88 protein-coding genes and 4 pseudogenes (2 of these 92 running past the window's edge) are annotated in these 115343 nt (G+C 74.1%); 53 read left to right on the top strand and 39 right to left on the bottom strand.

The window, feature by feature from the left end; all coding sequences use genetic code 11:
* The 3 genes from ACQ614_RS02460 to ACQ614_RS02450 all read left to right on the top strand — a co-directional run.
* Positions 1 to 407 carry the 3' end of a fumarylacetoacetate hydrolase family protein gene (locus tag ACQ614_RS02460; RefSeq protein WP_431676479.1) on the top strand. The gene continues 499 nt to the left of window position 1, outside the view, so 407 of the gene's 906 nt are visible here — the last part of the coding sequence; its start codon lies off the left edge, out of view; the stop codon is at positions 405 to 407.
* Between the two features lie 130 nt (positions 408 to 537).
* Entirely contained in the window at positions 538 to 1263 is a 726-nt protein-coding gene (locus tag ACQ614_RS02455; RefSeq protein WP_431683806.1) for a maleate cis-trans isomerase family protein, read from the top strand.
* 115 nt (positions 1264 to 1378) lie between these two features.
* Positions 1379 to 2206 (top strand): PaaX family transcriptional regulator, encoded by an 828-nt coding sequence (locus tag ACQ614_RS02450; RefSeq protein ID WP_431676478.1) that lies wholly within the window; start codon positions 1379 to 1381, stop codon positions 2204 to 2206.
* A gap of 223 nt (positions 2207 to 2429) precedes the next feature.
* Here the strand turns inward: ACQ614_RS02450 and ACQ614_RS02445 are convergent, their stop codons facing one another.
* Positions 2430 to 2981 (bottom strand): substrate-binding domain-containing protein, encoded by a 552-nt coding sequence (locus ACQ614_RS02445; RefSeq protein ID WP_431676477.1) that lies wholly within the window; start codon positions 2979 to 2981, stop codon positions 2430 to 2432.
* A 35-nt stretch (positions 2982 to 3016) separates the two neighbouring features.
* On the opposite strand from ACQ614_RS02445, the gene ACQ614_RS02440 reads away from it, so the two are divergent.
* The 4 genes from ACQ614_RS02440 to ACQ614_RS02425 are packed head-to-tail and all read left to right on the top strand — an operon-like array spanning position 3017 to position 6535.
* Positions 3017 to 3364: a hypothetical protein gene (locus ACQ614_RS02440; protein ID WP_431676476.1), complete on the top strand. Its 348-nt coding sequence runs from the start codon at positions 3017 to 3019 to the stop codon at positions 3362 to 3364.
* A complete protein-coding gene (locus ACQ614_RS02435; protein WP_431676475.1) occupies positions 3361 to 4368 on the top strand; it encodes an MFS transporter in 1008 nt (335 codons plus the stop codon). The genes ACQ614_RS02440 and ACQ614_RS02435 overlap by 4 nt, the downstream gene beginning before the upstream one ends.
* Positions 4365 to 5234, top strand: coding sequence for an SDR family oxidoreductase (locus tag ACQ614_RS02430; RefSeq protein ID WP_431676474.1), 870 nt, complete (start codon positions 4365 to 4367; stop codon positions 5232 to 5234). The genes ACQ614_RS02435 and ACQ614_RS02430 overlap by 4 nt, the downstream gene beginning before the upstream one ends.
* Positions 5235 to 5284: 50 nt before the next feature.
* Entirely contained in the window at positions 5285 to 6535 is a 1251-nt protein-coding gene (locus ACQ614_RS02425) for a phenylacetate--CoA ligase family protein (protein ID WP_431676473.1), read from the top strand.
* 38 nt (positions 6536 to 6573) lie between these two features.
* Here the strand turns inward: ACQ614_RS02425 and paaI are convergent, their stop codons facing one another.
* The gene (paaI, locus tag ACQ614_RS02420; RefSeq protein ID WP_363493013.1) at positions 6574 to 6969 is read right to left on the bottom strand and encodes a hydroxyphenylacetyl-CoA thioesterase PaaI; all 396 of its coding nucleotides are present in this window, start codon (positions 6967 to 6969) and stop codon (positions 6574 to 6576) included.
* Positions 6970 to 7131: 162 nt separating this feature from the next.
* Positions 7132 to 7875 carry a helix-turn-helix transcriptional regulator gene (locus ACQ614_RS02415; RefSeq protein WP_431676472.1) on the bottom strand — a complete coding sequence of 248 codons (744 nt, stop codon included), beginning with the start codon at positions 7873 to 7875 and terminating at the stop codon, positions 7132 to 7134.
* A gap of 145 nt (positions 7876 to 8020) precedes the next feature.
* Between ACQ614_RS02415 and ACQ614_RS02410 the strand changes: the two genes are divergently transcribed.
* From ACQ614_RS02410 to folE, 3 genes are all read left to right on the top strand, one after another.
* On the top strand, positions 8021 to 8557 hold the full coding sequence (locus ACQ614_RS02410; RefSeq protein ID WP_431676471.1) for a DUF2231 domain-containing protein: 537 nt from the start codon (positions 8021 to 8023) through the stop codon (positions 8555 to 8557).
* Positions 8558 to 8606: 49 nt separating this feature from the next.
* Positions 8607 to 8732: a hypothetical protein gene (locus ACQ614_RS02405; protein ID WP_431676470.1), complete on the top strand. Its 126-nt coding sequence runs from the start codon at positions 8607 to 8609 to the stop codon at positions 8730 to 8732.
* A 118-nt stretch (positions 8733 to 8850) separates the two neighbouring features.
* Entirely contained in the window at positions 8851 to 9405 is a 555-nt protein-coding gene (gene folE / locus ACQ614_RS02400; RefSeq protein ID WP_431683805.1) for a GTP cyclohydrolase I FolE, read from the top strand.
* Between the two features lie 60 nt (positions 9406 to 9465).
* On the opposite strand, the gene ACQ614_RS02395 is transcribed toward folE, so the two are convergent.
* Both ACQ614_RS02395 and ACQ614_RS02390 read right to left on the bottom strand, forming a co-directional pair.
* On the bottom strand, positions 9466 to 10845 hold the full coding sequence (locus ACQ614_RS02395; RefSeq protein ID WP_431676469.1) for an MFS transporter: 1380 nt from the start codon (positions 10843 to 10845) through the stop codon (positions 9466 to 9468).
* Between the two features lie 212 nt (positions 10846 to 11057).
* Positions 11058 to 11699 (bottom strand): hypothetical protein, encoded by a 642-nt coding sequence (locus tag ACQ614_RS02390; RefSeq protein WP_431676468.1) that lies wholly within the window; start codon positions 11697 to 11699, stop codon positions 11058 to 11060.
* 192 nt (positions 11700 to 11891) lie between these two features.
* Between ACQ614_RS02390 and ACQ614_RS02385 the strand changes: the two genes are divergently transcribed.
* Positions 11892 to 12176: a hypothetical protein gene (locus tag ACQ614_RS02385; protein ID WP_431676467.1), complete on the top strand. Its 285-nt coding sequence runs from the start codon at positions 11892 to 11894 to the stop codon at positions 12174 to 12176.
* An 86-nt stretch (positions 12177 to 12262) separates the two neighbouring features.
* Positions 12263 to 12571, top strand: coding sequence for a hypothetical protein (locus tag ACQ614_RS02380; RefSeq protein ID WP_431676466.1), 309 nt, complete (start codon positions 12263 to 12265; stop codon positions 12569 to 12571).
* A gap of 428 nt (positions 12572 to 12999) precedes the next feature.
* Here the strand turns inward: ACQ614_RS02380 and ACQ614_RS02375 are convergent.
* Positions 13000 to 14057: pseudogene (locus tag ACQ614_RS02375) on the bottom strand (GlxA family transcriptional regulator).
* A 130-nt stretch (positions 14058 to 14187) separates the two neighbouring features.
* On the opposite strand from ACQ614_RS02375, the gene ACQ614_RS02370 reads away from it, so the two are divergent.
* Positions 14188 to 15111 carry an NADP-dependent oxidoreductase gene (locus tag ACQ614_RS02370; protein WP_431676465.1) on the top strand — a complete coding sequence of 308 codons (924 nt, stop codon included), beginning with the start codon at positions 14188 to 14190 and terminating at the stop codon, positions 15109 to 15111.
* 387 nt (positions 15112 to 15498) lie between these two features.
* Positions 15499 to 16209: a hypothetical protein gene (locus tag ACQ614_RS02365; RefSeq protein ID WP_431676464.1), complete on the top strand. Its 711-nt coding sequence runs from the start codon at positions 15499 to 15501 to the stop codon at positions 16207 to 16209.
* 265 nt (positions 16210 to 16474) lie between these two features.
* On the opposite strand, the gene ACQ614_RS02360 is transcribed toward ACQ614_RS02365, so the two are convergent.
* On the bottom strand, positions 16475 to 17278 hold the full coding sequence (locus ACQ614_RS02360) for an ABC transporter permease (protein WP_431676463.1): 804 nt from the start codon (positions 17276 to 17278) through the stop codon (positions 16475 to 16477).
* Entirely contained in the window at positions 17275 to 18273 is a 999-nt protein-coding gene (locus tag ACQ614_RS02355; protein WP_431676462.1) for an ATP-binding cassette domain-containing protein, read from the bottom strand. The genes ACQ614_RS02360 and ACQ614_RS02355 overlap by 4 nt, the downstream gene beginning before the upstream one ends.
* A gap of 204 nt (positions 18274 to 18477) precedes the next feature.
* On the opposite strand from ACQ614_RS02355, the gene ACQ614_RS02350 reads away from it, so the two are divergent.
* From ACQ614_RS02350 to ACQ614_RS02340, 3 genes are read left to right on the top strand one after another with little or no spacing between them, the layout of a single operon-like run.
* A complete protein-coding gene (locus tag ACQ614_RS02350; RefSeq protein ID WP_431676461.1) occupies positions 18478 to 19272 on the top strand; it encodes a CPBP family intramembrane glutamic endopeptidase in 795 nt (264 codons plus the stop codon).
* A gap of 6 nt (positions 19273 to 19278) precedes the next feature.
* Entirely contained in the window at positions 19279 to 20553 is a 1275-nt protein-coding gene (locus ACQ614_RS02345) for a sensor histidine kinase (protein WP_431676460.1), read from the top strand.
* Entirely contained in the window at positions 20517 to 21167 is a 651-nt protein-coding gene (locus ACQ614_RS02340) for a response regulator transcription factor (RefSeq protein WP_431676459.1), read from the top strand. The genes ACQ614_RS02345 and ACQ614_RS02340 overlap by 37 nt, the downstream gene beginning before the upstream one ends.
* An 85-nt stretch (positions 21168 to 21252) precedes the next feature.
* On the opposite strand, the gene ACQ614_RS02335 is transcribed toward ACQ614_RS02340, so the two are convergent.
* The 3 genes from ACQ614_RS02335 to ACQ614_RS02325 form a co-directional block, all read right to left on the bottom strand.
* A complete protein-coding gene (locus ACQ614_RS02335) occupies positions 21253 to 22713 on the bottom strand; it encodes an amino acid permease (protein ID WP_431676458.1) in 1461 nt (486 codons plus the stop codon).
* 274 nt (positions 22714 to 22987) lie between these two features.
* The gene (locus ACQ614_RS02330; protein ID WP_431676457.1) at positions 22988 to 23791 is read right to left on the bottom strand and encodes a hypothetical protein; all 804 of its coding nucleotides are present in this window, start codon (positions 23789 to 23791) and stop codon (positions 22988 to 22990) included.
* A 98-nt stretch (positions 23792 to 23889) separates the two neighbouring features.
* Positions 23890 to 24108, bottom strand: a complete 219-nt coding sequence (locus tag ACQ614_RS02325; protein WP_431676456.1) for a hypothetical protein — start codon at positions 24106 to 24108, stop codon at positions 23890 to 23892.
* Between the two features lie 235 nt (positions 24109 to 24343).
* On the opposite strand from ACQ614_RS02325, the pseudogene ACQ614_RS02320 reads away from it, so the two are divergent.
* Positions 24344 to 24973, top strand: a pseudogene (locus tag ACQ614_RS02320) (serine hydrolase); the annotation flags it as partial.
* Complete coding sequence (locus ACQ614_RS02315; RefSeq protein ID WP_431676455.1) at positions 24964 to 25884, top strand: phosphatidylinositol-specific phospholipase C; 921 nt, start codon at positions 24964 to 24966, stop codon at positions 25882 to 25884. The pseudogene ACQ614_RS02320 and the gene ACQ614_RS02315, both read left to right, overlap by 10 nt.
* 77 nt (positions 25885 to 25961) lie before the next feature.
* Here ACQ614_RS02315 and ACQ614_RS02310 read toward each other — a convergent pair whose 3' ends face one another.
* Positions 25962 to 27377, bottom strand: a complete 1416-nt coding sequence (locus ACQ614_RS02310) for a lamin tail domain-containing protein (RefSeq protein WP_431676454.1) — start codon at positions 27375 to 27377, stop codon at positions 25962 to 25964.
* Positions 27378 to 27580: 203 nt separating this feature from the next.
* On the opposite strand from ACQ614_RS02310, the gene ACQ614_RS02305 reads away from it, so the two are divergent.
* On the top strand, positions 27581 to 28249 hold the full coding sequence (locus ACQ614_RS02305) for a peptidylprolyl isomerase (protein ID WP_431676453.1): 669 nt from the start codon (positions 27581 to 27583) through the stop codon (positions 28247 to 28249).
* A 91-nt stretch (positions 28250 to 28340) separates the two neighbouring features.
* On the opposite strand, the pseudogene ACQ614_RS02300 reads toward ACQ614_RS02305, so the two are convergent.
* Positions 28341 to 28544: pseudogene (locus ACQ614_RS02300) on the bottom strand (helix-turn-helix domain-containing protein); the annotation flags it as partial.
* Between the two features lie 131 nt (positions 28545 to 28675).
* Between ACQ614_RS02300 and ACQ614_RS02295 the strand changes: the two are divergent.
* Entirely contained in the window at positions 28676 to 28888 is a 213-nt protein-coding gene (locus ACQ614_RS02295) for a hypothetical protein (RefSeq protein WP_363492991.1), read from the top strand.
* A gap of 334 nt (positions 28889 to 29222) precedes the next feature.
* Here ACQ614_RS02295 and ACQ614_RS02290 read toward each other — a convergent pair whose 3' ends face one another.
* Positions 29223 to 29657: a VOC family protein gene (locus ACQ614_RS02290; protein WP_431676452.1), complete on the bottom strand. Its 435-nt coding sequence runs from the start codon at positions 29655 to 29657 to the stop codon at positions 29223 to 29225.
* Between the two features lie 514 nt (positions 29658 to 30171).
* On the opposite strand from ACQ614_RS02290, the gene ACQ614_RS02285 reads away from it, so the two are divergent.
* The gene (locus ACQ614_RS02285; protein ID WP_431676451.1) at positions 30172 to 30768 is read left to right on the top strand and encodes a hypothetical protein; all 597 of its coding nucleotides are present in this window, start codon (positions 30172 to 30174) and stop codon (positions 30766 to 30768) included.
* 81 nt (positions 30769 to 30849) lie between these two features.
* Here the strand turns inward: ACQ614_RS02285 and ACQ614_RS02280 are convergent, their stop codons facing one another.
* Positions 30850 to 31143: a DUF1905 domain-containing protein gene (locus ACQ614_RS02280; RefSeq protein WP_431676450.1), complete on the bottom strand. Its 294-nt coding sequence runs from the start codon at positions 31141 to 31143 to the stop codon at positions 30850 to 30852.
* A gap of 368 nt (positions 31144 to 31511) precedes the next feature.
* Between ACQ614_RS02280 and ACQ614_RS02275 the strand changes: the two genes are divergently transcribed.
* The gene (locus ACQ614_RS02275) at positions 31512 to 31970 is read left to right on the top strand and encodes a hypothetical protein (protein ID WP_431676449.1); all 459 of its coding nucleotides are present in this window, start codon (positions 31512 to 31514) and stop codon (positions 31968 to 31970) included.
* Between the two features lie 352 nt (positions 31971 to 32322).
* On the opposite strand, the gene ACQ614_RS02270 is transcribed toward ACQ614_RS02275, so the two are convergent.
* Positions 32323 to 33519 carry an Ig-like domain-containing protein gene (locus ACQ614_RS02270; protein ID WP_431676448.1) on the bottom strand — a complete coding sequence of 399 codons (1197 nt, stop codon included), beginning with the start codon at positions 33517 to 33519 and terminating at the stop codon, positions 32323 to 32325.
* Positions 33520 to 33796: 277 nt separating this feature from the next.
* On the opposite strand from ACQ614_RS02270, the gene ACQ614_RS02265 reads away from it, so the two are divergent.
* Positions 33797 to 34147 (top strand): hypothetical protein, encoded by a 351-nt coding sequence (locus ACQ614_RS02265; RefSeq protein ID WP_431676447.1) that lies wholly within the window; start codon positions 33797 to 33799, stop codon positions 34145 to 34147.
* A 336-nt stretch (positions 34148 to 34483) separates the two neighbouring features.
* On the opposite strand, the gene ACQ614_RS02260 is transcribed toward ACQ614_RS02265, so the two are convergent.
* Complete coding sequence (locus tag ACQ614_RS02260; protein WP_431676446.1) at positions 34484 to 35116, bottom strand: HAD family acid phosphatase; 633 nt, start codon at positions 35114 to 35116, stop codon at positions 34484 to 34486.
* A 229-nt stretch (positions 35117 to 35345) separates the two neighbouring features.
* On the opposite strand from ACQ614_RS02260, the gene ACQ614_RS02255 reads away from it, so the two are divergent.
* Positions 35346 to 38171: a DUF6493 family protein gene (locus tag ACQ614_RS02255; protein WP_431676445.1), complete on the top strand. Its 2826-nt coding sequence runs from the start codon at positions 35346 to 35348 to the stop codon at positions 38169 to 38171.
* Between the two features lie 66 nt (positions 38172 to 38237).
* On the opposite strand, the gene ACQ614_RS02250 is transcribed toward ACQ614_RS02255, so the two are convergent.
* Together ACQ614_RS02250 and eccCa are read right to left on the bottom strand one after the other, a co-directional pair.
* Positions 38238 to 40655 (bottom strand): hypothetical protein, encoded by a 2418-nt coding sequence (locus ACQ614_RS02250; RefSeq protein WP_431676444.1) that lies wholly within the window; start codon positions 40653 to 40655, stop codon positions 38238 to 38240.
* A 134-nt stretch (positions 40656 to 40789) separates the two neighbouring features.
* Positions 40790 to 44800: a type VII secretion protein EccCa gene (gene eccCa, locus ACQ614_RS02245; protein ID WP_431676443.1), complete on the bottom strand. Its 4011-nt coding sequence runs from the start codon at positions 44798 to 44800 to the stop codon at positions 40790 to 40792.
* A gap of 241 nt (positions 44801 to 45041) precedes the next feature.
* On the opposite strand from eccCa, the gene eccD reads away from it, so the two are divergent.
* The 13 genes from eccD (at position 45042) to ACQ614_RS02180 (ending at position 70487) form a co-directional block, all read left to right on the top strand.
* The gene (gene eccD, locus ACQ614_RS02240) at positions 45042 to 46424 is read left to right on the top strand and encodes a type VII secretion integral membrane protein EccD (protein WP_431676442.1); all 1383 of its coding nucleotides are present in this window, start codon (positions 45042 to 45044) and stop codon (positions 46422 to 46424) included.
* 75 nt (positions 46425 to 46499) lie between these two features.
* The gene (eccB, locus tag ACQ614_RS02235) at positions 46500 to 47972 is read left to right on the top strand and encodes a type VII secretion protein EccB (RefSeq protein ID WP_431676441.1); all 1473 of its coding nucleotides are present in this window, start codon (positions 46500 to 46502) and stop codon (positions 47970 to 47972) included.
* A 155-nt stretch (positions 47973 to 48127) separates the two neighbouring features.
* Positions 48128 to 48457, top strand: a complete 330-nt coding sequence (locus ACQ614_RS02230; protein WP_431676440.1) for a hypothetical protein — start codon at positions 48128 to 48130, stop codon at positions 48455 to 48457.
* Between the two features lie 58 nt (positions 48458 to 48515).
* Positions 48516 to 48806: a hypothetical protein gene (locus tag ACQ614_RS02225; RefSeq protein ID WP_431676439.1), complete on the top strand. Its 291-nt coding sequence runs from the start codon at positions 48516 to 48518 to the stop codon at positions 48804 to 48806.
* Positions 48807 to 48857: 51 nt separating this feature from the next.
* Positions 48858 to 49250 (top strand): hypothetical protein, encoded by a 393-nt coding sequence (locus tag ACQ614_RS02220; protein ID WP_431676438.1) that lies wholly within the window; start codon positions 48858 to 48860, stop codon positions 49248 to 49250.
* Between the two features lie 71 nt (positions 49251 to 49321).
* Positions 49322 to 51400, top strand: coding sequence for a hypothetical protein (locus tag ACQ614_RS02215; RefSeq protein WP_431676437.1), 2079 nt, complete (start codon positions 49322 to 49324; stop codon positions 51398 to 51400).
* 74 nt (positions 51401 to 51474) lie between these two features.
* On the top strand, positions 51475 to 51942 hold the full coding sequence (locus ACQ614_RS02210; protein ID WP_431676436.1) for a YbaB/EbfC family nucleoid-associated protein: 468 nt from the start codon (positions 51475 to 51477) through the stop codon (positions 51940 to 51942).
* Positions 51935 to 52237 (top strand): hypothetical protein, encoded by a 303-nt coding sequence (locus tag ACQ614_RS02205; protein WP_431676435.1) that lies wholly within the window; start codon positions 51935 to 51937, stop codon positions 52235 to 52237. Before ACQ614_RS02210 ends, ACQ614_RS02205 begins: the two co-directional genes overlap by 8 nt.
* Before the next feature lie 112 nt (positions 52238 to 52349).
* Positions 52350 to 63719, top strand: coding sequence for a protein-glutamine glutaminase family protein (locus tag ACQ614_RS02200; RefSeq protein WP_431676434.1), 11370 nt, complete (start codon positions 52350 to 52352; stop codon positions 63717 to 63719).
* Between the two features lie 76 nt (positions 63720 to 63795).
* Positions 63796 to 64290, top strand: a complete 495-nt coding sequence (locus ACQ614_RS02195; protein WP_431676433.1) for a hypothetical protein — start codon at positions 63796 to 63798, stop codon at positions 64288 to 64290.
* Between the two features lie 348 nt (positions 64291 to 64638).
* Positions 64639 to 65721 carry a hypothetical protein gene (locus tag ACQ614_RS02190; protein ID WP_431676432.1) on the top strand — a complete coding sequence of 361 codons (1083 nt, stop codon included), beginning with the start codon at positions 64639 to 64641 and terminating at the stop codon, positions 65719 to 65721.
* A gap of 66 nt (positions 65722 to 65787) precedes the next feature.
* Complete coding sequence (locus tag ACQ614_RS02185; RefSeq protein ID WP_431676431.1) at positions 65788 to 69180, top strand: right-handed parallel beta-helix repeat-containing protein; 3393 nt, start codon at positions 65788 to 65790, stop codon at positions 69178 to 69180.
* On the top strand, positions 69177 to 70487 hold the full coding sequence (locus ACQ614_RS02180) for a S8 family serine peptidase (protein WP_431676430.1): 1311 nt from the start codon (positions 69177 to 69179) through the stop codon (positions 70485 to 70487). The genes ACQ614_RS02185 and ACQ614_RS02180 overlap by 4 nt, the downstream gene beginning before the upstream one ends.
* Positions 70488 to 70629: 142 nt before the next feature.
* Here ACQ614_RS02180 and ACQ614_RS02175 read toward each other — a convergent pair whose 3' ends face one another.
* On the bottom strand, positions 70630 to 71937 hold the full coding sequence (locus tag ACQ614_RS02175; protein WP_431676429.1) for a MinD/ParA family ATP-binding protein: 1308 nt from the start codon (positions 71935 to 71937) through the stop codon (positions 70630 to 70632).
* A 280-nt stretch (positions 71938 to 72217) separates the two neighbouring features.
* On the opposite strand from ACQ614_RS02175, the gene ACQ614_RS02170 reads away from it, so the two are divergent.
* Positions 72218 to 72568: a hypothetical protein gene (locus tag ACQ614_RS02170; protein WP_431676428.1), complete on the top strand. Its 351-nt coding sequence runs from the start codon at positions 72218 to 72220 to the stop codon at positions 72566 to 72568.
* A gap of 113 nt (positions 72569 to 72681) precedes the next feature.
* Entirely contained in the window at positions 72682 to 73344 is a 663-nt protein-coding gene (locus tag ACQ614_RS02165; RefSeq protein ID WP_431676427.1) for a sigma-70 family RNA polymerase sigma factor, read from the top strand.
* A gap of 254 nt (positions 73345 to 73598) precedes the next feature.
* Here the strand turns inward: ACQ614_RS02165 and ACQ614_RS02160 are convergent, their stop codons facing one another.
* A complete protein-coding gene (locus tag ACQ614_RS02160; RefSeq protein ID WP_431676426.1) occupies positions 73599 to 74009 on the bottom strand; it encodes a spore-associated protein A in 411 nt (136 codons plus the stop codon).
* A gap of 548 nt (positions 74010 to 74557) precedes the next feature.
* On the opposite strand from ACQ614_RS02160, the pseudogene ACQ614_RS02155 reads away from it, so the two are divergent.
* A pseudogene (locus tag ACQ614_RS02155) lies at positions 74558 to 74722 on the top strand (GNAT family N-acetyltransferase); the annotation flags it as partial.
* Between the two features lie 23 nt (positions 74723 to 74745).
* Here the strand turns inward: ACQ614_RS02155 and ACQ614_RS02150 are convergent.
* Together ACQ614_RS02150 and ACQ614_RS02145 are read right to left on the bottom strand one after the other, a co-directional pair.
* A complete protein-coding gene (locus tag ACQ614_RS02150) occupies positions 74746 to 75378 on the bottom strand; it encodes a class I SAM-dependent methyltransferase (protein WP_431676425.1) in 633 nt (210 codons plus the stop codon).
* 92 nt (positions 75379 to 75470) lie between these two features.
* Entirely contained in the window at positions 75471 to 78143 is a 2673-nt protein-coding gene (locus ACQ614_RS02145; protein WP_431676424.1) for an AfsR/SARP family transcriptional regulator, read from the bottom strand.
* A gap of 175 nt (positions 78144 to 78318) precedes the next feature.
* Between ACQ614_RS02145 and ACQ614_RS02140 the strand changes: the two genes are divergently transcribed.
* Both ACQ614_RS02140 and ACQ614_RS02135 read left to right on the top strand, forming a co-directional pair.
* Positions 78319 to 81153, top strand: a complete 2835-nt coding sequence (locus ACQ614_RS02140) for a BTAD domain-containing putative transcriptional regulator (RefSeq protein ID WP_431676423.1) — start codon at positions 78319 to 78321, stop codon at positions 81151 to 81153.
* A gap of 235 nt (positions 81154 to 81388) precedes the next feature.
* The gene (locus tag ACQ614_RS02135; RefSeq protein ID WP_431676422.1) at positions 81389 to 83767 is read left to right on the top strand and encodes an ATP-binding protein; all 2379 of its coding nucleotides are present in this window, start codon (positions 81389 to 81391) and stop codon (positions 83765 to 83767) included.
* Positions 83768 to 83839: 72 nt separating this feature from the next.
* On the opposite strand, the gene ACQ614_RS02130 is transcribed toward ACQ614_RS02135, so the two are convergent.
* Together ACQ614_RS02130 and ACQ614_RS02125 are read right to left on the bottom strand one after the other, a co-directional pair.
* The gene (locus tag ACQ614_RS02130; RefSeq protein ID WP_431676421.1) at positions 83840 to 84469 is read right to left on the bottom strand and encodes a TOPRIM nucleotidyl transferase/hydrolase domain-containing protein; all 630 of its coding nucleotides are present in this window, start codon (positions 84467 to 84469) and stop codon (positions 83840 to 83842) included.
* A gap of 264 nt (positions 84470 to 84733) precedes the next feature.
* Entirely contained in the window at positions 84734 to 85570 is an 837-nt protein-coding gene (locus tag ACQ614_RS02125) for a helix-turn-helix domain-containing protein (protein WP_431676420.1), read from the bottom strand.
* 113 nt (positions 85571 to 85683) lie between these two features.
* On the opposite strand from ACQ614_RS02125, the gene ACQ614_RS02120 reads away from it, so the two are divergent.
* The 3 genes from ACQ614_RS02120 (at position 85684) to ACQ614_RS02110 (ending at position 88374) form a co-directional block, all read left to right on the top strand.
* On the top strand, positions 85684 to 86277 hold the full coding sequence (locus ACQ614_RS02120; protein WP_431676419.1) for an NADPH-dependent FMN reductase: 594 nt from the start codon (positions 85684 to 85686) through the stop codon (positions 86275 to 86277).
* An 11-nt stretch (positions 86278 to 86288) separates the two neighbouring features.
* Entirely contained in the window at positions 86289 to 87257 is a 969-nt protein-coding gene (locus ACQ614_RS02115; RefSeq protein ID WP_431676418.1) for an aldo/keto reductase, read from the top strand.
* Positions 87258 to 87321: 64 nt separating this feature from the next.
* Positions 87322 to 88374, top strand: a complete 1053-nt coding sequence (locus ACQ614_RS02110) for a DUF6301 family protein (RefSeq protein WP_431676417.1) — start codon at positions 87322 to 87324, stop codon at positions 88372 to 88374.
* Between the two features lie 257 nt (positions 88375 to 88631).
* Here the strand turns inward: ACQ614_RS02110 and ACQ614_RS02105 are convergent, their stop codons facing one another.
* On the bottom strand, positions 88632 to 90014 hold the full coding sequence (locus ACQ614_RS02105) for a permease prefix domain 1-containing protein (protein WP_431676416.1): 1383 nt from the start codon (positions 90012 to 90014) through the stop codon (positions 88632 to 88634).
* Positions 90011 to 90385 carry a PadR family transcriptional regulator gene (locus ACQ614_RS02100; protein ID WP_431676415.1) on the bottom strand — a complete coding sequence of 125 codons (375 nt, stop codon included), beginning with the start codon at positions 90383 to 90385 and terminating at the stop codon, positions 90011 to 90013. Before ACQ614_RS02100 ends, ACQ614_RS02105 begins: the two co-directional genes overlap by 4 nt.
* A 295-nt stretch (positions 90386 to 90680) precedes the next feature.
* On the opposite strand from ACQ614_RS02100, the gene ACQ614_RS02095 reads away from it, so the two are divergent.
* From ACQ614_RS02095 to ACQ614_RS02085, 3 genes are read left to right on the top strand one after another with little or no spacing between them, the layout of a single operon-like run.
* A complete protein-coding gene (locus ACQ614_RS02095) occupies positions 90681 to 92183 on the top strand; it encodes a S8 family peptidase (protein ID WP_431676414.1) in 1503 nt (500 codons plus the stop codon).
* A gap of 21 nt (positions 92184 to 92204) precedes the next feature.
* Positions 92205 to 93467, top strand: coding sequence for a serine-threonine protein kinase (locus ACQ614_RS02090; protein WP_431676413.1), 1263 nt, complete (start codon positions 92205 to 92207; stop codon positions 93465 to 93467).
* A 39-nt stretch (positions 93468 to 93506) separates the two neighbouring features.
* A complete protein-coding gene (locus ACQ614_RS02085; RefSeq protein WP_431676412.1) occupies positions 93507 to 93638 on the top strand; it encodes a hypothetical protein in 132 nt (43 codons plus the stop codon).
* Positions 93639 to 93751: 113 nt separating this feature from the next.
* On the opposite strand, the gene ACQ614_RS02080 is transcribed toward ACQ614_RS02085, so the two are convergent.
* From ACQ614_RS02080 to ACQ614_RS02060, 5 genes are read right to left on the bottom strand one after another with little or no spacing between them, the layout of a single operon-like run.
* Positions 93752 to 96901 carry a bpX6 domain-containing protein gene (locus ACQ614_RS02080; RefSeq protein WP_431676411.1) on the bottom strand — a complete coding sequence of 1050 codons (3150 nt, stop codon included), beginning with the start codon at positions 96899 to 96901 and terminating at the stop codon, positions 93752 to 93754.
* Positions 96898 to 98589 carry a hypothetical protein gene (locus ACQ614_RS02075; protein WP_431676410.1) on the bottom strand — a complete coding sequence of 564 codons (1692 nt, stop codon included), beginning with the start codon at positions 98587 to 98589 and terminating at the stop codon, positions 96898 to 96900. The genes ACQ614_RS02080 and ACQ614_RS02075 overlap by 4 nt, the downstream gene beginning before the upstream one ends.
* Positions 98586 to 99191 (bottom strand): hypothetical protein, encoded by a 606-nt coding sequence (locus tag ACQ614_RS02070; RefSeq protein WP_431676409.1) that lies wholly within the window; start codon positions 99189 to 99191, stop codon positions 98586 to 98588. Before ACQ614_RS02070 ends, ACQ614_RS02075 begins: the two co-directional genes overlap by 4 nt.
* On the bottom strand, positions 99188 to 100489 hold the full coding sequence (locus ACQ614_RS02065) for an AAA family ATPase (protein WP_431676408.1): 1302 nt from the start codon (positions 100487 to 100489) through the stop codon (positions 99188 to 99190). Before ACQ614_RS02065 ends, ACQ614_RS02070 begins: the two co-directional genes overlap by 4 nt.
* 25 nt (positions 100490 to 100514) lie before the next feature.
* Positions 100515 to 100640, bottom strand: a complete 126-nt coding sequence (locus tag ACQ614_RS02060) for a hypothetical protein (RefSeq protein ID WP_431676407.1) — start codon at positions 100638 to 100640, stop codon at positions 100515 to 100517.
* A 315-nt stretch (positions 100641 to 100955) separates the two neighbouring features.
* Between ACQ614_RS02060 and ACQ614_RS02055 the strand changes: the two genes are divergently transcribed.
* Positions 100956 to 101501 (top strand): hypothetical protein, encoded by a 546-nt coding sequence (locus ACQ614_RS02055; protein WP_431676406.1) that lies wholly within the window; start codon positions 100956 to 100958, stop codon positions 101499 to 101501.
* Positions 101502 to 101552: 51 nt separating this feature from the next.
* Here ACQ614_RS02055 and ACQ614_RS02050 read toward each other — a convergent pair whose 3' ends face one another.
* Entirely contained in the window at positions 101553 to 102494 is a 942-nt protein-coding gene (locus ACQ614_RS02050) for a helix-turn-helix transcriptional regulator (protein ID WP_431676405.1), read from the bottom strand.
* A 56-nt stretch (positions 102495 to 102550) separates the two neighbouring features.
* Between ACQ614_RS02050 and ACQ614_RS02045 the strand changes: the two genes are divergently transcribed.
* Both ACQ614_RS02045 and ACQ614_RS02040 read left to right on the top strand, forming a co-directional pair.
* Positions 102551 to 103021, top strand: coding sequence for a hypothetical protein (locus ACQ614_RS02045; protein ID WP_431676404.1), 471 nt, complete (start codon positions 102551 to 102553; stop codon positions 103019 to 103021).
* Entirely contained in the window at positions 103018 to 103590 is a 573-nt protein-coding gene (locus tag ACQ614_RS02040) for an NIPSNAP family protein (RefSeq protein WP_431676403.1), read from the top strand. The genes ACQ614_RS02045 and ACQ614_RS02040 overlap by 4 nt, the downstream gene beginning before the upstream one ends.
* Positions 103591 to 103873: 283 nt before the next feature.
* Here ACQ614_RS02040 and ACQ614_RS02035 read toward each other — a convergent pair whose 3' ends face one another.
* The 3 genes from ACQ614_RS02035 to ACQ614_RS02025 all read right to left on the bottom strand — a co-directional run bounded on the left by ACQ614_RS02035 (position 103874) and on the right by ACQ614_RS02025 (position 107769).
* Positions 103874 to 104839 (bottom strand): geranyl diphosphate 2-C-methyltransferase, encoded by a 966-nt coding sequence (locus ACQ614_RS02035; RefSeq protein ID WP_431676402.1) that lies wholly within the window; start codon positions 104837 to 104839, stop codon positions 103874 to 103876.
* On the bottom strand, positions 104770 to 106068 hold the full coding sequence (locus ACQ614_RS02030) for a family 2 encapsulin nanocompartment cargo protein terpene cyclase (protein WP_431676401.1): 1299 nt from the start codon (positions 106066 to 106068) through the stop codon (positions 104770 to 104772). The genes ACQ614_RS02035 and ACQ614_RS02030 overlap by 70 nt, the downstream gene beginning before the upstream one ends.
* Before the next feature lie 288 nt (positions 106069 to 106356).
* Positions 106357 to 107769, bottom strand: a complete 1413-nt coding sequence (locus ACQ614_RS02025; protein ID WP_431676400.1) for a family 2B encapsulin nanocompartment shell protein — start codon at positions 107767 to 107769, stop codon at positions 106357 to 106359.
* Positions 107770 to 107978: 209 nt separating this feature from the next.
* Between ACQ614_RS02025 and ACQ614_RS02020 the strand changes: the two genes are divergently transcribed.
* Positions 107979 to 109133 (top strand): DUF4232 domain-containing protein, encoded by a 1155-nt coding sequence (locus tag ACQ614_RS02020; RefSeq protein ID WP_431676399.1) that lies wholly within the window; start codon positions 107979 to 107981, stop codon positions 109131 to 109133.
* A 31-nt stretch (positions 109134 to 109164) separates the two neighbouring features.
* Here ACQ614_RS02020 and ACQ614_RS02015 read toward each other — a convergent pair whose 3' ends face one another.
* The 3 genes from ACQ614_RS02015 to ACQ614_RS02005 form a co-directional block, all read right to left on the bottom strand.
* Positions 109165 to 110661, bottom strand: coding sequence for a hypothetical protein (locus ACQ614_RS02015; protein ID WP_431676398.1), 1497 nt, complete (start codon positions 110659 to 110661; stop codon positions 109165 to 109167).
* A 45-nt stretch (positions 110662 to 110706) separates the two neighbouring features.
* Complete coding sequence (locus ACQ614_RS02010; RefSeq protein ID WP_431676397.1) at positions 110707 to 114336, bottom strand: hypothetical protein; 3630 nt, start codon at positions 114334 to 114336, stop codon at positions 110707 to 110709.
* A gap of 92 nt (positions 114337 to 114428) precedes the next feature.
* On the bottom strand, positions 114429 to 115343 hold the 3' portion of the coding sequence (locus ACQ614_RS02005; protein WP_431676396.1) for a hypothetical protein. It continues 1656 nt past the right edge of the window; 915 of the gene's 2571 nt are visible here — the last part of the coding sequence; the start codon falls outside the window, past its right edge — the gene reads right to left on this strand; the stop codon is at positions 114429 to 114431.

Below are 115343 nucleotides of genomic sequence, written 5' to 3'. Positions count from 1 at the left end.
AGCACGTCTTCGGCTACAGCATCGTCAACGACATCAGCGCCCGCGACCAGCGCCGATCCGGCCAGTGGTTCTTCTCCAAGGGCCAGGACTCCTACGCCCCGTTCGGCCCGGTCGTCGTCACCGCCGACGAGATCGCCGACCCGCACGACCTCGACCTCGGCCTCAAGGTCAACGGGGAGACCAAGCAGAACTCCAACACCCGGCACATGCTGTTCAAGATCCCGCGCCTGATCGCCGACATCTCCTCCGGCGTCACCCTGGAACCCGGCGACGTCATCGCCACCGGCTCGCCCTCCGGCGTCGGCGCCGGCATGGTGCCCCCGCAGTTCCTCCAGCCCGGCGACCTGGTCGAGGCCACCATCCAGCACATCGGCACCCTCGCCAACCCGGTCGTCGACGCCCGCTGAGCCCCGTGGGACCGGAGCCCGCCCGGCCCGGTCCCACGCCCCACGCCACCACCGACTTCCGCAAGGAGTACGCCCCGTGACCCCGCGCACCTACCGGATCGGCCAGATCGTCCCCAGCTCGAACGTCACCATGGAGACCGAGGTCCCCGCCATCCTCCGGGCCCGCGAGGCGATCGCACCCGAGCGCTTCACCTTCCACTCCAGCCGGATGCGGATGACCCACGTCACCGCCGAACAGCTCAAGGCCATGGACGCCGACTCCGACCGCTGCGCCGTCGAACTCTCCGACGCCCGCGTCGACGTCCTCGGCTACGCCTGCCTGGTCGCCATCATGAGCATGGGCCTCGGGTACCACCGCGTCTCCCAGGACCGGCTGCACACCCGCACCGCCGACAACGGCGCCCCCGCCCCCGTCGTCACCAGCGCCGGCGCCCTGGTGGGCGGCCTGCACACGCTCGGCGCGAAGAAGGTCGCCCTGGTCGCCCCCTACATGCGGCCACTGACCCGCACCGTGGTCGACTACCTCACCCACGAGGGCATCGAGGTGCTCGACCACACCTCCCTGGAGATACCCGGCAACCTCGACGTCGCCGCCCACGACCCGGCCGGGCTGCCGGCCATCGCCGAGCGCCTCGACCACGCGGACGCCGACGCCGTCGTGCTCTCCGCCTGCGTCCAGATGCCGTCCCTGTCCGCCATCGAGGAGGCCCAGCAGCTGCTCGGCAAGCCGGTGGTCTCCGCCGCCGCCTGCACCGTCCACCAGATGCTCCGCGCCCTCGGACTGCCCGCCGTCGCCCCCGGCGCCGGCCACCTCCTCTCCGGCGCGTACGCGGAGGCCCCGCTCGCCGGGCAGTGAAGCCGTACCGCGGCCCGGCAACACCCAGGTGCGCCACCACCCTGCCGCCTCGGCCGCCCCGGGGGCCGCACACATGCCCGGTATGATCATCGGGCACCCGAGGAGGCAAGCGACCATGGCGGAGAGCGCGACCCGGCCCGGCTCCCTGATCAACACGATCTACGGCGAGTTCGTCCGGCGCCTCGGCGGCTGGATCTCCATCGCCGACCTCATCGCGCTGATGGCCGAGCTGGACGTGGACGGCCCGGCCGTACGCTCCGCGATCTCCCGGCTGAAGAAGTCCGGCACCCTGCTCCAGGAACGCCGGGACGGGACGGGGTACTGCCTCGGCCCGGAGATGGGCCCCGTCTTCGACGAGGGCGACCGGCGGATCTTCGGCAGCCTCGAACCCGCCCGGCTCGAGGACGGCTGGGTCGTCGCCGTCTTCTCCGTCCCCGAGTCCGAGCGCGCCCACCGCCACCAGCTGCGTTCCCGCCTCACCTGGCTCGGCTTCGGCAACGCCGCGCCCGGCGTCTGGCTCGCCCCCGCCCGGCTGCTCCCCGACGCGCGGCGGATGCTGCAGCGGCTGGGGCTGAGCTCCTATGTGCACCTGTTCACCTCCCACTACGCCGGTTTCGCCGAGCTGAGCGAGGCGGTGAGCTCCTGGTGGGACTTCCCGGCGATCGAGGCCCAGTACGCCGAGTTCACCGAGGAGTGGGCGCCGGTCGCCGACGAGCTCCGGCCGCAGCCGCGGATCGACCCCGTTCTGGCCTTCCGCGACTACGTCCCGATGCTCACCCAGTGGCGCCGGCTGCCCTACCTCGACCCGGGCCTGCCCGCCGAACTGCTGCCCGCCGACTGGAACGCCATCGAGGCCCGGAGCGTCTTCACCGAACTCCACGGCCTGCTCGCCGAGCCGAGCCTCCAGCACGTCCAGAAGGCCACCGGCCTGTCGCAGGCGTGACGGGGTGTTGCAGGCGTGACGGTGCGTACAGGTGCGTCGCAGGCGTGACGATCTGTTACAGCTGTGATGATGCGTTGCATGCGTGACGGCGCGTTACACGCATGACGGCGAGTTGTGCACGTGGCGGCCAGTTGCACGCGTGACGGCCGACGGACCGGAACACATTCCCCGACTCCGGGGCCGGCGCCCCTCTGCACCCATGCGCCTCGAAGGCGCGGCCCGCTCAGGACGACTGACGGGGAACCACGTCGAACCAGATGCGGGGCAGCGGCGTTGCGGTGCCATTCTCGACCAGCCCGTCCACAGCGTCGGCGAGCAGTTCGACACCGGGCAGGTAGTGGCGCACCGAGGTCAGCCGCGGGCGCACCACGCGGGCGAGCAGCAGGTCGTCCGCGCCGACGACCGCGACCCGGTCCGGGAGCGCCACCCCGCAGTCCGTCAGGGCGACCGACAACAGCGCCGCGTACTCGTCGTTGTAGCCGAACACGGCATCCAGGCCCAGCTCCCGGCAGAGCACGGCCAGGGCCGCGGCCGCCTCGTCGGAGTAGCGCATCGACAGCGGGGTGACCTCGGCGCCGTGCTCGGCCGCCACCTGCCGGACGCCCGCCAGCCGCGGCTCGGCGAAGGTGGACAGGCCCCGCTCGGCCGGCATCACGACGCCGATCCGCCGGCGGCCGCGCCCGACCAGGTGCTCGGCGGCCGCCACGCCGACGTCGGTCTGGTCGCCGACCAGGGTGAGCGTCCCGTCGAGGGGCGCGGAGGCGACGGTGACCACGGCCTTCGTCCCCCTGCGGCCGGCCCGGCCCGGCGATGCAGGTCCTCGGCCGTCGCGACAGCGTCGTCCAGGTCCGCGGCCTCGGCCTGCACGTGGAGGAGGTCGTCGCCCGGGCCGAGCGGGAGCCCGGCGTGACGCAGGCCCAGGTCCTGGTCACCGAGCAGGGCGGCCGGGCCTCCGCCGTCGAGGTGCTGCTGCTCACCGCCTCCGGCGCCGAGGTCGACACCGAGCGGCTGCGGAAGGAGATCCTCTCCGCGACCTTCACCCTCAGCACCGCCTTCCAGCACGACCCGCAGTCCTTCCGGGTACGTGCCGTCGACGCACTGATCAGCAACGACCGCACCGGCAAGACGTCCGACCTCGTCGTCCGGGAGGACTCGTGAAACCGCGCCTGCCCGTCTCCCTCGGACGGGGCTTCAACCTGTTCTGGACCGGCCAGACCATCAGCACCGTCGGCTACCTGATCGCCGTCCCCGCCGTGGTGCCGAAGGACGACCTCGTCCGGGCCTACTCCCGCCTCGAGGGCAGCCGCTCGGTCTCCGAGGTCTCCGGCCCGTCCGTCGCCGCCGCCCTCTACGGCGCACTCGGCGTCGCCGCCCTCCTCGTCGACGCGGCCAGCTACCTGGTCTCGGCCCTCTGCCTGCGCTCCATGCCCTCCTGGGGCGACCGGACACCCGTCTCCGGCTCCGTGTGGGAGCGGCTCACCCTCGGCTTCCGGCTCAACTGGTCCGACCCGGTGCTGCGCCGGGTCGTCGTCGCCGCCATCACACTGAACTGCGGCGGCCCGATCTTCGTCACCGTGCTGCCCGTCCTCGCCTACCGCGGACTCGGCGTCTCCGTCGCGGTGTTCGGCGCGGCCATGTCCGTCGCGGCGGTCGGCGCACTGCTCGGCGCAGTGGTCGCACCCAAGATCAGCGAGCGGTTCGGCACCGGCCGGACGATGGCCTACGGCCTCCTGCTGCACTGCCTGGTCGGCCTCGGCGTGCTCGCCGCCCCGGCGCTGCCGACCGGCCCGGTGATCGCCGTGATGATGGGCTGCTACGGCTTCTTCATGTCCTGCATCAACGTGTGCAGCGCACCCGCCCGCCAGTCCCGGATGTCCGCGCAGAACCAGGGCGTCATGCACGCCGCCTACCGCACCGTGACCTGGGGCGTCATCCCACTCGCCGCACTCGTCGGCGGCTGGGCCGTCAGCCTGCTGACCGACTCCCTCGGAATCCTCGACGCGGCCCGCGTCGTCATGGCCGGCGGCACCCTGCTCGCGGCGTTCTCCTTCCTGCCCGCGATCCGGATCCAGCCGCTGCTGGACGCCGCCGAACGCGAGAAGGCCCGGGCGGCGGCCGAGGCCGGGTCGGCGGACGCGGCCCTCGCGGAGCGCACCTCATGACCACCGTGCGCAGGACCGTGCTGATCACCGGAACCTCCTCCGGCATCGGCCTGGCCATCGCCGTCACCGCCGCGCAGGCCGGACACGCCGTGGTCGCCACCATGCGCGACCCCGACCGCGCCGGAGCACTGCGCGAGGCGGCCGCGCAGGCCGGCGTCGAGGTCGACGTCCGCCGGCTCGACGTCACCGACGCCAACTCCGTCACCGCCTGCCTCGACGCCGTCGCGGGGGAGTACGGACGGCTGGACGCGGTCGTCAACAACGCGGGCATCTCCAACTTCGACCCCACCATGGAGATGTCGACCATGGCCGCGCTGCGGACCAACCTGGAGGTCAACTTCTTCGGGGTGATCGCGGTCAGCCGGGCCGCGATGCCGCTGCTGCGCGCCGCCCGCGGCAGCCTGATCACCATCGGCAGCGTGCACGGCGTGGTCGGCCAGCCGTTCAACGAGGCGTACTGCGCCGCCAAGTTCGCCGTCGAGGGCTTCACGGAGAGCCTCGCCCCGGTCGCCGCCGCCCACGGCGTGCGGGTGTCCCTGGTGGTGCCCGGCTTCGTCCGCGGCACCAACTTCGGGATCTTCCCGGACGTCAACCGCACCACCGTCCAGGCCGCCTCCGGCCCGTACGCCGACACCTTCGCCGACTACGTCGACTGGGTCCGCACCAAGGGCTGGGAGGGCGCCGGACAGCAGCCGCAGGACGTCGCCGACGTCGTGGTGGACACCCTCGGCGCCGAGAATCCGCCGTTCCGCATCCCGGCCGGCCGGTGGGCCGCCGACTACCTGGACCAGAAACTCGCCGACCGGGACGGCGCACGCGTGCAGACCCTGGCCCGCACCTGGATCGGCCGCCCCGGCCTCCCGTAGCCGCCCCGACCGCCCGTAGCCGCGCCCCAGCCCACCCGCCCGGAGGATCCGTGCCCGCCAAATCCCTGCAGGAACTCGTCGACCACGCCCGCACCCACTCGCCGTTCTACGCCGAGGCCTACCGCGACGTGCCGCGGACGGTCTCGCACACCACCCAGCTGCCCATCGTCGACCAGGACGCGTTCTGGACCGCGACCCGCGGCAACCGCCTGCTCACCGGCCCGCTCACCGACGCCGGCGTCTACAAGTCCGGCGGCACCACCGGCGCCCCCAAACTGTCCCCGTGGACCCGCACCGAGCACGCCGAGGCACTCACCGCCTTCGGCGCGGGCATGGTGCAGGCCGGCCTCAAGCCCGGCCACCGGGTCGCCAACCTGTTCCGCGCCGGCGAGCTCTACAGCGGTTTCCTCTTCATCGAGGGCGCCCTGCACCACGCACCGGTCGACAACGTCCGCCTCCCGGTCGGCGGCGCCGCACCCGACGAGTACATCGCCGACCTGGTCAACGGCTTCGGCGTGCACGTCCTGGCCGGCGAACCGATGAAGCTCAGCGCCGTCGCCGAGCACCTCGTCCACCGCGGCGAGACCGCCGAATCGGTCGAACTGCTGCTGTTCGGCGGCGACCTGCTCTTCACCGACCTGCGGCCGCTGCTCGCCCGGGCCTTCCCCAAGGCGGCGATCTCCTCGATCGGCTACGCCTCCGTGGACGCCGGCCTGGTCGCCTCGCCCGTCCCCGGCGACGACGTCCGGGTGCACGAGGCCTTCCCGAACCGCACGCTGGTGGAGATCGTCGACAGCGGGACCGGTGAGCCGATCACCACCCCCGGCGTCCCCGGACGGGTCGTCGTCACCAACCTCTTCCGCACCCTGATGCCGATCCTGCGCTACCCGGCCGGCGACCGCGCCGAGTGGCTCGACGCCGAGTGCCGCCGCTTCCGGCTGCTCGGCCGCTCCGAGGAGGGCGGCCGGGTCGGCATCGTCTCCATGCCGAGCGAGGACGTCCGCGCCGTCCTCGTCGCCGCCGACCCCGGGCGGTACATCGCCGGCATGCAGATGGTGCAGCGCCGCTGGGACGGCCGGGACGGCATCGTCCTGCGCCTCGGCTGCACCGAGCAGCCGCCCGCCGACCTCGCCGAGCACCTGATCGCAGCCGTGTACGCGGCCCGCCCCACCTACCCCGAGGAGGTCGCCGCCGGCGCGATCCACCCCCTCTCGATCGAGTGGGTGCCGCGCTCCGAACTGGTCACCAACCCGCGGACGGGCAAGCTGCGCCAGGTCGTGGACGAGCGCCCGAAGGACTGAAATGCCGCCGGGCAGAGCGCCGCGTCCGCCGGAATTCCTCAGTCGCTGCGCGGCTTTCCGGAGAGCGTGACGCTCTGCCCGCGGAATTCCGCGACGACCTTCCCGGTGGATTGCCGGACGGTCACGTCGTAGATTCCGTTCCGCCCCGAGCGCGACCGCTCCGCCGCCTCCGCCACCAACTCGTCGCCGACCGCCGCCGGAGCGAGGAAGGTGACCTGGGCCGCCTGCGCCAGGGTGACCGGGCCGTAGCTGTTGCACGCGTACGAGAACGCGGCGTCGGCGAGCAGGAAGATGTAGCCGCCGTGTGCGATGCCGTGGCCGTTCACCATGTCGGCGGTCAGCTTCATGCCCATGAGCGCGTGCCCCGCGGACACCTCGTCCAGGGTGATTCCCAGTGACCGGCACGTCAGGTCGCGCTCGAAGAGCGCAGCCATCCTGGAATTCACTGCTGCGCCCGGATCCGCATTATCGCCCATATTCCCCTGCCTCCCCGGCATCGTCCCGAAACGCCCGTTGATCCGTTCCCGGAATTACATCGAGCCGCACCGCCGGCTGTCAACGGTGACCCCCATTGCCCGCCGGGCCGGCAGCAGAATTCATGTGAATTCGGGCGGGGGAGAGGGCCGCAGCCGGACGCAGCACTCTCCGGGGGCGGGGGCGAGGACGGCATCGACGCCCGGGACGTCCAGGCCCTGGAGGTAGCCGGCGAGGAAGGCGTGGTTCATGCCGCAGACGAGGTCGGGCGCCTTGGCGGCGAGCGGGTGGAACGGGCAGTTGCGCAGCCGGACCTCGGTCGGGGACTCGCGCACGGGCTCGTACCCGTAGGCCTCGAGCATCTGCTCGCACATCGTCAGCCCGCGTTCCACGCCGAGCCGCCCGGGACGGCCGGCCTCGCGCTCCGCCTCGCCGAGCTGCCGTCCGCGCCGGCCCGCCACGTCCACGGCGGCCCCGGCCGCGCTGCTCCCGCCGCTCTGCGCCAGGACGGCGTCCAGGAGCAGGTCGGCCAGCAGTTCGTGGCGCCGATCGGGGATCGAGACGGTGATCTGGGCGCCGGTCGGCTCGTAGACCTTGGGCTGGCGGCCGACCTTGCGGACGGCGCCGGGGGCGCCGTAGCGGGCCCGCAGCAGGCCGGCGTCGACGAGCTTGTCGAGGTGGAAGGCGGCGAGCTTGCGGGAGATGCCCACGCTCGCGGCCGCCTCGTCCCGGGTCACCGGCCGGCCGGCCCGCCGGACGAAGGCGAACATCCGCCGGCGCGACTCCTCCCCGAGCACGCTCACCGACCGGATGCGGTCGGCCGGGGCCGTCGTCGCCGCGTTCTCGGTGCTCTCGTCACTGGTCACCCGCCCACGATAACTCCCACGGATGAGGTCGTGTCCGTGTGTTCGGCGCTGTGACCTGCCCGCCTTGACGGACACTCGAATAAAGACAAAACTTGTTGGTGAAAAGGCGGGGCCGAAGGGCCGCCGGCGCCGAAAGGGGCTCGGCATGACCAGTGAGCAGCAGTTGCAGGCGAAGCAGCCGGTCAGCGCGGCGATGGCAGGTCCCTACGGTCATCCGTTCCATCCGATCCTGGTCACCGTCCCGATCGGGGCCTGGGTGGCGAGCCTGGTCTTCGACATCGCCTCGCACGTGGTGGACGACCCGGCCTTCCCGGCACGCGGGGCGATGTGGCTGATCGCGGTGGGCGTGCTCGGCGCGCTGGCCGCGGCAGTGGTCGGCTTCCTCGACCTGCTCGCCATCCCGCCGGGCACCCCGGCCATGCGTACGGCGCTCGTGCACATGTCGCTCAACCTGCTGGTGACCTGCGCGTACGCCGGCGGCTTCTTCTGGCGGCACGCCGCCGGGGCCACGGGCAGCGTCGGGGCGGGGATGCTCGCCCTGTCCGCGGTGAGCCTCGCCGTGCTCGGCGTGTCCGGCTACCTCGGCGGCAAGCTCGCCTACCGCTACGGCGTGCGGGTGGCCGACGAGGCCACCCAGGCCGAGGGCTACACCGACACCCCCACCGGCACCGACCGGTCCTGAGCAACACCCTTCGGCCGCTCCTCGAAACCGATCCCTATGGAGGGTTCCCGTGGACATCGCAGCTCTCGTCACCTGGCTGGTCACCGCCCTCGCGGGCTTCTACACGCCGGGGGTGCGGATCCGGCGCGGAGGGGTCCTGGCCCTGCCCACCGCCCTCGGTGTCGGAGGCGGCTGAGATGTTCCAGCGCCCCGAACCCGTGCCCGAGGCCGGTGACGGCCGACTCCCCTCCCTGCGGCCGGTGCCCCGGGTCGGCGGCGAATCCCTGCCCCGGATCGGCGACGAGCCGGACCGCATGGATCTGGCCGCGGCCGAACGGGCCGCCGCCCAGTTCCTGCGTGCCCTCGGGATCCCCACCACCTCGGAGAGCCTCCGCGGCACGCCCGCCCGGATGGCCCGCGCCTACGCCGAGCTGTTCACCCCGCGTCCGTTCGACCTGACGACCTTCCCCAACGACGAGGGCTACGACGAACTCGTCCTCGCCCGTGCCATCCCGCTGCGGTCGGTGTGCGAGCACCACCTGCTGCCGTTCGTCGGCACCGCGCACGTCGGCTACCTGCCCGGCAGCCGGATCCTCGGCCTGTCCAAGCTCGCGCGTGTCGTCGAACTCTTCGCCTGCCGCCCCCAGGTGCAGGAACGCCTCACCCGGCAGGTCGCCGACTGGCTGCAGGAACACCTCGAACCCAAGGGCGTCGGCGTGGTCGTCGAGGCCGAGCACACCTGCATGACCCTGCGCGGCGTCCAGGCCACCGGCTCCCGGACCCTCACCTCCACCCTGCTGGGGACCCTGCGCGAGGACGCGCGTTCCCGCGCCGAGTTCCTCATGCTCACCGGCCTGTCCCGATGCTGACCGGCCCGTCCCGATGGGGCGGCGGCGTGCACGCGGGCGGGCCCTCCACCCGGAGCCCCGTCAGGGACGGTGCGCGGGTCGGGTCCTGTGTGCCGGGCGGTGCCTCCCGGGGCCGGCCGGGACGGCTGCCAGGTCGCGGTTCGCGGTCTCCCGGGCGAGCAGCGCCGTGGCGGCGGTGACTGCGCAGGCGGCGCCGAGGTAGAGGGAGACCGGGGCGGAGGTGCGGTACTCGTTCAGCAGGGCCACGGCGATCAGCGGCGCGGGGGCTCCGGCGAGGAGCGAGGCGAACTGGGTGCCGATGGACGCGCCCGAGTACCGCATCCGGGTGGCGAAGAGTTCGCTGACGAAGGCGGCCTGGGGTGCGTACATCGCGCTGTGCAGGGCCAGGCCGACCGTCGTGGCGAGCACGATCAGCGGGAAGCTGCGGGTGTCGACCAGGGCGAAGAACGCCCAGGCCCACACGCCCGTGCCGACGGCGCCGAGGAGGAACACCGGCCGGCGGCCGATGCGGTCGGACAGCGCGCCGAAGAGGGGCGTGAGCGCGAACTCGACGACCGCGGCGATCAGGACGGCGTCCAGCACGGTCCGCTGGGCGAGGCCGAGGACCGTGACGCCGTACGTGATCACGAACGTGCCAGCGATGTAGAACGAGATGTTCTCGGCGATCCGGACGCCGGCGGTGATCAGCAGCTCGCGCCAGTGGTACCTGAGGACTCCGGCCACCGGCCCGGGCTCCCGCAGCCCGGCGGCCCTGCGGGCACGGGCCTCCTCCAGCTCCTGGCGGAAGAACGGGGACTCGCCGGCGAGGATGCGCATCCACACGCCGACCGAGAACAGCACGGCCGAGAACAGGAACGGCAGGCGCCAGCCGAAGCCCTCGACCACCGTCGGCCCCCAGGCATCGTCCATGGCCCTCATCGAGCCGACGGCGAGGACGAACCCCAGCGCAGCCCCTCCCTGCGGCCAGGAGGCGAGCAGACCCCGGCGCCCGGCCGGCGCCCGCTCGGAGATCATCAGGACCGCTCCGGCCCACTCGCCGCCCAGGGCGAACCCCTGCACCAGGCGCAGCACGGTGAGCAGTACCGGGGCGGCGGGGCCGATCACGGCGTACGTCGGCAGACAGCCGATCAGCACGGTTGCCGCACCCATCGTCATGAGGCTGGTGACCAGGAGCCTCTTGCGGCCGTACCGGTCGCCGAAGTGCCCGAAGACGACGGCCCCGAGCGGACGGGCGACGAATCCGACGGCGTACGTCAGGAAGGAGAGCAGCACGCCGGTGAGGCGGTCCGATCCGGGGAAGAACAGCGGCCCCAGGACGGTCGCCGAGGCGATCGTGTAGACGAAGAAGTCGTACCACTCGATCGTGGTCCCGAGCAGGCTGGTGCCGACGATGCCGGGGAGGCGTTCGGGAGCCTGCGGAGCCGTCCACGGTCTGGCCATGCGGGTGCCACCGTCCCGGGGTGAGGGCGGGGTCCGCCGGGCCGGCCCGGCCGGCACCCGCCGGTGATCGCGTCGGCCGAAGACTCGCAAACCCCGGCCGGGCACTGAATGGGATGCACCGCCACGGGAGTCGTGCCGGGTGTGGAGCGCAGGCCCATACGCCGTCCGACCCCGTCGGGTGTGAACGCGTCGGCCGCGAGGCCCGTACGGGCTCAGCCGAAGTGGACGATCAGCCGGACGTTGTCGTCGCCGTGGATCCCGCCGAGGGTCCGCATGATCGAGAAGACCGGTTCCCACTTCTGCGAATCGTCGAAGACGAGCCGGCGCCGGGTGAGGACCGCAGGCCGGAAGAGGTGCGAGCCCACCTCGACGCAGGCTCCCGGCGGCCACGCCCGGGGATGCCCGTTCTCCTCGCCGAACCGCTCCTCCGCCTCGTCGACGACCTCGTTCGGCGTCCACACGAGGCCGTCGTACTCGAGTCGGCCGTCGGTCTTCCTCCGCCACCGCTCGAGGTGGTGGAAGGCGGCCAGGCCGTCCACCGTGCACGGCTCGTCCCAGTCGACGGCGGCGAGTTCGGCCCAGGTCGCGTACGAGTGGCTGTGCTCGACGGGGTCCGGCTCGTCAGCTGCGGCCCGGAGGAGCGGCGTGGCGTCGTCGGGCAGGCCGCGCTGGTCGAAGAGCGGCACGAGGTCCTCGGTGCTGGGGTACCCGAACAGGCAGTCCCACGAGAGCCGGTCGCCGCGGCCGTGCCGCAGCTCGTCCAGCGTCAGGACGACCCGCCACGGCGAATCCCGCGCCCACCTCTCGTCACCCCACAGGCGGCACTCGATGACTCCCCCGATGTCCACTCCCACGGGCACGGACTCTACGGCGTCCGCCCGGAGGCGTGGACATCCGGGGGAGAGGGCGGACTCGGCGGCCGCGGTCGGCTCGGCTCACCGATGGGGCTGTCCGGGTGCCTTCCGGGCGCTTCGAGGACGGGAGGCGTCCGGCGGCGGGTATGTCGTCTCGCACGAGACGGTCCAGAGACCCGCGAGGAGAACAGCATGTACGCAGCAGTGCGGCGGTACGAAGGCGTGACCGATCCGGCCGAGGCAGGACGCCGGGTGGCCGAGGGATTCGTGCCCCTCCTCCGCCAGGTGCCCGGATTCGTGGCCTACTACTGGGTCGACGCCGGGGACGGAGTGATGCTCTCCACCAGCGTCTTCGAAGACCGGGCCGGGGCCGAAGAATCCATCCTGAGGGCGGCGGACTTCGTGCGGGACAACCTCGCATCACTGCTCCCCAACCCCCCGCAGGTCACGGCCGGCCAGGTGGTGGCTGCCGGGTAGCGACCTGCACAGCGGGTGCGGGCGGTTCGGTCCGCCTGATCGGTGCAGGAGAACGGACCGGCGGCACGGCGCGACGGGAGTGGGACGTGGACTGGTACGGGGTCCGGTGCGTGTTCGAGTGGACGACGCCGGGCGGCAGGGCCTTCGAGGAGCGGATCACGCTCTGGCAGGCATCGTCGGCCGACGAAGCGATCGCCCTCGCCGAGGCGGAGGCCGAGACGTACGCGGCCGACAACGGCTTCGATCGTCTGGATTTCGCCCAGTCCTACCGCCTGGGCGGCGCACCGGGCCCGGGCGCGGAGGTCTTCTCGCTGCTCCGGGACAGCGCGCTGGAGCCGAGCGAGTACCTCGACGCCTTCTTCGACACCGGCACCGAACGCCAGCAGCACCACTGAGCGCTTTCCGGCCTGAAGGTGCTGGTCAGCGGCCTGGGGGGCGGCCGTCGGCAGGTGCCTGCTCCGGCCGGTGCGGTGCCGCCGCTTCCACGGTGACCGGGCGTCCCGCAACCGCGGCGGCCGCGAGCTTCCGCCGGTCCGGTCGGTCACCGTCGAAGAACTCCGGCAACAGCACCGCTGCTGCGGCCTCGGCCTCGGCCTCCGGCCTCCGGCCCGTCGAGGCGCAGTACCCCGCACCTTTGCCGACGGCTCCGTTCCGCCGCTGCCGAGACGGGTTCGCCCTTCGTGGATTTCGGACCGCTTCCACGTCCTCGCGCTCACCGACGTCGTCGGTGCCGCAGCCGACAGCCGCACCACCGCCTCCTCCCACAGGACGATCTCCCAAGCGGTCGTCAGCTGACCGGACTGCATCGCACTTCCCCCGGGCCCTATGCCGTTGGTTCGGCGGCGTCCTGGTGGGGGTTGAAGGTGCGGCGCCAGGTGGCGGGTGGGATGCCGTAGGCGGTCCGCATGTGGGTGCGCAGGGAGTTCGCGGTGCCGAAGCCGGAGCGGTGGGCGACGAGGTCGATCGGCAGGTCGGTGGTTTCGAGGAGGTGCTTGGCCATCTCGAGACGCTGCGCGGTGAGCCATTGGACGGGGGTCATGCCGGCTTCGTCGCGGAACCGGCGGGTGAAGGATCGCAGGCTCATCCGGGCGTGCTCGGCGAGCCGGGTGAGGGGAAGGGGCTCGTCGAGGTGTTCCAGGGCCCAGGCGCGGGTGGCGGTGGTGCTGGCGAGGGTGGGTTCGGGGACGGGGCGGTCGATGTACTGGGCCTGCCCGCCGTCCCGCCAGGGCGGCACCACGCACATGCGGGCGGCCCGGTTGGCGATGGCGGTGCCGTGGTCGCGGCGGATGAGGTGCAGGCACAGGTCGACGCCTGCGGCCACGCCGGCGGAGGTCAGGACGTCGCCGTCGTCGACGAACAGGACGTCCTCGTCGACCTTGACCTTGGGGTAGGCGCGGCGGAACTCCGGGGCCAGGTTCCAGTGGGTGGTGGCGGGCCGGCCGTCCAGGAGCCCGGCGGCGGCGAGCACGTAGGAGCCGGTGCAGATGGACACCAGCCGGGTGCCCGGCCGGATCCGGGCGATGGCCGCGGTGATCCCGGGCGGCAGCGGGCCGCCGTCGCCCAGCTCGGGCATGGCGTGCGTGGGCGGGACGATCACGGTGTCGGCGGCGGCCAGGGCCTCCGGGCCGCGGCCGGCTGCACGGTGAAGCCGGCGTCGCTGAGGACGGGAGCACCGTCGGCCGTGCAGACGGTGACGTCGTAGAGCGGGCGGCCCTCGGAGTCCTGCGCGCTGCCGAAGACACGGGAGGGGATGCCGAGTTCGAAGGGCGGGACCCCGGGCAGGGCGAGTACGGCGATCCGGTGCTGCTGCTGCTGCGCCGCCGCCCGCTCCGCCTCCCGGTCGCGTTGCTGCTCGGTGGTTTCCGCCTGCGCTGTGGCCATGGCCAGATCCTGTCACATAGTGGCCAAACGGCCAATACTGCGACGGGCGGGGATACCGGATCGTGGAGTGCGTCGCCCGGGAGGACCGCGGCGGCGTACGGATCGAGATGCGAAGGACGAGGCGGACAGCATGCGTGCGGTGGTCGTGGAGCAGTGGGGCGGGCCCGAGACGTTGGTCGAGCGGGAGGTCGAGCGGCCCGAGCCGGGACTGAACGAGGTCCTGGTGCGCGTGCACGCGGCCGGGGTGAACCCGGTGGACTGGAAGACCCGCGCGAGCGGGGCCCTGATCGGATGGGGCGAGGTGCCGGTGGTGGGCTGGGACGTGTCCGGGACGGTGGAGGCCGTCGGACCCGGCGTGGGGATGTTCCGGCCCGGTGACGAGGTCTTCGGGATGCCGCTGTTCCCGCGCCAGGCGGGCGGCTACGCCGAGTACGTGGTGGCGCCGGCCCGGCACCTGGCCCCGAAGCCCGCGGGTCTGAGCCACGTGGAGGCGGCGGCGCTGCCGCTGGCCGCGCTGACCGCCTGGCAGGCCCTGGTGGACGCGGCGAACGTGCGCCCGGGGGAGCGGGTGCTGGTGCATGCGGCGGCCGGCGGGGTCGGGCACTTCGCGGTGCAGATCGCCAAGGCCCGTGGCGCGTACGTCATCGGCACGGCCAGCGCGGGCAAGCACGACCTGGTGCGGGAACTCGGCGCGGACGAGGTGGTCGACTACCGCGCGGTGCCCTTCGAGGACGTGGTGTCCGACATCGACGTGGTGCTGGACGGGCTCGGCGGCGAGACGGCCGAGCGCTCGCTGAAGGTGCTCCGGGCCGGTGGCCGACTGATCACGCTGCCCGGCCCGGACGACGTTCCCGCCGCCGGGGACGGGGTGCGGGCGACGTGGGTCCTGGTCGAGCCGGACCACCTGGGCCTGCGGGAGATCGCCGCCCTGGTGGAGCGGGGCGCGCTGAGGCCCGTGGTCGACACGGTCCTGCCGCTGGCCGAGGCCGCGAAGGCGCACGAGATCGGCGAGCAGGGCCGCACCACCGGCAAGATCGTCCTGGCGGTCGCCTGACCCGCAGTTCTGTAGCCGGGGGGTTGTCCGGCCGGGGAGGGGTGAAACGAAGGCCGGGCGGAGAACACGGCCCGGCCGGCAGCGGCCCCTCCGCCGGCCCGGACCGGTCTCCGCCGGGGTTCGGACCCGGCTGCCGAGACCTCCCTCTCCGGCGGCCGGGGAACCGTCCGGGACCGGGCCCGGAGGCTGCGTACGTGCCGACGCCCTCCCCGGACCGGCGTTGTCGGCGCCGCCCCGTACGGTACGGGTGCCGGGCCGGACGGAGATCGTGAGGGACTCGCGGCCACGGGGGTGGGCAGTACGTCCCCGGCAGCCTGCTCGGGACCGAAAGGACCGAACCCCGCCCCCGGCCCGAGGACGCGACGAGCAGGGAGGAGCGCGGAACCGATGACGCCCGCCATGAGGCAGGACGACCTGCTCGCGCCCTACCGGTCGGGCGACTTCGCCGCCGCACGGCGCCGTGTTCGGCAGATCGCCCGCGAGTACTGCGCCGCAGCGGCCCACGGGGCACATGAGACCCACGAGGCGTACGAGCGGGTGCTCCGCACCATGCTCGCCCTGACGCACGCGCCCCGCGTGCTGTCAGGCCCGACCGAGGGCAGCGCGGCGGCCGAGGCCTTCGTCGACGGGGTCGTGCTGCGCAAACTGCTGGCCGACGCGGAGCAGTCCGGCACCGTCCCGGACTCCGCCGCACACCTGGAGACCTTCCGGCACGGAGTCTGGAGCCTGGAAGCGCTGGCCCCCTGTGCAGGACGGCTCGACCGCGGGCACGATCACGGCTGGCTGGTCGCCTCCGTCCGCAAGCTGCTCGCGGCCTACCACCGTTGGCACGACTTCGGGGCCGGCACCGACCTGTCCACCGCCATGACGGGTCTGGAGGTCCTCGCCGTACGGATCGCCGAAGCGGGCGACCTCTCTGCCGCCCGCCCCGCGGCGAAGATGATCGTCCAGCTGCGCCGCCGCCAGGTCCACGCGTACGGGGCCGGGTACCACGCGGCGCTCGCCGCCTCGCTGGACCGCCTCGCCGCAGCCTGCGAGCGGGTCGGTGACGTCCGCGGTGCCGGCGCCTGCCGGGCGGAGGCCGCCGCGCTGCAGTAACTGCATCGTGGCCGCGGCCGACCCCATCCGCTCCCCGGGCTCGGCCGGGACCACCCGGACGTGGTGAACCTGCGCCACAACGGTTTGCCGTCCCAGCGCCGTGGGCCGGTCATGGAGGGCCTTGTCGACCGGCTGGTCCCGGACGGGCCGGGGAACTGTTCCGCCGTGCGGTCCTGCCGGGCGATGGTGGTCCGCGACCCGTCCCCTCCCCGTCGGCACCGTGGCCGAGTGGACTTGCCCCGCGCCGGGCCCGCCCGCCGTCCGTTCAGGCCCGGGAGCGGTAGGCCCGCATCGCCAACGGGATGAACACCGCCGCGATGGCGGCCGCCCAGGCGAGCGACCACAGGACCGGCCCGGCCACCGGGCCGCCGGTGAGCAGTCCCCGGTAGGCGTCCGACAGGTGCGTCACCGGGTTGACGTTCACCCAGGCCTGCATCCAGCCCGGCATGGTGTCCACGATCACGAAGGCGCTGCTGGTGAAGGTGATCGGGAAGATCAGCGTGAACGCGAACACCTGCACCTTCTCCGGATCCCCGGCCAGCATCCCGATCAGCACCGCGCACCAGGACATCGCCGCCGTGAACACCAGCAGCAGGGCGACCGCCGCCAGGAGCCCGCCGAACCCGGTGGTGATCCGGAACCCGAGCAGCATCCCCAGCCCGATCATCAGCAGCATCGCCCACAGCTGCTTGCACAGGTCCGCGGCGATCCGCCCGAACAGCGGCGCCGAGCGGGCGATCGGCAGGCTCCGCAGCCGGTCGAACACGCCCTTGGTGAGGTCGGTGTTGAGCGCCATCGCGGTGTACATGGTGGTGAACAGCGCGTTCTGCACGATGATCCCGGCCAGTGCGTACTGCAGGTACTCCTGCGGGGAGCCGGCCATCTGCCCGCCGAAGACGTAGGTGAACAGCACCACGAACATGATCGGCGTGACCGAGAAGTCCACCAGCTCCAGCGGGTTGTGCTTGACCGAGACCAGGCTGCGCCAGGCCATGGTGCCGGTCTGCTGGAGGGCGGCCAGCGGCCGGACCCGGCCGTGGGCGGTCAGCGGGGTGGTGACGGTGGTCATGACCTGCTCCCGGTCGGCTCGAACTCTTCCTCGCCCGGTACGGCCTCCGGTTCGCCGTCCTCGGGCCGGGTGCGGTGGCCGGTCAGCGACAGGAAGACCTCGTCCAGCGAGGAGCGGCGCAGTGCCAGCTCGCCGACCGCGATCCCGGCGTCCTCCAGCCGCCGCACCACGGCGGGCATCAGCGCCGGGTCGTTCACCGGCGCGGTGACCAGGTCGCCCTCGATCTTCGTCTGCGCCCCGGCGAGCTGCCCGACCAGCTCGTGGGCCCGCGCCAGGTCCCGGCCGCGGATCGGCCGCAGTTGCAGCACCTGCCCGCCGACCTGGGACTTCAGCGCGTCCGGGGTGCCCTCGGCGATCACCCGGCCGCGGTCGATCACCACGATGTCGTCGGCCAGCCGGTCGGCCTCCTCCAGGTACTGGGTGGTGAGCAGGACGGTCACGCCCTCGCCGACCAGGCCGCGCAGCAGCTCCCACACCTCGCCCCGGCTGTGCGGGTCGAGCCCGGTGGTGGGCTCGTCCAGGAAGAGGATCCGCGGCCGGCCGACCAGGCCGGCGGCGAGGTCGAGGCGCCGCCGCATGCCGCCGGAGTACGTCTTCACGGCCCGCCCGCCCGCCTCGCTCAACCGGAACCGGGCCAGCAGCTCGGCCGCCCGGGCCCGGGAGTCGCCGCGCGGCATGCCGAGCAGGCGGCCGATCATCAGGAGGTTCTCGGCGCCGGTGAGATTCTCGTCCACCGCGGCGTACTGGCCGGTCAGACCGATCAGCGCCCGCACCCGGCCGGCCTCCCGGACCACGTCGTGGCCGGCCACCGCGGCCCGACCGCCGTCCGGCTGCAGCAGCGTGGCGAAGATCCGCACCGCCGTGGTCTTGCCCGCCCCGTTCGGCCCGAGCAGCCCCAGCACCGTCCCGGACCGCGCGGTCAGGTCGACCCCGGCCAGCGCCCGGGTCTCCTTGAACGACTTGGCCAGGCCCTCGGCCTCGATCGCGTACGACATGAACATGCCTCCGCATCCGCTCGGCTGGACACGCACCCCTCCACTCTCCTGCAACCCGGCCCCCGGAGGCAGCCCGGCACCGCGGCGGCCCCGCCTCGCCGCCCCGTCCGGCCGTCCTGCCCGGGCGGGGGTGTACCCAGGTACACCCCCGTCCGGTATCCAGCTGCAATGGCAGCGGCCCCGCGGCCCGGCATCGTCGGTGCCATGCGAAAGACACCCGTGGACACCACGGCGACAGCCCTGTTCCTCGTCGTCGCCTTCCTCGCCGCCGGCCTGCTCGGCGCACTCCAACCCGCGACCCCGATACCCCCGGAGGTCGTCCAGCTGACGCAGTTCGGGCCGGCCCTCGGGGTGGCGGCCGCCGCGCTGCTGCGGCCGGGGCGGGTGCGGGCACTGCTGACCGGTGGCCTGCCGGGACGGGGAGGCCGCGGCCGTGGGGCACTCCTGCTCGCCACGGCACCGCTGGTCGTCGTGGTGGCCGCGGGCGCGTACGCGGCCCTCACCGGGGACGCCCGGCCGAACCGCCCCGGCGCCCCGTTCGCACTGATCGCCGCGGCGCAACTGGTCGGCGCGTGCGGCGAGGAGATCGGCTGGCGCTGTTTCCTGCAGCCGATGCTGCGCACCCGGCTCGGCCTCCTCGCGGCCTCGACCGCGGTCGGAACGGCGTGGGGCGTCTGGCACGTCCAGGTCTTCGCGCAGCACCCCGTGTACGCGGGTGCGTTCCTGGCGGCCGCGGTGTCGATGTCGGTCGTGCTGGGATGGGCCCTCGACGGCGCCGGGATCTCCGGGCTCCCGCTCGCGGGGGGATTCCACGCCCTGGTCAACCTCGCCATGCTGCTGCTGATGGACGAGGAGTCCGGCGCGGTGCTGCCCATGGTCCTGTTCGGCGCCTCGTGCCTGGCGGCGGCAGCCCTGTGGACCTGGTGGGGCGTCAGGCGGGGGTGGAGGACGGCGCCGACACCGGCTAGGCTCCCGAGGATCATGGAAAACGTCCGATAAGCCGCGATGCTCGACAAGCCCCGTGCGGCCCTCTCCCGCGCCTGTGTCGCGGTCGGCCGGTGCCAACTGGCGAGCCTGCACGCGCTCGCCGCGTCGGCGGTCGGCGCGCTGGTCTCGCTCGCCCTCCTGCTGGTGCCGGTGGGCGTCGGCCTCCGGCTGCTGCCGCCCGCCGCACGGGCTCTGCGCGCACTGTCCGACCGCTCGCGGGCCCGCGCCGCCCGGTGGACGGGCGTCCGGATCGACCCGCCCGACCCGCTGCCCGCGGACCGCACCGGTCCGGCCCGCAGGCAGGCGGGCGCGGTCCTCGCCGACGACGGGTTCTGGCGCGACCTGGCGTGGGCCTGGCTGGAGCCGGTGACCGGCGGCCTCCTGGTCGCCGTCCCCCTGGCGCTGGTCGAGTACGGGGCGTTCGGCGCCCTGGTGCAGCCGTTCGTCTGGCGGGCCCTCGGCGACGGAAACTGGTACGCCTTCGTCCCGGTCCGCAGCACCGCGACCGTGCTCGCCGCACTGCTGCTGGGCCTGGCCCTCGCCGCCGGCGGCCTCCTCGTCGCCCCCGCCGTGCTGCGACTGCACGCCCGGACGGGCCGGGTGCTGCTCGCACCGGCGCGCAGCACCCGGCTGAACCGGCGGATCGAGCACCTCACCGACACCCGCGGCCGCGCCCACGACACCCTGGCCGCCGAACTGCGCCGCCTCGAACGGGACCTGCACGACGGCGCGCAGGCCCGGCTGGTCGCCCTGGGGATGACGCTGGACCGGGCCACCCGGGCGCTCGAGACCGACCCGGCGGCGGCCCGCGAACTCCTGCAGGACGTCCGCCGGACCTCCGAACGGGCCCTGCAGGACCTGCGCGACCTCGTCCACGGCATCCACCCGCCCGTCCTGGCCGACCGCGGCCTCGGCGACGCGGTCCGCTCGCTGGCGTTCGACAGCTTCCTGGACGTCCACGTCGACGCCAGGCTGCCGGCACGGCTCCCGGCACCCGTCGAGTCCGCGGCCTACTTCGCCGTCGCCGAGGCGATGACGAACGCCGCCAAGCACTCCGGGGCCCGCGAGGTCCGCATCGCCCTGACGCACGGGGACGGCCTGCTGCGCGTCGTCGTCGCCGACGACGGGCGCGGCGGCGCCGACCCCGCCGGGGGCACCGGGCTGGCCGGGGTGCGGCAGCGCCTGGACACCTTCGACGGCACCCTCGCCCTGCACAGCCCGCCGGGCGGACCGACCACCGTGACCCTGGAGATACCGTGCGCGTTGTCCTCGCCGAAGACCTCTTCCTGCTGAGGGACGGGCTGACCCGCACCCTCCGGGAACACGGCTGCGAGGTCGTGGCGGTGGACAACGGTCCGTCCCTGCTGCGCGCCCTGCTCGACGCGGGCGACACGGCGCCGGACGTCGCCGTGGTGGACGTGCGGCTGCCGCCGACCTTCACCGACGAGGGCCTGCAGGCGGCCCTGGAGGCCCGCCGCCGGCGGCCCGGCCTGCCCGTCCTCGTGCTCTCCCAGTACGTCGAGCCGCTCTACGCCAACGAACTGCTGGCCACCGGGGAGGGAGCCGTCGGGTACCTGCTCAAGGACCGGGTCACCAACACCGAGCAGTTCGTCGACTCGGTCCGCCGCGTCGCCGCCGGCGGCACGGTGATGGACCCCCAGGTCATCTCCCGCCTGCTGACGCGCGGCGACGCCCGGGGCACGATCGGCGGTCTGACGCCGCGTGAGCGCGACGTCCTGGAGCTGATGGCGGAGGGCAGGTCGAACGCCGCGATCGCGCACACCCTCCACATCAGCGAGAGCGCCGTCGCCAAGCACATCGCGAGCATCCTGACCAAGCTCCGGATCGGCCCGTCGGCGGACGACAACCGCCGGGTGCTGGCCGTGCTGGCCTATCTCAGGCAATGAGCCGCTCTCAGGCAATGAGCCGCACGCACCGGCCGGGCCCCTGCGGGACGCTTCCCGCAGGGGCCCGGTCGTGCCGGTCGTGCCGTCAGCCCCGGTGGGCCTCCGCGGTCGCCCGGACCCGGCCGCGGACCAGGAACCAGCCGCCCACCAGCGCTGCCGCGATCAGCGGGAGGCAGGCGACGGTGGTGCGGCCCACGCCGCCGTCCAGCCACATGAGCACCACCACGGAGGCGAGGAAGCCCAGCGTGACGATCTGCGTCCACGGGGCCCAGGGCAGCCGGTAGCCGGGCCGGGTGACCCTGCCGTCCCCGGCGCGCCGCCAGAACAGCAGCGAGCAGACCATGATCATGGCCCAGGTTCCGAGGATCCCGATCGAGGCGAAGTTGACGACCAGTTCGAACGCCTCGCCCGGCATGACGTAGTTCAGCACCACGCCGAGCACGCCGAACGCGGCGGTCAGCAGGATGCCGCCGTAGGGGACGCCGCCCCTGTTCATCACGCCGGTGAACTTCGGCGCGGAGCCCGCCACCGACATCGAGCGCAGGATGCGGCCCGTCGAGTAGAGGCCGGAGTTCAGGCTGGAGAGGGCGGCGGTGAGGACCACCAGGTTCATCACGCCGGCCGCGCCGGGGACGCCCAGCTTGTCGAAGACGGTGACGAAGGGGCTCTGCTCCCCGGAGTAGGCGGTGTACGGGAGCAGCAGGGCGAGCAGCACGACCGAGCCGACGTAGAACAGGCCGACGCGCCACATGATGGAGTTGATCGCCTTCGGCATGATCTTCTCGGGGTGCTCGGTCTCGCCGGCCGCGACGCCGCACAGCTCGACGGAGGCGTACGCGAAGACCACGCCCTGGACGAGCAGCAGCATCGGCATCACACCGCCGGGGAAGATCCCGCCGTTGTCGGTGATGGTGGCGAGGCCCGGGGTGTGGCCGCCGACCTCGTGCCGGGTGACGACCAGGAAGATGCCGACGAGCATGAAGGCGATCAGCGCGGCGACCTTGACGATCGCGAACCAGAACTCCATCTCGCCGAAGTACTTCACCGAGATCAGGTTGGCCGCGAGGACGACGGCGAGGGCGATCAGCGCCAGGACCCACTGCGGGACGCTGCTGAACATCGCCCAGAAGTGGGCGTACGTCGCGGCGGCCGTGATGTCGGCGACGGCCGTGGTCGACCAGTTGAGGAAGTACAGCCAGCCCGCCGTGTAGGCGCCCTTCTCGCCCATGAACTCGCGGGCGTAGGAGACGAAGGCACCGGAGGACGGCCGGTAGAGGACCAGCTCGCCGAGCGCGCGCACCACGAAGAAGGCGAAGACACCGCAGACCGCGTACGCGATGAAGAGGGAGGGGCCCGCGTTCGCCATGCGGCCGCCGGCGCCGAGGAAGAGTCCGGTGCCGATCGCGCCGCCGATGGCGATCATGTTGACGTGACGGGACTTCAGGTCCTTGCGGTACCCGGCGTCTCCGGCGTCGACGTGCGGGGAGGGGGCCGTCGGCGCCCCGGTGGCGAGCGGGTCGGCCGCAGTCGTCGTGCGGTCACTCATGGAGTTGTTTCGCCTTCGTGAGGGGAGGGATGTCCTGCTTCGCCCCGGTGCGACGGTGGTGAGAGTGGTCACCGCGGCACGGGGCTGACGGCACATCCTGACGGCAGGCGAGGCTTCTCGGCAGTGGCTGATGTCACGTTCGGCATAGATTTGCAGGAGATTTGAGCTTTCTCCCTCATTTCGTGCGGGAGCTTTGGGATTTGCGCCTGCAGAATCGGACCCGGGTGCAGGGGTTGCCGGTGAGGTGGGCGGGGCGGCCGGTCGTGACGACCGATCAGGCCGGCGGCGGAAGGTCCAGGAAGTCCATCCGGTTGTCGGCGCTCAGCACCTCGCCCCGGACGGGGGCCCGCACCTCGCGGCGCAACTCCCCGACCGCGGGCTGGGCGAAGGAGACGGTGAGCGTGTACGGGGGCTGACCGACGATGGTGTTGTGCGCGTCGATGGGCGCCATCAGCCGCTCGGTCACGGTCGTGAGGTCGTGTCCTGCGCACAGGGCCTCGGCCGGGAGGACCACGATCCCGCTCGCCGCGTCCGGTCCGAGGCGGATGTGTCCCTCGGGGCTGCGGCTCGCCCCCTCGCCGAATTCCACCCGCAGCCCGTACCCGCCGCCGACCAGTCCGTCCGGGCCCTCGATCTCCACGGCGACGCCCTGCGGGGCCAGCCGGTCGGGCAGGTCCATCGTCCCGCCCGGGCCCGCCGCGAGCAGCAGGCCGATCTCGAAGCGACCCGGATCGTGCGCGCCCTCGGACACCGACCCGTACGAGCCGAGGGTGAGCTGCGGCCCGGGCACCGGGCGGTCGGGTTCGCGCTCCGGCTCCGGCTGCTCCGGCTCGGGCGGAGGCTGGGGGAGGAGGTGGAAGCCCTTCTCGCCGCACCGGCTGTGGAGGGACGTCCCGCCGCCGGGCAGCGGGGTGTCGACGGTCGGCGGGGCGACGAGGGCCGGCGCCGCCTCGGGGGCGGGCAGGCGGTGCGTGGCCGGCCCGCCGTGCTCCCGCGGCTCCGGCCGGTAGACGACGAGGCCGGTGATGCCGAGTATCAGGACGACCCACGGGGCGGCCTTCCTGGCCCGCTCGTTCACACGTTCCCTCCTCCGCGATGCCGGGAGGATATCGGAGGCGTGCGACGGCGCCGCCGCCCGGTGCAGTGCCCGGTGCGGCGGAGGCCGGTGCCGGTCGGTCAGCCCGGGATGTCGAAGGTGGAGGGGAGGAAGATCAGGGCGGCGGCGACGAAGAGGAGGGCGATGGGCGTCCCGATCGGGATCTGCACCGTGTCGGCCGGGTTCAGGAGTCGCGTCCGCACGTGGCTGGTGGCGGCCGAATCCCGGGCGTGGGCGGTCGTCGGCACGACCGACAGCAGCAGGGCGGCCAGGATGCTCACCGCGGAGTTCCGGAGCATGTCGAGTCCTTCGGTTCGGGGACGGTCTCCGACATCCGCTGCGCCGTGGCTCGGTCGGCCGTGTCCTGAGGGATTTCGGGTGGGGGCCTGCTGGCCGGGCGGCTCGTACGGGGGTCGGGATTCCCGCGGGCCCCGGGAGGGTCCGTGGTTGTCGACCAGTCAAGGTGCGGCCCGCCGCACCGGCCAGTGGCAGCGGCCGTGCGGGTGACCCGGCCGAGGACGCCGGCCCTCACGCGGACTGCGGGCCTCGGTCGGCGACCTGCTGCGCTGGGCCCGCTTCCAGCCCGGCACCGGGGACGGTGTGCTGCCCGCCGAGGCGCTGCACCGGATGAAGGAGCAGACCGTCGAGCTGCGCGGCAGCTCGCTCGGCGACGCCTTCGGCATCGGCTGGTTCCTGCGCGACGTGGACGGCGTGCACACGGTCGGCCACGGCGGCTCGGGCAACGGCCAGTTCTCCGAGCTGCTGCCGGTGCCGGAAAGGAACTTCGTGGTGGTCTCGCTCGCCAACGCCGGACCGGACGGCTACCTCTTCAACCAGGCGATCGTGCGCTGGGCGCTGGAGCACTACCCCGGCGGCGTCCACCCCGGCGCCCGCGACCGGGACGGCGAGGTACCGGAACTCCCCGCCGGCTCGGGCCCGGGCGGAGTACGGCTGCCACTCGAGTGGGTACGTCCCGTGCAGCGTACGGGTATTGGGCGGATAGGCGCCCCCGGCCCACCGGAGCGTTCCGGCGAGGGTCCGGCCCGGGTGGGGCCGGAAGTCGCTGTCGCGCGCGGGTATGGCCGTGGGGCCGGGCGGGCGCCAATAATGGGCATGCTCATGACCTGTCGGACCCTCACCGGAAGGTTGTCACCTTGTTCCTGACCGACACTCCGATCACGAGACGCACGTTCGCCCGCTCCGCGCTCGCCGCCACGCTCGCCGGTGCCGGGCTCGGGCTCGGTGCGCCGCAGGCCTCCGCCGTCCGGGCCGCGAGCGTCCCCGGCGGCGCCGACTGGCTCGGCGCACTCGGCCCGGACGCCGTGCTGTCCCGGCTCACCCTCCCCGGCACCCACGACACCTGCGCCCTGTACGGCGGGGCGCTGGTGCAGACCCAGACTCTCAGTGTCCCGGACCAACTGGCCGCCGGTGTGAGGTTCCTGGACATCCGGTGCCGGGCGATCGACGGGGTGTTCGCGATCCACCACTCGTCGTTCTTCCAGAAGATCTTCTTCGGTGACGTGCTCAACCAGGTCGGCGCGTTCCTCGCCGCACACCGGGGCGAGACCGTGGTGATGCGGGTCAAGCAGGAGTACTCCAGCGTCCCGGACGCCGACTTCGGGGCGATCTTCGCCGACTACCAGCGGCGCTGGCCGGGCCTGATGTGGACCGAGGACCGCATACCGCGGCTCGGCGAGGTCCGCGGCCGGATCGTGCTGCTCGCCGACAACGGCGCGCTCCCGGGCATCCGCTGGGGCGGGTCGCGCACCGACATCGAGGACGACTACGACATCGGCACCATCTTCGACTTCTACAACCGCAAGTGGCCGGAGGTCTCCGCGCACCTGGACGCCGCCCGGGCCTCCGGCGACCCGAACCGGCTGTTCCTCACCTTCACCTCCAGCTCGGGCTGGGGCCTGTGGCCGCGCCAGGCCGCCGACGCCGCCGCCTCGAAGCTCCGCGGCTACCTCGGCGGGCTCGACCACGCCTCCCGCCCGGTGCTCGGCACGGTCCCGATGGACTTCGTGACGGCGGACTCCGTGCGCAGCCTGTACGCGCTGAACTTCGGCGGCTGACGGCGAGGGCGCCCGCCCGGGCCCGCACGACGGCGGCCCCGGCCGAGAGGGCCGGGGCCGCGGTCACCGACGCCGTGTCAGCAGCTGACGGTGCCCCGGCGCAGCGCGTGGCCGGAGGTGTTGCTGTCGTCCGCCCAGTACACCGGCTTGGAGCCGGCGGTGCACTCGTCCGCCCCGGCCAGGGCGAAGCCCTCGTTGTTGATGTTCGCCATGCCGCTCGGACGGTTGTAGACGGCAGTGGTGGCGAACACGCCGGAGGCGTTGACCTGCATCGTCCGGTGCTGGCCGCTGCAGGTGTCGTCGCAGACCACCCACAGGCGCGAGGCCTGGGGCTCCCACTGCACCTCCATCACCCCGGCCATCCCGCTGCTGATCGAGGCGACGCGGGTGAAGGCGCCGGAGTCCTGCAGTACGTAGCCGTACACCATGCCGGTGCCCTCGACGCCGACGAAGAACACGCCGGCGGTGTGCGTGCCGTACCCGGCCGGGTTGTAGGCGGCCCCCGTCGACTCGTCCTTGAAGCCGGCCGCGGTCAGCGCCGTGTCGGGGACCCAGGTGATGCCCTCGAAGCCCAGGTTGGAGCCCACCGACGGCAGGTCGGACGTCAGGTTCCACTCCTTGGCGGCGGTCAGCGTGGTGCCCGTGCCGCTCACGTCGTACCGCAGCACCGACAGCCGGCTGGTGCCGGAGGCGTCGCCGTTGCGCTCGCTCGCCACGAACACCCCGGCCGACGAGCCGGAGCCGGTGACCGTCACGCCCTCGCTGTCGGGTGTGCCGGTGCCGCCGGTGAAGCGCAGCGTCTTGCCGGAGGTCCAGCCGTTGGCGGTGTCCGGCTGCCAGCCGCCGGAGCCGTTCGGGACCAGGCGCCACAGCTTGCCGGAGTTCTGCGCGCCCCACATCACGCCGCCCTCCTGGTGGAGGCCGCTGAGATCCGTGCCGAACACGTTCGAGGCGTCGGCCGTCGCGATCGAGCTGCCGCCCGGCCACGCCGCCGGCGTGCCCCCGCCGCCGCAGCTGTTGGCGGCGCCCAGGGTCAGCGCCGCCGACCCGAACGTGCCCGTGCCGTCCGGGCAGCGCGACCAGGACGGCGAGGAGTGGCTGCTCCAGGTGAAACTGTCGACCAGCGTGCTGCCGCCCGGCAGGTACAGCCGCGCCTTGTCGGAGGAGCCCAGGCCGAACGAGTTGTGGACGTCGAAGGCCCGGAACCCGCCCGCGGCCAGCACCGTCCCGGAGGCGATCGTGTAGTTCGAGCCGTTGTTGTCGTCCTTGAGGACCCAGCCCGACACGTCGACCGCGGCGGTGCCCTTGTTGTAGAGCTCGATCGAGTCGTTGACGCTGCCGGTGGTCACCACTTCGTTGATCCGGATGTCGTCCACCGGGGCCGCCTGGGCCGGCGACACGGCGAGGGGCCCGAGGGCCAGCGCCGGGCCGGCGACGGCGACGAGGAAGAGGCGGAGGCTGCGGCGCCACCGGGGCATGCGTGATGCTGTCACGAAGTCCGTCCTGGGGTCGTTCTGACAGGCCGGCACCACCGTCCCGGCCCGTGCCGAACGGGCCTCCTCCGGCAGGCGAGTGCACCGTGAACGCTGGACGAACCGGAGCCCCCGTCGCGGCCACCGTCCGTGCGGCGCATGGCCGCCGTCCGGGCGGGGCATGGATGACGGGTCCGCGCCAACTCCACCCGGAAGGCTGCCACGTGAAGCGCAAGTCCTGGGCCCTGCTCACCGCTCTGACCACCCTGCCGCTGGCCCTGTCCAGTACCACCGCGGTCGCCCTGCCGTCCGCCGGCGGTGGCACGGCGACCACTGCCTGCAGCTACACGCCGGCGGTTCCGGCCGACAACTTCAAGGGCATCCCCGTCTTCGACGCGAAGAAGGCCGCGAAGCCGTACAGCGCGACCCTGCGGACCAGCCAGGGCCCGATCACCTTCAAGGCGCTGACCGACAAGGCCCCGTGCACCACCTTCTCGTTCCGGTTCCTGGCCGAGCACGACTACTTCGACCGCAGCCACTGCCACCGGCTCACCACCCAGCGGATCTTCGTGCTGCAGTGCGGCGATCCGACCGGCACCGGCAGCGGCGGGCCCGGCTACTCGTTCCCGGACGAGAACCTGGAGGGCGCCACCTACCCGGCCGGGACGGTCGCCATGGCCAACGCCGGTCCGAACACCAACGGCAGCCAGTTCTTCTTCGTCTGGAAGGACACCAAGCTCTCGCCCAACTACACGCCGTTCGGGCAGGTCACGGCCGGGCTCGATGTCCTGCAGAAGATCGCCGCGGGCGGCGAGGACGACCAGAACAACCCCGGCGACGGCTTCCCGAACCTGCCCGTCAACATCCGGCACGTCGGCATCACCAAGCGCTGACCGGCCGACAGTCGCATCAGGCCGCCGCCGGGTCGGGCCGTCCGGCACTGCACCGGACGGGCCGCCCGGCGGCGGCCGTGGCTCTGCCGGGCTACTGGCCCGGGCCGGTTCCGGCCGGTTCGGCGGGGCCGGGTGGTGGTGGCCCGGACGGTGGCGGGTCGGCCGGGGCGCGGGTTGCGTGGAGCAGACCGCCTGCGCGCAGGGCGTTGAGGTGGTGGCTGGCGGTGGCGGCGGAGATGTCGACGCGGTTGGCGGGCTCGGTGGTGCTGCGGACGGCGGTGAGGGCCGTGAGGACGGTGGCCCGGGTGCGGCCGCATTCGCCGTCCCGGCCCCGAGTACCGGCACCGCAGGTCCGATAATCCCGGCGATCAAGGACGGATGGGGCGTATGGTCGTCAATCCCCCTCAAGGGAGAGGAGTTGACCTGATGGGACTTTTCAAGGACGCACCGCCACAGGTGCATCCGGAGTACACCCAGCTGCGCTTCATGGCCGCCGGGTCGCCGTCCTGGTGGAAGCAGAACCGGCACCGCGTCCTGGCCGTCGCGGGCCTCCTGGCCGGCTTCTGGCTGGCGGGACACCACGACGCCGCGCCCGGCACCTGCGAGACCCCGGCCGCCACGGCGAGCCCCGCCCGCTGATCCGGGCGCCGCTGCGGCGGCCGGGCCGGGTGGGGCGGCACATCCCCGGGCAGGGACTGCACTGCGGCGAGTCCGTCACTCGGGCTTGTGGCGCTCCTGGGAGCGATGAGGAGTTCAGGTACGGCTCCGTCCTCGGGTGCCGCGCTCGCCCGCCGCGTGCCGGAGCCCCGGTCCTCGGCAATTGCGCCCTGGCGAGCGAGGTCGTCGCCGACAGCAGCCCAGAACCAACGAGGAGACGCTGTTCGTGACCGTCCCGGTCAAGGACCGGGCGCGCGCCCGGCCGGAGACCCTCGCCGCCGGGTAGCGGCACCCTGGCCGTGGGCCTCGGTGCGGGTCACTGTTCTTCGCCGAGTTCGGTGAAGAGGGTGAGCTGCAGGGCGCCGGGTGCCTCCAGCCGGGAGTTGAGCGAGTTCCACGGTGTGCGGACCGGCTCGGCGACCACCTCGGCCCCGGCCGCAGCGAGCGCGGCGGTGGTGGCGGTGGAGTCGTCGACCTGGAAGGCCACCCGGATGTGGCCGGCCACCCGCCGGCCGACCTCGACCTCGTCGATGAACGCGGCGTTGCCCGGGTCGGTGATCTCCAAGGTGGCGCGTCCGGCCTCCAGGATGGTCACCCGGCCGCCGGGCGAGGCGAAGGCACCGCGCTCGGTCAGCCCGAGTACGTCGCGGTAGAAGTGCAGCGCCTCCTCGTAGTCGTCCGCCGTCACCACCAGACGGAGTTCGCGAACGCCGGGCTCGTTCCCGGGGGCGGCAGGGGTTGCGTCGGACATCGTGGCTCCTTGTGCGGACGACGAGTGTGCGGACGGAGAACCGGCGGCCCGTCCGATCCATTCTCCGTGGTCCGGCCCTGCCCGTCCTGTGCGGTTCTTGAACCGCGTGGCCGGGCGGGAGTGCCGGACAGGTGCCGGGCTGTGGGAGGGGAACGGGTACGGCCTCGGTGGGGGAGCGGCCGAGCAGGACGCGGGAGCGGGCGTCCATCGGCCGGGAGGAGGAACTCGGTCGTTCCGGGGAGGCTCTGGCCGGTGGCCCGGAGGCGCCCTTCGCGTTCTACGTTCTCGGGCCGGGCGGTATCGGGAGGTCGGCACTGCTGCGCTGTCTGGCGGACCGGGCCCGTCCTCACCCGGTCCGGCCTGCCCGCCGACTGGACCCCGTCCACCTCCTGACGGAAACCCGAGCACACCCCCGGCCGGCGGCAGGAAACCCCTGCCGCAGGCCGGCGCCACCTCCAGACCGGCAGAGGGAGGCCGCGTAGTACAGTCCGCTCAAACGATCATCGGGGGGGGGATGGCAGCGAGACGTCGCAGGCGGATCGCGTGGTGGCTCAGGGGTCTGGCGTTGGTGGCGCTCCTGGCGTACCTGCCGGGCTTTCAGGCCTCCCACTCGGGCGGGCTGGTGGAGGTCGAGCGCTGGTTCGACCACCCGGTGGTGCTGCTCGGGGCCGCCGTCGTGCTGACCGTGGCCTCGGCGGTGATCGAGCTCGAGTTCCGCACCAGATGGTCGCAGCTCGGCTGCGCGGCCGCCCTGGTGGCACTCGGCGCCGTCGGGCTGCCGATCGGATTCCTGTCGTTTGTGCTCGGCGGAGACGGGCGGGCAGTCGACCGGAAGGCCGACCCGAACCACCCCGACCACGTGTTGACCGTGACCGACACCGCCTTCTCGATCGACCCGGTCTACCACGTGGAGCTGCTGACCGGCAGCGGCTGGTCCGCCCGCCACTGGGATCTGGGGGTGTGGGAGGAGGGCGACGGGCGCGGCTACTTCAAGAGCGCAGACTGGTCCGGGCCGGACCGGATCACGGTGACCACGGAGAAGGAGACCACGGTCTTCACCCTGGACCCGCTCAGCGGTCGGCCGAGCGAGCCGAGGGTGGGGCAGCGGTAGTCCGCTCGGCCGCCGAAGGCGCGGCGGAACCGAGATCCTGTCCACGGCAGGTCCTCCGGGCGGGGGCCATGCCTGTGCCTGTCAACGGTTGAGACGGACCGTCATCTCGACGCTCACCCGGTCGCCTGCCGCGAGGCCATGGGGTTTGCGCACGGCGCTCTTGAGCGGGAGCAGGTAGCGGCCGTCCTTCGGGAAGAGCGAGGTGGCGAAGGCCACGTCCCCGATTCGGGCGTCGACGGGGATGGCGCCCCAGCCGTACGTGGCCTGCGAGGCGATCTCCTGGATGTCGGCGGACTGTTCCTCCGGCACCGGGACGAAGTAGAACGGCGAGGGCCCGCGCCACTCGATGACGCGGCCGGCGAAGGCGAGGTCCATGGGGAGAGTCCGTTCCTGAAGGGGAGCCCGGGCCCTGCAGCGTAACGCTGTCCGGGTCCCGTGTGCCGACGGGTCCCGAGTTGAGTACTTGTACGGATACCAGGAGTCACACCGCTTTCTTAGGCTCTGCGTTCGTGTCACAGACCAGGGGGATCAGTGAGCGACCGGATCAGCGTCGAGCCGAGCGAACTTCGCGTGCCGGGCAGCCGCCGCCGCTCGTCCCCAACCGCGCCGCCTCGCTGATGATGGTGACCACCATGCCTGCCACCCGCAACGCCTCTCCGCGCTCTTCGTCGTCGGCTGTACCGGTCCGTCGGATCCCCGCCCTGGTACTGACTGCCCTCACCACCCTGACTGCCGGAGGATGCATGTCCACCCCGGGAAGGAACGACCCGTTGCCCGTCATGGCCAAGGCCGACGCCCGGGCGTGGGCGCAGCACATGACGGAGTCCCTCGCGCAGAGCGCCGGTGTGACGCTGACACCGACCACCGCGAAGCCGTTCTTCGGCAACTGCGTCGGCAAGCACGACGAGGTCGCCGACGACGGCCGCTACACCCTCAGCTACGCGGTCGACAGCACCGTTCCCCTGCAGCATCATCCCGAGGCCGTCAAGAAGATCCGCGCCGCACTGGAGCGGCAGAAGTTCAGCATCGACGGCTACCGGGAGACCTGGGAAGGCCGGCCGTCCGCGCTGTTGGACGCCGCCGACACCGACGGCCGCTACCTGGTCAGCGTCGAGACAGGCGGTGGTACCGACCGCCTGCTCTTCCGGGTCAACACTCGGTGCCTCATGCCCCCGTCCGCCGCTTCTCCGGGTCAGCGCTGAAGCGGGAAGGGCGCCATCTCCGCCGGACCCGGGCAGAAGGTCGTTTGAGGGAGACCCGCGTCGATGCATCGTTCCAGCGCACTGAACAGACGCCGTCGCTTCAGCAGCGCGGTGACTGCCGCACTGTCCCTGTCGCTCCTCCTGGGAGGCTGCACGAACAGTCCGGACTCGTCAGGCCCCCCGCCCGGCGAGGATCAGGCCGTCACGCGTCCGCCGACCACGCGTCGTGGTCGGCGGCGCAGGTGCCGGCTCGGTCCTCTGTCGTCCCGTGCTCCTGTCTTCGCGTCCCCGCCCGTGCCTGCCCCCGCCGGTTCGGTCCGCGCCGAGCGGCCGGCGGCCGTGCGGGCGGCGGTCACCACTGGGCCCAGGGCATGGTCCAGCCGCTGAGGCCGTTGGCGGGGTCGAGGGGCTGCTTCTTGACGGAGTTCCGGATGATGACGACGTCGCCGACGAGGGAGGCGGCGTAGACCTTGCCGGCGGTGGAGTTGTCGTCGCCGGCCGGGGTGTCGACCATGCCGATGCAGCCGTGGCTGATGTTCGACCGGCCGACGGCTCCGCCGGACTGCGGGTTGCCGTGCAGGTAGGTGCCGCTGGTCGTCAGACGCATCGCGTGCGGCTCGACGGCGTCGTAGCCCTCGCCCACGAGGCCGACCTGGCCCCGGGAGGTCATCTTCTCCATCCGGCTCATGGCGGAGATGACCATGGTGCCGTTCCAGGACGGGTTGTCGTTGGTGCCCGCGGTGATCGGGATGGTCTGGTCGGGCTTGCCGTCCTCCTTGACCACCATCTGGTGGGTGCGGGCGTCGACCTCGCTGATCCGGGAGCGGGCGACGGTGAAGTTCTCGTCGCGCTGGGTCGCGCCGTACACGCCGGGTGCGAGTTCCACGCTCTTGGTCCGCAGGTGGATCTTCACCGTGGTGCCGGGGTTCCAGTAGGCGGCGGGGCGCAGGTCGAGGCGGGTGTCGTTCTCGAACCAGTGACCCCTGACCTCGGTGCCGTCCGAGGCCTCCACGGTGATGGCCTTCTCGGCGTCCTTCTTGTTCTTGACCTTCACGCCGAAGTGCACCGAGATGATCATGCCGACGCCGAACTTCCGGCCCGTGACGACGTTGTCCTCGACCTTGGCGGTCTTCGTCGGGGTCAGGGTGGTGAAGCTGCTGGTGGCGGTGGCCGCCACGCCGGAGGCGTCCACGGCCTTGGCGTTCACGGTGTAGGCCGAGCCGACCGCGAGCCCGCCGGTGGCGGGGATCCAGGTCAGGCCGTCCGCGGCGATGGCGCCCTCGACCGGCCTGCCGTCCGTGCCGGTGACAGCGACCTCGGTCAACCTGCCCGTCGCCACCGACACCTTGACCGCGCCCGGGGCCACGTTCTGCGCGCCGTCCTTCGGCTCGATCGACAGCACGGCCGCGGACGCCTTCGCCGCACCGCCCCCGCCGGTACCCCCCGACCCGCCGGAGGCCTCCCCGGTGCCGCCGGCCCCGCCACCACTGCACGCGGTCAGCAGCAGAACCCCGCCCAGTGCCGCGCCCGCCATCGATGTCCGTCGCACGACGGCCCCCCTTCATCGGATCTTCCGGAGAGGTACACGCGTCGAGGGGCGCGCAGGTTGCGGCCGAAATGATCGAACAGTGTCACGGATGTGTACCGGAGGGAGTCGGCGCGTCTCCGAGGCGTGTCCTCGCCGTGAGCGGGCTCCTTGCGCCGTTGTCCGTGCTCGGGAACCGGGAGCGGGCGGGGTGCGTCGCGAGGCACAGGACGATTGGTCGGGGGGCGGTATGGGATATCCGGAGGAACGCGGGAGTGCCGGTGGCTGCGCGTGGGTTGCGGTGTGGAGCACGGCAGCGCTGCTCATTGCCACGACGGGCGTCCTCTTCGGCAACGCCCGGGTGGATGAGGCGTGGCACTGGTGCCTGACCCAGGATCACGAGCCCGATTCCGGGGCGGCCGCGGCCGCCCGCTCCGTGTGGGTCCTCATGGTCGTCGCGCTGCTGGTGCTCGGCGCGGTGCTCTCCCCGCTGCCGCGCAGCGGTTGGTACCTGGTGCCGGCGATGCTCGCCGTCGCCGCGGGGCTGACCTGGCTCTACGTCATGGGAATGGGGTCACCTGCCCCCTTGCAGGTCGGCGAGCCGATGGAGGACTCGTGCCGGACCATGCCGAGCTTCCCGTTCTGGCACTGAGCCCGTGGCGGCCTCGGCGGACCGCGGCCTGTCGGCCGCCGATGGAGAGGATCACGGGCAGGTCGGCGAACCACTCGTCCTCCTCGCCGATCCAGACGCACCAAGCCCGGTGACCCGCTCACCGACCAATGAGCCGAGCCACTGCCCGTCACAGCCTGCAATCCCAGCGGCGCTGCCGTGCCAGCAGGGCCTCCACCCTTCGATTCCCCAGGTCGCTTCCACGCGGTCCAGCCCACACCGCGACCCGAGCACGCCGCCACTCCTTTCCTGCCACGCCGCCCCCCGGGGCCGCCGCGAGCAGGGCGGTCCGGGGGCGGCGTCCGGGGCCGGCGGGTCTCAGGAGAGCACGCCGCCGTAGTCGGGCAGCTTGAAGGTCCGCTCGGCGTGACCGCCCACCAGGTCGGTGGTGTTGTTGCCGATGTTGGCGATGATCGTGTAACCGCTGCGCTCGATCTCCTGGCGCTTCGCCGTCTTGAAGGCCGAGGTCTCCTGGAAGAGGTCGAACAGCGACCGGCCGTACAGCCCGTCGACCGGGTAGCCGACCTTGGTCAGGTTGTACCGGGTGAAGGCGTCGATGAAGTCCGGCCGGGCGGTGACGAAGAAGACCTTCACCCCGCGGTCGTGCGCCGCCTGCGCCACCTTCAGCACCGCCGCGACCGCCGGCGTCGGGTAGGACGGCGTGTAGTCGGTCTCCAGGGAGGTGTTGTCGATGTCGAGGACGACCGCGGGCCGGTAGCCCGCCGGCGCCTGCGGCACTCTCTCCTGCACGTAGGCGCCCGCGGCGTCGGCGACCACCTGGACGTCCTTCAGCCAGGTCTCGTACGGTACGTTCGGGCGGCCGAGGGTCTGCACCTGGTCCGCGCCCCGGGCGGGTTCCGCGGCGGCGGCCGGCTGCGCCGCCCCGACGATCAGCACACCGCCCGTCGCCACCACGACCGCGAGATGCCGCACTCCGAACCGTCCTGCCATGCCCATGCTCCTTTGTTCGAGGGTGGGAGCAGGATGGCCCATCCCGGTTACCTGTCGGTAGACATCGGGCGAAGATCATTGCGGAACCCGATTCCCCTGCGCCCCACCGGACTTCGCCCGTGCCTCGCGCCCCGGCAGCATGCGGGCGGGTTCGGCGGCCGGCCCGGTGTCGTCAACACCCGCTACGGTTCCTGCCGGCACCACGGCGGTGCGGGAGAGGCGGGGAGCGGTGAACGACGGCACGGCCACGGTGATCGGCTGGGACGAGGTACGGGCTCTGATCGCGGGCCGGGTCCCGGGCCCGGTGATCGAGCGGCTGTCCGGGGTGCCCGCGGAGCAACTGGCCCACCTCCGCACCCCGCTGCGCCGGCTGCGGTCCGAGCTGTGCCGCGAGACGGTCTCCGCCGAAGCGGGCCGCTCCTTCGCCGCCTACGGACAACTGGCGGCACTCCAGGCGGCCGGCCTGTCCGCCGCCCGCACCCCGGCCGAGGCCCTCGACTGGCTCACGTACCGCCGCCTGCGGGACGTCACCTGGACGCTGCCCGACGGCGGCTCCACCAACGCGGACCACCGCGCACTGCTCGCCGTCCTGCTGGAACCGCACCGCGGCACCGCCTGGCAGCGCGAACTCGCCGCCCGCCTCGCCGAGTGGCTGCCGCCGCGCGGGGACGGCCCCCGCTGGCTGGTGGCGCACGGTCTCGCCGTCTGGTCCGGCGCGACGGTGCCGACCACCGACGGCTACGTCACCGGCTGGGTGCGCGAGGGCAGCCTGATGCGGTACCACCACCGCGAGATCGCCGAGTGGTTCGCCGACCAGGGCCTGCGCGAACCGGTGCCGCACCACGACACCCTGCTCTCCTGGCTGCGCGCCCAGCCCCGGCTCGCCGAATTCGTCCGCCGGCTGTTCGAAGTCCCGGACGTCGGAGCCGAGTTCACCGACCCGTACGCCGCCCGGTTCGGACCCGACAACGAGTGGCCCAAGGCCCTCACCGCGCTGGCCGCCGAGGGCGTGCTCGACCGCGCCGAACTGCTCGACCACTGCCTCGGCAAACTGCTCCGCGGCGACCGGCCGGGCAACCTGCGCGGCTTCCTCCACCTGCACGACGCACTCGCACCGGACCCGGACGAGATCCTCGCCCGCTCCCGCGACTACCTCCGGCTGGCCGCCGACGGAGCGCCCACCGCCGCCAAGACCGCCCAGGCCGCCCTCCGCACCCTCGACGACCGGCTGCCGGCCGACACCTTCGCCGAACTCACCGAGGCCGTCCTCGGCCGCCCCGAGAAGACCCTGGCCAACACCCAACTGACCTGGGCCGGCGCCCTGATGCGCCGCCACCCGGCGCAGGCCGACGCCCTGCTGCCCGCGGTCGCCGCAGGATTCGCCCACCCGGCCGCCGGAGTGCAGGACAAGGCCCTGCAGCTCGCCGCCCGCCACCTCGCGCAGGCCGGGCCCGACACCGTCCACGTCCTCCGCACCGCGGCCCGAGGGCTCGGGCCCGTGTCGGCGGCGGACGCCCGCCGCCTGCTCGGCACCGACGACGCCACGGCCGACGCGGACGCCGGCCCCGGGGCCGCCTCCGACCCGCTGCCGCCGGCCGCCCCCGGCCCCGTACCGGCCCGCCCGATGCCGCCGGCCGTGACCGGGCCGTACGAGCTCGCCGAGCGGCTGGCCGCCCTGCTGGCCGACCACAGCCCGGAGCCCGCCGAGTTCGAGGCGGTCCTCGCCGCCGCCGTCGCGGAGCACCACCGCGACGCACCGGCGGTCGCCGAGGCGCTCGCCCCGCTCGCCGCCCGGCGCGGCCGCGGCCGGCTGCGCCCGGGCGAGCTGCGCAGCGGCCAGGCGGCGCTGGGTTGCCTGCTCGACGTCCTGGCCGGGGGCGACCACGGCCACGACCCCGACGGTTACGCCGAGGAGCTGTGCGCCCTGCCGGCCCACCTCCGCACCGCTCCCGTGCTGCCGGCGCTGCGGGTGTTCGAGGCCGTGTCCCACCTCGCCGCCCACCGGGCCGACCACGATGGCTCCGGCGGCCCGGTGCCGGTCCTGCTGGCGACGCCGACCGGTGCCGACGGCGCCCTCGATCCGGCCGTCCTCGCGGACCGGCTGGACGCCTGCCGGGCCGCCGGTGCCGTCCCGTGGCCCGTCGACCTCGCCCAGGCGCTGCTCCGGCTGCCGCCGGACGCGGTGGCCGCGGCCGCCGACCGGGCCCGCGGGCTCGGCGCCGAACTGCCCACCCTGGCCCTGGAGATGCCGGAGGACTTCCACGTCCAACGGCCGGACATGCCCGAGCGGACGGGGCCGCACGGCTGGGAGCCCCCGGTGGCCCCCCGGATCGTCCCGTGCGGCCGTCCGGGGCCGGACCTGGCGGCCGTGGCGCCGGCCGACCGGCCCGCCGTACTGCTGTCCGCGGTACCCGATCACGGCGAGTCCGGGTTGTTCGCCCTGGGCGGGCACTGGGCGGGCAGCCCGGCCTGGCTCGCGCAGCTGCCCGTCCAGACGCCCTGGCACCCGGAGTCTGCGGCGGCCCATGCCGTCCCGTCCCTCGCCGTCCAGGCGGTGGACAGCGACGGCCCGCGCGGGGCGAACCCGGTGCTGCCCCTGCTCGCCGAGGCCCCCGGCACCCCTGGCCCGGTCTGCCACCTGGCCCTCGCGTACGGGCTGACGGCCGCCCGCGCCGACCACCGCACGGCCGCCCTGGACGCGCTGCTGACCATGGCCGCGCGCGGCACCCTGCGGGGGCGGGACCTCGGCGGGCGGCTCGCCGGGCTCTGGGAGCTCACGGTCGCCAAGCCGAACCGGTTCCTGCCCGTCCTCGCCGACGCGGCCCGCGGCGGAGCGGGCCCGGCGGTGTGGCCCGTCCTCGCCGCACTGATCGCGGAGACCGCCGCCGCACCCGCCCGCCGCGGCCTGGCGGACCTCCTGACCACCGCCGCGGAATGCGCCGCCGCCTCCGGCATCCGGGCCGGCCTGCCCGCCCTCGACGCGCTCACCGCTCCCGTCGCCCCCAGGCGGGTCCGGACGGAGGCCGCCCGGCTCCGGGAGGTGCTGGCCGCCTGACCGTGGTGCGCGGGTAGCGGCCCGTCCCGCAGCGTCCGCTCGCAGGCGCTGTGCCGCTCCCCGGGATCATGAGAGGGAAAGACCCGGTGCGAGGTGGTAGCGGCTCGGACGGGTGGGCACGCGGCGTTCCTGCGGGGTGAGCGAGTCACGGCGCCCGAGCCAGGTCAGCAGGCGCTTCCTCAGGTGCTGTTCGAGGCCGTCGGCGGTGTCCGCGTCGGCCTGCCGGGTGGTGGGCCGGAGGGCGGACTCCCGGAGCAGCACCCGGGTCGGGACCCCGTCGCCGCCCGGCAGCACGTCGAGCACGGCGAACCGCGTGCCGGGCAGGAACACCACCTCGGACTCCTCGTCCTCGACGAACACCGCCGTCCGCCGACCGGTGAACGACCACACGGCGAACTCGACGGGCACCCCCAACTCCACGTCGTGGGCGGGGAGTCCGACGACGGGCGCCGGATCGGTCAGGACCTTCCCCGGGAGGTAGTGCCGCAGTCCGTCCTCGCCCGCGCGGGCACCGAGCAGGAGCGGGCCGTGGTGGCTGGGCAGCCTGCGCAGCCCGGACGCGAGGCAGGCGAGGTACGGGGCCAGCGGCCCCGGGGCGGGTCGGCGGGCCGCATCGACCAGGTCGGCGCGGGAGGCGGGCACACCGGTGTCCGCGTGGTGCAGGTAGACCGCCGCGAGGTCGGTCCGCAGATCGTCGGGGCCGCTGGAACGAAGCGTCGGCAACCGGGTGGCCGCGAGGTCGGCGCGGGCGGCGCAGTGCCGGAAGTGACTGCCGACCAGTGCTCTGAACGCTGCCTGTTCGTGAGCGTGGTCCGGGTGGGAGGGGGCCCCGGACGACGCGCGCCCGCCTTCGTGGCGCTGCTGCGGCACGGGCTGTCGGCGCGGATCGGGTTTCTCCCGGTGGCCTGACACCGGGTGCGGGGACTGTGGGGCCCCTGAGGAGGGCGGCGTCTCCCCGGGAGCGGCGGCCGGGTCGGTGCGGCCGACCGCCGGCGGGAGCCCGCGCACCAGCTGCCGCGGTTCGGCCGCCCCCTGCCGGGCGAGCGCCGTCAGCAGGCGTTCGGCGGCAGCCGTGGCCTCGGGCGGTACGGGCTGCCGGTCGGCGCCGACGACCAGGAGCGGGGCGGCCGGGTCCGGGTCCAGCCGGCGGGGTCCGTGGTCCTGCACCGGGCCCGGCGGGCGCAGCCACAGCCCGGCCGGTACGGCCTCCACGCACCATCCCGGCGGCTCGGAGTCGAAGAGCGCGGGCCCGCGGTGCGCCAGGGGGGCGGGGGCGGTGCGCCAGGCGGAGGGGACCACCCGGCGCAGTTCGGCCGAGGCGGTCAGTTCGGTCAGCCACGGCTCCCAGGACGGCACGCCGTCCGTGTCCAGGACGCGGGAGGAGAACCCGGCGGCGGTGCGCATCGGCAGGCCGACGGCCGCCCGCACGTCCCGCGCCAGTTCGGCGCTGAGGCCCGCGGCGAGGTGGGCCAGGTCGGCGACGCCCGTCCACGGGGCGCTCAGCAGCAGGTCGGTGTCGGGGGAGGGGAGCAGCGGGCGGACGGCGTCGGCCAGCCGGTCGGCGTCCGGCAGCCGCTCGCCGGGCCGGCCGACGACCAGGACGAGGGTGTCGTCGGCCGCGGCCGCCCGGTGGAGCGCCCCGGGGACGGGTGTGCCGGGCGGCACCGGCTCGGTGGTGATCCATTGGCCGGCGGCCAGCGGTGTGGTGGCGAGGCCGTGGGGGAGGGCCGACGGGGCGGGCCCTGCGGTCTCGGGCGGTGCGGTCTCGGGCTCTGCGCTCTCGGGCTCTGCGGTCTTGGGCGGTGCGGTCTTGGGCGGTGCGGTCTCGGGCGCGGGACGGCCGGCAGGAGGCCCGTCGGCCGCCGGGGCCGGTGGCCAGATCGGCCCGAGCGCCCGTGCCGGTCCGGCCGGCGGGCAGTACCACCAGGTCGCGGGCCCGCCGTCCTCCGGCGCGGTGGCTGCCAGCGTGCCGTCGGCCCGGAGCGTGACCGTCCCGTCGGGAGCCACCACGGGCAGACCGGCGCGTGCGGCGACCTGCTCGGCCTGCCGGCGCCCGGAGGCCGGGGCGGCGAGCCCGGATGCGGCGAGGACGAGCGTGTCGGCGCCGCGTTCCGCGGCCGTGCGGGCCAGCTCGTCCAGGTGCCCGAGCAGGACGGCTGCCGCGTCCGGCGAGGCGGCGACCACGATCAGGGCGTCCGCCGCGGCGGGCAGCCGCGCCAGGGCCGAGGCGAGCGCGGCGGGAAGGAGGGGCCGCCGGGTGCCGCCGGGCCCGTCCGCCGGGGCGGCGATGACGAAGTGGGGGCCTTCGGGATACAGCGCGGACCGCTCGGCGGCAGGTTCCTGCCGAGCGGGCGCGCCGGTCGTCGCACCGCGCCGTCGGGCGAACCCGCGCCACCCGGGCGCGGCGTCCCGGTGCGGTCCGGCGGCCGGCGGTCCGGATCCGGCAGGGCCGGCGGCCGCGGACTCCGTTGCTGCTGCGTTCAACGTCCACCTCTTCCCGGAGCCGGCCGATCCGCAGCGGGCTCCCTCCGGATCCACGGATCCCGCCGGCGCCGCGGTTCACGGTGCGCGCCGTGGCGGCCGTCCGCGCTGCCGGTCCCACCGGGACGGCCGCTGCCCTACGGCAGCAGGCCCACCGCGGAGGCACCGCCGTCGTCGTCCGGTGCGAGACGCGCGGTCTGCACCTGCACCGTGCGGCGGCGGGTGATGTAGAGCGCGCGGCCAGGCGGCAGGGGACGGGGCTTGACGCTGCCGAAGAGCTGGCCCTCGCTCGGCGGGCAGGACAGCAGTGCCACCGGGGTGTTGACCTCCTCCAGGCGGCGCAGCAGCGCGTCGGAGGCCGCGCGCCCGATGCCGTTGGCGCTGCGGGCGACTACCAGGTGCAGGCCGAGTTCGGTGCCCTGGGCGAGGTGTTCGAACAGGGCGGCGAACGGATGGCCGCCGGTACTGCCGGCGTTGCCCGAGACCAGCTCGTAGTCGTCGACGACGACGAAGAGTTCGGGCCCCTGCCACCAGTCGCGGAGCTTGAGGCGGGCGGGCGGGAGATCGGCCCCGGGCACGCGGTTGGCCATGGCGCGGGCCGCGCCGGCGACGATCTGGCGCAGGACGTCGACGGCGACGGCGTGGCCGAGCCGGTACTCCGCGGGCACGGCGTCCTGGAGACCGCGGCGGTAGTCGACCAGCATGATGCGGGCCTGGTCGGGTGTGTAGGCGGTGGTGACGGCGTTGGTGACGAGTTTGAGCAGGTTGGTCTTGCCCGCTTCGCTGTCGCCGACGACCAGCAGGTGGGGTGTCTCCTCGAAGTCGTGCCAGAGCGGTGCGACGGTGGTGTCCGCGAGGCCGATCGGCACGCGCAGCCGCCCCTCGGGTGCCGGGAGGGCGGCGGCGTCCACGGACAGCGGCAGCATCCGGACCTCGGGGGCCCGCGGCCCGCTCCAGTGGGCGGCGACCGCGTCGACGAGGTCGGCGACGGCGTCGGCGAGGTCCTCGGTGCCGCTGCCGCCGTCGGCGCGGGGGAGGGCGGTGAGGAAGTGCATCGCGTCGGTGGTGAGGCCGCGGCCGGGGACCTTCGGCACCGTTCCGGCGGCCCGCATGTTGACGGCGGAGTCGACGGGGTCGCCGAGCCGCAGTTCGAAGCGGGTGCCCAGGAGGTCGCGCAGGGCGCCGGTCACCTCGCCCCAGCGGGTGGTGCCGACGACCAGGTGGATCCCGTAGTTGAGGCCGCGCTGGGCGATCAGGGTCAGGGCGGGGGCGAGGTCGGGGAACTCCTGGCGGACGGTGTTCCAGCCGTCGACGACGAGGAAGACGTCGCCGTGCCGCTCCTCGGCGAACTCCCCGGCGGCGCGGCGCCGGCGGAAGGCGGCGACCGAGTCGACGCCCAGTTCGGCGAAGCGCAGCTCGCGCGCCGCCAGGACCGCGTTGACCTCGGCGACGGTCCGCACCACCCGTTCGGGGTCGTGCCGGCCGGTGACCCCGCCGACGTGCGGCAGCCCGCGCAGCGCGGTGAGCGTGCCGCCGCCGAAGTCGAGGCAGTAGAACTGCACTTCCCCGGGGGTGTGGGTGAGCGCCAGGGCGGTGATCAGGGTGCGCAGCAGGGTGCTCTTGCCGCTCTGCGGGCCGCCGGCGATGCCGACGTGGCCGCCGGCTCCGGAGAGGTCGGCGGTGAGCAGTTCGCGCAACTGCTGGAAGGGGCGGTCGATGACGCCGACCGGCACGGAGAGGGTGCCGCGGGCGTCCCGGCTCTCGGTGGTGAGACCGCGTTCGGGGTGCGGGGCGAGCGGAGGCAGCAACTCGTCCAGGGTGGGCGGGACGCCGAGCGGCGGCAGCCAGACCCGGTGGGCGGGCGGGCCGGCGTCGGTGAGCCCGGCCACCGCGACGTCCAGCAGCGTCCCGGCCTCCCCGGGCGTCTCCTCCTCCGGTTCCCGGGCCGGTTGTGCCGGTTCGACGGGCCGGTGCGGTGCCACGTACGCGGTGCCGTAGGCGGCGACCTGGCCGGCCACCGCCTCCTGCCGGGCGGGCCTGCGTCCCGCGCGGTAGGGGCCGGAGACGTAGGCGGCCTTGAACCTGGTCAGCGTGGAGATGTCGCTGCGCAGGAAGCCGTTGCCGGGCTGGGAGGGCAGCTGGTACGCGTCGGGGACGCCGAGCACGCCGCGGCTCTCCATCGCGGAGAACGTCCGCAGGCCGATCCGGTACGACAGGTGGGACTCCAGGGCGTGCATCCGGCCCTCGTCGAGCCGCTGCGAGGCGAGCAGCAGGTGCACGCCGAGGGACCGGCCGAGCCGGCCGATCATGATGAACAGGTCCATGAAGTCGCGGTGAGCGGCCAGCAGTTCGCTGAACTCGTCGACCACGACGAACAGCGTGGGCAGCGGCTCCAGGGCCGTGCCGGCGGCCCGCGCGCCCTCGTAGTCCGACAGCGAGCTGTAGTTGCCGGCCGACCGCAACAGCTCCTGGCGGCGGACGAGTTCGCCGTGCAGGGCGTCCCGCATGCGGTCCACCAGCTCGGCCTCGTCGGCCAGGTTGGTGATGACCGCCGAGGTGTGCGGCAGCCGGTCGAGGCCGAGGAAGGTCGCACCGCCCTTGAAGTCGACGAGGACGAAGTTCAGCACCTCGGAGGAGTGCGTGAGGGCGAGCGCCAGCACCAGCGTCCGCAGCAGCTCGGACTTGCCCGAGCCGGTGGCGCCGATCAGCATCCCGTGCGGGCCCATGCCGCCCTGCGCCGACTCCTTGATGTCCAGGACGACGGGCGTGCCGTCGGCGGACAGGCCGAGCGGCACCCGCAGCCGGTCGGCGCCCGTGCGTCCGGCCCAGCCCTCGGCCACGTCGTGCCGGTGCAGGTCGTGGATGCCCAGCAGGGTGGCGAGGTCGAAGTCGCCGGCCAGCGGCTCACCGGCCTCGACCGCGTCGCCCAGCCGGTACGGCGCGATGCCGGCCGCCAGACGGCGGGCGGCGGGCGCCGACAGGGCGTCGGGCCGCCCGAGGCGCGTCACCTCGTCGCGGCCGTTGCGGTCCGCGCCGACCATGGCGAGGCCGCCGTCCTGGATCCGCAGCCGCAGTCCCAGCCGGTCGGGCTTCCACTCCAGCGCGTCCCCGATGTCGACCACCGTGGCGTTGCGGTACCCCGCGAGCGCGGCCCGCCCGGCCGGGCCGGCCGGAGGGCCGTCCAGCACGATCACCGTGTACGGCTCGTCCGGGCCCGGCACGGCGTCCGGATCGTACGGCGGCCGGCCGGTGAACTCGGCGCCGAGCAACTGCTCGGCCTCCGCGAGCGAACCCGCCACCAGCCGCACCGGGCCCGCCCCGTCGCTCTCCACCGGGTGCAGGGCGTGCGGCAGCCACTTGACCCACTCCCACTGCGCCCGGTGCCCGGCGTCGGTGACCACGGCGATCCGCAGCTCGTCCGGGGCCTGCAGGAACGCCAGCTGCGCCAGCATCGCGCGGACCAGCGCACGGGCCCGGTCGCGGTCGTCCGCGCGCAGCAGCACCCGCGCGTAGCCGGGCAGGTGGACGGCGACCGGCTGGTCGGGCACGGTGCCGTAGGCGTGGATGAAGCGGCGCAGCGCGTGGGCGCAGAGCGGCTCCAGGTCCTCGACCGGTTTGGTGGCCAGCGGCATGAGCCGCACCGCCAGCCGCTGCGGCCCGGTGCCGATCCGCACGTCGCCGAAGTCGGGGTGCGCGCTGCGCCGCTCCCACAGCCGGGAGGTGCGCGCCAGCGAGGACAGCGCGGACGGGTCGGGGTGGCGCCAGGCCAGCGCCTCCTGCTGGTGAGCCGTCTGCCGGCGGACCTGGCGGCGGACCTGCGCCAGGTATCGCAGGTAGTCGCGGCGCTCGGCGCGCAGCTCCCGCTTGCGGTCGCTGGAACTGCGGATCAGCTGGGTCACGAGCATGCCGACGGCGGACAGCGCCATCATGCCCATCGCGACGTAGGTGAGGACGCCGCCGCCGTCGCCGGGGCGCAGGAAGACGAACACCATGGAGAGCGAACCCAGTGCCATCGGCGCCATGGTGATGACGCCCGCCATGCCGCCCTGCTGCTCGGGCAGACCGGGCGGCTCCTGCAACTGGATCTCCCCGTCCGGCATCTCCGGGCCGGGGCGACGCGGCGGACGGTTGACCAGCACCACGCTCACCCGAGGGCTCCTCACACTGGGTACGGCCGACCGGGGTTCACCGGCCCGGGACGCACACCGCCCCACCGGGACGACGGGCGGACGCCCGCCCGGGGTTCACGCACGGCGGGCCCTTCGGCTCGGGGCGGGGGCCGGGCGTCCCGGCGGGCCGGTGAACCCGGCGGGCCGGGCCGTCCGTGCTCATCTGCGCGGGGCCGACCCGGCCCGCCCGTGCCCGAACCCGAGGAGCCGAGGAAGAGCTGTGAACGGGACCACCGTCACCGGACTGTGCCGCCTGAGATTCCGCACCCCCGACACGGCCTTCGACCTCGCCGTCCCCGCCGACGTCCCGCTGGCCGACCTGCTGCCGGCCGTCCTCGCCCACGCGGGCGGGGACCTCGACGAGCGTGGCGCCGACCACGACGGCTGGGTCCTGCAGCGCCTCGGCGGCCCGCCGCTCGACGAGGAGCTGAGCGCGGACGCGCTCGACCTGCACGACGGCGACGAACTCCACCTGCGCCCGCGCCGCGACGCCCTGCCCGAGGTGCACTACGACGACCTCGCCGACGGCATCGCCGCCGGCCTGCGGGCCCGGACCGACACCTGGCACCCGGCACTGACCCACCACCTGGCGCTCGGCCTGGCCGTGGCCGCCCTGGCCGGCGGGCTCGCCCTGCTGCTGCTCCCGGGGCCGCCGCAGCTGCGCGAGGCGGCCGGGGCCGTCACCGGCCTGCTCCTGCTGCTCGGTGCACTGAGCGCCGCCAGGGCCGTCGGGGACGCCGCGGCCGGCACCGCCCTCGGCGCCGCCGCCGTGGCCCACCTGGCCCTGGCCGGCGCGCTGCTGCCGGCCGGCACCGGGAACGGCACGGCCGGCGCCCGCCTGCTGGCCGGGGCGTCCGCCGGCGCCGGCGCGGCGGTGCTCGCCCTGGCCGCCGCCGGCTGCTCGGCGCCGCTCTTCCTCGGCACCGTCCTGGTCGCCCTGCACGCCGTCGCGGCCGGAGTGCTGATGCTCAACGGCATCGACCCGGCCGGTACCGCCGCCGCCGTCGCCGTGCTCGCCGTGATCACCGGCGCGTTCGTCCCCCCGCTCTGCTTCCGCCTGTCGGGGCTGCGCCTGCCGGCCCTGCCCCGCAACGCCGAGGAACTCCAGGAGGGCATCGAGGCCGTGCCCGCGGGCACCCTGGCCGACCGCAGCGCCGTCGCCGACGGCTACCTGACGGCCTTCCACACGGCACTCGGCCTGGTGCTCACGCTGTGCCTCACGATCCTCGCGGCGTACGGGACGGGCTGGGCGGCGCCGAGCCTGACGGCGGCCCTCGCGGTGCTCCTGCTGCTGCACGGCCGGGCCATCGGCAGCATTCCGCAGCGCCTCGCCGTGGTGCTGCCCGGCGCCTACGGCCTGGCACTGCCCGCCGCCGCCCTCGCTCCCGGCCTGGCGGCCGACGGCCGCCTGCTGCTGCTCGCCGGGCTGCTCTGTCTGGGCGCCGCGCTGGCGATCGCCGCCTGGACCGTCCCGGGCCGGCGGATGCTGCCGTACTGGGGACGGGCGGCCGACCTGCTGCACACGGTTGCAGCGATCACGGTGGTGCCGCTGGCCCTCCAGGTCCTCGGCGTCTACCACGCCCTGCGCGCGCTCGCGGGATGAGCCGGCACCCCTGACGGACACCCGGCCTGCCCACCCGGGCGGCACCGACGACAGGCCCGAGGAGCCGAACGAGAGATGCAGTCGAAACGCGACCAGGTCCAGGCCCACCTGTTCGTCACCGGACGCCTGGCCACCGGCCTGCTGCGCGGCGAACCCGATGCCCCGGACACCCCGACCGGCCGGACCTCCCGCGGCACGGCCACCGGACTGGCCGTCGCCCTGCTGGCCGCCCTCGTCGCAGGCCTCTACGGGGTGATCGTCCCCGGCGGCGCCACCGCCTGGAAACGGCCCGGCACCCTCGTGGTGGTCAAGGAGAACGGCGCCCGCTACCTCTACCTGGACGGCCGTCTCCACCCCGTCCTCAACGAGGCCAGCGCCCGCCTGCTGGCCGGCGACCGGTTCACGGTCGACCGGGTCGGGGCCAAGTCGCTGGCCGGCACCCCGCGCGGTACCCCCGTCGGCATCCCCGGCGCACCCGACGACCTGCCCGCACCCACCGCCCTCACCGCCGGCGCGTCCTGGTACGCCTGCGCCGTCGCCGGCCCCGGACCCGCCGCCCGCACCCCCGAACTGGCCCTCGCCGTCACCCCCGACCGCCCGGGCGACCACCTGACGGACACCCAGGGCGTCCTGGTCGCCGCCCCCGACGGCACCGAGCACCTGCTCTGGCACGGCCGCAGACTGCGCCTCGACACCCGCAACGGCGCCCGCCAGGCCCTCGGGAGGGCCGACATCACCGCCCGTCCGGTGACCGCGCCGTTCCTCAACGCCCTGCCCACCGGCCCCGACCTCGCCGCCCCGGACATCACCGACCGCGGCCGGCCCGGGCCGCTCCTCGCCGCCAGGCCGACCACCGTCGGCCAGCTGTTCACCGGGCCGAGCGGCGACCCCTACGTCCTGACCTCCGGCGGCCTCGCCCCGCTCACCCGGATGACCTACGAACTGCTGCGCAACGACCCGCGGACCCAGCGCGCCGCCTACGGTGGTGCGGCCGTCCTGCCCGGCATACTCGGCCCGGCCGACCTCGCCGCCCATACCGCGCCCGCCCCGTCCGCCGCGGACCGCACGGCGGCCACCGCCACGGCCGACCTGCCCGCCGCCCCGCCCGAACTGCTGGAGATCGCGCCCGGCCGGGCCGTCTGCGCCGACCTGCGCCCCACCGGACAGGCCCCGACCACCTCCGTCGCCCTGGTCGACGCAGCCGCCGTGACCGGCCTGCCGCCCGCCGTCCCGCCCGGCACCGTCCCCGGCTGCGCCACCGCCGACAGCGTCGCGGTGCGGCCCGGCTCGGGGGCCCTGGTGCGGGCACTGTCCGGGGCCGGCGCCGGCACCACCCTCTACCTGGTCACGGACACCGGTGCGAAGCATCCGCTGGCGTCGCCCGCCACCGCCGAGCGACTCGGCTACGGCGCCGTCACCCCGGTGGCGGTGCCCGAGACCTTCCTGGGGCTCCTGCCGACCGGGCCCGTCCTCGACGCCGCCGTGTTCACCGGGCCTGCCGGCACCGGCCCGGCCACGTCCGCACCCGGCCCGGCCTGCCCGCGCTGACACCGGGTCAGGGACCGTGCCCCAGGACCCGCAATCCGGCCGCACAACAGCTGAACCGGCGCCCGCCACGGCGCCGTTGAACCGACCGAGGGGGCATCACCGCCCCCACCGCCGCGGCACCGGCCGCACGATCCCGACCCGGGAGAGGAGCCGTAGTGACTCTGGAGATCAACGACGAGGCCGTCCGGAGTGTCCTGAACACGCTGGCCGTCCACATGGAGGCGATGAGGGCGGCCAGCAGGCAGGTCGGGGGTATCAAGACGGAGATCGAACAGCACTTCGTGGCCGCCTGCAGCACCTCCTACCAGCAGCGGATCACCAACTGGGAAGAGCGCTACGGAAAGCTCCAGCAGTCCTACGCCGACTTCTGCGGCCGCCTGCAGCAGGGGAAGCAGATGATCGACGCCGCCCACGGGGAGGCCCTCGACCTGAGTACGGGCACCGGCCCCGGCAGCCACGTCTACCACACCCTCAACCCCCGGTGAACCCAGCCGTGCCCGGGGCCCGCACGGTGCGGTTCCCGACCCGAAGGAAGGACGGACCATGGCAGACATCAAGCTGAACCACGCCAACATCGACCAGGCGGCCGACGACCTCGAACGGTCCTCCCGCGACCTCCACTCCGCCGTGGACGACTGCATGACCCTGGTGCGGAACGCCCAGCAGGATCTCCAGGGCGACCTGAAGAACGCGGCCGCCGACTTCCACCTCCAGCTGAGCACGCTCGACGGCGACATGACGCGCGAGCTCAACGCGGCGGTGGCGGCCCTGCGCGAGATGCACGGGCTGCTGCGCGACGCCGACGTCCGCGCCGGCCGCACCATCGCGTCGTGACGGTGCCGACGCCGGGCCGGCCCGGCGCATTGACCGGGGAGGTGTGGGCGGATGGTTGACGAGGAGCACCTCCTCAAGGTCACGGACGAGGACCTGAAGAGGTTCGCGAACCAGGAGATCGCGGACTTCCTGGCCTCGTACGCCGACCCGAGCATCCTGGCCGTCAAACGGTTCGCCGACAGCAAGGACGGCAGGGCCCTGCTGACGGGCAGCGGCACGCTGGGCGACGACGCCCTGCTGCGCTCCGGCTTCGGGACGATGTGCGCCACCCTCGACAAGATGCTCGAACAGTTCAAGGGACAGATGGTCAAGGCGCAGGCCGACCTCTGGGCGGTGGACTCCGAGTTCCAGAAGGGCCACGACGACGCCCTGACCACCGCGGAGATGCTGCGCATCCTCCAGGGCCTGACCACCACCACCCCGACGGAGAAACCCGGCGGTTGACGCCGGCAGCCGGCCCGGCGGAGGCGGAGCCCCCGCCGACGCCGGTGCACCGATGGAAAGGAGCGTGCCCCGTGGCAATCGGGGACGACTGGCACAAGGCGCTGTCCACCTTCTCGGACGAGCCACCGGTCTTCGCCCACCAGGTCGCGGGGACCTCCTCCGACCCGTGGATCCGCGGGGACGTCCACGTCCAGATGGACGTCGTCGACGTGCCCGAGTACGACCGCGACGTCGTGTGCTGGCTGCCGTACACGAAGGGGTCCGGCCAGCAGCTGTACTGCGTCGTGTCGTTCAACGTCGACTACGCGAAGCTGGAGGCTACGGACGGCGTCTTCCACAAGTTCGTCCACCAGCCCGGCGACACGCTCTACCCGTTGCTGCTCTCGCCCGGCCGGAACAAGGTGGTGTCGGTCGACAGCTTCCGCGAGGCCGCCGAGGCGCTCGACGGCCTGGTCGCCTGGCTGGACACCTCCCGGGCGACGGTCAGGCGGTGGGTCGACGGGTTCGGCGAGGAGGACGCGAACTGGCAGGGCAGTGCGGCCAACGCGTTCCGCGCCTACCTCAACGCCTTCGGTCTGGAGATCGACAAGCTCCGGCTCCAGCTCCTCAACCGGGACACCGCCGGCGAGCCGGAGTCCGGGGGACGCAGGAGCCGGGTCGGGGAGTCGCTGGACCTCAGCCGGGAGCAGCTCCTCACCACCATGAAGGCCGCCGTCACCGCGGCCGAGGCGTGGCGCAACGACCCGGCCGGCCTCGGCATCGCCTGGCCCCGGAACTGCGCCTTCTACGCGCTCCTGCTGGACCTGGGCGCCGCGACGTTCGAGGGCGACACCATCTCCACGCCGCTCGGCCTGAGCACCACGGACACCGCGGGCTACCGGACCAGGCTGGACGCGGATGCCAAGCGCATCTGGAACATCGGGGTCTCGGCGCTGCTGGACGCCCCGGTCGTGTCGCCGACCGGGGCGCTGGCCGCGGCCTACCGGGCGACGACCGCGATGCTCGGCCTCTCGGAGGTCTCCCTGCAGATGCCCCCGGCCCCCGTACCCACCAAGGACGGGCCCAAGGACGACCCGAAGGGCGGCCCGAAGGACGGACCCAAGGACGACCCGAAGGGCGGCCCGAAGGACGGACCCAAGAACGATCCCAACAGCCTGCTGAACGGCGGCGGCGGACCGGGCGGCAGGTCACTGCTGGACGGAGGCACCAAGACCGGCGGTGGAACCGGCGGCCCCGGTGGACTCGGTCCGGGCGGACTCGGCCCCGGCGGGGTGCTCGGGCCCGGCGGAATCAACGGCCCCGGCGGCAACGGCGCCGGCACCCCGGTTTTGGACAAGGACGGCAAACCGGTGCTGGATGCCGAGGGCAAGCCGGTACTGCTCCCGCCGGGCGGCTACATCGGCGCCGGCGGACGGCTGTACGACGGCAACGGCAGGCCCGTCCTGAAGAACGGCAAACCGGTCGTCGTTCCCGAGGGCTCGAAGGCCGCACCGGGCGCGGGCGGCCCGTTGGGCGGCAACGCCAAGGTCCCGGCCGGGTCGACCGTCCGGCCCGACGGCACCGTCGTCGACCCGAACGGCAGGACGGTCCTCGACTCCTACGGGAACCCGGTGGTGCTCGGCAAGGGCGACACCGTCGCCAAGGACGGCACCCTGCTCGATTCGAACGGCAAACCGATCTCCGAGCAGACCCAGCGGCTGGCCAACCAGCGCCACGTGCTCGACTCGCTGTCCACCGTCGTGCGGCCGCCGACCGGCAGCTCGGCGGCCAACGGGGTGCTCGGAGTTTCGGCCGGGAGCCTGCCGCTCCCCGGGCTCCCGGGCGGGCGCCTGACCGGGACGGGCACCGCTCTGGGCGGCCGGCCGCTGGAGATCCCCGGGAGCTCCGTGAACGGCCGGCCGACCGTGGACCTCGCGGCCGAGCGCGGCCTGTCGGCCCAGAAGGCGTCGGCCGCCGAGGAGGCCGTGCTGCGGGGCCGATCGGTGGCGACCACCGGCGGCACCGGCGCCCCGATGGTGCCCCCGATGGGCGGTGCCGGCATGGGAGCCGGGCCCGGCGAGAAGGAGCGCCGGCGGACCACGTGGCTGGCCGAGGACGAAGAGGTGTGGGGCACCGACACCGGCGCGGTCAGCGGTGTGATCGGTCGCTGACGGCCGACCCGGCCCCGCCACCGCCGCACCACGACCTGCACGTACGGAAGCACGGAAGTACAGGAGAGGGAGAGATGACGTCCTCGTTCGCGGAACAGCTCGAACAGGCGATGGCTGCCCTGGCCGACCAACAGGCCCGGATGTCGGAGGCGGTACGGGAGTTGCAGGCGGCCACGGCCTCGGCGACCTCCGGGGACCGGATGGTGACCGCGAAGGTGGGACCGCAGGGGGAGGTCCTCGCACTGACCTTCCACACCACCGCGTACCGGTCGATGGCCCCGGCCCAGCTGGGCGCCGTCCTGGCCGACGTCCTGAACGAGGCCAGGGCGCGGATGGGCGACCGGGTGGCCGCCTCCCTGCGGGCGTTCGACGGGGTGGGGGAGACGCTCCGGGTCTCGCTGACGGGGGAGGACGACCTGCTCGCACCGGCGGGCGGCCTCGACCTGGACGGGTTGCTGGCGCCGCTGACCGCGATGCGCCCCGGCGCGGAAGCACCGGCGCACAAGGGCGGCCGCACCAAGCAGGCGGAGTTCGATGGCTAGCCAACTGAAGAAGCTGACGGACCTGAAGCGGGCGTTCGTCGACTTCGAGGACATGTCCGAGCTCGTCGGCCGGGTCAAGACCCGGGTCGACGATATCAACCGACGGAACGTCACCGCGGCCGGCGACGACGAGATCGGCAAGCAGTACCACGAACAGGCGGACAAGCCGACGGCCGCCCTCACCACGCTGGTGACCGCAGTCCGGGACCGGCTGAAGTCGATCGGGACGGCCGGCCAGGACGCCGCGGACATGTTCGACGCCGCGGACCAGGACGCCAACGACCTGGTGAAGTGATCTGCCGGACGCCTCCCGCCCGGGCCCGCGAACCCCCGCGCCGGGCGCCGCCCCGCCTCCCCGTACGCACCCACCTACCCTCTTCACGGCCGCAGCCCCGGAGGCACCCGCCATGCCCCATTCCTCGCTCCAAGTGCCCCCCGGGGTCGCGCAGTTCTTCACGGTCGTCACCGGCATGCCCTGGCCGAAGTCGGACGAGGGCGGACTCCGCGACGTGCGCGACGACTACCAGGCACTGGCCGAGGAACTGCCGAAGCTCCGGCAGTACATCGCGGACCTGGTCGGGGTCTGCCGCAGCCGGTTCGAGGGCGAGGCCGCCGATGCGTTCGTCCGGGAGATGGGCCGCTTCATCGGTGCGGACGGGGACGAGGACTTCCTGACCACGGCCGGGAAGATGTGCGCGGAGCTCGCCGCCTTCGCGGGCAAGGTCGCCAACAGCGTCGAGTACACGAAGTGGATGGCGATCGGCCAGCTGGTGCAACTGCTGTTCGAGATCGCCCTCGCGATCTTCTGGGCCCCGTTCACCGGCGGCGCCTCCCTGCTGGCGGCGGCGGGCGCGAAACTGGTGGTGCGCGAGATCCTGCTCAACCTGCTCAAGAAGCTGCTGCAGCTGATCCTCACTCACACCTTCTTCGGCATCGTGGGCGGTCTGGCGCTGGACGCGATCATCCAGGGGGTCCAGTTCGGCCAGGGCAACCGGACGGAGTGGGACAAGGAGGCGACCAGGCAGGCGGCGATCTTCGGCACGCTCGGCGGTCTGATCGGCGGCCCGCTGCAACTGCTCGGCATGGGGCTCGCCAAGCTGTTCGGCTCGGGGCTCGGCAAGCTGTTCGTGTCACGCCCGCTCGGCGCCGCACTCACCGGCGGGGCCAAGGAACTGCCGGGTTCCGCCCTCACCACCACCGTCAAACGGTCCGGCACGACCGTCGGCCGCGAGCTCGGCGAGTCCTCGGCGGTCGGCCTGGCGGGCGGGATCGACGGCCTCCTGCGGGAGTACGGCGGGTTCCTCGCGAAGGGCTTCGGGACGGGCCGGGGAGCAGGCCTGGCCGGGCGCGGCTTCGTCGAGCGGTTCGAGACCGTCTTCGAGAAACACCTCGCCGCGGACCTGGGGGCGAACACCGCCCGCACGCTGGGCCGGGAGATCGGCGAGGCGTTCACCCGGCACTGGGCGAAGTCGCCGGAGAGCCGCGAGGCCTTCGGCCACGCGCTGAAGAAGCTGCTGGACAACCCCGCGGCCGTCCCGCCGCAACTGCGGGCACTGGCCGACCGGCTGCCCGAACTCGTCGGCCGGGCCGAGAAGATGAACACGGCCTTCCTCGTCGGCCACGCCCTCGGCGAGATGGTCCAGAGCGGCGCCAACAACATGCTGAGCGAGGGCTTCTACAACCTGATCTGGGGCCCGAACCACGAATTCACCACCAGCGGCGCGAGCTTCCTCGGCGGCTTCCTGATGGGCGGGATGAACCACCTGGGGCACTTCGCCGCCTCCCCGCTGATGACCCGCTACCGCGACTTCGTCATCGGGCTCCAGCACCAGGGCGTGACCGCAGACCAGAGCAAGTACTTCGGTCCCCTCCATCCGCTCACGCTGCTGTCGGTGGCATCGAACCTCGCCGGCCACAACGCGCCGTTCCCGGTGCCCAGGCTCGGCGCCCACGTCCCGCTCGAGTCCGACGGCGCGTCGGTCCGTACGGGCGGTGGCGGCACCGCCTCGATCCGGACGGCCTCCGAAACGCTCACCGGCTCCGGTACGGGCACCGCACCGCCCACAGCCCCCTCCCTGCGGACGGAGAGCGGACCGGGCACCCCGAACGCCGAGGGCAGGACCAGCTGGAACTCCTCGGTGGACGGGAAGCCGGATCCGGCGCCGCACACCGGGTCCGGCCCGTCCCCGGACCCGTCCGCCCCGGCGGGAAGCCGGCCCGGGCCGACGGTCACGGCAACCGCGGACCACGTGCCCGTGCCGGTCCCCGAGCCCCGGGAGACGCACGACCGGGAGACGCACGACCAAGGGATGCACGGCCGGCAGGAACCGACGCCCCGGGAGTCCCCGGACCACCCGGGCCCCGGGAACACCACCCCTTCCGGCCGCACTCACGACTACGTGGAGCCGCCCCCGCACACCGGCGCGGACGACCCCCGCCGCGCCGACTGGCAGGACGCCCAGCGCAGGCTCCAGGACACCTACGACGCCCTCCTCACGGACACCGCACCCGACCACGGCACCACACCGGACCCGGACACCGCACCCTCCACGGTCCACGTCGTCGACCCCGAAGCGGACCGACGGCTGCGGCGGGCGTTCGACACCGGCCCGGCCCGCCTGCGCGACGGATGGCAGCCCGACAACCCCGTCTTCCGGCGCGCCACCGACCTCCTCCACAGCGAACTCGCGACCCGCCCCGAGGCCCGGCGCGAGATCCTCGACGGCATCGACGACCTGGTCGCGCTGGCCGCCGCCCGCCAGCTCGCCGCCGACACCGCCGCCCGCCGCTTCGACCAGGTCTTCGACACCTGGGCGGACCGCGCCGGCGCCGACCTCGCCCACGAGATCGGCACGGAGGCCGGGCCGGACGCCCTGTCCCCGATCCGCCGCGAACTGGCCGCCCGCTTCCGGGAAGAGGCGGAGCACGACATCGCCCAGCTCTTCCCGACCAGGGCGGACGTCACCCCCGACCGGATCGCGCGCGCCCGCGAGGCCCTCGACCGCCGGGCCGACCACCTCGCCCGGGAACTCGAGAGCCGGACCGCCACGGCCGCGGCCGTCCACCGGCTCACCACGGTGGTCGAGCAGCGGGCCGGCAGCGCGTGGCGGGGCGAACTCTCCGAGCGGGACGCCCGTCTGCTGGAGGTGACCGGAGCCGACAACGACTCCCCGCTGTCCCGGGCAGGCCTCGACTCGGTCGCGGCGAAGGTGCGCGACCGGCTTCGGTCCGTCCTCGACAGCAGCGTGACACAACTGCCCGACACCGGAACGGAGACGGACCCGCGCCGCTCCCGCACGGACGAGGACGGCGGCGACACCGTCGACCTGCTCGCGGACCTGCCGCACCGGTTCGCCGTGGAAGCCGCCCGCGAGGCCACCGCGCAGCGGATCGCCGAGGCCGTGCGGACGGCCGTCGACGACTGGACGGACGGCATGCCCGCCGGGCTCGGCGACCGCTCGGCAGACGTCTTCGGCCTGGACGCCTCCCGGATCTCCGCCCACGCCGAAGCCGTCACCAAGCTGCTCACCGACCGGGCGGACACCCTGCTGGACCGGCACGACGACCCGGACAGCGGCGCGTACCCGCTGAAGCGCGCCCTCGACCGCCTGGTCGAGCCCGAGCGGATCCACCGCATGCTGGCCCTGCACACCGCCCGTGAGCACCTGTCGGAGCAGGCCGGACAGACCGCCCACGACCGCGCCCGGGCCCGCACCGACCTCACCGCCGCCGCTGCGGAACGCCTCCGCGAGGGGCACGCCGCACGCGTCCGGGACGCCTTCGACGAGGCGTTCGCCGATCCCGACGCGCTGCGCCCGTACGGTCTGCCGGAACGCCTGGAGCAGTGGCAGCGCACCCGCGAGCGGCTCGACCGCGAACTCGACGCGCACCTCGACTTCGAGGCCGCCGTACTGCCCGCCCTGCGGAGGGCCTCCGACGGCTTCGACGAACTCGCCGGGGGCCGTCCGGTGGCCGCGGAGCGGATCGCCGCCCTCAAGCGGGCCTACGGCCGGGACTTCTTCGACGCCTACCACCGCGCCTGGGGCCCGGAGGGCCTCGACGGCGACCGCTGGCGCGCCCACGAGGAGCAGCACGAGGGGGTGTTCACCGAGCGCAGCCGGGGCAGCGACACGACCGGCCCCGACCTCACCGGGCCCGACCTCGTCAGGCCCGACGCGACCGGCGTGCGCCTGCTGACCCACCGGCCGGACACCGTCGACGTACTCCCGGACAGCGGAACCGGGGAGTCCGTACGCCCGCTGTCCGACTTCGCGGCCGGCCTGCGGGGGCTCTGGCTGCCGGATCCCGCCGCGCCGCCGGCGGCGCGGCACGAGACGGAGAGCGCGCTGGCGCGCTTCCCGCAGGACGACGGACGCTACGTGGTGGCGGTGCACGCGGGCCCGGACGGGCTGCCGCGGCGGGGCGGGGAGACCGTCCGGCCGGAGGACATGGCCGAACTGCTGGCCACGGCGAAGGAGGAGGGGGCCTGGAACGGCACGGACGAGCTGCTGTTCGTGGCGTGCAATCTGGCCCGGGGCCTGGATTCGGCGTACGTGCCGGAGGTGATGCGCCTGCTGGGCGAGCGAGGGCTGGGCACGACGGCGCTGGCGCCCGACCGCGCCGTCTGGTTCGTGCCCGCGGCCGGACCCGACGGACGCCCCACGGCGACCGGCCGCGGCCACCTGGTCGTCACCTCCCGGGCCGGGGTCGACGCCCGGGGCCGGATCGTCGTCGAGCCGGGCGGCGACTGGATCCAGTACACCCGCTCCGCCGACGGCACGCCCGACATCCTGCTCCCCGCCCGCGGCCCCTACCTCCCGCCGGCGGGCAGCCCGGCCCGCACCCTGCCGGAGCACGTCCGCGAGGCCGACCAGAACGAGATCGTCGCCCGATTGGACGGTGCGATTCCGTTCAGCCCCCCGCCACCCCCGCCCCCACCGCCCGGGCAGACTTCCTCACCCGCGTCGGGGCCGGCACCCTTCGCATGGTCGGAGGAGAGCGAGCAGCAGGTGCGCGCCGCCGTGACGGAGCACCTCGACACCGCTCCCACCTCCGGCAGCACCGCTCCGAACGTGCAGGAGATCGATCGCGTTCGGGGCAACGGACTGCTGAGCCGGTACACACGGGTGAGCCTGGTCGACTTCGGGTCGCCCGGGACGGGTCACCAGGTCGCCCACCTGCGGGTGCTCGACGGGCTCGCCGAGGTCGGCTACCGGGGTGAGGTACATCTGTCGTTCTCACGCGGGAAGGCCCTGTTCTACGCCACGCACCTGGGTCGCGAGGCCGACATCCACCACCCTGAGCGCTCCTACGGATTGTTCCACCAGCGATGGGTGGGGCAGTACCGGGGCCTCGAGGTCGTTGCGCACCCGGTGGGTGATTCCCCCGCCGTCCGCCTCACGCCCATCGAGAAGGAGCTCGTCGGCGGCGGGACCGTCCCGCATGATCAGCAGGTCGAGCGGTACTGGAAGAACCTCGGCTGGCCAGGCGCCCGCCCGGCTGACGGCCTCGTGGCGGACATGAACCTGCCGACCCACCAACGGCGACGCTACACAGCCGGGTTGGCGGACACACAGAGCGAATTCATGCACCAGGTGACGAGCCTGGACAACCTCGATCGGCCGGCCCACCCTAGACACCTGCTGGATGTTCTCGAGCCGTCCGCCCCGGCCGATCCGGTACCGCACCGGACACTGACCGTCTTCGCGGCTCTCGACAGCCCGTATTCATCCCCCGAACAACAGGCGGGCTACTTCACAGAGATCCATCTCGAGACCCACATCAGGGAGATGACGGGGGAGCAGCAGTCGCACCTCCTGGTGCTCCAACCGTTCTTGTGGGAGAAGTACCCGAGGGAGATCAGGCTCAGGACCGAAGGGGATGTTACGGCTTCACCCCTCTGGCCGGATTCCGATCGCAACCGGTTCGCCGCGTACCCGTGGGTCCCCCGGGCGGAGCCGCAGGACCTCATGGCGGTGGTGGAGGCCAACTGGCGGGAGGAGACGGGCGCGCCCGTGGGCGACACCGCCGCTCCCGTCTCTCCCCAGCAGGTCGGCCGACTGCTCGAGCGGGCAAGGGACGGTGAGATCCGGCTGGTCACCGCCTATTACGGCCAGAGCGACAATGACACCACCACGCATGACGCCATGTTCGAGCGAGTGGGCAGGGCACTGCGGGCCATGCCGGCGACCGTCCCCAACGTACTGGTCCTGCTCGGGGCGCAGCATCCGACGAACGCCGGCGACAGTGCCCTGGCCGGACTCGAGACCCTCGCACCGGGGAGCCTCGTCGAACTGCGTCTGGGGCGTGTTGCACCGCCGGTGATGGAGCTGTTCCAGCGGTACTCGAGGCTCGTCGTCACCGAAGGCGCCAACACCTGGCAGGAGATCCTCGCCCTCGGAACACCCGGTATCTCTCCCCGCGAGGGCGGGGAGACCCGGCCCTGGGAGAGGCGGTTCGAAGGCCCCGGGGCGGCGGGCGGGGATCGCATACTTGCGGCCTCACGGGCACTGCAGGGCGGCACTCCCCAGGACATCGTGACGCTGACCGGCTTCATCGAGGAGGTGGAGAACGGGAACGGGGCGATCGGTCCGTACGTACAGGCGTGGAGAACCGCTCTCCTCGACCCCGCCAACGACCAGTTCCGCCAGGCGCTGGACGCGATCTTCGAGCTCACGCCGATGCAGGAGGCCCAGCACTTCGGACCCCCGCCCGGACCGGCGCCCACCCAGGTGACGCTGCCCCCGTCGGCCGACCGCCGGACGGAGCTGCGCAACGCGATCGTCCGGGACGGCACCTCCGGCGCCCACTGGCTGGACGACCCGGCGGCCCCGCCGGACGCCAGGCGGCGGACCGCCGACAGCGTCGCCCGGTTCCCGGTGGACGACCGCTTCCTCACCCTGGCCGTGCACACCGGTGCCGACGGCGTGCCGCGCTGGCGCGACACGCCGGTGACCCCGGGCGAACTCGCCGACGTCCTGGTCTCGCTGCACGAGGAGGGGGTCTGGGACGGCGTCAAACCGCTGCAGCTGGCGGCCTGCTGGACGGCCCGCGAGGGCGGCGACTCCTATGCGGCCGACGTACTCCGGGCACTGCACCACCGGCTTCCCGGCCTGAATCCGGAGGTGTACGCCCCCAGCGGCCTGCTCTGGTTCGCTCCCGGCGCACGGGCGCCGTTCGAGAGCGAGCCGACCGGACCCGGGCACCTCGTGGTCGGCAAACAGCCCGGATTCGACCGGCACGGCCGGCCCGTCCTGGTCGAGGACGGCTCCTGGATGCACCTCTCCCTCCCGAAGGACGCCGGAACGGCAGCCGCACCGGAGGTCCGCCGACTCGGCGCCCACCTGCCGGTTGGCACGGGCCTGCCGCCGACCTCGGCCGACGCCCCGCCCGGTTTCACGGTGCTGCGAGACGGCCCGCGGAGGGGGCCGGAGACCGTTGCGGACGAGGACGCGGTCGCGTTCACCGATGAGAGGCCGGGCGGTTCGCGCCGACGGCGGGAGGGCGACGACGAGCAGTCGGGGGGACAGGACAAACGCGGCCGGTTCCAGCCGGACGATTCCTCGGACGCCGAAATGCGGTCCGAGGACGAGGACGACAGCAGCGACGACAGCGACGACAGCAGTGACGACAGCAGCGAGGACAACAGCGACGACAACAGCGACGACAGCGGGTCGGAGCTCTACGAGCAGTACCTGTCGCGGGTGTCCCGCCACCTGAATGCGGTCGGCGTGCGGCGCGAGGAGCTCGCCCTGCTCGAGGAGAGCGGCGCGGACGTCGATCAGGACCGGAAAACGACGCTCGACAAGCTCCACACCGCGTTCGGCATGATCCACGGCCTCGGGCTCATCCGTTCGCCGCACACCGTGACCGAGCTGCTCCCCTTCGTGACGGATAGGATCTTCGGCAAGGTCGATCGCCCTATGCTGCTGAACCACCAGCAGTCACTTTCCACGGGATCGACCGCACCGCTGGCGACCGAGCACTTCCGGGCACTGCACACCGCTGTGATGGCCCGCTACGATCCCGACGGCGGCCCGCTCGACGCGAACTGCGAGTTCCGGGCGCACGCTGTTGCCGAGTTGCTTCACGCGGTGCACCTGCAGGCCGGTCGGCACAGCGTCTTCAAGATCTGGGCCTACCCGGAGCAGGCGGGTCAGACGCTGAACCTGGAGCACAACTGGCAGCACCATGTCGCCGTCCTGGTCCGCACCACGGACGGGGACCGGGTGATCGACCCGCTGCTCTTCCCGAACGAGCCGGTCACCGTGGAGCAGTGGTCCGACTCCGTGTCCTCCGGCGGGCAGACGCCGTTGCGCACGAGCACGCTTCCGTGGGAGTTCCTCGGCCGCCCGAACCTGATGACCGGCCGGGCCGACGCGGGCAGCATTGTTACCGTCGACGGGTCGACCAGGGCGGCGATCGACAACTGGAAGCGCCCGGCCGGCGGAAACCCGGGCGGGGACACGGACATGACCCCGATGGGCGACGTACATCCCTTCGGGGAGACCGACCCGCACACCACCGGGGAGCCCACCACGGCCGACCTGATCGAGCTGGTGCTCTCCGGCCGGCCGACGCCGTCGGAGACCCAGCCCCACCTGCCCGGCCCGCCCGACGGCCGCAAGCGCCGTGCGGTGCCCGACGACGAAGCGGACGTCCCGGTGACCGCCGGCCACCCGGAGGCACCGCCGGCCAAGCGCCACCACGGCACGGGCCGTGACGCCACCCCGCTGGTGGACCGCGGGGCGTTCGCGCCCACGCCGGAACAGCACCGGGCCCTGCTGGAGCACCTGGCGGCCGCGCAGGCCGGGCCGGGAGCCGTACCGAGGCCCACCCCGGAACTGCTCGCCCGCCTCAACCCGACGGGGGACACCGCCAACTGCCTGGACGCCAACCTGGCGCTGTGGGACACCCTGGACGGCGACCCGCACCCCGCCGGCACCCGGATCGACGGCCTGCCCGAGCGGGACGGGGTCTGGGAGCTGTCCCGGCGGGTCGGCCCCGCCTGGCACTACGGCACCGGCGCCGAGGGACTGCGGGCGGTCGCCGACCTCGTCCGCAGCGGAGGGCCGGGCAGCCGGGCCCTGGTGCTCACCGCCGAGCAGGGCCGGATCGGCCACGCGTACACGCTGCTGCACACCGACACGGGGGACCTGCTCCTCGTCGACCCGCAGCAGCACACGGTGGTGCCGCTCGACGCGGCGTCCGCCCCCGCCGACGGTGCGAGCGTCTGGGCGTACGTCGAGGACACCCGACGCGACCAGTTGCGCGGTGACGGACACTATGACGAATCGCTCTACTGGGACCGGGAGACCGGTTCGCCGAGCCTCGTCTTCGGAATGGCCGCCCCGGAGAAGCTGTTCGCCCACACGTCCTTCTTCGAGCATCCCGCATGGAAGGAACGGGCGGAGGAGTTCGAGAAACAGATCGGCGCGTACGCCCTCCGTCTCGCGCGGCAGGAAGGGTCCGCCGTCTCGCAGGCACTCCACCACCTGCGCAGCGTGCTCAAGGCCTACTACGACGAAGCCTGGAACGACGGTATCCACCTCCGGGAGGTTTTCACCCATGACGATGTGACCAGCGCCGGTCAGATCCGGCACTCCAGGCTCACCGCCGAGGACATCACCAAGATGATGACCCTCGGGAATCCCCGTGAGCAGTACACCGCCTTCTACAACGCCGCCTACTACCAGTCCGGCAAACCCAACGGCTTCACGGGCGGGGTCGGCAACCTGAAGGTACTGCTGCAGGAGCTGTTCAAGCAGAGCGACCTGCACACCGCCCGGGAACTGGGCCTCGACGTGGAACGGCTCCAGCCGTACCGCGACCAGCTCGACGGGATGATGCGCAAGGCCGTCCAGGGCGCCCTGACCCTGGTCTCGGAACGCCAGGCGGGGAACTACGCGCCCGACCCGTTCGCGCTGGGCAACCTGCTGCGGCTCAGCGACAAGCCGTTCGCCAACACCGAGGAACTCGCCAGCAGCCAATACATCCGCACGCCGCGCCCGGACGAGATGGTCAGGCCGAACCGGCTGACGCCGGCCCAGCTCCGGCGGGCCGGCGTGGAATTGAGCCGACGCGAGCGTGCTCTGCTCCTGGAGTTCGAGAGGCTCGCGCTGGGGCCGTTCACCGAGCGGAAAGTCCCGCTGGAGGTGGTCCCGTTCAACCCGGACGGCACGCCGAACCGGGCTCTGATCTTCCAACAGTTTCCCGACGTCGCCGACGTGCGGTTCACCACCGCCGGCGCCCCGGACGCCAAGGGCAAGGTCGTGACCACCGAGGTCACGATCGTCTTCAGCGGCATAGTGCTGCAGGGGATGCGGGCGTCGGACCTGCAGCCACTGACCGTTCAGGAGTTGGAGGCGGTCCCGGACGGCTCAGTGCCGCAGAGGGAGGGGCCGGAGTTCCCGCTCGGCTCGATCGAGGGCATCGCCCGCTACCAACTGGACGAAACCGGCAGTTGGTACCGCGACCTCGACAGGCGGGGCATCCCCGTGATCGGCGGACTCTCCGGGACCACGACCCGCATGCTCAGTGCCTTCGACTGGCTGAACGTTCCGGGGGCGCGGCGCGAGGACTTCGTCGCCGGGCTGATCGGCTGGATGCTGCAGCCCGGGGACCACTCCCTCTACGAGATCCTCCGGGGCGCCCAGATCGCGGGCTTCGACGGGATCGATGGCAAGGCCTTCGACCTGACCGACGCAGTGACGATGTACCGGAGCCTCGACGCGCTCGGGCCCGAGTTCAACCGGCCTGCGCTGCGCCGGCTCATGCCCGACGGCGTGCTGCCGCACGAGCGCCTCTATCGTGAGCAACTGTCCGCCGATGGTAAGTACGGTGGCTTCTACGCCCTTAGCGCTGAACAGGTCGACAGGGCAATGAGGTTCTACGAACGTAGGATCCGCGAGGGGCAAGTCAAGCCGAATTCTCACCTGCAGAAGTGGCTGGACGATCACGGCCTCACGGCGCAGCGACTGAGCGAGGAGTTCCCCCCGGCCCACCTGCTGGCCGTCCGCGCCTACACCGGGAGCGACCACCGCCTGATCAACCTGGTGGTGGAGCGCACCCTCGGCACCGGTAGCGGGCTGCCGTTCATCGACACGGTGACCGAGGCGACCCGCTGGGTCCTACAGGAGATGCTCGTGAAGAAACTGGGCGGCGTCCCGTTCGAGGAGCCCAGCCTCTTCTTCAAGAACGAGGACGTGAACAGCCTCATCACCGAGTATCACAAGCAACTGGAGCTGAGAGGACCGGAGTTTACACACGAGCAGCGCAGCGTGATCCGCCAGAAGCTGGACGGCAAGCTCAAGGAACTCCTGCCGACCGTGGTTGCCGAGGCCAAGACGCACGCGACCATGCTGATGGAGGCACTCGGGGTGCTGCCGGCCGTGCGCGAGAGGACCGTCTACCGCGGTGGTTGGGAATGGGGCGGCAGCGGCATCGGCACCGTCCTGGCCGCGTTCCGCGCCAAGGACACCGTCGAGTTCGACACCTTCGCCAGCACCAGCAAAGAGCAGGCCACGGCCCAGGAGTTCCTCGGTAAGGGATCGTTCCCCGACCACGCCCATCGGGTGTTCTACAAGCTGACCCTGAACGGCTTCAACGGACGGGACATCACGCCGTTCTCGTCGAAGCGGAGCGAGGCCGAGGTGCTCCTCCTCCCGGGCGCGCGCTTCAGGGTGACCCGGCGTGAGCTGGTCAAGGACCCGCGCGGCGACACCGCCCGGGACTACGTGCTGGTCGAGGCGGAGGAGATCGCCCCGCGTGACCGGTGAACGCCCGGCGCCGTTCCCGCCGTTCCCCGGACGGGGGCGCCTCGTGGGAGGGGCCGGCAGCGGAGGGAACGGGAACGTGGAGCGGGAAGAACGGGAAGGCGCGGCCGGGGAGTTCCGGCTGGCGGCGGTGTTCGACACGGTGGACCCGGGGCGCGGGCCGGGCTTCGCGCCCGACCGCGCGGCGGTGGCGGACCCCGCGGAGCGGGCGGCACTCGTGGCTCACCTGCGGGCCGGGGCTCCGGTGCTGATGACACCGGCGCTGATGGACGACGTGCTCGACGCCTCGCGGAAGGCCGTCGTCCCGCTGAACTTCCGGACCGACGGCGAGTGGATCTGGACCGACACCGTCACCTACTACCTGGAGGAGTACGCGGTGGCGCCGGAGCCCGGCCTGCTCGCACACCTCCGGGCGGGCGGTGTCCTCGGGCCGGGGCCGGACGCGGAGACGGTCGAGCGGGCGGCGGCCTTCGTCCTCGACCCGCCGGAGCCCGCGGCCCCGGTCTGGCACGTGGACGGTGACGGGCCCGCCGGACAGCAGGGCGGTGAACCGTCCGCGGCGGCCCGTCCGTGACTACGGGAGGGAGGCGCCCGCCGCGGTGAGCCGTGGGCGGGGCCGTCCCTTGCCGAACACCGTCGTCGAGGGCCAGGGGGTCAGGTGGGCAGGGAACGGGACGGCCACGGAGGTCAGCCGGACACGCCGGACGGCGGGGGCTACCAACTGCCGGCCGTGGTGTGGGACGTGGCCGAGGAGGAGGAAGCCCCGGCTGCGGGCGGGACCGTTCCCGTGGGACCGGTGCCGGCGGTCCCCGGGGAGCCGGGAACGGCGGCCACCGGGCCGACGACAACCGCCGTCGCGGGCGCGGTACCCCCGGTCGCGGGGGAGGGCGGCGCGGAGACCGCCGGTGAGGCTCCGGCCCCGGTGGCCGCAGCCCCCGCCGTCGAGGGCCGCCCGGCCGCCGCCACCGGTACCGCCGCCACTGCCGCGGCGACCGCCACCGGCACCGGCGGGGAGCCGGCCGCGCCCGGGGCAGGGGAGGACGGCCCGCGCCGGATCTCCCGTCCGATGATCGCCGCCGCCGCGGTTGCCGGGGTGGTGCTGGTCGGCCTGCCGCCGCTGTTCTCCCGCTTGGGCGGCGACGGTCCCCGGCCGGCCTCGGCAGGCCCGGCCCCGGCCGGGTACACCCAGCAGGACGGCAATGAAGGGTTCGTCCCGGACGTCGATGCGCACGGGAACGTCGGCGGCCCGGCCCCGGCCGCCGGGAACGCCCCGCAGCCGGTGCCGGGCGACGCCGGGACCGCCGGCGGTGCGCCGGGCCTGGCCGCGAACGGCGCCCCGGAACCGGTCGGCCACGGTGGCGCCCCGGCGGGCTCCGGCGGGGCCGCCGTCCAGCCGCACGCCCAGCCGCAGCCGCCGCAACAGCCCCAGCCGTCGGCGCCCGCTCAGCCCCCCGCCCCGCCCGCGCCGCCCGCGAAGGCCGCCCCGCCGACGTACCGGGCCGTGGCCGGCCCCTTCTGCACCGGCGGGCACACCACGACGCAGCAGTACGGCTGGTTCGACGACGGCCAGGCCGGCTGGCGGACCAACACCGGCGGCCACGCCGCCGACGGCTGCAACGGCAAGTACACCTCCGTCCCGATGTCGGGCGCTCCCGACAAGGACGACGGCAACTCGGTCGTCTGGACGTTCAACACCGCCCCCGTCACCACCGGCACCTGCCGGCTGTGGGTCTACGTGCCCAACAGCACCGACCTCAAGGCCGTCGGCGGCGCCCCCACGTACTACACGGTGCAGCGCAAGTCCGCGCCGGGCGTCGGGACGATCGGCTCCTTCACGGTCAACCAGACCGGCAACCGAGGCCGGTGGGTCTCCGTCGGCTCCTACCCGCTCAGCGACGGCAAGATCGCCGTCATGCTGCACAACCGGGGACAGGACTGGAAGGGCGGCACCAAGACGTACGCCCACCACGCCGCCTCCGCCGTCAAGGCGGACTGCACGGGCTGACGCCCACCACCCGGGCCCGTCCCGGCGCCACCGCACCCGGCCACGAACCACGGAGGAGAACGCCCCATGAACCGCCATGTGCTGACGGTCTGTGCGGAGCAGCGCAACGGCGGCTACCGCACGATCGGCGAGGCGCTGGAAGCGGCGCGCAGCGGCGCGGTGATCAGCGTCCGCCCCGGGCGCTACGAGGAGAACCTGGTGGTCACCAAGATGGTGACCATCACCGCCGAGGACGCCCGGGGCAGTGTCCGCGTCGCGCCCCGCCGCGGCCCGGTGGTCCAGGTGGTGGCGGAGGCCGTCCAGCTGACCGGACTGATCCTCCAGGGCCGGGACGAGGAACTGCCCGCCGTCGACGTGCCCAGGGGGCAGGCCGCGCTGGAGGACTGCGAAGTGGCCGGCAACGCCTGGACGGCGGTGCTCACCCGCGGGCAGGGCTCGCTCGCGATGCGCGGCTGCCGGATCGTCAACCCGGCCGGGGCCGGGATCGTGGAGACGTCCGCCGGCACCAGCATCATCGAGGACTGCGTGATCGAACACCTCGGCAGCTCCGCCGTGGTGATCGGCGAACGCGCCGACCCCGTGGTGCGCAACTGCGTCCTGCGGGACGCCCGCGGCAACGGCGTCTGCGTCAACGGCGAGGCGCGCGGCACGATCGAGGGCTGCCGGATCTCCGCCGTCGACAAGCCGGGCATCGCGCTGGAGGAGAACAGCTCCACCCGCGTGCTGCGCACCACCGTCGAGGACGCCCCGGTGGGGATCTTCCTCGCCTCGGCCGCCCGCGTGGCCGTGGAGGACTGCACGGTGATCGCCGCCCGCGGGCACGGCGTGGTGCTCGCCGCCGGCACCGATCCGCACCTGCGGCGCTGCCGGGTCACCCGTGCCAAGGGCAACGGCATCCATGTGACGGCACGCTCCCGGGGCACCTTCGAGGACTGCGAGGTGTCCGGCGCCGAGTCCGCCGGCCTGCTGGTCGAGGAGTCCGCCACCCCCTCCTTCACCCGCACGGCGGTGCGCGACAGCGGCGGTGCCGGCGTCGAACTCGCCGGGGCGAGCGCCCCCGAGTTCGACCGGCTGGAGATCCGCGGCGCGGCGGGCGCCGGGGTGAGCATCCGCGACGGCGCCAACCCGATGCTGTGCCGCCTCGACGTGGCGGACGTGCGCGGCCACGGCGTGGAGGTGCTGCGCGAGGGCCGCGGCCGGCTGGAGGGCGGTGCGCTCGCCGCGACCGGCCGGGCCGCGCTGCGGGTCGCCGACGGCGGCAACATCCAGGTCGGCACGACCGCGGTGCGCGGCGCAGGCGCGGCCGGTGCCGAGGTCGGCCGGGACGGCATCCTCGCGCTGCGCGACTGCGACCTGGCCGGGGCGGCCGCCGACGGTGTGCTGGTCGAGGACGGCGGCGAGCTGACCGCCACCAGGTCCCGGGTGCACGGCAACCGCCGGCACGGCGTCTTCCTCGCCGCCGGCGCCAGGGCCGCCCTCAACGCCTGCGAACTGCTGGACAACACCGTGGACGGCCTGCGGTCGGAGTCCGACGAGCCGGTCCGCGTCACCGACTGCACGGCCGCCGGCAACCGCGGGGCCGGCCTGCGGAGCACCGTCCCCGGCACCCGTCTGGCGGTGGAGAACCTCACCAGCCGGGACAACGCCCGCGCCGACGTCCACGGAACCGCCACCGCGAGCGGCGGAGGTGCCCCGGCGCCCGGCCCCGGCGGTGCCCCCGCGGTCGGGACGGCCCAGGGCGCCCCGATGCCCGAGGGCCCGACCGCGCCCGCCGGTTCGGAGCCGCCCGTCGAGCCCGAAGGCCCGCAGGCGACGCTGGAGGCCCTGGTCGGCCTGGAAGGCGTCAAGGAGCAGGTGGCGACGCTGATCAACCTCGACAAACTGGCCAGGCGACGGCAGCAGGCCGGCATGCCCGCCCTCCCGATGGGCCGCCACCTGGTCTTCGCCGGCCCGCCCGGCACGGGCAAGACCACCGTCGCCCGCCTCTACGGCGCGCTCCTCGCCGAGCTCGGCGTCCTGCGCAGCGGCCACCTCACCGAGGTCGCCCGGGCCGACCTGGTCGCCTCGATCGTCGGAGGCACCGCGATCAAGACCACCGAGGTCTTCCGGGCGGCTCTCGGCGGCGTGCTGTTCATCGACGAGGCGTACACGCTGGCCGCCGGGGCCGGCGGCAGCGGCCCGGACTTCGGACGGGAGGCGGTCGACACCCTCGTCAAACTGATGGAGGACCACCGCGACGACATCGTGGTGATCGCCGCCGGCTACTCCGACGAGATGCGCGACTTCCTCGGCACCAACCCGGGCCTCGCCTCGCGCTTCAGCCGTACCGTCGAGTTCCGCAACTACACCCCGGACGAACTGGTCACCATCACCGGGCACACCGCCGCCCGCCACGGCTACGAGCTGGCCGGCGCCACCCGGGAGGCACTGCGCGGCCACTTCGAGCGGATGCCCCGGGGCGCGGACTTCGGCAACGGCCGGGCGGCCCGCAAGGTGTTCGAGGAGATGGTGGACCGTCAGGCGTCCCGGCTGGCCGGCGTCGGCGAGGTCGCCGACGCCGACCTGGCGCTGCTCCTGCCCGAGGACCTCGGTGACCGGGCCGTCGGCCCGGGCGCCGGGCCGGACCCGGCCGGCGGCCGGGCGGGCCTGCTGGCACAGCTGCGCGGCATGGTCGGCCTGACGGCCGCGAAGGAGCAGGTCGAGGACCTGGTCAACCTGATCGACCAGACCCGCCGACGGCAGGCCGCCGGGCTGCCCACCGCCCGGATCGGCCACCACCTGGTCTTCGCCGGCCCGCCCGGCACCGGCAAGACCACCGTCGCCCGCCTCTACGGCGCGCTCCTCGCCGAACTCGGCGTCCTGCCCGTCGGCCAGCTGGTGGAGACCGCCCGCGCCGACCTGGTCGGGCGCTACGTCGGCCACACCGCCCAGCTCACCCGGGACGCCTTCGAACGCGCCCGCGGCGGTGTGCTGTTCGTCGACGAGGCCTACACCCTCACCCCGCGCAACGGGGCCGGCAACGACTTCGGCCAGGAGGCCGTCGACACGCTGATGAAGCTGATGGAGGACCACCGCGACGAGGTCGTCGTCATCGTCGCCGGCTACCACGAGGAGATGCAGGGCTTCCTCGCCTCCAACCCCGGCCTGGCCTCGCGCTTCTCCCGACACATCGCTTTCGGGCACTACACCCCGGAGGAACTGGTCTCCATCGTCCGGCTCCGGGCGGAGGAGACGGGCTACGTCTGCGCCCCCGAGACCCTGGCCGCGCTCGGCGAGCTCTGCGCCGCCGTCCCCCGGGACCGCAGCTTCGGCAACGGCCGCTTCGCCCGGCAGACACTGGAGGCCATGGTGACCCGTCAGGCCGGGCGGCTCGCCCGGCTGGACGTCGACGACCTGTCCGAGCTCAGCCTGCTGCTGCCCGAGGACATCCCCGGCACGCTGCTCGGGAGCCCGGCGTGACGCGCCGCGGGCGCGCGGCGGCGGCCGCGCTCTGCTGCGCGGTGCTGGCCCAGCCCACCGCGGCACTCGCCGCCCCGGGCGGGCCGTCCGCGGCCGCTTCCCCGGGCGGGGCCGGCACCGGCGCGCTGCCCCCCATCGCCCAGACCACGGGTGCGGCACGGCAGGAGGGCTGCGTGAAGCCCTCCGGGAGCACCACCGACCGGACCCCGTGGGCGCAGATCTTCCTGCGGCCCGAGGCGGCCTGGCCGCTCAGCCGGGGAGCCGGGGTGACCGTGGCGGTGGTCGGCTCCGGGGTCGACGGATCGTCGGGAGCCCTGGACGGCAGACTCGTCCCCGGCCCCCGCCTGCAGGGCACCGGCGGCTCCGACCGGGACTGCGTCGGCCACGGCACCTTCCTGGCCGGACTGATCGCCGCCCGGCAGCGGGACGGCACCGGCTTCGCCGGGATCGCACCCGCGGCGAGGATCCTCGCGGTCGCCGTCACGGACGACACCGGCACCACCACCGCGGCGCTGCTCGCCGCGGGCATCCGCGCCGCCGTCGACGGCGGGGCCGCGGTGGTCGCCGTGGCGGTGCCCGTCGCCGCGGGCAGCACCGAGCTGGCGGCCGCCGTGCGGTACGCCGCCGACCGCGGCGTGCTGGTGGTGGCACCGGCGGCAGCGGACGGGGACACGGGCACGGCGGCCGCCGCAGAGGTGTTCCCGGCGGCGTACCCGGAGGTCCTTGCGGTCTCCGGCATCGGCCCCGGCGGCAGCGCCTCGAACGACAGCGCCTCGAACGGCGGTGCCTCGAACGGGACTGCCCGGCAAGGCGGTTCGGGCGCGGCCCGGATCGACCTGGTCGCCCCCGGCACCGCCATGACGAGCATCGGCCCCGGCGGCCCGGGCCACTTCACCGGCTCGGGCCCCAGCTTCGCCACCGCCGTCGTGGCCGGCACGGCCGCACTCGTCCTCGGCCGCCGACCGGACCTGACCCGCGCCCGCCTCCTCGACCGTCTGAAGGCCACCGCCTACCGCCCCGGCACGACCCTGCCCGATCCGGTCCTCGGCTGGGGAACGGTCGACCCGGTCGCCGCCGTCGGCGTCGAACTGCCGGAGGAGACGGTGCACGGCGGGCCGGGCGGCGCGGCCGGCCGCACTGCGCCGGGTGTCGCCCCCCTGCCGCCGACCGTGCCTGATCCGGCCGGCCGCCAGGCGGTCCTGCTGGCGGGCGGCGTGCTCGCCGCGACCGCCCTGGTCGGCGGTGCGGTGCTCGTGCTCGCGAGGGGCCGGCGCCGCGGTTGGCGGCCCGGCCGCTGGACTGCCTGAGCAGGCCGCCCCGGGCCTGCTCGGGCCTGCTCGGGCCTGCTCGGGCAATGCCGCCGGTGGACCGACCGGACGAACCGCACGGCCGGGAGACGCGCCTCCTGCCCGGGACAGGGCCCCGGGCAGGAGGCGTTCGTGTCGCGTGTCAGCCCACCGGTGCGAGGTCGTCGGCGTCGGCCAGTGTGGCGGCGGCGAGCTCGGCATGGGCGCGCCGCGTCTTCGGCCGCAGTTTCGCAGGGTCGAACTCCCCGCCCACCGCGAGGTGTTCGTCGAACGGCACCACGACGACGCCGCGGCAGCGACTCCTGAAATGGGCCACCACGTCGTCCAACCGGACCTGTCGGCCCGCCTCACGGATGCCGGAGACCACCGTGACGCTGCGGCGCGCCAGGTCGCCGTAGCCGTTGCCGTACAGCCATTCCAGGGTGGTGCTCGCGCTGCTCGCGCCGTCGACGCCGGCGGTCGCAGCGACGACCAACCGGTCGGCGAGGTCCAGGACCCCGCGCGAGGCGTCGTGGAGCAGGCCGGTCCCGCAGTCGCTCACGACGATCGGGTACTGCCGCTGCAGGACGTCGATCACCTGCCGGTACCCCTCGGGGCCCAGGCCCCGGGCGCCCACCACGCCGGGCACGCCGGCCAGCACCTCCAGACCGCTCGGGGTCCGGGAGGTGAAACGGCGCACGTCCATGTAGCCGGTGATCGACGGCGCCGCGGCCAGCAGGTCGTGGGCCGTGGCGGAGGTCTCCCGGCGGATCCGCAGCCCCAGCGTTCCGGTGCCGGGGACGGCGTCCACGGCCACCACCCTGTCATTGCGCATCCCGGCGAGGACGGAGCCGAGTGCCAAGGCGACCGAGGTCTTTCCGACCCCGCCCTTCAGGCCGACCACCGCGATCCGCACCCCGGCGTGCAGTGGGGCACCGGCTGGGGCGAGCCGCTGCCCGTGGTCACGGCCGGAGGGCCCGAACCCGCCGAAACCCCGGACCCCGGACCTACCGCCGCGGCGCACACGCCGACCCCGGACCGGCCCCGGCCGCCCCGGGCGGGGGCCCGGAAGGACGGTGGCGTCGGCCGGACCGGGCAGCGGCACGACGGTGGACGGACGCGCGGCGATCGGCGCGGCGGCCACCCGTACGGCAAGCACCGGGTCGACGGCGGCGGGAGCGGCCGGCGGCAGGGCCACCGCCGCTGCGGTGCAGGCACCGTCGGGCGCGGCCCCGGCCCCGGTCGTGCGCTCCTCCGGCGGGACGAGCACCGTTCCCATGGCGTCCAGCGGCCGCCGCCAGTCCGGCGGAGCGACCGGATCGAGGGTCGTCCGCGCAACGTCCCCGGTGTCCCCGGCCGCCCGCCGGGACGCGACCGGCCACCGGGCCGGACCGTAATCGGGGCCGAGGGCCAAGTCCGAGCCCTCCGTCAACCGGTGCACCACCACCGCGCCGCCGTCTTCGACCGCCATGCGTTCCTCCTGTCCGCCGCCTGGCCCTGTCCGGCAGTGACGGCCGGCGCCCCCCGACACCGGCACTCCCAGGGCCGTTCACCCTGGGGAACGGCGCAGGCCGGGCGAGCCGTTCAACGACGGTCCGGCGCCCGCCGCGGGTCGTCGAAAACCGGCTGCTGAACCCCGCCACCGCCCGCTACCGTCCCCCCAGTGGCACCCCTCGCCGGGTGCCGTGACAGGTCCGACGTCGGCCCGCGGCCGGGCGTCGGTTCCGCTGCGGACCAGGGGAGAAGCACCGATGGCACTGGATGGGCCGAGCCCGCGTGAGTTCGTGGCGTCCCTGCTCGCCCGACCACCGGAGGTCAGACCGGGCCTGTCGGCCCTGCCCGTTCCCGACGCCCCGGCCGACGAAGTGATAGCCGTGGCACGGCGGCTCGCCCTGCGCGGTCTGCCGGGAGAACACCTCCGCCCGAACCCGCCGGCCGCACTGCTGCGCCTGGCGACGGCCCTCGTGGTGGACGAGCACCCGTCCGCGTCCTCCTGGCTGCCGGCGGACCGGGCCCTGCTGGCCGCCTGGGTCTCCGTCCTGATCGACCGGGACGGGGAGGAAGGCGTCGAGGAGTTCGTCCGCGCGCTCGACCGGGGCTGAGCGATCGGCGTGACGTTGGTGTTTCATTGGCGGGCCCCGCGAGGGTGGCGACCGGTGCTGCCGGAGGTTCTCCGGCGGCCCGTGCCGTCCCCGTCGGACCAGAGAGGTCGCGCGTGTCCAAGCCGCCCGTTCCCCCGCCCGTGTCGCCCGTCCGGCCGCCCGCCACCGCGGCCGGTCCGGGACAGGACCGCCCCACCCTCGGCCACGACGCGCTCGCCGAGCTCCACCACCTGCACAGCGGCTACCTCCTGCGTGCCCTGGTACGGGTGACCGGCGACCGGGGCAAGGCCGAGGACATCCTGCAGGAGACCCTGCTGCGGGCCTGGCAGAACCCCGCAGCGCTGGCGAGCGGACCCGAGCAGGCCCGCCCCTGGCTGCTCACCGTGGCCCGGCGGATCGCCATCGACCACTACCGGATGGCCGCCGCCCGGGCACGCGAGGTTATGGCCGACACGCCGGAGGACCGGCCGCTCGCCGAGGACCCGTACGACGGCGTGGTGGCTTCCCGGGACCTCGCCCGGGCCATGGCGGTGCTGCCACCGCACCACCGTGAGGTGCTCGTCGAACTGCACCTCAACGACAGGTCGGTGGCGGAGACCGCAGAGCTGCTCGGAGTGCCGCCGGGCACGGTCAAGTCCCGCAACTTCTACGCGGTCCGGGCCCTGCGCCCGGTCCTGGCCGCGCAGCCCGGTTACGCCCCGCCGGAGGAGCGGGCCGTGCCGTGCGGTCCCGACGCGGCATCCGCGCCGCGCGTCGGTCCGGGGGCCGCGGCATGACGGTTCCTCACCCGGAGGACGGGAACGTGGCTTCGTTTCGCGCTCGACCGTGCGTCAGTGACCTCCACCGGGCTCCCCCCACTTCGTGCGGCCCGGGAAGCTGCGGCGGGCCCCGAAGTAACTGCGTGTCATCGCTGTCATCGCAACCTCAGGGTTTTACGAGGCAGTTCTGCGAGGCTCTGACCCGCACAGACGATCCACTTCGCCTCCGGTCGCAGCTTCCCGAGCCCCGGGCCTCCGGGGCCGTTCACCGATCAGCCGCAGTGCTCCCAGCCGGACGCCCAGCGGATGCCCTCCGCGGAGCCGCCCCACGAGATGCACGTGTTCGCGGCACTGAGCCTGACCGGGCCGGCGTAGTAATAGTAGAAGCCGCCGTCGGGGGCGTCCCTGAGGTCGCTCTGCCGCTCGATGTGCACCCGCAGGTCGTACCTCTTGGTCCCGTTCGGGTTCCGCACCCAGGTGACGGCACAGTTGCTCGACCCGTTGTAGAACAGGTAGATGTCGGCCACCGTGCCGAGGGCGTGCTGGTCGATCAGGTAGTAGCCGCTGCCGCAGGCCCCGCTCGGCGTCGTGGCCGCCTCGGCCGGAGCGGCCACGGACACCATTCCCGCGGCCATGCCCAGAACGCTGAGCGCGAGGGCCGTTATCCGCTTTGACTTGCGCATGAGTCTCCGTTTCGTACATCCCTGCCGGATCTGCCGCAGGCACGATAGCAGCGACCAAGATCGTTTGACTACGGGTCAGTACGGCGGCAGACGGCCTTGCCCGCTCGAAGCGGCGCGGTACTTGGCAGCACCGCTCGGCCGCGTGCCAATCGACCGGATGCCGTGGGACGACCAGCCTTCTTACGGCGTGGTCCGCGATTGAGGACGGGGTGTGCTGGCCGGCGAGTCGGGGTGGGTGGTCAATCAGCAGGCCGCCTGTCGGGTGAGCAAATTCGGCGCTCGGCTTGTGCCGGGTCGGGGCCGGAGCGACGGCCGGCACCGGCACTCGGCCCGAGCGCCGGCGGCAAGGGCGGCCAGGCCCCCGACCTTCGGCACTGGGGCTTACCGGCGCTGCAACGAAGCCAAGCGCACGATCGACCGGCTCCGGGCCGTCCGGACCGTCGCCACGAGGTTCGGCAAGCTCCCCCCGTCTTCCACGGCACGGTCACCGTCGCAGCGATCGCCGAAACCCGCTTGATCCACTGGCTTATGGTTCCCGCACGAAGACCATGCTCCGCTTGGCGAACATCACCCCTGACAACTTCGATGCCGCGATCGGCCTGAAGGTGCACCCAGATCAGGAGCACCTGGGCGCTCCGGTCGTGAAGTCACTTGCAGAAGCGTATGTGCACCCCGACACGGCTTGGCCCCGACTCATCCTTGACGGCGACCGGCCGCCAATCCCCGCATCACCAGGTCACCCCAGCCTGCGGGCCAGTAGGTACGCGCGCTCCGTGTCCGCTTCACCCGGATAGGGTCCTCGCATCAGCGTTGCTTCCACCGCAAGTCCGGCGGCAGCAAGACCCGCGCTCACCTCGTCGGGTCGCAGGGCGAAAAAGTCGAGTGACACCGGACGGTCGAGCCAGGAGTCCAGACGACGGACCTCCTGGCCCGCATGGAACGCGGCAAGGAGAAGCCCTCCCGGCCGCAGCACCCGGGCGAACTCCGCATAGGCCAGCGGCCGTTCCTCGACCTGGAGATGGATCAGCGAGTAGAACGCCACGACACCGGCCAACTCCCCGTCACCGAGTGGAAGGTCGAGCATCGATCCGACCCGCACATCCAGCCCGGGCCGACGCGCCCGGGCCACTTCCACCATGCCCGGCGACACGTCCAGCCCCAGAACGGGAACTCCCAGATCGGCCAGGAAGCACGCCACCTGGGCCGGACCGCATCCCGCGTCGGCAACGAGGCCCTCGTGCGGGACCTGCTCGGCAAGGGCCGTCAGCATGGCACGGTCCAACGGCTTGGAGGCCAGATCGGCGGTGAAGCCCTGCGCGTACACGTCCGCGACGGCGTCGTAGGAGTCCCGGATAGAGGTGCTGTCCATCCGGCCAGTATCCGATACCCGCCCGACCCCTGGGCCAGCGGCCACTACAGGACTGGTAGCAGTCCGCTGAGGGATGTGCGGCCGGGCGAAAGCTACCGGCGGTGCGGAGGGACGGAGAACCCCGCCTCCTCGCAGGCGGCCAGCAGCCGGTGCCGGGCCAGTTCGCCCGCCTCGTGCCGGCCGAGGGCCTGCAGGGCATCCGCCTCCGTGCGCATCGACCGCACGCGGACGGTGGCGGTGGGGTGACCGGGCAGCAGCGCCTCGACCTCGCGTGCCCGGCGCAGCGCCTCCTCCGGATGCCCTGTCGTCAGGGCGACCGCGGCGGCGGTGCCCAGGACATGGGCGAGGTGCCGGGTATCGCCGCAGGCGGCGGCCGCGGCAACGGCGGCAGCAGCCGTCCGGCGGGCGCCGTCCGGGTCCCCCGTCGGGGCGGTGGCCAGCGCGAGCGCGGCCAGGGCGCGGCCGTGGACGGCCCCGTCGGCGGGAGCGGTGCCCGCAACGGCCTGCCGGGCGGCCAGGAGCGCCTCCCGCTCGCGCTCCAGCCCGAGCAGTACCTCGCCGAGGTCGCAGCGCAGCAGGGCGAGCGCCACCCTGTCCCCGCACGCCTCGGCGGCGCCCTCGCCGGCCCGCAGGCAGTCCAGCCACTCGGTGAGCCGGTCGGAGCCGCGGTAGAGAGGGCTCGCCAGCACGGCCAACCGCCGGGCCCGTTCCGGGTCGGCATCGGCGGCGACGGCAACGAGCGCGCGAATCGTCGGCTCCTCGGTACGGAACCAGGCGAGTGCGGCACGGGTGTCGGGGGCGGACGGCAGTGCGGCCGGCGGCCGGGCGCGGCCGTCCTGGCCGGGCAGGCCGGGCTCCAGCTGCTCGCCGAAGTGCCGGGCCGCTTCCGCGTAGTGGTCCAGGAGCCGTCCTCGGCAGAACCGGCCGAACCCCGTCGGATCTCCGGCCGGCAGGTCGGCGCCGAACAGCCGGACCAGGTCGTCCCGGCGGTAGCGCCCGGGTGCGCTCTCGGCGAGCAGGTGGTGGGCGGCCAGTTCACCCAGCGCGACGCGGGCGGTGCCGAGGTCGCTGCCGAGCAGTGCCGCGGCAGCCGGGGTGTCCACCTCGCGGCCCGGGTGGACGCCGAGCCCGGCGAGCAGCCTGCCGGCCCCGGCGGACAGGTGGCGGTACGTCAGCACCAGCGCGGCGCGGACACCGCCCGCCCCGTCGCCGTCCAGGGCGGTGAGCCGGGTGTGCTCGTCGGCCAACTCGTCGGCCAGCCCGGCGATCGTCCGGTCCGGCTCCGCGGCCAGTCGGTCGGCGGCGATCCGCAGCGCCAGCGGCAGGCCGTCACAGAGCCGGACCAGCCGCCTTGCCGCGTCGCCCTCGGCGCGCACCCGCGCGGGGGCCAGCACGGTTTCGAGCAGGCGCAGTGCCTCGTCCTCCGTCAGAGCCTCCACCCGCAGCAGGACGGCGCCCTCCGACACCACCAGCTCTTCCAGGGTGCTGCGGCTGGTGACCACGGTGGTGCAGTCGGGGCCCGCGGGCAGCAGGTCGAGGACGCGGTCGGCGCTGCGGGCGTTGTCGAGCACCACCAGCAGCCGCCGGTCGGCGGTGCGGGCCCGGTAGAGGGCGGCACGGCCTTCCCGGTCCGCGGGTACGGCGGCCTGCGGCACCCCCAGGGCGAGCAGGAACCGGCCGAGCACGTCGGCCGGATCGGCCTCGCCCGCCGGATCGAAGCCGCGCATGTCGGCGAAGAGCCGGCCGCCGGTAAAACGTTCGGCCGCGCCGTGGGCCCAGTGCACGACCATGACGCTCTTCCCGACCCCGGCCGGGCCGACCACCAGCGCCGGCCCGCCGTCGCCGTCCGGGCCGCACTCGCGCTCCAGCCGGGCCCGCTCGTCCTTCCGTCCGACGAATCCGGTCGGCCGAGGGGGAAGCATGCACGGCACCGGAGGGCCGGCCGAGCCCGGGGCCGGCCGGCCCGCAGCGGATCGGCCCGCAGCAGACCGGCCCGGGGCACCGGCCCCGTCCGTCGGCGCCCCGCCGGCCGACACCTCCGCGAGTGCCGCCCGCAAGTCCGGCCCCGGGGCCACACCCAGTTCGAGGGCGAGCAGCCCGCGGGCACGGTGGTAGGCCGCCGACGCGTCCGCCGGGCGTCCGGCCTGGTGCAGACAGCGCATCAGCAGTGCCACGGCCTCCTCGCGCACCCCCTCCGCCCGCACGCACTGCTCCAGGACCGGCACCGCCGCCGCGCCGGTGCCCCGGCGCAGGCGCAGCCCGGCCCAGGCCAGCTGGGCCGAGACGCGGGCCCCGTCCAGGCCGGCCGCCAGGTCGTGGCGCATCCCGGTGTCGGGCAGATCCGCCAGCGCGGCGCCCGCCCACAACCCGAGTGCCTCCTCCAGCAGGCCGATCGCCCGGACGTCCCCGTCGCGGTCGTCGTGCCCGGCGCACTCGGCGGCCGCAGCCGTCAGGGATTCAAAACGCAGCGCGTCCACCCCGTCGGCCGGCCCGGAAAGGACATAGCCCGGGGCCCGGGTGTGCAGGGCGAACGGGGTACCGCCGAGCAGCTTGCGCAGCGCCGCGACATGCCCCTGCAGTGCCGCCCGGGCGGTGGCCGGAGACCGCTCGCCCCAGAGCAGCCCGCAGAACGCGTCCACCGCGACGACCCGCCCCAGCCGCAACGCCAACAGCGCCAGCACCGCGCGTCGCTGAGGCCCCGACGGCGAGACGAACCCGCCGGAGCCGGTCCGCAGCTCCACCGGCCCGAGAAGCCGAATCCCCACACGTCCCCCCACAACCACGTCACGGAGCCCGGCGCGCAGCCGGCCCCCTCCACCCGCGGCGGGCGGCCCACCGGCCGAACCGTACGCCCCGCCCGCCCACCGCCGACACCCCGGCCCCTATCCTCGGACGCCACGACCGGCGGCCCGCCTGCCGGGCCGCGCGCGAGGGGGCCGGATGCGGATCGACCTGCTGGGGACGTTCACCGTGCGGTACGACGACGGCACCACCGCCACGCCGTCCGCCCCCAAGCGCCGCGCCCTGCTCGCCGCACTCGCCGTCCGCCTCCACCGCGTGGTGCCCGCGGACGAGTTGATCGAACTCGTCTGGGAGGGCAGCCCGCCGCCCACCGCCCGGGCCGCACTCCAGGGCCACGTCACCGCACTGCGGCGGCTCCTCGACGACCGCCTCCACCTGGCCACCCGCGGCACCGGGTACGTGCTTGCCGGAGACCCGGAGCAGGTGGACGCCGCGCACTTCGAACGCCTCTGCGACCGGGCCGGTGTGCTGCTGCCCGCCTGCCCGGCCGCCGAGGGCCCCCCGGACGCCCCCGCAGACCCGGCGCTCCCCCTGCTGCGCTCGGCCCTCGACCTGTGGCGCGGCCCGGCACTCGCCGACTGCGGCTCCGCCCTGCTCCGCGAGCAGGCCGCCCCGGGCCTCACCGACCTGCGGCTGCGCGCCCTGGAACGACTCGCCGACGTGCTCTGCCGCGGCGGACGCGGCGGCGAACTCGTCGCGGAGCTCACCGAAGCCGTCTCCGCCCACCCCTCGCACCAGCGGCTCGCCGCCCGACTGCTCACCTGCCTGGAGCAGGCCGGACGCCGGGACGAGGCGCTTGCTCCGCCCCGCCGGGCCCCGGCCGGGGGAGCCGGCCCTGCCGTACGGCCCTCCACCGGACCCGCGGGGGCTGTGCCGCGGATGCGCCCGGTCCCCGCGCAACTGCCGCGCGGCGACCGGAGGTTCGTCGGCCGTGCGGCCGATCTCGTCCGACTGGACGAGGCGGTCGCCGGGCGGGCGGGCGGCCCGGTGCTGGTCACCGGGCCCGCCGGAGTCGGGAAGACCGCCCTCGTCCAGCACTGGGCCCGCCGGGCCGCCGACCGCTTCCCCGACGGCGTGCTGTACGCGGACCTCCGCGGCTTCGACCGGGCCGAACCGCGCGACCCGGCCGAAGTCCTGACGTCCTTCCTGACCGCCCTGGACGCCGACACGCCCCCGTCGGCCCCACTCGACCGCCGCACCCGGCGCTACCGCGAACTGCTGGCCGACCGCCGGATCCTGATCGTGCTGGACAACGCGCACTCCGCCGAGCAGGTCGCCCCGCTGCTGCCCGGCCCCGGGCCCGAGCACCCGGCACGTCCCCGAGGCGCGCCCGCCGCAGCGTCCGTCACCGTCGTCACCAGCCGCGACCGCCTGCGCGAGCTGTCCGACCGCGACGGGTCGCTGCCGATCCCGTTGGACGGGCTGACCCCCGCCGACGCCCGGGAACTCCTCGCCCGGGCCTGGGAACCCGAACCGGTCGACGCGGAGCCCGAAGCCGCCACCGCACTCGCCGCCCACTGCGACCACCTGCCGCTCGCCCTGCGCACGGCCGCCGCCCGGCTGGCGGGCCGCCCGGGCCGGGCACTGCACGACCTGGCGGCGGAGCTCGCCGACGAGCAGCTCCGGCTCGCCGCGCTCTCCGGGACCGGAAGCGTCCCGCTCGGCGTCACCGCCGCCCTCGACCTGAGCCTGCGCGCCCTGCCGCCCGCCGCGGCGCAGACGTTCGCGCTGCTCGGCCTGCACCCCGGAACGGCGATCGACGTACCGACGGCCGCGGTGCTCACGGACACCTCCCCGGCAGCCGTCCGCGCCGAACTCGCCCGGCTCGAGGCCGTCCACCTGGTGGAGGAGGACGGGCCCGGGCGCTACACCCGGCGCGGCCTCGTCCGGCTGCACAGCGCCCGCCTGGCCGCCGACCTCACCCACGGCCGGCAACGCGCGGCCGTGGAGCGGATGACCGACCACTACCTCACGGCGACCGCGGCCGCCTGCACCGCCCTGGGCATCGAGGACGGGCCGCCGGCCGACACCCCGTCGGCCTCCGGGCGGCCCGGTGGCCCGGCCCCGGCCGGAGCACCACCCGGCGGGCACCCCACCGCCCCGCCGACCCCCGCGCCCGGCCCGCACGACGTCGCCGAACCCGCCCGGGCCGCCGCCTGGTTCCGCCGGGAGGCGGGCACGGTGCACGCCCTGGTGCTGAGCGCGGTGCACCACGGCCGCACCGCCGCGGCCTGGCAACTCGCCCACCGGGCAGGCCTCCTCCACGAGACCGTCGAACCCGGCGGTCCGCAGCGGCGGGCCGTCGCCGAGGCCGGCCTGCGGGCCGCCCGCACCTCCGCCGATCCGGCGGCCGTCGCCCGTCTGGCCACCGACCTCGCCGCGGCCCACGCCGCCCGGGGCGAGCCCCGCGCCGCCGCCGAGCACCTGGACCAGGCCCTCGCGGCAGCCGGCCGGGCCGCGGACCCGGTGCTGAGCGCCCGCTGCCGGACTCGGGTGGCCGTCGCCCTGCAGGGATCGGGCCTGGCCGAGCACGCGGTCCCGATACTGGCGGGCGTCGCCGCCGACGCCCGTGCACGGGCCGACCACCGCCTGCTCGCCCGCTCGCTGGCCCACCTCGCCGACGCCCTGATCGCCACCGGAGCACCCGGGCAGGCCCTCGCCCACGCGGACGAGGCCCTCCACCTGCTCGCCACCACCCAGGGCCCGGCCGAGCAGATCTCCGCCGCCCACAGCCGCGCCCGTGCCCTGGAGGCACTCGGCCGCCCCGGCGCCGCCCTCGACTCCGCCCGTCTGGCACTCGCCCTCAGCCGCGTCGGCGGCGACCCGCGCACCCGGTCCCGCTCCCACCTGCTGATCGCCGACCTCCTCCACGCCCTCGGCCGCACCGCCGAAGCCGAGGCGGCACGGCGGGCCGCCGAGGCCACCGCGACCGTCCGTCGACCGTCCGAGGAATCCTGCGGGCCCGGCCGGTGAGCGGGCGGCGCCGGAACCGGTACAGGCAGAACCATGGGCAGTTCCGCACAACGGCCCTTGCCGCCCCGGGGCCCCGCCCCTCGAAGTCCCGCCCCGACCTGCCCCGGCCCGGCCCGTCCGTCGGCCGGGCCGGGCCGCGACCTACCCGCCGGTACAACGCCCGCTCCGAGGCGTGCATACTTCTGCCTGACACCGACCGGTGAGATCATCGGCACAATGCGTGACAGGGGGCGGCATGGGCGATGCAGGAGCCACGGGCGAAACCGCCGACGAGAGCGGGGAGTTCCGCCGGCTACTGGCAGAGTTCCGCCTCCGGGCAGGCCTGACCCAGGACGACCTGGCCCGAGCCGCCGGCGTCAGCCTGCGCGCACTGGGCGACATGGAACGCGGCCGGACCCGCGGCCCGCAACGGCGCACCGTCCAGGCCCTGGCCTCCGCCCTCCGGCTCACCCCCCGGCAGGCCGCCGCACTCGAACAGGCCGCCGCCGCGGGCCGCCCCCGCCGCACACCGGCCGCCACCGACCCGGCCCGGGCCGACCACGGCAACCCCGCCGCCGACACCGCCGCGGCCGCGCCCGCCCGACCCGCCGGCCCCACGCCCTGCGCACTCTCCCTGCCACGGGACATCGCCGACTTCACCGCCCGCGAAGAAGCCCTCGCCCAACTGCAGGACCTCGCCCGGGACGAGACACCGGCCCACCCCCGCATCGTCCTGATCAACGGCCAGCCCGGCCTCGGCAAAACCGCCTTCGCCCTGCACGCCGCCCACCGCCTCACCCCCCACTTCCCGGACGGACAACTCTCCCTCCACCTCGGCGGCATGGCACCCACACCCCTCAGCCCGCGCGACGCCCTCGCCCAGATCCTGCGCGCCCTCGGCATCGCCGACGCAGCCGTCCCCGCCGGCACCGAAGAACGCGCCGGCCTCTACCGCGCACTGGTACGGGAAAAACGACTCGTCCTCATCCTGGACGACGCCGCCGACGAGACACAGGTCCGACCGCTGCTGCCCGGGTCCGGCCCCACCCTCACCATCGTCACCAGCCGACACACCCTGCCCGGCCTCGAGTCGGTGCACCGCCTCGGCCTGGCCGCACTCACCCCCACCGAAGCCGCCACCCTGCTCGGCCGCATCGCCGGCCACCGGCGAACCGCCGCCGAACCGACGGCCACCGCCGAACTCGCCCGCCTCTGCGGCCACCTGCCGCTCGCCCTCCGCATCGCCGGACAGCGCCTGGCCGCCCGCCCGCAGCTGCCGATCGACCGCCTCGTGCGCCAACTCGCCGACGAAGAACACCGCCTGGACCTCCTGGAGGCAGGAGACCTGGGCGTACGCGCCGCCTTCACCCTCTCCTACCACCGACTGCCCGACACCACCCGGCTCGTCCTGCGCCGCTGTGCCCTGACCGCGGGCCAGGACTTCACCCCCGACACCGTCGGCGTGTACGCAGGCCTGCCGACCGCGCAGACCGACCGCCACCTCGAACGACTCACCGACGCCGGACTGCTCCACGCCGCGACGGCCGACCGCTACCTCATGCACGACCTGGTCCGCCTCTACGCGGGCGAACGCCTCACCGTCGACGAGGACCGGTCGGCACTCGCCGCCGACCGCGACCGGGCGGACGACCGGCTGCTGCGCCGCGCGGCCGCCTGCGGCCTGCGCTTCGACCCGGACCACGACATCGACGACCGCTCCGGCGACCCGGACCCGGTCGGCGCCCCCAGGACCCTCGCGGACGCCGCACGCTGGCTGGAGGAGGAGCACGCCGAATGGCTCGCCGCGCTCCGCCGCGCACTGGCCGCCGGCCGGCACCGACAGGTGATCGACACGGCCGAGGCGATGCACTGGTTCTCCGACCGGCTCATGCGCTGGGACACCTGGGGCGAGGTCTTCCAGCTCTCGGTGGACGCCGCCCGAGCGTGCGGCGACGTCCGTGCCGAGACCGTCCACCTGAACTACCTGGCCTGGACGTCCGTCATGTGCCTGCACCGGTACCGGCGCGGGATCGAACTGGCCCACGACGCCCGGGAGCTGGCCCGTCGGATCGGCGACGCCGAGCAGGAGGCGTGGGCACTGACCTACCGCGCGACCGGCCTGCGGTACCTGCAGAGGTACGAGGAGGCGGCCACCGCGTACCAGCAGGCCGCCGGGGTCTTCGCCGCGGTGGGCAACCGGCCGGCGCAGGTGGGCCGCCTGGTCTCCCTCCGGGGCGCGGCCAACTGCCTGCGCGACACCGGACGGGCGGAAGAGGCCGTCGAGACCCGGTGCCTGGCGCTGGCCGGGGCGATGGAGCTGCGGGAGGTGTGGGAGTCGCACGTGCCGAGCCTGCTCGTCTCGTTCATCTTCCACGAGCTCGGCCTCGACCGCGCCGCACTGCGGGACTGGGCGGCCGCCGAGAAGGCGTACCGCCAGGCGCTCGTCCACTACGAAGCCGCGGGTTGGCCGGACACCATGACCCAGACCCTCACCGAGCTCGGCACGGCACTGATCGAACAGGGCCGGGCGGGGGAGGCCCGCGCCCTGCTCTCCGACGCCCTGACCGGCCTCGCCGACGGCGGCGGCCGGCCGCGGCGCCGCCTCCCCGGGCCGGCCGATGCCGGGACCCGCTGACCGGACGGCATCCGCTGCGGATCCCGCTCGGCCCGACCGCCCCAGTACGGGGACCGCTGCTGTCGGCGTCGGTCAGCGCTCGGGTTGCAGGTGCGCGAGCAGGTCGTGGAGGGGCGCGGGCACGTTCTCGGGGTCGAGGGCTTCGACCAGGAGGTGGCCGTAGCGGATCTTGCGGCCCTTCTTCGTGCCGAGGAAGCGCCGCATCTGGTGGTGCGGGGGCCGGCCGTGCTGTGCGGGCTGGCGTACGAAGGTGTGCCAGGCCGGGAGGTCGCCCTCCGCCCGGAGGATCTCCTCGACCCGTGCCACGCCGAGCGCGCGGATGAGTTCGTCCTCCAGGTCCGTCGCACACGTGAAGAACCCTTGGCGCGGTGCGCCGACCCCCTCGAGGGCGCGGTCGTAGAAGCGCTGCTCGCCCACGTCGCACAGTCCGGCGAGGCGCAGGCCCAGTCCGGGCGGCCCGAGGAGGGTGGCGTAGCGGCCGACGTTCATCGCGCCGCCCATGGGTAGGACGCACACCCCTTCGGCGGGCAGGTCCCTGCCGTAGCGAGCGGCCAGCGTCTCGACGGCCGCAAGATCGCTCAACCCTTCCAGCAGCACCGCGGTCCGTACGCGCAGCCGCACGGCCAGCTCGCTCGCCGGCCCGCCGGGGCCGCCCGCCGCCCAGGCGCCGACCGCATCCCGGAACGCTCGCATGTCCGTCATGAGGAGATCCTGCCCCTGCGCGGGCAGACCCGGCACGGAATTTTTCGTCGGCCGGGCTCCGCGGCGTCACGGTGGCGGCGGAGCGGACGGGCAGCTCTGTCCCGATCAGGAAAGGCTGCGACCGTCGGACAACGACCATCGGGCTTCGCGGGAAGCGATCACGACTGACGTGAGCCCTTCGGTAGCGGCGCGGGGCATCGGAGCGGTCCGTTTCCCACTACTGAGGAGGACCGGCCACGGCCACCGGCGACGGGGGCCGGCGCTTCACGAGATGGCGCGGAGCCGGGCGGGGGCTTGGTGGCGGAGCAGGTCGAGTGCCCGGGTCGTCTCCTCGTCCGCGGGCAGGAAGACGATCAGTTGCTGGGCGTCCGTGGTGAGTTCGAGCGTCTCGCGCAGCAGTCGGAGCTCGTGCCCGGACGGGTGGGCGAGGCGCAGGACGCCGCGTTGCGGGACGCTGTGGCGGTTCAGGCGCTTCGTGAAGTCGGGGCCGGCGGCGGGGGCGAGTTCGGCGGTGAGCCACTCGGAGTTCTCGACGGACGGCCCGAGCCAGATGTCGAAGGCCTGCTCGTCCGCGACGTCGTCCCAGTCGGCGAAGAACGTGCGGGCCCTCGGGTCGGTGAAGACGTAGCGGGTGAGGTTGGGGGCGTCGGTCTCGAGCAGTCCGCTCGCATCCATCACCGACCGGTAGCCGCCGGTGTGGGCGAGGACGTCGCCCAGCCGGTTGGTCACCGCGGCGATCCCCGGTTCGAGGAGGCGGAGCACGTCCAGTACGGCCGGTCGGACCTCTCGGGGCGGCGGTGCGGGCCGGGTGCGGCCGGCGCACTCACCGCCCGTGATCTTCGAGAGGTACCGCAGGTGGTTGCGCTCCGAGGGGTCGAGGCTGAGCGCGTCGGCGAGCGCGTTCACGATCTGCACCGAGGGATTGCGGTCGCGGCCCTGTTCGATGCGGGTCAGGTACTCGACGCTGATGCCGGCCCGCGCGGCGAGGTCCAGACGGCGCAGCCCCGGTGAGCGGCGGCGGCCGCGGTCCGGCAGCCCGAGCGATTCCGGCTGGATGCTGTCGCGCTTGGTGCGGATGAAGTCCCCCAACGGCGTACCCATGGTGGGAGCATAGGGCGCCGCCGGACCGGTCGAGGAGTGTTCAGCGTGGCCCTGCGGGGGCCAGTCTGAGCAGGGTCTGGTTACGGTCGCCGCCCGGGCCGATGGTGGTGGGCATGGAGAACACGCACAAGCTGCTGATCATCGTCGGAAGCGTCCGCGAAGGGCGGTTCGGCCCGGTCGTCGCCTCGTGGGTCGCCGAACGGGCAAGGGAGCACGGAGGGTTCGACGTGGACGTGGTCGACCTGGCCGATGTCGACCTCCCGCTGGCACTGCCCGCCGCGCCGCCGAAGTTCGCCGGCGACGGCTACCCGCGTCCGGCGGGCATGGCCCGGCTGACGTCGGCCCTGGAGAGCGCCGACGCGTTCCTCGTGGTCACACCGGAGTACAACCACAGCTACCCCGCCTCGTTGAAGGCGGCCATCGACTGGCACTTCACGCAGTGGACGGCCAAGCCCGTGGCGTTCGTCAGCTACGGCGGTGCGGCGGGCGGCCGGCACGCGGTGCTGCACCTGGAGAACGTGCTGACCGAACTGCACGCGGTGACGATCCGCGACGGCCTGGCCTTCCCGAACTACTTCACCGCGTGGCAGGACGGCCGCCCGCTCGACGCCGAGGCGCCCGGGTACGCCAAGACCCTGCTGGACCAACTGGCCTGGTGGGCGGGCGCACTGAGCGCGGCGCGCGAGGCCGCGCCCTACCCGGCGTGAGGAGGACGGCCATGGAGTACGTTCCGCTCGGCGGCACGGAGTTGAAGGTCAGCCGGATCGCACTCGGCTGCATGGGATTCGGGGACCCGGCGCAGGGGGTCAACCCCTGGGCCCTGGACGAACGTGCGGCGGCACCGGTGTTCCGGCGGGCCGTCGAACTGGGCATCACCCTGTGGGACACCGCCAACGTCTACGCCGGCGGCACCTCGGAGGAGATCGTCGGCCGGGCCGTGCGGACGTACACCCGGCGCGAGGACGTCGTCCTCGCCACCAAGGTGGGACTCCCGATGCACGACGGCCCCGAGGGTTCGGGGCTGTCGCGGAAGGCGATCCTCCGTCAGGTGGACGCATCGCTCACCCGGCTCGGCACGGACTGGATCGACCTCTACCAGATCCACCGGTTCGACCCCGCAACGCCGGTCGACGAGACGATGGCGGCCCTCCACGAGGTGGTGGCGGCGGGGAAGGTCCGGTACATCGGCGCCTCGTCCATGTGGGCGTGGCAGTTCGCCAAGATGCAGTCCGCCGCGGCGCAGCAGGACGGTACGCGGTTCGTGTCGATGCAGAACCAGTACAGCCTCGTCCAGCGCGAGGACGAGCGGGAGATGTTCCCCCTGCTCGCCGATCAGGGCGTCTCCAGCCTGCCGTGGTGCCCCCTCGCCAAGGGGCGCCTGGCCCGGCCGCACGGACAGGCGACCGGCCGTTCCGCGAACGATTCCGTCGGGCAGCGCTTCTTCGGCGGCGTCGACCGCCCGATCGTCGACGCGGTGCAGCGGATCGCGGCGCGGCGCGGGCGGTCCATGGCGCAGGTCGCCCTCGCCTGGGTCCTCCACAACCCGACCGTTGCCGCTCCCGTCGTCGGCGTGACGGACCCGGGCCACCTCCAGGACGCGGCGGACGCCCTCACCGTGCACCTCGACGAGACCGAGATCGCCGCCCTGGAGAGCCACTACACGCCCCGCCTGCCGACCGGATTCTGACCACGGCCGTCTCCCGGTCCCCCTCGGTGCGGGCGATGTCGGGGCCGGTTGATAAGAAGAAACCATGATCAGTAGCGAGGACATCGGGTCCGTGGTCCGCCGGTTGACAGCCGGCTCCGTCGGGCCGGGCTGGAGCGAGCGCGACATGCGGGCCTTGGTCGACCGGCTCGGTTGGACGTGGGTGGCCGAGCCCGACGGTCGGGTCCGGGTGCTGACCGGGCTCCCGGGCGGAGACGCGGAGCTCGTGCCCGTCGATGCGCGGGCCCGGACGTACGCCCCGACGCAGGCGTACCTGGAGCTGGTGGTACCGGTGAGCCGGCCGGCACCGGAGGTACGGCCCCAGGCGGAGGAGTTCCGCCGGGTCGCGGACGCCGTCCGCCAGGTGTGCGGGGAGGCGACCTACGCCGGAGCCGCGGGATTCCACGGGCCGGCCGGCTTCCGCATGGATCCCGTCTGGGGCAGGCCGTTCCTGCGCTGGCGCCAGGGGGAGGTGACCGTCGAACTGCGGGCCGGGGCTGCCGGGCCCGAACTGGTCCTGCAGTCCAGCGAGGTGTGGGAGTCCTGGTTCGCGCTGGCCGGCGAGGGCTTCGTGGGCGTCCTCGAAGGTGAACGTCCGCTGGACCACCCCCGCTGGGAGGGCCACGGCACCTGGGAGGACCTGGAGCTCAGCCTGGGAGGGTTCCTTCGGACGCTCGCCGCGGAGACGGTGGCGACCGGGATCGTCCAGAGCATGCCCCTGTACGGGCGGCTCGCCCACGACAACAGCGGGCCCCTCCTGTTCTCCATCACCTGCACGGACCGCCTCTACGTCGACTACACCGAGTACCGCGTCCCCGAGGCGGCCAGTGGGGCGAACGCCGCCGCTCTCGGATGGACCCCGCGGGAGGCCCTGCCGACCGGACACCTCCCCGCCGACCTCGACGGAGCGGCCCCGTGGCGTATCGACGCCGGCGGCCCCGGAGACCTGCAGGCGGGCACCGCGATCGCCTCCCTGATCGTGCGTACCGCCAGGGCCGCCGGGGTCGAGTCCCACTCGGATCTGCTCCTCGGCGGCGAGGCGGAGTTCCGGCATCCCTACCGGATCGGCTTCCCCGGACTCCGCATGACCGTCGTCTGACAGCCCGGCCCACGGGCCCGGCGATCACCCTCCTCGTCCTCGGGACGGCCGGGCCGTCCGGCAGAGGTCGGAGCGATGGGCCGTCCGCATCGATGTCACCGATCGCGGACGCCCTTCCGGGTGACGGGAAGGCAGGTGGGCCCGTCCGGTCCGGCGCGCCCTGACGCGGCAGCCGGGCTGCCGGCCCGCCCGTCGCATGCCCGAACAGCAGTGACGGCCCACCGGAAGAACCGTTGGGCCGTCACGACAGATCGAGGTCAGAGGTAGTTGAACAGCGGGGGAAAGACCAGGGCCACGATCCAGGCCCATGCGGCGTAGACCGGGAGGTAACCGGTCTGCCAGCGCTCGAGCGCCGTGAACGGCGTGCGCCGGCGGACGAAGCCCAGGAGCAGCCACGCGGACCAGGCGAGGTTGGCCAGCAGGATGACGTTCTCTCCGAGCGCCGCAGCCTTGTTGGGTGTGGTGCCGTACTCGGTGATGCGTCCGGTGATGGCCAGCAGCACCAGCACGTCGATGACGAGCGCGCTGACCACCAGGGCGAGCTGCACCTTCTCGAACAGGCCCGGAGGAGCCTCCGGATCGCGGGCGGAGAACGAGTAGAGCAGCAGCCCCAGCACCACGACCAGCACGACGTCGAACAGGATCAGCGCCGTCCGCTCGACATCGATACCGGTGCCGGACCAGCCGAAGGCAACGATGAAGGCCAGCAGCACCGCGGTGAACAGCGGAGTGAACAGCCGCGCGAGCACCGGGGCCATGTTCTCGACGACGCTCTGCTTGGCCTCGACGAGCCATCCGGCCACCACTACCGCGGCCACACCGCCGCACGGCACGAGCCACTGCCCGATGAACTCCCCGGGGGCGATCCCGATGGCCTTGAAGGTCCCGGAAATCATCAGGATCAGCACCACGCCGCCGCAGGCGAGGAGGGAGAGGTAGACGAACCATTCGCCGGTGAAGCGGATGAAGTCCATTCGTCGGCGTGACGATCGCACCTCGTCCGCCACATAGGCCAGACCGACCACGAACCACAGAGCGATGGGGACATGGATTCCGGTCAGGACGGCCGACTGGGAGTCGTCCGCAAGCGGATAGGCGTTGGCCGCCACGGCGCCGAGCGCGAACAGCGCCAGTAGCGTCCCGACCAGTATCGGCCCGGCCTGGCGGCGCCAGGCCAGCAGGGCCGCCAGCCACGGCAGCGCGAACAGGCCGAGGTTGCGCAGGTAGAACGCGCCGTCCTCGTAGAGGCTCAAGCCGAACAGGCCGGGCACCTTGACGGATGCTGCCGCGCCCGCAGCACAGACGACCACCGCGAGCAGATCGCGCCGCCGCCGGCCGTCCGCCGACGGGCCGTCGGTCCCGCCGGTCAGCACCAGTTGCTTCCACAGCCGCTCGGAATGCTCCCGGGCGAACTCGCGGGACAACTCGTCCAGCCCGCCCATGCGCTTCACCGCGACCAGAAACGCCTCGTCGGGGCGCAGGCCGACGGCGATGAGCTCGTCGACGGAGCCGCGGAGATGGTCCTCGAGCTCTTCGACGTCGGACTGCCGCAGCTCGGGGCGGCGGCCCACGTAGTGACGCCACTGGGTGAACTGGGCCTCCAGCTCGTCCTGCTCGTCCTGCTCGTTCGACAGCGTCATGCCTCGCCTCCCAAGGGGATCGCCGTAAATGCCCTCAAATCGCCGGGGCCGGGCCAGACCCTCCTGAGCGCCTCCACGACCGTGTCCCACTGGCGGCGCTGCTCGGCAAGCTCGGCCAGGCCGCTGTCGGTGATGCGGTAGTACTTGCGCCGCCGTTCACCCGGGGCCGACTGCCAGCTCGACTCCACGTGTCCGAGACGCTCGAGCCGGTGCAGCAGCGGGTAGAGCAGCCCCTCGGTCCAGTCCAGCTGTCCGCCGGACAGCTCGCCGATCCGTTTGAGGATGGCGTAGCCGTAGCTCTCTCCCTCGGCCAGGATGCCCAGCACGATCGGTGTCGCCGACGCGGCCACGAGATCCTTGGTGACCTTCACCAGCCCCCTCCTCCCCATACCTAGAACTGTGATGCATAGAAGGTCCAGGTATTGTGCCCGTCCGGAGCCGGGTTGTCCACGAGCCGTGCATCGCGGACGGCGGCCCCGTTCCGGTGCGTGACCAGGGCCCGGTGCCCGAGTTCGGCAGGAACAGGAGCCGACCCGTACGTGTGACTCCCCGTGACCACCCGTCGTGGGGCGCCGCGGCGAGCGCAGATGACAGGCCGGACAGGCGGGCGCATGGTGGAGCCAGGGGTGCCGTACGCCGCCACCGGAGGTACCCAGGATGAAGCCCGTGCCGGGGAGCGAATCCCTCCCGCCGCCCGGGGCGATCCGGAGTCAGGTCAGCCCGGCGCTCAAACCGGGCTCCGGCGAGGAGCGCAGCCGGGTGGTGCCGATCGACGACGAGAACCGCAGCCCGGTCCTGGTCGAGGTGGACCTCACCCGGGACCCGGACACCGAGCAGACCCGAACCGCCTTCCTCGGCCTGTACCAGCGGGTCTTCCCCGGCCGGCCGCAGCCGATCCGGGTCGCCGCCAGTTACCTGCGCTGCCTGCTCAGCCCCGACGAGATCGAGCTGCTGCTGCGGCGCGACCAGGAGTCCTCCACCCGGCCGACCGTGTTCCGGGTCTGGCCGGACTACACGATGGACGCGCACATCGACCGCTCGGTCTCCACCATCAAGGCCGACGCCGTCGCCCGCTGCTACGCCTCCTCCGGCCTGGGCATCGTCTGGGCGGTCGTGGACAGCGGCATCGACGAGCACCACCCGCACTTCGCCGACGGCACTCTGCAGGGCCAAGTCGCCGACCTCCACCGGGACTTCACCGGCCTGGTGCCCGGCGGCCCGGCCGACCCGGCGGAGCAGCCGCTCACCGACCCCGGCGGCCACGGCACCCATGTGGCCGGGATCATCGCGGGCGGCCTGCCGTCGGACAGCACCCCGCTGATCACCCACCTGCAGCAGATCGGCGGCTTACCCGTCCGGAAGTCCCGCGAGCTCGCCGAGGGCCGTTCACTGCGCGGCATCGCCCCCCGGGCCCAGCTGGTCAGCCTGAAGGTGCTGGCCCGGCGCGGCGAGTCGCTGGTCACCTCGTCCAGCGCAGTGATCGAGGCGCTGTACTACCTGCGGGAGAAGGTGAACACCGGCGGCCGCCTGCTGGTGGTGCACGGCGTCAACCTCAGCCTCGGCTGTCCCTGGGACGCCGCCGAGTACGCCTGCGGCCAGAGCCCGGTCTGCCGGGAGGTCAATCTGCTGGCGGCCAGCGGCGTGGTGGTCGTGGTGAGCGCGGGCAACGGCGGCTTCGGCACCCGGGTGCCGGGCGAGGGCGGCGCCGACACCCGAGGCGTGCTGGCCTCGATCACCGACCCGGGCAACGCGGACGGCGCGATCACCGTCGGTTCCACCCACCGGGACCGCCCGCACGAGTACGGCGTCACCTACAACTCCTCCAAGGGGCCGACCCTGGACGGCCGGCTGAAGCCGGACCTGCTGGCCCCCGGCGAGCGGATCACCTCCTGCGCCACCGGCGGCCTGCGCGGCGACCTGGCCGCCCTGCTCCCGGCGGGGGTCGACCCGGCGGCCGTGCCGGTCTACACCGAGCAGAGCGGCACCTCGATGGCGGCCCCGCACGTCTCCGGTGCCGTCGCCGCCTTCCTCTCCGTCCGGCCCGAGTTCATCGGCCGACCGCGCGAGATCAAGGAGTTGTTCTGCGCCAACGCCACCTCGCTCGGCCGTGACCGCTACCTGGAGGGCCACGGCCTGCTCGACCTGATGCGCGTGATGTCCAACGTCTAGACCGCAGGAGATGACTCGAACATGGCTGCACCGATCGCCGGACTCCCGCACTGGGAGGTCCGCTTCGACAGGGACGGGCACCTCCTGGACGACGACGGCCTGGTGGCCGCGCTGCCCGGTAGCGGTGTACGGGAGCTGTTCGTCTTCTGCCACGGCTGGAACAACTCGGACGCCGGTGCCCGCGCCCTCTACGGGTACACCTTCGGGGAACTCGCCGGCCAGATCGACTCGTTCGTCCCGTCCTGGCGCGGGAAGGTGGGCGTGGTCGGTGTGTTCTGGCCCTCGATGCTCTTCCCCGAGGACGCCCCCGACACCCCGTCCAGCCCCTCCACTCCGGCCGAACTGGCCACCGCGCTCGCCCCTGCCTTCGCACCGGCGGAGCAGGCCAAACTGGCCGAGATCACCGCGCTTCTCGATCAACAACCGGAGGATGCCGAGCAGTTGACGAACTGCCACCAACTGATCGGCGGCCTGGTCACCTCCCCGCCGCTGGCCGATGAGGACCAGGGGCCGCAGGCGGTGCTGGACAAGCCCACCGGCGAAGTGTTCAGCGCGCTGGCCGGGCTGGCGAGCGAGCAGGGCGACGCCCAGGGCTTCCCCAACCCGTTCAAGGTGCTCTGGCACGGCGCCCGGGAGGCGCTGCGCACCGCCAGCTACTACGAGATGAAGAACCGCGGCGGGGTGGTCGGCAAGGACGGCCTCGGCCCGCTGCTCGGCCGGTGCGCGGGCAACGGCCTGCGGGTGCACCTGATGGGGCACAGCTTCGGCGCCCGGCTGGTCTCGTTCGCCCTGCCCGGCCTGCCGGACGGCATCGGCAGCCCGGTCGCCTCGATGCTGCTGATCCAGGGCGCCTTCTCGCACTTCAGCTTCGCCGCACCGATTCCGGTGGACGACGACCGCAACGGCTTCCTGGCCCCGTACTCCGACCGGGTCGCCGGGCCGCTGCAGTCCATCTTCTCGGTCGGCGACCGGGCAGTCGGCTGGTGGTACCCGGCGGCCTCGATGCTCAACAACGAGGACGACCAGGCCGCCTCCGACCTGACCTACCGCTGGGGCGGGATGGGCCACGACGGCTTCCAGCAGGGCGGCGCCGAGCAGTTCGACCTCAGACCCGCCGGAGAGCCGTACCCGCTCCGGTCCGGGCAGTTCTACCGGCTGCGCGGCGACGAGGTCATCAAGGCGGACCAGTCGCCGTTCGCCGGCGCGCACAGCGACATCAAGCACCCCGAGGTGGTCTGGGCCGCGCTCGCCGGCGCCACCACGGGGGTGGACCTCGCGGCCTGACGGCTCGACACCCCTGACGGTCGGTGGCCGGGGCAGCGGGTGAGCGTGGGCGCGCCGCTCACCCCCGCCCACTGGGGACGGGACACCGCAGTGCTGCTCACCGACGAGGACCCGGCCGTACGCAGGTGCGCCGCGCTCGCCACCGGAACGCCTCCTCCACTCGCCACCTGATCCAGCGACCCGGACCAGGGCCACCCGCCCATCCAAGCAGCCCCCGAACGCCCGATCGAGCCATCGACCTGCGGCGATGGTCCCGACCGGGCGCGGCGGGGAACCGGGCCCGGTCAGTCTGCGGTGATGCGGAGGTTGGCGAGGACGGTGGTGTCGTCGGCGGCGAGGGTGAGGATGCGGCCGCTGCGGTGCCAGTAGGTGGCGGTGGTGGCGTGGCGGCGGACGCCGACCGGGGTGGGGCGGCCGCCGGGGCCGGGGGGTGCGGCGGGGACGTGGAGGGTCAGGAGCGGGCTGTCGGTGGGGCGGCGGGCGGCGTGGACGGTGAGGCCGGCGGTGCCGGGGCCGGGTGCGGGGACGGTGAGCGCCCAGTCGTCGCCGTCGATGTGCGGGGGCGCGACGGGGAGGCCGTCGACGGTGAGCGGGCCCGGGGTGGGGACGCCGAACCAGCGCAGGGTGGTCCGGCCCGCCTCGCGGTCGGCGGTGGTGAGCAGCCGGCCGCCGCCGGCGAGCGCGGCGAGGCCCACGAAGGCGTCGGCCGACCGGAGTTCGTCGTCGGTGAGGGCGACCCGGGCGGTCAGCCGCCAGCCGGGCAGCTCCCATGTCCAGCACTCGGTGAAGCCGGTGCCGAAGCGGGGCCGGGTCAGGACGATGGCCGAGCAGCGGTCCGCGGTGCGGGACGGCGGGCCGGCCGGGCGCTGGTCGCCCTGGGCGTTGCCGCCGCCGAGTTCGCGCCAGACGACGGTGGGCCGGTCCGCCGCGGTGTCGAGCACGACGAGGCCCTGTGCGTCGACGCCGATCAGCTGCCGGCCGTCGTAGGTGCCGAGCGTGGCGGTGGAGCGCAGGGTGGTCCAGGGCCGCAGCGTCCGGGTGGCGAGGTCGAGCCGGGAGACCTCGGTGACCGGGCCGTGGTCGGCGACCACCAGGGCGTTGCCGCCGTGGTCGGCGAGGACCAGGCGGTCGGCGGGGGTGTCCCAGCGCGCCTTGGTCCGCCCGTCGGGCGTGAGCAGCCGCACGCCCGCCTGACCGCAGGCAACCAGCAGGGCACCGGAGTCCAGGTAGGCCGCGTCGAGCACCGGGAGGGTGCCGGGGCGGTCGGCGGCGGTGACCTCCAGCGGCCGTCCGCCGGTCCGGCCGGGCTGGACGGGACGGGGCAGGTCGGCGGCGGCGAGCGGGTCGGCGCGGGCGAGCAGGCGGTCGAAGCGGGCGCGGTCGGTGCCCTGGCCGGCGGGTGCGCCGAAGCCGCCGTCGCGCACGGCGGCGCGGGCGGCGGCGGTGGTCAGTTCGCGGTCCACCACCGGGTCGGCGGCCGGGAGTTCGGACAGGGCGGTGAGCAGGGCGGCCCGTCCGCCGGCACCGGCCCGCTCCGCGCCGTCGATCACGACGCGGGCGAGCTGCACGGTCGCGCCGGGCGCGCCGAGGGCGAGCAGGTGGGCGAGTGCCCGGCCCTGGGCGGGGCCGCCGAGGGCCACCGCGTCGCGCAGGTCGGCGACCACGGAGGTGCGCAGCTCCTCCTCGGGCCAGACCGCCTCGACGGCCCCGATCCGGTCGCCGGCGCTGCGGCAGTGCTCCGCCCAGGCGAGCCGCAGTTCGCGGGCCGCCGCCGGGTCGGTGGCGGTGAGCCGTTCGACGGCGAGCGCGAAGGCGCCGCGCCGGTGGGCGGTCCGGACGGCGCGGTCGCGCTCGCCGGCCCGCCACCAGAGACGGACCACCAGGTCGGGGTCGAGTTCGCGGCCCTCGGCCAGTTCGGCGGCCTGGGCGGTGCGGCCGTACCGGTCGAGCAGGGCGACCGCCTCGCCGGGGTGGTGCAGCAGGTCGGCGAGGACGAACGCGGCCTCGTCGATGCGGCCTTCGCGTTCCAGGGCTTCGGCGGCCGCGCGGTAGAGGCCGGTGAGGTACTGCTGCACGTCGAGGCCGGAGAGCGCGGACGTGCCGCCCGCGACGGCGACGCCCGGGGTGGCGCGCAGTGCGCCGGTGTAGCGCGACGGCAGGCCGAGGCTCAGCCAGGCCTGCCGGTCGCCGCCGCCGGGGGCGCCGAGCTGGATGGCGTCGCGCAGCGCGTCCTCCCAGCGCTTCTCCCGGAACGCCTGGTCGAGGCGCTGCAGGTAGCGGGCGTGGCGGCCGCGGACCAGGCCGGCGGCGGGGCTGCGCAGGGTGAGCCGGGCGAGCAGGCCGCGCAGCAGGGGGCGGCGGGGCCGGCCGCCCGCAGCGCCGCCGGCGGCCGCCCCGGGGGTGCCGGTGCCTGCGGTGCCGCCGGCCGCGATCCTGGCCTGCTGCCGCCGGGCGCGGATCGCCAGGGCGAGGAGCACCAGGAGGACGAGACCGAACAGCGTGGACGGGGATCCGGCGTCGCCCGAGGCGAGCCCGTTCACCATCCGGACCAGGATCAGCACGAGGCCGATCAGCACCAGGGCGGCGCCGACGAGGTTCATGAGGAATCGCAGGGCGGTCCAGGCGCCGCGCAGCGCGGACCGCAGGAGGCGGCCGAGGCCGCGCGGCGACAGCAGCCCGGCCAGGGCGGCGCCGCGGCGCGGGGTCTTCGGCGACGGCCCGCGGCGGATGAAGCGCGGCCCGCCGTCCGTCCGGCGCAGGCGCAGCCGGGGCAGGGTGATCACCGGCAGGCGGTCGAGCAGCCGGGGCCGCCCGGACTCGCCGAGCAGCCGGCCGGCGGCCGCCGAGCGGGCGCCGAGTCCGGCGGCGGCGCGCAGGTCGGGGGCGGCCGGGGGCGGCACGGCGTCGACGACGGGCGCGGGGTCGGGCGGGGTGCCGACGGGGCCGAGGCGGTGGACGGTGAGGCCTCCGGGGTCGAGCCAGTCGGCCGGGTCGACGGCGGGCAGTTCGGCGGTCAGGTGCGCGCCGACGCGGCCGCCGGTGGTGAGCAGCAGGTGCCCGGCGGGGGCGCCGGTGCCGTCGGTGCCGACGGCGACCAGCGCGCCGGCGGTGCGGCGCACGGGCAGGCCGGGGGCCAGGTCGGCGCGGACGGTGACGGGTGCGGCCAGGGTGAGCAGCCAGCGCCCGTCGGGCAGCCGGTGCAGTTCGGCGCCGTCCTGCCAGTGGGCGAGGACCCGGGCGGCGGCCTCGGCCGGCCCGGTGACGGGGGTGTCGAGGACGAAGCCGGCGGCCTCGACGGCGCCGCGGAAGTCCCCGGGCGCGGACGGGCGGGCGGCGGGGGTGCGCGGGTCGGGCCGGTCGGCTGCTGCGGGGGTGCGTGCGGCGGCCCGGTCGGGGGTCGGCCGGGCCGGGCGGGGCGCCTCGGTGGTGCTCACTGGTCGCTCCCGATGACGTGGTGGATCCGCCCGGTGTCAGCCTCGCCGACCAGGATCCGGTCGAGGCCTTTGGGCACGGCGATCAGGGGCAGGGTGGGGTGGAGGGCGGGGCGGCCGCTGCCGCCGGACAGCCGGGCGAGGGTACGCCGACCGTTCGCACGGGCGTGGCGCAGCACGGCGTCCTTGCGGCTGGCGGTGATCAGGGCGGCGCCCTCGGCGCCGTGGACCAGCCCGATCACGTCCGCCTGCTCCCGGAAGGTGACGAGCTGGTGGACGCCGTCGCGGTCGACGAGGTCCCAGGTGTGGCGGTCCTTGCTCCAGGCGACGGCGCCGGCGCCGTGCAGCAGGTGGCGCGCCTGTGCGGCGCCGGCCGGCAGGTCGCCCTCGTACAGGCGGCCGTCACGGGCCCGGTCGTAGGGCAGGTCCGCCGCCTGCCTGCCGACCGGCCCGTCGTCCTGGGCCTCGCCGTCCGCGCCGATCCGCCACCAGCGGCCGGCGACCGGCAGCCGCAGGAACCGGCCGTCGACCAGCAGCGGCAGCACCGGCTCGGCCAGCAGTGCGTCCAGGCCGGCGCGGTCGAGCCCGAGGGCGGCGCTGTCGCGGACCACGTACTCGCCGCGCTCGCAGAACCGGCGCCCGCTCACGTACGGGACGAGCTGGCGGCCCCAGGCGTAGAGCACGATCAGCCGCCGTCCGGTGCGGCCGGCGGCCACGGCGGGGCCGGGCAGGTCGTGACGGCGGGCGCGGACCGCGGTGGCGTGCCGGTCGGAGCCGGGCAGGTGCACGGCGAGCAGGACGTCCGCGTCGCGGCCGCGGGCCAGCAGGGTGCGGGAGTCGGTGGTGAAGACCGGCAGGGCGCCGCCCCTGACGCCGGTCGGCAGCACCGCCTGCACCGGGGCGGCGCGGCGGAACCCGGCGCCGCGCAGCGCCCGGACGGCGATGTCGGGGGCGGGCAGCGGCAGCAGCGCGGTGGTGGGGGCGGCCGCACCGGTGGTGATGCGGACCTCGACGCCGGTGGCGCCGTTCGCGTCCCACTGCACCGGCCGGGCGGTCAGGGCCCGGGTGCCGGTCGGGAGGAGGGCGGCGAGGCGTTCGGAGGTGAGCACCCAGGCGCGGTCGCCGTCCTCCAGCAGCTCGCAGGCGTGCCGGACGTCCTCGGGGGTCGGGTCGCTCCGGCGGCGGGCCTCCAGCCAGGCCGGGAGCAGGTCCTCCAGGTCACCGCCGAGCCAGGTGCCGGAGAGGTCGCCGAGGATGCCGACCCGCAGATCGGTGCCGCGGGCGGCGGCCCTGCGGTGCAGGACGAGCAGGGCGGCGAGCTGGACGAGGCGGGCGGCGCCGGCCTGCTCCGGGCCGGTGTCGGCCAGCACGACGGTCCGGCCGGTCGGCGTGGGGAAGGTGAACTCGGGCGCGAGGTAGAGGAGTTCGCCGTCGACGAGGCGGCGGAGGAACTCGTCGGGGAACTCGTCGGCGAGCAGCCACTCGGAGGGGAGCAGCTGGTCCGGGCGGCCGGTGCGGGCGAGGCCGCCGTGGCCGTCCGGGGTGCCCTGGGCCCGGGCGGCCGGCTCGTGCTCGGAGACCAGGGCGTCCAGGCGGCGCAGCAACGGGCCCAGGGCGGTGGCGAGTTCGGGGGTGAGGGCGGCGAGGGAGGCCGACCAGGGGGCGAGGGCGGAGGGCAGGGCGCTGGTCATGCGGGACGGCTCCCGGTGGGCTGTTCGGCGGATCCGGGGGCGGGGGCGGGTCCAGGGGCGGGGGCGGCGTCGGGCCCCGGCTCGGCGTCGGGCTCGGCCGGGAGGAAGCGGTCCAGCGCTGCGGGGTCGGTGGTGGGCGGCGGCGGGTCGGCGACCAGCGCATGCCCGGGCAGCAGGACGCACACCTGGCCGCGCCGGGCGCCGAGGGCGGCCGGCCACAGGGCGGGCGCGGGCAGCGGGCGCGCCGTGGTGGGGACGAGCAGTTCGCCGTCGCGCCCGAGGTAGCGGGCACCGTCGGCCCAGGGCAGGTCGCCGGCGGCGCCGAGAACGAGCAGGGCGCCCGCGTCCGCGAGCGTGCCGAGCCGTACGCCGGCGAGCAGCCGGGCGCGGGTCGCCGCGGCCAGGGCCGGTACGGCGTCGCCGAGGGCGAGCACCGCCGCGGGCGGCAGGGGCGGTTCGCGCCGCTCCCAGCGCAGCGCGAAAACCGGCTCGGCGGCCGAGCCGGGGGCGGTGACGGGCCCGGGGGCGGTGGCCGAGCCGGGCGTGACCGCCCTGCCGGGGCCGGACGGCTGGGCGGGACCGGACGGCTGGGCGGTGGTCACGTCGGGGAGACCGCCACGACCAGGTCCGCGCGGACGCCCGCGAGCACGGCGGGCAGGTCGTCCGGATCGAAGCCCGCGTCGATCTCGCGCAGCGCGCCCTCCAGCCGCAGCCGCGAGTCCGGGCCGCCCGGGAGCGTGCCGTGCTCGGCGAGCAGCGCGGCGGCGGAGCGCGCGAGCCGCTCGGCCCGGGCGTGGGCGCTGCGCGACATCTCCTCGGCGGCGTGCACCAGGCTGTGGTTGGCGGACTTCTCGATCAGGTCGGCGAGGGTGTCACGGGCGAGCGCCTGGGCGTCGGCGGTGGGGGCGATGAGCGGCAGCACCCACAGGTCGCGGGTGGTGGCGCGGTCCCGTCCGTCGAGGACGGCGGCGGCAGCCACCAGCCGCTGGGAGCGCACGGCCCGGCGGTCGCTGACGGGGACTCCGGCGGCGCGCAGCCGCCGCAGGGCGGTGGCGACCGCCGGGGTGACCTCGGTGAGGTCGCAGGCCCGGGCCGCGGCGGCGAGCCGGTCGAGGGCACCGAGCAGGTCGGCGGGCCGGCCGGGTGCGCCGTGCGGCGCCGCACCGCCGGCCGGCGGCAGCGAGACCGGGGCCGGGCGGCGTCCGGCCTCGAGGAGCTCCTCCAGTCGGGCGTCGGCGACCGGTTCGACGAACAGCCGGGCGAGGAAGCGGTCGGCGAAGGCGGCGAGCCCGGGGTCCTCGGGCAAGTGGTTGGCAGCGCCGACGCAGACCCTCAGCGGGCTGGCCAGCACCGTGCCGCCGCGTCGGAAGACCCGCTCGTTGAGCAGCCCGAGGAGGGTGTTGAGGACGGCGGTGGAACCGAGGAACACCTCGTCCAGGAAGGCGATGTCGGCCTCGGGCAGCATGCCCCCGGTCTCGAACTCGACGCGGCCCTCGCGCAGCCGTCGCAGGTCGACCGGCCCGAACAGCTCGTTGGGCTCGGTGAACCGGCCGAGCAGGTACTCGAAGTAGCGCCCGCCGAGTTGCCCGGCGACCCGCCGCACGGCCTCGGACTTCGCCGTGCCCGGCGCACCGACGACCAGCAGGTGCTCACCGGCGACCGCACACAGCGCCACGACCTCGGCGACGACCTCGCGGTCGACCATGCCCCGGCCCGCGGCGGCGACGGCGGCCGCCACGAGGTCCGCGTCGGCCGTGCCCGCACCGCCGTGCGCAGGCGCACCGCCCTGGCCGGGCGCCGGGGACGGCGCGGTCGACGTGGCCGCCGGGATCGACGGGGACACGGAGGGCTGCGGGGTCGCGGGGTTCGGCGAGGCCGCGGCGGCGGGTATGTCGGTCACGATCACGGGAGTCTACGGTCCGCCGTCACCGCCCCACCAAGGAGTTTCCGCCCGCACGCTCGTCGTGATCGACCCGCAGGCGCACCTGTTTCCCCGCGAGTTGCTCCACCAGGAGCTGGCGGTCGCCGCGGGCGCAGACGGTGGTGACCATCGAGCCCGATCCGGCATCAATACACGCATTCGGCTCGGACCTGAATGACCGGACGGCCTGGGAACCGGCCCACGGGGCGGGTCTTCGTCAAGCCGCCGATACCGAAGAGCAGCTCCGCCTCGCCTGCTGAGACGCTGTGTGCAAATTCTGAATTGGGCCGACAGGCGTGTGCCCTTTTCCGCGGGATCCGGCTTCTCGGGAAGTGGCTGTGGGATGCGGTTTCTTGGTCCGGGCTGTTAGCATCTGTGCGGCCGGACGCCCGCAGACAGGTGGTCCGGGGCGGCAGCTGACGGCCGGTGAGGGTGGGGAGAGAAGATGCGGAGCCAGGATCATGCCGGCCCCTTCGGGGTGCGCCTCGTTATCGAGGAGGAAGGCGAGAAGTGGATGCGGGACCTGGACCTGCCCTTCGCCCCGTTCCCCGGCATGGGTATTCGCGTCGACGCCTACGAGGTGCTGGACGTCGCCACGGTACTGGTCGACGATCCTGACGGCGCCGTGACGTGCATTGTGGCCGGCGATGACGGGCGCGAATTCACCGCGAAGGAGTGCGCGTCGCTCGGGTTCGTGGAATACGGGACCTCTGGTGCGCGCGCGGTGCAGGAAGCTTTTCCGGTTCGGATCAGTCTCATCACCTTTGCAAGTGACCGGCAGTGGAGCAAGGTGTGCAACCTGCCTTTCGCGCCTTTCAGCGGCCTGCATGTCCGGGTGAACGGTGACAAGCTGCTCAAGATATTCACCATCGTGGTGGGAGACGGCCACCGGGGCGAAGTCGAGTGCTACGCCGGCTTCGAAGGCGAGGGGGCGGACACCGTTACCGGGGACGAATGTGAGGCCCTCGGCTTCGAGAGGGATTACAGGTAGGACTCGGGGGTCGCGGTCGGCGCGTCGGCCGCTCGTCCCCGTGCCCGGCGATCACCGTCGGCTCCGCGCCTCGTAGCGGGCGGCCAGGGTCCGTACCGTCTCGGCGATGCGGTCGCGCAGTCCGGCCGGCGCGATGACCTCGATGTCGGTGCCCAGCCGCAGGAATTCTCCGTGGGCGTGGTCGATCGACTCGATGGGCACCAGGGCCTCCGTCCAGCCGTCGCCCGCTCCTGCCACCCCGAGCAGGCGGGCACCCTCCCGGGTGAGCCGAACCAGGGCCTGCCCGGTGTGCAGCCGGGCCTGGAAGTCTTTCAGGTAGCCCGTCCAGTACGTGCCCAGGTCGAACCCGTCCGGTACGGCGAACTCTTCCTCCGGCCCGCGCAGTCCGATGATCTGGTCGATGCGGTACGTGCGGATCCCGGACGGCCCGCCGGCGACCAGGTACCAACGCCCGGCCTTGAGCACCAGCCCGTACGGCTCCACCCGGCGCTCGATCTCCTCCGGTGCCCGCCAGCGCCGGTACCGCAGGACCACCGCCCGCCGCGCCCACACCGCCGCGGCGACGGCGGCGAGGTGCGGGGTGTCGTCCGCATCGCCGTACCAGCCGGGGGCGTCGAGCAGGAAACGTTCCTGGATCCGCCCGGCGTGCTCGCGCAGCTGCGCCGGAAGGGCGGCCTGCAGCTTGAGCCGGGCGGCGGCGAGCGCCTCGCCGAGGCCGAGTTCGGCGGCGGCGCCCGGGAGCGCGGCGAGGAAGGCGGCCTGCGCCTCGTCGGCCGTCAGCCCGGTGAGCCGGGTCCGGTACCCGTCGACCAGCCGGTAGCCGCCCGCGTGCCCGGCGTCGCCGTACAGCGGGATGCCGGCGGCGGCGAGCGCCTGGACGTCCCGGTAGACGGTGCGGACGGAGACCTCCAGCTCCTCGGCCAGTTGCTCGGCCGTCATCCGCCCCCGGTTCTGCAGGAGCAGGAGCAGGGTGACCAGCCGACTCGCACGCATGCCGCTCAGTATCCACTGACAGCAGGTGTCAGGGGAGTGCCCCTAGCCTGCGGCGCATGAACGAATTCGACTTCCTGCACGGCTCCTGGAACGTGGCAAACCGCCGCCTCACCACCCCGCTCCGCGGTGCGGCCACCGGCACCTGGGAGGAGTTCCCCGCCCGTTCGGTGGTCCTGCCGCTGTTCGGAGGCGCCGGGAACATCGACGAGATCACCTTCCCCACCCTCCACCGCCAGGGCGTGACCCTGCGGCTGTTCGACCACGGGACCCGCCAGTGGTCGATCCACTGGTCCGACAGCCGGACCGGCCGCCTCGACCCCCCGGTGGTCGGCGGTTTCACGGGCGACCGCGGCGACTTCCACGGCGAGGACACCTATGACGGCCGCCCGATCGGGGTGCACTTCACCTGGCACCGCCTCGGCCCGGACACCGCCCGCTGGGAGCAGGAGTTCTCCGCCGACGGCGGCCGCACCTGGGAGCTCAACTGGGTCATGGACCTCACCCGCACCGGGCCGGCCGGCGCATGAGCATCGTCGAACTCCGCCGGTACACCCTGCATCCCGGCGCTCGCGAGACCCTGATCGAGCTGTTCGAGCGCGAGTTCGTGACCGGCCAGCAGGCGGTCGGCATCACCGTCGGCGGCCGGTTCCGCGACCTCGACGACCCGGACCGCTTCGTCTGGCTGCGCGCCTTCCCCGACATGGCCCGTCGACGCCGCTCGCTGGAGGCCTTCTACGGCGGCCCGGTCTGGCGGGAGCACCGCGACGCGGCCAACGCCACCATGGTCGACAGCGACGATGTGCTCCTCCTGCGCGGCCCCGGGTTCACCCCCGCACCGGCCGCCCGCAGGGTGCTCGCCACCGTCTGCCACCCCACCGACCCGGCCGCCTTCGACGCCTACGCCGGTCAGCACCTCGGCCCGGCCCACGCGTTGCACCGCACCGAACACGCCGAGAACGACTTCCCCCGCCTGCCCGTCCGCACCGGCGAGGACGTCCGGGTCTGGTTCGGCCCCGCCGAGCCGCCGCCCTGGCCGACTCGGCAGTTGCGGCTGGAACCCGTGACGACGCGGCCGGGGCCCGGATCCGCCGCGTGACCCCGGGCGGGTGGCGATCGCTGCCGCCCCGTGGAGCGGCCCAGGACGGTGAATCCGGCTGCTGGGAGTGCTGTCGGCCGGTGACGGCGCTCCGACGCATGGCCCGGCGCCGGAACGGGCAGTGCGGCCGGGTACCGCAGCAGGTGCGGTACCCGGCCGGAAGCGGGCCTCGGGGCAGATGGAGGTCAGCAGTCGGCGACCCGGCGGTGCGAGCCGCTCTCGTCCTCGGCCTCCCCGCGGTCGCGGCGCACCACGGAGCCGGGGCCCTGTCCGCTCAGGGTGCTCAGACGCGGTCGGCGGCGATCAGGAGGTACTGGAACGAGCCGTCCTTGTAGGAGTTGATGAACGCCTCCTCGATACCGGTGACCAGCGAGGACGTGGCCCGCAGCTCCCAGTAGGGCAGGGTCGCCGAGGTCAGGTCGATGACGGCCTGCGGGACGAGACGGTTGTCGGCCATGGCCTGCAGGTACTCCCGGCGGGAGTGGATGTTGCATTCGAAGTGCGCGTTGATCTGGGAAACCCACTTCGAGGGCTGGCCGTAACGGGGGTTCCAGCAGCCGGTGACGGTCACGTAGCGACCACCCACGCCGAGGATCCGCGAGTGCTCGGCGAAGAGGTCGTGGAGGTCGACGTACATGCTCGACTCGTTGTTCCACGAGGCCGAGACGTGCCCGGTCTCGAAGGGCATGTCGAGCATGTTGCACACGCGGGCGCGGACACGGTCGCCGATGCCCAGTTCACGGGCGCGTCCGTTCGCGAATTCGGCCTGCTTGGCCGACAGGGTGACGCCCTCGACCTTGCATCCGAAGCGCTGGTGGGCCATGACCATCGATCCGCCGCGGCCGCAGCCGGCGTCCACGAGGGTCCCGTCGGTCCCGATGACCCCGAGGTGGTCCAGGAGGACGTCGGTCTGCGCCGACTCCAGGCGGTGCAGCTCGGCGATCAGCTTCTTCTCGTACGTGCTGTCCTCGGTGTCGCCGAGGGCGGCGTGGTCGACGTCACCGATGCCGTAGTGGTGGTGGTAGAGACCGTCGACGTCGCCCAGACGCAGGTTCACGGGCCGGGCCTCGTGATCCCAGTAGCGGGCGATGTCGCCCTGGTAGGGAGTCGCCGGGGCCGGGATCACGGCCGAGGGGGTGGCGGTGGCGAACTGAGTGTTGGTCACAGATGATTCCGTTCTTACCAGAAATCGGGCAGGCTGTAGCGGTAGGTGTTGGTCTGGTGCCAGTAGTGGTTGCCGTCGACCCATGCGGCCACGCCGCGCAGGAAGCGCAACGCGCTGGGGTGGGGAACCTCGGCGGCGAGGTCGGCAGCCGCGGTCTCGAAGGCGTGCATCAGGTCGTTGTGGACCTCGACGGCCTTCAGGTAGGCGTCGCGGACGGAGCAGTCCTCACGCTCGGCGATCACCACCGGCAGGTTCAGGTGCCGGCCGGGGCTGTCGAGTTCCTTGGTGTACGAGTACAGGTCGTTGACGATGGTGGTCGCGTTCCCGGCGAGCGCGATGACCCGCTGCATGGCGGGCAGGGCATGCAGGTCCGCAGGCAGTTCGTAGCCGCCGACGGTGTCGGTGATGGTGGGGCAGGGGCGGAAGTTGTTGAACTGGCGCATCGCCAGGTACTCCCACACCTCCGGTACGTAGTCCGTCTCGGCCCAGGCCGCTTCCGCGAGGTACCCCAGGTGCAGCCGGGCCATGTCGTGGCGGTACCGGTCGGCCTGGGAGTGGCCGGCCTGCTGGACGAAGTACTGCATGGCCGAGCGGTAGGCGCGCCGCGGCGCGTCCGCGTGGAGCGACTCCGCCCAGTCCGGCTGGTACTCGGTCGTCGTGTGGAGGGGGTCGAGCGCGGTGTGGGCCAGCAGCAGGCGGCCGCCGAGGCCGACGGGCGAGCCGCCGTGGTCCTCGCAGTAGCAGTCGTCGAGGGCGTTCTCGGCCGCCATCAGCCGTGTGGCGATCATCAGGTGCTCGACGGTCGGGGCGTCGGGATGGCACGCGACCATGTAGCGGCCCAGGGAGAACCCGTCGAACTGGTCCTCCCAGTCCGGGGGGAACAGCTCGACCTCCTCCACCGCCCACGCCTTGATCCTGCGGCTGACCTCCTCCACCCGGTGGGCGTCGGGCTCCGGGACCGGGTGGTGGTAGAGACCCGGAACCGGCCTGCCCGCCGCCGGTTCCGCCGGCGCGGACGGCACCTCGCGAGGGGACAGGTACAGCCCCGCCGTGCCCAGGCCGCTCGGGCCTCGCAGGATCTGCTGCAGCGTGGGGCTCGGTGTCCGCGCCGGGGCAGCACCCTGCGGCACGGGCTCGCCGGCCGGGTCGCCGCCCGGAGCGGGGACCGTTCCTGAGGCCTGAGGGAGGACCGAAGGCGGTCCGGGCAGGCTGCCGCTCCGGGCGGCGGCGCTGTGGCCGAGGGCGGGGAGCCCGAACCGGGACACGGCGGAGGGCAGGCTCGACTGCCCTGGCGAAGGCTCAGGGACGGGCATCCGTAGCTCCTTGGTGAGGTGTGGGAACGTCTCGGATCCGGGCACGTCGGGCGGGGCCGAGGGGGTGCTGCGATTGCCGGCGGGCAGGCGTCAGGGCCGTCCCGCCCCGGGCCGTGCCGTGCCGGACATGTCAGTCCGGCACCGCACAGCACGCCGGACCGCCGCGACAGTTGCCCAGGTCCGGCGTCCGGCGGCTCCCGCGGTGTGTGCGGTGCACGGCAGCGCGCCGCTCGCCGGGCCGACGTGATCCGGCGAAGCTGATCAAAACCGGCTTGCGGCTCCTGGGCCCTAGCCCTGCCTGCGGCCGATCTGCACGTTCTCCAGTACACCGAGCGCGTCGGGAACCAGGATCGCTGCGGAGTAGTAGGTGCTGACGAGGTAGGAGATGATCGCCCGTTCGTCGATGCCCATGAACCGCACCGACAGGCCCGGTTCGTACTCCTCCGCCAGCCCGGTCTGGTGCAGACCGATGACGCCCTGCTTGTCCTCCCCGGTCCGCATCACGAGGATCGAGGTGGTGTTCTCCTTGCTGATCGGAATCTTGCTGCACGGCAGGATCGGAACCCCGCGCCAGGCCGGAACCTGCTGTCCGCCGAGGTCGACGTGGTCCGGGTAGAGCCCACGGGCGTTGAACTCGCGGCCGATGGCCGCGATCGCCCTGGGGTGGGCGAGGAAGAACCGGGAACCGCGTCGGCGGCAGAGCAGTTCGTCGAGGTCGTCCGGGGTCGGCGCACCGGAGTGGCTCTGGATCCGCTGTTTGAAGGCGGCGTTGTGGAGCAGGCCGAACTCACGGTTGTTGATCAGCTCGTACTCCTGGCGCTCGCGCAGCGCCTCGATGGTGAGCCTGAGCTGCTCCTCGGTCTGGTTCATCGGCTCGTTGTAGAGGTCGGCGACCCTCGTGTGGACCCGCAGTACGGTCTGGGCGACGGACAGCTCGTACTCGCGCGGGTTGAGTTCGTAGTCGACGAACGAACCGGGTACCTCGACCTCGCCGGTGTGGCCGGCCGACATGGCGATCTCGGCCTCGCCGTGCCGGTTCTGCCGCTGGAGCGGAATCGCCGAGAACCGTTCGACGTGCGCCCGGAGGCCCGGTGCCGTTGCCAGCACGGCACGGAAGTCCGCCCGTGCGAGCGTGAGCAGGGTCCCGGCGGTCTCGGCCGTGGCGGTGCAGTCCCACGTCGCACCGTCGTCCAGCAAGGCGTTCTCGCCGAAGTGGTCGCCGTCGGCCAGCACGGCGACGGACACCGTCTCGCCGTACCGGCCTTCGGAGCTCTGGCCGACCCGGCCGTGGGCGATCAGGTGGATCCGCTCGGCAGGAGTGCCGCGCTCCACCAGCACTTCACCCGCACGGAAGTCGCGCTGGACGCAGCGGCCGGCGAGTGCGGTCAGCACGGCCACGTCGTCGAAGCCGCGCAGCACGGCGAGTTCGCCGAGCTCGCGGGGGATCACCCGGACCTGGGCGCCGTCCTGGACGAACTCGATGCGCCCGTCACCGACGGTGTAGGTCAGCCGCCGGTTCACCCGGTAGGTCCCACCCTTGGTCTCCACCCAGGGGAGCATCCGCAGCAGCCAGCGGGAGGTGATCTCCTGCATCTGCGGAGCGGACTTGGTCGTGGTGGCAAGATTCCGGGCAGCAGCCGTGCCCAGGCTGCTCTGTCCAGTCGGCTCCGACTGCGCCGCCTGGCTGGTGTCCACCGTCATCGAGCAGGATCTCCTTCAGTAACAGCGGCGACCGGTACGGTCCATGTCGCACGTGACCGGGGCGAACGGAGCGAACGTCCGCGCAGGCCGCTGGCCTCGAGGAGCAAACTAGCCGTCGGCGCGGCCAGTTGGCGCACCACACCCTGTGCATTGCCCCGAAGTGGTGATCTTTTTCGACAGCATGTTTGTGCTCGGACAGGATGCATACGATGCAGGATTCGGCCGCACCGGGGTCCGTGCCGTCAGCGGTACGTGCGAGCCGGGCCGGCAATGCCGGCGCCTCCCCCGGCTGTGACAGGGCTGTTGCCGTAAGTGTGACTGTCGTCACGGCACCTGACGCCCGGTCATGGTCAGCTCGGCGGGTGCGTCGTTCCCGTACCGCTTCTCCGGTCCTCCTGGCCGCCGGGGCCCTGGTGCTCACCGCGTGCGGCTCGCAAGCCGCCACCGGTTCGCAGGCCCCCGCCCCGCCGGGCGGCACGTCTGCCTGCGGTGTGCCGACGGACCGTTCGGCTTCGGCTTCGGCGCCGGTCGGTGATCCGGCCGAGCGGGAGCTGAACGGTGTCAGGATCACGGGCTCCGGCCCCCTCTGTACCGAGTTCGAGGTCACCAACCGGGGGAGCGAACCCTTCACCTACACGGTCACGTTCACGCACCTGTCACAGGCCGGGCAGGCGATGTCGGTCAGCAGGCAGACGGTGCCGGACGTTGCGCCCGGTCGGACCGTGGCGGGCACCGTCGCGGCCGGTGGACCCTCGTCCGCCCTGCCCGAACAGCACATGGTCGGCGTTGTTCCCACTGGAGCAGGTGCGTCCGCCTCCGCAGGCGGCGGGCGGGTGCGGATCACCAGGGTGCGCAGTGTCCCGAGCAAGGAGGCGTCGGCCGAGCCCGGGGTCTGCCCGCCGTCCGGGACGCGGGTGTACGCCGACGAGGGCGATGCCGCCATGGGGCTGCGCGTACTCGGTCTCCACCTGGAGAACTGCGGGGCGGGAACCGTCGAACTGAACGGTTATCCGGAACTCCAGGTCGTCGACGAGGAGCACAGGCCCGTCGGCAGCGTGCGGATCCTGCACGGCGGCAGCGCCATCTCGACCGGCACCGGCGCCGACGAACCGCCCCGACCGGTCACCCTGGGGCCCGGTGAGCGCGCCTACGCCGGGTTGGTCTGGCGCAACACCGTGGAGGCCGGCACGGCCGACCCGGTGAACGCGCCGTATCTGAGGGTCCGGGCGAAAGCGGGTGCCGATCCGGTGATGGTGATCCCGGAGCTCGACCTGGGCACCACGGGCCGGCTCGGTGTCGGCGCCTGGAAGCAGGACCGGACGCTGCCCGCGTCCGCCACGGGCGTCCCGGGAACCCGGCCCTGACCGGCTGCCGGTGCCGGCGGGATCCCTCGGCTCAGGCGCCCGGTGGATGCGGCGTGAGCGCGTCGAAGTGCAGCCTGAACGCCGGCGGCGTCAGCAGGGGCGCCCGTCGGCGCTGGGTCCACAGCACCGGGCTGCCGTCGGTCGCGCGGGCGAGCATCGCCCGGCGTTCGAGCCGCAGCCCGTCCACCGGGATCGCGGCCGGCTCGACCTGGTGGACGGGATGGGTGGGCGCGACGACCAGCAGGTCGCTGGCCGGCTCCGGCATCAGCACCGGCACAGGACCGGTCAGGTCGGCGGCCCGGGCCTGGACGAACCTGCGCCGGCCGTCGACCGGCTCGATGACGTACGGGTGCCAGCCGGGTGGTGTCCGGGTCGCCGCCTCGTAGGTGTGGCCGAGGCGGCCGGAGGCGTCGACGGTTTCGGGGACCGGCGGGGGAGGGTCCGGCGGACTCCCGACGTCCCGTCCGGTGACGCGGCGCTCGACCGCCCATGCGAGGTTGGCGTCCTCGTCGACGCCGACCGTCACCTCGTCGAGCACCGGCCCGGTGAGCGGTGCGGCCGCGGCGGCCCAGACGACCAGGGACTCCCGGCCGAGGCCCTCGGTCGCGTACAGGCTCCAGCCGTCCGCGGGCGGGGTGAGCTTCCACTTCTCCCCGAAGGAGTCGACCACGGTCACCGAGGTCAGCGTCACGATGTGGCCCGCCAGGGCGTCGACGGGGAAGCCGAACCAGTCGTCCGACTGATTGACGATCAGATCGATCAGTAGCAGCGTGGCGAAGTGCGAGCGGTCCGGCGGGTAGCCGCCGATGTCGACCGCCGAGTCCTCGATCTGCCACCACCTGGGCAGCGGCGCTCCGGGGTAACGCACCCGCCCCGGATACACCTGCCGTCGCTCGCCGCCCCCGGCGGCCGCGGTCCCCGAGGCGTCCGCGCTGTACCAGTCCAGGTCACCGCCGTCGTGCCGGCGGACGGCGAGATCGACGCCGCCGGCGGTGAAGTCGGCGGAGTAGCCGAACTCGGTGGGGTCCCACAGGTCCTCCGGTTCCCGCTCGGGCGGCGCGGCCGGGCCGAACCAGGACGGGTCGAGGCCGAGCTCCTCCCGCCGGGCCCACAGGGCCCGGCCGTCGAAGCCGGTGAACGTGTCGTAGGGCACCGGCAGCCCGGTGAGCAGCAGGGCGCGGTCGTCGGCGGGGATCGCGACGCCCGCCTGCCCGGCCGCGTCGGCCGCCAGGCGGCCCAGCCCGACCCGCCGGCCCGGCGTCCACCAGTCGAAGGGTTCGGATTCCACGATCGCCTCCGCGGGCGTGGTGACCGGGTCGCCGCCGCTCGGCGATTCGACGGGCGTCTGCCGGCACGTGTAGTGCACCCGCACCGGCGAGGAGGCGTCCTCGCCCCGGTGCTCGCCGAGCTGCCACTGGCGCCCGAGCAGCCACGCCGGGTCGGCGACCTCCGCCGCGAACCCCCTGGCGAGGTCGTCCAGGCGGGGCGTGGCCGTGATCCGCCGCACCAGGTCGTAGATGATGGCCATGTCGGACCCTCACTCCCATGTCGTGCCCGCTCCGGTGCCGCGCCGTCACTCGATCGGGGTGTCGGTGCGGCCGGTCGCGGGCAGCAGGACGGTCGGCAGCAGTCCCAGGACGGCCGGGTCGAGGTCGGCCGGCCTGGCCATCCGGGCGTGGGCGAGCTGCCGGGTCTCGACCACGATGTCCAGCACGGTCCGTTCGTCCAGCCCCGTCTTGGGATCGGGCGGTACGGCCAGCAGGATGCCCTGGGGGGCGCGGGCGGCCGGGGCGTCGAAGCCGAACGCCGCCGCCGTCGTCTGCTCCGGGTCGGGGACGACCTCGGTCCACCGGTCCAGTACGGCCGCGGTAACCCGCGGGGCCTCGGTGAGGTCGAGTCCGGTGGGGGCGTAGGCCACGACGAGCCGGCCGGTGTCCGCCGGGTCGCGTTGCCACGGGTCCGCGGGTTTGGTGGACCAGGCGGCGAAGGCCGGCGTCCGGAGCTGTTCGACCTCCAGCCGGGCCAGCGGCGGTCGGACGGCGGCGACGGTCGCGAGCCAGTCCAGGTCGAGGTCGGCAGCCTTGACCGGCGGCGGAGCCGCCGGTGACAGGACGGCGAGCTGCCCGGTCGGGCTGACCAGCCGGGTGATGGCGTCGAGAAGGCCGCCGGTGTCGAGACCGGTCGGGTCGGGGGCCGCCTGCACCCGCTCGGACAGCAGGGCGCGGGCCCGAGCCAGGGCCTCACCGGGCGCCGCCTCCGGGGGCGGGTCGGGGGCGATCCCCCAGGCCCGGCAGGCCACCAGCAGCCGCTCCGCAGTGGCCGGGTCGGCGGCGTCCGCCAGCAGATCGGCGAGGATCTTCGCCGTCCGGCGCAGTTCCTCGTAGCGGGCCCGCAGCCCGGCCTCGACGCCGCTGGGCGGGGTGGGCAGCCCGGGCTCGGTGGTGATCGCGTCGGGGCCTGCCGGCGAGCGGCCGAGCAGGCCGACCAGCCGGGCGGCGTCCTCGTAGCGGCGCGAGCCGTCCGCGGACGCGAGTACGGCGTCCCGTCCGCCCGCCGCGGCGAGCACCAGGCGCTCCAGGTCGGTGAGTGACAGGGCGAGCGCGTCGGCCGGGGCCAGGCCCAGGTCGGCCAGGCTGACCCGGATGTCCCCGGCCTCGCCCGGCACGGTCCAAGTCCAGGCGCTCGCGGGGCCCGTCCGGGCGGTCAGGTAGGCCGCAGCGGACGGGTCGGCCAGTGCGGCCGGTGACAGCAGGGCGTGCTCCGCCGGCTCGTCGGGAATCGCCGGCGCGGCCACGTCGGGCAGCAGGAGCAGCACGCTGGTCGCCACGGCGCGGCCCTGCCGGTGGCTGTTGACCACCTCCAGCTCGGGCGGCCGGGACAGTCCGGCTGCGGCGTCCATCGCCGCGCCCGCCACCGTCGGCCGCCCCTGGGTGACGTGGTGCACGGCCTCGGCGACGAGCAGGTCGCCGTAGGCGTCCACGGCCTGCCGGAGGGCCGCCAGCTCGGCCAGCTGGGCACCCGACATCCCGAGTGACGCGGGGGGTGCGTCCAGGACGGCCAGGCCGTCGCAGACCCGGCGGCCGGCGTGTTCGGTGCGCAGCGGGAACGCGGTGCGCAGGGCGTCGACGAGGTCCGGCGAGCCGGCGATCCGTTCGACGTCGCGGCCGAGCACCTCGCCCAGATGGGCCCCCGCGCGGACGGAGTCGCCCAGCCGCGCCGCGTCGCGGACGGTCCGCGAGGTCAGGTCCATGGCCCAGCGGCCGGCCTGCGGGTCGTTGACCGCGCGGTCCCGCAGCACGGTGGCGGTCAGTGCCTGGGCCTGCGAGGGGGCGTGCAGCAGCCCGGCGGGCGTGGGCCCGGGACTGCCCGGCCGGGGGGCGTCCACCCAGCCGTAGGCGCCGAGCCGCGGGGCGGGCCGGGCGTCGAGCAGGTCCTGGAGCCGGCGGGTCGGCGGGCCGGCCAGCCACGGGTCGAGGCGGTGGGCCGCGGTGTCGAGGTTCGCGCGCAGCATCCGTTCGAGGCGGTCCTCCGCCGTTTCGACGAGGGACGCGAGCCCGCCGGCCACCCGCTGGAAGGCCACCGGGGCCGGGCTCGTGCCGCGCAGCATCTCGGGCGTGGTCCGGCTGATCCAGTGCTCCAGCCGTCCCTGCCGGTTGTCGGGGCGGGCGAGCTGTTCCAGGGCCGGGACAGGGTCTCCGAGTGCCTCCCGGCCGACGTCGCCGATGGCGACCTGGAGCGCTCGGACGACCAGGCGCAGGAGCAGGCTGTCCGGTTCCACCTTCAGGCGCTCCGCCAGGGCCCGGGTGTTGGCGAACAGGGCGGGCGCGCGGGTCGCCGTCTTCAGCAGCAGCGCCAGGAGTTCACCCACGGTGCGGTCGGCCGGCAGACCGTCCGGCACGACCAGGGGCATCCGCAGCGGGCCGGTGCGCCCGCGCGAGCCGTACCGGCGGTGCGGGGCGAGTCCCAGTTCGCCGACGAGCGGGTAGGCCAGCTGCCACTGCCGGTCGAGTTCGTGCCACCCGCCCGCGGTGCCCAGCAGCAGCATCGACTGCCACCACAGCTCCAGCGGGGCCGCCCGGCGGTGCCGGTAGGACGGGGCGCTCGGGACGTGGCCGAGCAGGTCGAGCAGGCCGTCCGTGGAGGTGCCGGCGACGGTCCCGCGCCGTTCGGCAGCGGCCTGCCAGAACTCCCTCAGCCGCAGGAGCGGCGGGAGCAGGCCCGACTCGACGTCCTGCTCGCCGGCCACCCACCGGGTCAGGGCGGTGGCCGGGAGCAGGCCGTAGGGCTGCGGGCCCACCCGGACGGCCGGGAACATCCCCTCGGGGAAGAGCGCATCGGCGGCCCAGGCGGCGGTGTCGGCCGCGCGCGGCAGCGCCCACACGTCCGTCGCGGCGAACCCCCACAGCGCGGGCCACAGGGCGCGGACCATGCCGGTGGAGGCGCTGAAGTGCGGCTCGGTCGGGCCCGGCAGCCGGCCCAGCAGCTGCTCGTCGCCGGTGAGGGCGAGGCTGACCAGTTGTTCGTTCTCACCCGGCGCGCCGTCGAGCAGCTGCCAGCAGCTGTCGGCGTCCGTGGCGAGTCCGGCGGCGGGTTCGCCGTCCACCGTGTTGGTGGCCGTGCCCGGTGCGATCAGGCCGAGCCGGCCCTCGGCGCCCAGCGCGCCGAACAGTGCGCCGGGCGGTGTCTCGCCCAGCCCGGTGACGACGAGCAGGTCGATGTCGTCGGGGTCGCCGGGCAGGGGCACCTCGCCGGCGAGTCCGGCGCCGACGGCCTCGTCCCAGTCCTCCCACCAGCGAGGGGCCGTCGAGTCCAGGGCCACGGCCAGCCGGGTGTGGTCGACGGCGAGGGTCAGCACGTGCTCGGGGTCACCGCCGCCGCGCGCCAGCCAGACGTGCAGCTCCTTCGGCAGGCCCTCGATCCGTTGGAAGACCGGTTCCTCGTTCAGCTCGGCCGGGTCCTCGGTCAGGTACGTGCGGACCAGGAAGGCGGCCCGCGGGGCGCCCACCGCCGAGGCCAGCTCCCGGAACGCGGGCAGGCCCGGGTCCGCGGCGTAGCGCTTGAGCGCGGTGACCTCGGCGGCGCCCGGCCGGGGGTCGTGGCGGGTGAACCAGAGCTCGTCGGGCACCACCCGCAGTCGCAGGGTCGGCCCGGCGAACCGGGTCTCGATCCGCAGCGGGAGCAGCACGCCCAGGTCGGCCGGCATGGGGTCCTCCTCGGGGGGCCGGGGTCGAACGGTCAGGCTGTCGGGGTCACGGTGACAGGGGTCGAGGTGTCGGGGGTCGAGGTGTCGGGGCGTCAGGCCGTCGAGGGGGTCAGGCTGTCGCCGCGGACGAGCACCCGCACCGGGTCGGCGAAGGCCTCGTCGGCGAACCGGGCGCCGTCCCGGCCCGCCGGGCTGACGGCGTCGTTGAAGAACCGGTAGCCGGACGGCGGTTCCTCCAGCACGACCCAGTGCGAGGCGATGCCGCCGGCCGGGAAGTCCTGGAACCCGAAGAAGGTGATGTCCGCGCCGATCCGTCCCTGGAAGGCGGGGAGCACGCGCGGCGCCGCGGAACCGGGGTCGCTGTCGAAGTCGACGCCGTCCCCGAGGACGGCCGACACCAGGTAGAGCAGCGTCTTCGGGTAGCGCAGGAACAGCTGCCCGCGGAACAGCAGGACCAGGTCGCCGCCGGCCGCGCCGCCCGGCCGGTGCTCGGGAGCGCCCAGCGCACTGCCGGGCGGCCAGTTCGCGATGCCGACGATGTCGTCGACGCGGTGACCCGACGCGGTGTCCGCGCGGTCCCAGAAGACCCGCAGCGGCGTGCAGCCGGTGGCGATCGGCAGGTTGCGCCAGCGCAGCTCGCCGATGAGCTGGGTGTTGTAGCCGACCAGGAAGGCGTCGGTGAAGACGGGGTTGGTCTGCACGGCGTTGACCGAGTCGTCCGGCAGGTTGCCGGCGCCCGGCAGCAGCCATTCGGCGAACGCGTCGTTCAGGTCGCGCCACACCGGCCGGTCCAGGCCGACGCAGACCTCGGGCGGGGCCAGCGGCTGGGCCTGGTCGAGTCCGTCGATGCCGGCCAGGACGCGGACCCGCGCCGGCGCGTCCTCGGCGGTGGGGTCGAACAGCGAGGTCACGCTCGCGGCCAGTGCGTCGAGATCCACCGGACGGCACGGCGGTTCCCGGCCGGGGCGTTCCGCCAGGGCGTCGAGCAGGCCGATCAGGTCGCCGGG

The sequence above is a fragment of the Kitasatospora dryopteridis genome, from assembly GCF_050749075.1.
Classification (GTDB): domain Bacteria; phylum Actinomycetota; class Actinomycetes; order Streptomycetales; family Streptomycetaceae; genus Kitasatospora.
Note: the sequence above shows the minus strand (reverse complement) of the source record. Positions and strands in the feature narration are given on the sequence as shown.

What these genes read in the sequence shown, in the direction of transcription:
- ACQ614_RS02455 (WP_431683806.1), top strand. Translation starts at nt 538, where the DNA reads ATGGAGACCGAGGTCCCCGCCATCCTCCGGGCCCGCGAGGCGATCGCA.
- ACQ614_RS02450 (WP_431676478.1), top strand. Translation starts at nt 1,379, where the DNA reads ATGGCGGAGAGCGCGACCCGGCCCGGCTCCCTGATCAACACGATCTAC.
- ACQ614_RS02440 (WP_431676476.1), top strand. Translation starts at nt 3,017, where the DNA reads ATGCAGGTCCTCGGCCGTCGCGACAGCGTCGTCCAGGTCCGCGGCCTC.
- ACQ614_RS02430 (WP_431676474.1), top strand. Translation starts at nt 4,365, where the DNA reads ATGACCACCGTGCGCAGGACCGTGCTGATCACCGGAACCTCCTCCGGC.
- paaI (WP_363493013.1), bottom strand. Translation starts at nt 6,969, where the DNA reads ATGGCTGCGCTCTTCGAGCGCGACCTGACGTGCCGGTCACTGGGAATC.
- ACQ614_RS02410 (WP_431676471.1), top strand. Translation starts at nt 8,021, where the DNA reads ATGACCAGTGAGCAGCAGTTGCAGGCGAAGCAGCCGGTCAGCGCGGCG.
- folE (WP_431683805.1), top strand. Translation starts at nt 8,851, where the DNA reads ATGGATCTGGCCGCGGCCGAACGGGCCGCCGCCCAGTTCCTGCGTGCC.
- ACQ614_RS02395 (WP_431676469.1), bottom strand. Translation starts at nt 10,845, where the DNA reads ATGGCCAGACCGTGGACGGCTCCGCAGGCTCCCGAACGCCTCCCCGGC.
- ACQ614_RS02385 (WP_431676467.1), top strand. Translation starts at nt 11,892, where the DNA reads ATGTACGCAGCAGTGCGGCGGTACGAAGGCGTGACCGATCCGGCCGAG.
- ACQ614_RS02370 (WP_431676465.1), top strand. Translation starts at nt 14,188, where the DNA reads ATGCGTGCGGTGGTCGTGGAGCAGTGGGGCGGGCCCGAGACGTTGGTC.
- ACQ614_RS02365 (WP_431676464.1), top strand. Translation starts at nt 15,499, where the DNA reads ATGACGCCCGCCATGAGGCAGGACGACCTGCTCGCGCCCTACCGGTCG.
- ACQ614_RS02360 (WP_431676463.1), bottom strand. Translation starts at nt 17,278, where the DNA reads ATGACCACCGTCACCACCCCGCTGACCGCCCACGGCCGGGTCCGGCCG.
- ACQ614_RS02355 (WP_431676462.1), bottom strand. Translation starts at nt 18,273, where the DNA reads ATGTCGTACGCGATCGAGGCCGAGGGCCTGGCCAAGTCGTTCAAGGAG.
- ACQ614_RS02350 (WP_431676461.1), top strand. Translation starts at nt 18,478, where the DNA reads ATGCGAAAGACACCCGTGGACACCACGGCGACAGCCCTGTTCCTCGTC.
- ACQ614_RS02345 (WP_431676460.1), top strand. Translation starts at nt 19,279, where the DNA reads ATGCTCGACAAGCCCCGTGCGGCCCTCTCCCGCGCCTGTGTCGCGGTC.
- ACQ614_RS02335 (WP_431676458.1), bottom strand. Translation starts at nt 22,713, where the DNA reads ATGAGTGACCGCACGACGACTGCGGCCGACCCGCTCGCCACCGGGGCG.
- ACQ614_RS02325 (WP_431676456.1), bottom strand. Translation starts at nt 24,108, where the DNA reads ATGCTCCGGAACTCCGCGGTGAGCATCCTGGCCGCCCTGCTGCTGTCG.
- ACQ614_RS02295 (WP_363492991.1), top strand. Translation starts at nt 28,676, where the DNA reads ATGGGACTTTTCAAGGACGCACCGCCACAGGTGCATCCGGAGTACACC.
- ACQ614_RS02290 (WP_431676452.1), bottom strand. Translation starts at nt 29,657, where the DNA reads ATGTCCGACGCAACCCCTGCCGCCCCCGGGAACGAGCCCGGCGTTCGC.
- ACQ614_RS02285 (WP_431676451.1), top strand. Translation starts at nt 30,172, where the DNA reads ATGGCAGCGAGACGTCGCAGGCGGATCGCGTGGTGGCTCAGGGGTCTG.
- ACQ614_RS02280 (WP_431676450.1), bottom strand. Translation starts at nt 31,143, where the DNA reads ATGGACCTCGCCTTCGCCGGCCGCGTCATCGAGTGGCGCGGGCCCTCG.
- ACQ614_RS02275 (WP_431676449.1), top strand. Translation starts at nt 31,512, where the DNA reads ATGTCCACCCCGGGAAGGAACGACCCGTTGCCCGTCATGGCCAAGGCC.
- ACQ614_RS02260 (WP_431676446.1), bottom strand. Translation starts at nt 35,116, where the DNA reads ATGGCAGGACGGTTCGGAGTGCGGCATCTCGCGGTCGTGGTGGCGACG.
- eccB (WP_431676441.1), top strand. Translation starts at nt 46,500, where the DNA reads ATGCAGTCGAAACGCGACCAGGTCCAGGCCCACCTGTTCGTCACCGGA.
- ACQ614_RS02225 (WP_431676439.1), top strand. Translation starts at nt 48,516, where the DNA reads ATGGCAGACATCAAGCTGAACCACGCCAACATCGACCAGGCGGCCGAC.
- ACQ614_RS02220 (WP_431676438.1), top strand. Translation starts at nt 48,858, where the DNA reads ATGGTTGACGAGGAGCACCTCCTCAAGGTCACGGACGAGGACCTGAAG.
- ACQ614_RS02210 (WP_431676436.1), top strand. Translation starts at nt 51,475, where the DNA reads ATGACGTCCTCGTTCGCGGAACAGCTCGAACAGGCGATGGCTGCCCTG.
- ACQ614_RS02205 (WP_431676435.1), top strand. Translation starts at nt 51,935, where the DNA reads ATGGCTAGCCAACTGAAGAAGCTGACGGACCTGAAGCGGGCGTTCGTC.
- ACQ614_RS02200 (WP_431676434.1), top strand. Translation starts at nt 52,350, where the DNA reads ATGCCCCATTCCTCGCTCCAAGTGCCCCCCGGGGTCGCGCAGTTCTTC.
- ACQ614_RS02185 (WP_431676431.1), top strand. Translation starts at nt 65,788, where the DNA reads ATGAACCGCCATGTGCTGACGGTCTGTGCGGAGCAGCGCAACGGCGGC.
- ACQ614_RS02175 (WP_431676429.1), bottom strand. Translation starts at nt 71,937, where the DNA reads ATGGCGGTCGAAGACGGCGGCGCGGTGGTGGTGCACCGGTTGACGGAG.
- ACQ614_RS02170 (WP_431676428.1), top strand. Translation starts at nt 72,218, where the DNA reads ATGGCACTGGATGGGCCGAGCCCGCGTGAGTTCGTGGCGTCCCTGCTC.
- ACQ614_RS02160 (WP_431676426.1), bottom strand. Translation starts at nt 74,009, where the DNA reads ATGCGCAAGTCAAAGCGGATAACGGCCCTCGCGCTCAGCGTTCTGGGC.
- ACQ614_RS02150 (WP_431676425.1), bottom strand. Translation starts at nt 75,378, where the DNA reads ATGGACAGCACCTCTATCCGGGACTCCTACGACGCCGTCGCGGACGTG.
- ACQ614_RS02140 (WP_431676423.1), top strand. Translation starts at nt 78,319, where the DNA reads ATGCGGATCGACCTGCTGGGGACGTTCACCGTGCGGTACGACGACGGC.
- ACQ614_RS02135 (WP_431676422.1), top strand. Translation starts at nt 81,389, where the DNA reads ATGGGCGATGCAGGAGCCACGGGCGAAACCGCCGACGAGAGCGGGGAG.
- ACQ614_RS02130 (WP_431676421.1), bottom strand. Translation starts at nt 84,469, where the DNA reads ATGACGGACATGCGAGCGTTCCGGGATGCGGTCGGCGCCTGGGCGGCG.
- ACQ614_RS02125 (WP_431676420.1), bottom strand. Translation starts at nt 85,570, where the DNA reads ATGGGTACGCCGTTGGGGGACTTCATCCGCACCAAGCGCGACAGCATC.
- ACQ614_RS02120 (WP_431676419.1), top strand. Translation starts at nt 85,684, where the DNA reads ATGGAGAACACGCACAAGCTGCTGATCATCGTCGGAAGCGTCCGCGAA.
- ACQ614_RS02115 (WP_431676418.1), top strand. Translation starts at nt 86,289, where the DNA reads ATGGAGTACGTTCCGCTCGGCGGCACGGAGTTGAAGGTCAGCCGGATC.
- ACQ614_RS02110 (WP_431676417.1), top strand. Translation starts at nt 87,322, where the DNA reads ATGATCAGTAGCGAGGACATCGGGTCCGTGGTCCGCCGGTTGACAGCC.
- ACQ614_RS02105 (WP_431676416.1), bottom strand. Translation starts at nt 90,014, where the DNA reads ATGACGCTGTCGAACGAGCAGGACGAGCAGGACGAGCTGGAGGCCCAG.
- ACQ614_RS02090 (WP_431676413.1), top strand. Translation starts at nt 92,205, where the DNA reads ATGGCTGCACCGATCGCCGGACTCCCGCACTGGGAGGTCCGCTTCGAC.
- ACQ614_RS02075 (WP_431676410.1), bottom strand. Translation starts at nt 98,589, where the DNA reads ATGACCAGCGCCCTGCCCTCCGCCCTCGCCCCCTGGTCGGCCTCCCTC.
- ACQ614_RS02060 (WP_431676407.1), bottom strand. Translation starts at nt 100,640, where the DNA reads ATGGTCACCACCGTCTGCGCCCGCGGCGACCGCCAGCTCCTGGTGGAG.
- ACQ614_RS02055 (WP_431676406.1), top strand. Translation starts at nt 100,956, where the DNA reads ATGCGGAGCCAGGATCATGCCGGCCCCTTCGGGGTGCGCCTCGTTATC.
- ACQ614_RS02050 (WP_431676405.1), bottom strand. Translation starts at nt 102,494, where the DNA reads ATGCGTGCGAGTCGGCTGGTCACCCTGCTCCTGCTCCTGCAGAACCGG.
- ACQ614_RS02045 (WP_431676404.1), top strand. Translation starts at nt 102,551, where the DNA reads ATGAACGAATTCGACTTCCTGCACGGCTCCTGGAACGTGGCAAACCGC.
- ACQ614_RS02040 (WP_431676403.1), top strand. Translation starts at nt 103,018, where the DNA reads ATGAGCATCGTCGAACTCCGCCGGTACACCCTGCATCCCGGCGCTCGC.
- ACQ614_RS02035 (WP_431676402.1), bottom strand. Translation starts at nt 104,839, where the DNA reads ATGGGTCGACGGCAACCACTACTGGCACCAGACCAACACCTACCGCTA.
- ACQ614_RS02030 (WP_431676401.1), bottom strand. Translation starts at nt 106,068, where the DNA reads ATGCCCGTCCCTGAGCCTTCGCCAGGGCAGTCGAGCCTGCCCTCCGCC.
- ACQ614_RS02025 (WP_431676400.1), bottom strand. Translation starts at nt 107,769, where the DNA reads ATGACGGTGGACACCAGCCAGGCGGCGCAGTCGGAGCCGACTGGACAG.
- ACQ614_RS02020 (WP_431676399.1), top strand. Translation starts at nt 107,979, where the DNA reads ATGCAGGATTCGGCCGCACCGGGGTCCGTGCCGTCAGCGGTACGTGCG.
- ACQ614_RS02015 (WP_431676398.1), bottom strand. Translation starts at nt 110,661, where the DNA reads ATGGCCATCATCTACGACCTGGTGCGGCGGATCACGGCCACGCCCCGC.
- ACQ614_RS02010 (WP_431676397.1), bottom strand. Translation starts at nt 114,336, where the DNA reads ATGCCGGCCGACCTGGGCGTGCTGCTCCCGCTGCGGATCGAGACCCGG.